At 65.3% G+C, this 112,499-nt stretch carries 110 protein-coding genes, 2 tRNA genes and 2 pseudogenes (2 of these 114 cut by a window edge); 59 read left to right on the top strand and 55 right to left on the bottom strand.

Annotated elements, in window-relative coordinates; genetic code table 11:
• The 3 genes from DM868_RS05585 to DM868_RS05595 form a co-directional block, all read right to left on the bottom strand.
• Positions 1-156, bottom strand: the 5' portion of a protein-coding gene (locus DM868_RS05585) for a ubiquitin-like small modifier protein 1 (protein WP_137275869.1). The gene continues 129 nt to the left of window position 1, outside the view; only the first 156 of its 285 coding nucleotides appear in the window; it begins with the start codon at positions 154-156; the stop codon falls past the left edge of the window.
• 48 nt (positions 157-204) lie between these two features.
• Positions 205-1,167 carry a formyltetrahydrofolate deformylase gene (locus DM868_RS05590; protein WP_137275870.1) on the bottom strand — a complete coding sequence of 321 codons (963 nt, stop codon included), beginning with the start codon at positions 1,165-1,167 and terminating at the stop codon, positions 205-207.
• Positions 1,168-1,300: 133 nt separating this feature from the next.
• A complete protein-coding gene (locus DM868_RS05595; RefSeq protein ID WP_137275871.1) occupies positions 1,301-1,630 on the bottom strand; it encodes a 4Fe-4S dicluster domain-containing protein in 330 nt (109 codons plus the stop codon).
• A 126-nt stretch (positions 1,631-1,756) separates the two neighbouring features.
• Between DM868_RS05595 and DM868_RS05600 the strand changes: the two genes are divergently transcribed.
• Positions 1,757-2,461 (top strand): CPBP family intramembrane glutamic endopeptidase, encoded by a 705-nt coding sequence (locus tag DM868_RS05600; RefSeq protein ID WP_137275872.1) that lies wholly within the window; start codon positions 1,757-1,759, stop codon positions 2,459-2,461.
• Positions 2,462-2,474: 13 nt separating this feature from the next.
• Here the strand turns inward: DM868_RS05600 and DM868_RS05605 are convergent, their stop codons facing one another.
• Positions 2,475-3,293 carry an alpha/beta fold hydrolase gene (locus DM868_RS05605; protein WP_137275873.1) on the bottom strand — a complete coding sequence of 273 codons (819 nt, stop codon included), beginning with the start codon at positions 3,291-3,293 and terminating at the stop codon, positions 2,475-2,477.
• On the opposite strand from DM868_RS05605, the pseudogene DM868_RS15755 reads away from it, so the two are divergent.
• Positions 3,282-3,566: pseudogene (locus tag DM868_RS15755) on the top strand (ABC transporter transmembrane domain-containing protein); the annotation flags it as partial. The gene DM868_RS05605 and the pseudogene DM868_RS15755 sit on opposite strands and share 12 nt — an antisense overlap.
• Before the next feature lie 89 nt (positions 3,567-3,655).
• Here DM868_RS15755 and DM868_RS05615 read toward each other — a convergent pair.
• Together DM868_RS05615 and DM868_RS05620 are read right to left on the bottom strand one after the other, a co-directional pair.
• On the bottom strand, positions 3,656-4,555 hold the full coding sequence (locus DM868_RS05615; protein WP_137276398.1) for an acyltransferase: 900 nt from the start codon (positions 4,553-4,555) through the stop codon (positions 3,656-3,658).
• A 163-nt stretch (positions 4,556-4,718) separates the two neighbouring features.
• The gene (locus tag DM868_RS05620) at positions 4,719-5,972 is read right to left on the bottom strand and encodes a DHH family phosphoesterase (protein ID WP_137275874.1); all 1,254 of its coding nucleotides are present in this window, start codon (positions 5,970-5,972) and stop codon (positions 4,719-4,721) included.
• Positions 5,973-6,357: 385 nt separating this feature from the next.
• Here DM868_RS05620 and DM868_RS05625 point away from each other — a divergent pair, with 385 nt between their 5' ends.
• Positions 6,358-6,609, top strand: coding sequence for a hypothetical protein (locus DM868_RS05625; protein WP_137275875.1), 252 nt, complete (start codon positions 6,358-6,360; stop codon positions 6,607-6,609).
• A 101-nt stretch (positions 6,610-6,710) separates the two neighbouring features.
• Here the strand turns inward: DM868_RS05625 and DM868_RS05630 are convergent, their stop codons facing one another.
• Both DM868_RS05630 and DM868_RS05635 read right to left on the bottom strand, forming a co-directional pair.
• Positions 6,711-7,484, bottom strand: a complete 774-nt coding sequence (locus DM868_RS05630; RefSeq protein WP_222845505.1) for a bacteriorhodopsin — start codon at positions 7,482-7,484, stop codon at positions 6,711-6,713.
• A 192-nt stretch (positions 7,485-7,676) separates the two neighbouring features.
• Complete coding sequence (locus tag DM868_RS05635) at positions 7,677-7,964, bottom strand: hypothetical protein (RefSeq protein ID WP_137275877.1); 288 nt, start codon at positions 7,962-7,964, stop codon at positions 7,677-7,679.
• A gap of 127 nt (positions 7,965-8,091) precedes the next feature.
• Here DM868_RS05635 and DM868_RS05640 point away from each other — a divergent pair, with 127 nt between their 5' ends.
• A complete protein-coding gene (locus tag DM868_RS05640) occupies positions 8,092-9,024 on the top strand; it encodes a DUF5995 family protein (RefSeq protein ID WP_137275878.1) in 933 nt (310 codons plus the stop codon).
• A gap of 145 nt (positions 9,025-9,169) precedes the next feature.
• Positions 9,170-10,594, top strand: a complete 1,425-nt coding sequence (locus tag DM868_RS05645) for an FAD-dependent oxidoreductase (protein WP_137275879.1) — start codon at positions 9,170-9,172, stop codon at positions 10,592-10,594.
• A 27-nt stretch (positions 10,595-10,621) separates the two neighbouring features.
• Here the strand turns inward: DM868_RS05645 and DM868_RS05650 are convergent, their stop codons facing one another.
• The gene (locus DM868_RS05650) at positions 10,622-11,074 is read right to left on the bottom strand and encodes a TIGR03618 family F420-dependent PPOX class oxidoreductase (RefSeq protein WP_137275880.1); all 453 of its coding nucleotides are present in this window, start codon (positions 11,072-11,074) and stop codon (positions 10,622-10,624) included.
• 84 nt (positions 11,075-11,158) lie between these two features.
• On the opposite strand from DM868_RS05650, the gene DM868_RS05655 reads away from it, so the two are divergent.
• The 6 genes from DM868_RS05655 to DM868_RS05680 all read left to right on the top strand — a co-directional run bounded on the left by DM868_RS05655 (position 11,159) and on the right by DM868_RS05680 (position 17,313).
• Positions 11,159-12,727, top strand: a complete 1,569-nt coding sequence (locus DM868_RS05655) for a spermidine synthase (RefSeq protein ID WP_137275881.1) — start codon at positions 11,159-11,161, stop codon at positions 12,725-12,727.
• A gap of 110 nt (positions 12,728-12,837) precedes the next feature.
• Entirely contained in the window at positions 12,838-14,214 is a 1,377-nt protein-coding gene (locus DM868_RS05660; protein WP_137275882.1) for a hemolysin family protein, read from the top strand.
• Positions 14,215-14,348: 134 nt separating this feature from the next.
• A complete protein-coding gene (locus tag DM868_RS05665) occupies positions 14,349-14,654 on the top strand; it encodes a putative quinol monooxygenase (RefSeq protein ID WP_137275883.1) in 306 nt (101 codons plus the stop codon).
• A gap of 82 nt (positions 14,655-14,736) precedes the next feature.
• Positions 14,737-16,188 carry an APC family permease gene (locus DM868_RS05670; protein WP_137275884.1) on the top strand — a complete coding sequence of 484 codons (1,452 nt, stop codon included), beginning with the start codon at positions 14,737-14,739 and terminating at the stop codon, positions 16,186-16,188.
• Between the two features lie 2 nt (positions 16,189-16,190).
• Complete coding sequence (locus tag DM868_RS05675; RefSeq protein WP_137275885.1) at positions 16,191-16,925, top strand: universal stress protein; 735 nt, start codon at positions 16,191-16,193, stop codon at positions 16,923-16,925.
• A 193-nt stretch (positions 16,926-17,118) separates the two neighbouring features.
• Positions 17,119-17,313 (top strand): cold-shock protein, encoded by a 195-nt coding sequence (locus DM868_RS05680; protein ID WP_137275886.1) that lies wholly within the window; start codon positions 17,119-17,121, stop codon positions 17,311-17,313.
• 208 nt (positions 17,314-17,521) lie between these two features.
• Here the strand turns inward: DM868_RS05680 and map are convergent, their stop codons facing one another.
• Positions 17,522-18,415, bottom strand: coding sequence for a type II methionyl aminopeptidase (gene map / locus DM868_RS05685; protein WP_137275887.1), 894 nt, complete (start codon positions 18,413-18,415; stop codon positions 17,522-17,524).
• 103 nt (positions 18,416-18,518) lie between these two features.
• Here map and DM868_RS05690 point away from each other — a divergent pair, with 103 nt between their 5' ends.
• Genes DM868_RS05690 through DM868_RS05700 form a run of 3 tightly spaced genes read left to right on the top strand, consistent with a single transcriptional unit; the run spans position 18,519 to position 20,995 of the window.
• On the top strand, positions 18,519-19,340 hold the full coding sequence (locus DM868_RS05690) for a DUF63 family protein (protein WP_246049025.1): 822 nt from the start codon (positions 18,519-18,521) through the stop codon (positions 19,338-19,340).
• A gap of 48 nt (positions 19,341-19,388) precedes the next feature.
• On the top strand, positions 19,389-20,231 hold the full coding sequence (locus DM868_RS05695; RefSeq protein ID WP_137275889.1) for a carbohydrate kinase family protein: 843 nt from the start codon (positions 19,389-19,391) through the stop codon (positions 20,229-20,231).
• A 38-nt stretch (positions 20,232-20,269) separates the two neighbouring features.
• A complete protein-coding gene (locus DM868_RS05700) occupies positions 20,270-20,995 on the top strand; it encodes a nucleoside phosphorylase (protein ID WP_137275890.1) in 726 nt (241 codons plus the stop codon).
• Between the two features lie 6 nt (positions 20,996-21,001).
• Here DM868_RS05700 and DM868_RS05705 read toward each other — a convergent pair whose 3' ends face one another.
• The gene (locus tag DM868_RS05705; RefSeq protein ID WP_137275892.1) at positions 21,002-22,183 is read right to left on the bottom strand and encodes an NAD-binding protein; all 1,182 of its coding nucleotides are present in this window, start codon (positions 22,181-22,183) and stop codon (positions 21,002-21,004) included.
• A 115-nt stretch (positions 22,184-22,298) separates the two neighbouring features.
• On the opposite strand from DM868_RS05705, the gene DM868_RS05710 reads away from it, so the two are divergent.
• The 4 genes from DM868_RS05710 to DM868_RS05725 all read left to right on the top strand — a co-directional run bounded on the left by DM868_RS05710 (position 22,299) and on the right by DM868_RS05725 (position 25,301).
• Positions 22,299-23,510: a potassium channel family protein gene (locus DM868_RS05710; RefSeq protein WP_137275893.1), complete on the top strand. Its 1,212-nt coding sequence runs from the start codon at positions 22,299-22,301 to the stop codon at positions 23,508-23,510.
• Positions 23,507-24,766 (top strand): TrkA C-terminal domain-containing protein, encoded by a 1,260-nt coding sequence (locus tag DM868_RS05715; RefSeq protein ID WP_137275895.1) that lies wholly within the window; start codon positions 23,507-23,509, stop codon positions 24,764-24,766. The genes DM868_RS05710 and DM868_RS05715 overlap by 4 nt, the downstream gene beginning before the upstream one ends.
• A gap of 64 nt (positions 24,767-24,830) precedes the next feature.
• Complete coding sequence (locus tag DM868_RS05720; RefSeq protein WP_137275897.1) at positions 24,831-25,166, top strand: ferredoxin; 336 nt, start codon at positions 24,831-24,833, stop codon at positions 25,164-25,166.
• A 50-nt stretch (positions 25,167-25,216) separates the two neighbouring features.
• A tRNA-Leu gene (locus DM868_RS05725) sits at positions 25,217-25,301 on the top strand.
• A 275-nt stretch (positions 25,302-25,576) separates the two neighbouring features.
• Here the strand turns inward: DM868_RS05725 and DM868_RS15760 are convergent.
• Both DM868_RS15760 and DM868_RS05735 read right to left on the bottom strand, forming a co-directional pair.
• Positions 25,577-25,789, bottom strand: a pseudogene (locus DM868_RS15760) (ATP-binding protein); the annotation flags it as partial.
• Entirely contained in the window at positions 25,790-26,080 is a 291-nt protein-coding gene (locus DM868_RS05735; protein WP_137275898.1) for a hypothetical protein, read from the bottom strand.
• A gap of 114 nt (positions 26,081-26,194) precedes the next feature.
• Between DM868_RS05735 and DM868_RS05740 the strand changes: the two genes are divergently transcribed.
• Entirely contained in the window at positions 26,195-26,713 is a 519-nt protein-coding gene (locus DM868_RS05740; RefSeq protein WP_137275899.1) for a DUF5813 family protein, read from the top strand.
• Positions 26,714-26,760: 47 nt separating this feature from the next.
• Here DM868_RS05740 and DM868_RS05745 read toward each other — a convergent pair whose 3' ends face one another.
• Entirely contained in the window at positions 26,761-27,342 is a 582-nt protein-coding gene (locus DM868_RS05745) for a GNAT family N-acetyltransferase (RefSeq protein WP_137275900.1), read from the bottom strand.
• Between the two features lie 155 nt (positions 27,343-27,497).
• Here DM868_RS05745 and DM868_RS05750 point away from each other — a divergent pair, with 155 nt between their 5' ends.
• Entirely contained in the window at positions 27,498-28,553 is a 1,056-nt protein-coding gene (locus tag DM868_RS05750) for a glycosyltransferase (RefSeq protein WP_137275901.1), read from the top strand.
• Positions 28,554-28,562: 9 nt separating this feature from the next.
• On the opposite strand, the gene folP is transcribed toward DM868_RS05750, so the two are convergent.
• Positions 28,563-31,007 carry a dihydropteroate synthase gene (gene folP, locus DM868_RS05755; protein WP_137275903.1) on the bottom strand — a complete coding sequence of 815 codons (2,445 nt, stop codon included), beginning with the start codon at positions 31,005-31,007 and terminating at the stop codon, positions 28,563-28,565.
• A gap of 807 nt (positions 31,008-31,814) precedes the next feature.
• Here folP and DM868_RS05760 point away from each other — a divergent pair.
• Complete coding sequence (locus DM868_RS05760) at positions 31,815-32,567, top strand: IclR family transcriptional regulator (protein ID WP_137275904.1); 753 nt, start codon at positions 31,815-31,817, stop codon at positions 32,565-32,567.
• A 110-nt stretch (positions 32,568-32,677) separates the two neighbouring features.
• Complete coding sequence (locus tag DM868_RS05765; RefSeq protein ID WP_137275905.1) at positions 32,678-33,802, top strand: acyl-CoA dehydrogenase family protein; 1,125 nt, start codon at positions 32,678-32,680, stop codon at positions 33,800-33,802.
• A gap of 15 nt (positions 33,803-33,817) precedes the next feature.
• On the opposite strand, the gene DM868_RS05770 is transcribed toward DM868_RS05765, so the two are convergent.
• Positions 33,818-34,681 carry a 3-hydroxyacyl-CoA dehydrogenase family protein gene (locus DM868_RS05770; protein WP_137275907.1) on the bottom strand — a complete coding sequence of 288 codons (864 nt, stop codon included), beginning with the start codon at positions 34,679-34,681 and terminating at the stop codon, positions 33,818-33,820.
• A 118-nt stretch (positions 34,682-34,799) separates the two neighbouring features.
• Between DM868_RS05770 and DM868_RS05775 the strand changes: the two genes are divergently transcribed.
• Positions 34,800-36,497, top strand: coding sequence for an acyl-CoA mutase large subunit family protein (locus DM868_RS05775; protein ID WP_137275909.1), 1,698 nt, complete (start codon positions 34,800-34,802; stop codon positions 36,495-36,497).
• A 61-nt stretch (positions 36,498-36,558) separates the two neighbouring features.
• On the opposite strand, the gene DM868_RS05780 is transcribed toward DM868_RS05775, so the two are convergent.
• Positions 36,559-37,344, bottom strand: a complete 786-nt coding sequence (locus tag DM868_RS05780) for a VOC family protein (protein WP_137275911.1) — start codon at positions 37,342-37,344, stop codon at positions 36,559-36,561.
• A 273-nt stretch (positions 37,345-37,617) separates the two neighbouring features.
• Here DM868_RS05780 and DM868_RS05785 point away from each other — a divergent pair, with 273 nt between their 5' ends.
• Positions 37,618-38,385: an IclR family transcriptional regulator gene (locus DM868_RS05785; protein ID WP_137275913.1), complete on the top strand. Its 768-nt coding sequence runs from the start codon at positions 37,618-37,620 to the stop codon at positions 38,383-38,385.
• A 1-nt stretch (position 38,386) separates the two neighbouring features.
• Positions 38,387-39,994, top strand: a complete 1,608-nt coding sequence (locus tag DM868_RS05790; RefSeq protein WP_137275914.1) for a class I adenylate-forming enzyme family protein — start codon at positions 38,387-38,389, stop codon at positions 39,992-39,994.
• 15 nt (positions 39,995-40,009) lie between these two features.
• Here the strand turns inward: DM868_RS05790 and DM868_RS05795 are convergent, their stop codons facing one another.
• From DM868_RS05795 to DM868_RS05810, 4 genes are read right to left on the bottom strand one after another with little or no spacing between them, the layout of a single operon-like run.
• A complete protein-coding gene (locus DM868_RS05795; protein ID WP_137275916.1) occupies positions 40,010-40,474 on the bottom strand; it encodes a MaoC family dehydratase in 465 nt (154 codons plus the stop codon).
• 43 nt (positions 40,475-40,517) lie between these two features.
• Positions 40,518-42,254 (bottom strand): acyl-CoA carboxylase subunit beta, encoded by a 1,737-nt coding sequence (locus tag DM868_RS05800; RefSeq protein WP_137275918.1) that lies wholly within the window; start codon positions 42,252-42,254, stop codon positions 40,518-40,520.
• Between the two features lie 7 nt (positions 42,255-42,261).
• Positions 42,262-43,998 (bottom strand): acetyl-CoA carboxylase biotin carboxylase subunit, encoded by a 1,737-nt coding sequence (locus tag DM868_RS05805; RefSeq protein ID WP_137275920.1) that lies wholly within the window; start codon positions 43,996-43,998, stop codon positions 42,262-42,264.
• A 3-nt stretch (positions 43,999-44,001) separates the two neighbouring features.
• The gene (locus DM868_RS05810; protein ID WP_137275922.1) at positions 44,002-45,168 is read right to left on the bottom strand and encodes an acyl-CoA dehydrogenase family protein; all 1,167 of its coding nucleotides are present in this window, start codon (positions 45,166-45,168) and stop codon (positions 44,002-44,004) included.
• A gap of 150 nt (positions 45,169-45,318) precedes the next feature.
• Here DM868_RS05810 and DM868_RS05815 point away from each other — a divergent pair, with 150 nt between their 5' ends.
• The 8 genes from DM868_RS05815 to DM868_RS05850 all read left to right on the top strand — a co-directional run bounded on the left by DM868_RS05815 (position 45,319) and on the right by DM868_RS05850 (position 53,802).
• Complete coding sequence (locus tag DM868_RS05815; protein ID WP_137275924.1) at positions 45,319-46,650, top strand: ABC transporter substrate-binding protein; 1,332 nt, start codon at positions 45,319-45,321, stop codon at positions 46,648-46,650.
• A 1-nt stretch (position 46,651) separates the two neighbouring features.
• Positions 46,652-47,491, top strand: a complete 840-nt coding sequence (locus DM868_RS05820) for an ABC transporter ATP-binding protein (protein WP_137275926.1) — start codon at positions 46,652-46,654, stop codon at positions 47,489-47,491.
• Positions 47,492-47,495: 4 nt separating this feature from the next.
• Positions 47,496-48,332, top strand: coding sequence for an ABC transporter ATP-binding protein (locus DM868_RS05825; protein WP_137275927.1), 837 nt, complete (start codon positions 47,496-47,498; stop codon positions 48,330-48,332).
• Position 48,333: 1 nt separating this feature from the next.
• The gene (locus DM868_RS05830) at positions 48,334-50,385 is read left to right on the top strand and encodes an AMP-binding protein (protein WP_137275929.1); all 2,052 of its coding nucleotides are present in this window, start codon (positions 48,334-48,336) and stop codon (positions 50,383-50,385) included.
• Entirely contained in the window at positions 50,378-51,292 is a 915-nt protein-coding gene (locus tag DM868_RS05835; RefSeq protein ID WP_137275931.1) for a branched-chain amino acid ABC transporter permease, read from the top strand. Before DM868_RS05830 ends, DM868_RS05835 begins: the two co-directional genes overlap by 8 nt.
• A 73-nt stretch (positions 51,293-51,365) precedes the next feature.
• Positions 51,366-52,400: a branched-chain amino acid ABC transporter permease gene (locus DM868_RS05840; RefSeq protein WP_137275932.1), complete on the top strand. Its 1,035-nt coding sequence runs from the start codon at positions 51,366-51,368 to the stop codon at positions 52,398-52,400.
• A 157-nt stretch (positions 52,401-52,557) separates the two neighbouring features.
• Positions 52,558-52,941 carry a universal stress protein gene (locus DM868_RS05845; protein WP_137275933.1) on the top strand — a complete coding sequence of 128 codons (384 nt, stop codon included), beginning with the start codon at positions 52,558-52,560 and terminating at the stop codon, positions 52,939-52,941.
• Between the two features lie 3 nt (positions 52,942-52,944).
• Positions 52,945-53,802 (top strand): amidohydrolase family protein, encoded by an 858-nt coding sequence (locus DM868_RS05850; protein ID WP_137275934.1) that lies wholly within the window; start codon positions 52,945-52,947, stop codon positions 53,800-53,802.
• Here DM868_RS05850 and DM868_RS05855 read toward each other — a convergent pair.
• The 3 genes from DM868_RS05855 to DM868_RS05865 all read right to left on the bottom strand — a co-directional run bounded on the left by DM868_RS05855 (position 53,799) and on the right by DM868_RS05865 (position 58,453).
• Complete coding sequence (locus DM868_RS05855) at positions 53,799-54,962, bottom strand: phenylacetate--CoA ligase family protein (protein WP_137275935.1); 1,164 nt, start codon at positions 54,960-54,962, stop codon at positions 53,799-53,801. The genes DM868_RS05850 and DM868_RS05855 overlap by 4 nt on opposite strands.
• A gap of 101 nt (positions 54,963-55,063) precedes the next feature.
• Positions 55,064-57,061 carry an AMP-binding protein gene (locus DM868_RS05860; RefSeq protein ID WP_137275936.1) on the bottom strand — a complete coding sequence of 666 codons (1,998 nt, stop codon included), beginning with the start codon at positions 57,059-57,061 and terminating at the stop codon, positions 55,064-55,066.
• Positions 57,062-57,613: 552 nt separating this feature from the next.
• Entirely contained in the window at positions 57,614-58,453 is an 840-nt protein-coding gene (locus DM868_RS05865) for a M48 family metalloprotease (RefSeq protein WP_137275937.1), read from the bottom strand.
• 270 nt (positions 58,454-58,723) lie between these two features.
• On the opposite strand from DM868_RS05865, the gene dapA reads away from it, so the two are divergent.
• Entirely contained in the window at positions 58,724-59,608 is an 885-nt protein-coding gene (dapA, locus tag DM868_RS05870; RefSeq protein ID WP_137275938.1) for a 4-hydroxy-tetrahydrodipicolinate synthase, read from the top strand.
• Positions 59,605-60,345: a 4-hydroxy-tetrahydrodipicolinate reductase gene (gene dapB, locus DM868_RS05875; protein WP_137275939.1), complete on the top strand. Its 741-nt coding sequence runs from the start codon at positions 59,605-59,607 to the stop codon at positions 60,343-60,345. Before dapA ends, dapB begins: the two co-directional genes overlap by 4 nt.
• A gap of 15 nt (positions 60,346-60,360) precedes the next feature.
• On the opposite strand, the gene DM868_RS05880 is transcribed toward dapB, so the two are convergent.
• Positions 60,361-62,118, bottom strand: a complete 1,758-nt coding sequence (locus DM868_RS05880; protein WP_137275940.1) for a hybrid sensor histidine kinase/response regulator — start codon at positions 62,116-62,118, stop codon at positions 60,361-60,363.
• Positions 62,119-62,198: 80 nt separating this feature from the next.
• Positions 62,199-62,972, bottom strand: coding sequence for a DUF7839 domain-containing protein (locus tag DM868_RS05885; protein ID WP_137275941.1), 774 nt, complete (start codon positions 62,970-62,972; stop codon positions 62,199-62,201).
• Between the two features lie 109 nt (positions 62,973-63,081).
• Here DM868_RS05885 and DM868_RS05890 point away from each other — a divergent pair, with 109 nt between their 5' ends.
• Both DM868_RS05890 and DM868_RS05895 read left to right on the top strand, forming a co-directional pair.
• Positions 63,082-63,792, top strand: coding sequence for a metallophosphoesterase (locus tag DM868_RS05890; RefSeq protein WP_137275942.1), 711 nt, complete (start codon positions 63,082-63,084; stop codon positions 63,790-63,792).
• 79 nt (positions 63,793-63,871) lie between these two features.
• On the top strand, positions 63,872-64,855 hold the full coding sequence (locus DM868_RS05895) for a ring-cleaving dioxygenase (protein WP_137275943.1): 984 nt from the start codon (positions 63,872-63,874) through the stop codon (positions 64,853-64,855).
• Between the two features lie 13 nt (positions 64,856-64,868).
• Here the strand turns inward: DM868_RS05895 and DM868_RS05900 are convergent, their stop codons facing one another.
• Complete coding sequence (locus DM868_RS05900; RefSeq protein WP_137275944.1) at positions 64,869-65,780, bottom strand: NAD(P)-dependent oxidoreductase; 912 nt, start codon at positions 65,778-65,780, stop codon at positions 64,869-64,871.
• Positions 65,781-65,839: 59 nt separating this feature from the next.
• Positions 65,840-67,090 carry an NAD(P)/FAD-dependent oxidoreductase gene (locus DM868_RS05905; RefSeq protein WP_137275945.1) on the bottom strand — a complete coding sequence of 417 codons (1,251 nt, stop codon included), beginning with the start codon at positions 67,088-67,090 and terminating at the stop codon, positions 65,840-65,842.
• 101 nt (positions 67,091-67,191) lie between these two features.
• On the opposite strand from DM868_RS05905, the gene DM868_RS05910 reads away from it, so the two are divergent.
• The 5 genes from DM868_RS05910 (at position 67,192) to DM868_RS05930 (ending at position 71,644) form a co-directional block, all read left to right on the top strand.
• Complete coding sequence (locus DM868_RS05910; protein WP_137275946.1) at positions 67,192-68,370, top strand: threonine synthase; 1,179 nt, start codon at positions 67,192-67,194, stop codon at positions 68,368-68,370.
• Between the two features lie 73 nt (positions 68,371-68,443).
• Positions 68,444-69,418, top strand: coding sequence for a DUF7260 family protein (locus DM868_RS05915; protein WP_137275947.1), 975 nt, complete (start codon positions 68,444-68,446; stop codon positions 69,416-69,418).
• 96 nt (positions 69,419-69,514) lie between these two features.
• Complete coding sequence (locus DM868_RS05920) at positions 69,515-69,745, top strand: AbrB/MazE/SpoVT family DNA-binding domain-containing protein (protein WP_137275948.1); 231 nt, start codon at positions 69,515-69,517, stop codon at positions 69,743-69,745.
• Positions 69,746-70,120 carry a hypothetical protein gene (locus DM868_RS05925; protein ID WP_137275949.1) on the top strand — a complete coding sequence of 125 codons (375 nt, stop codon included), beginning with the start codon at positions 69,746-69,748 and terminating at the stop codon, positions 70,118-70,120.
• Between the two features lie 42 nt (positions 70,121-70,162).
• Positions 70,163-71,644 (top strand): replication factor C large subunit, encoded by a 1,482-nt coding sequence (locus DM868_RS05930; protein WP_137275950.1) that lies wholly within the window; start codon positions 70,163-70,165, stop codon positions 71,642-71,644.
• A 187-nt stretch (positions 71,645-71,831) separates the two neighbouring features.
• Here the strand turns inward: DM868_RS05930 and DM868_RS05935 are convergent, their stop codons facing one another.
• The gene (locus DM868_RS05935; protein WP_137275951.1) at positions 71,832-74,087 is read right to left on the bottom strand and encodes an NADP-dependent malic enzyme; all 2,256 of its coding nucleotides are present in this window, start codon (positions 74,085-74,087) and stop codon (positions 71,832-71,834) included.
• Positions 74,088-74,232: 145 nt separating this feature from the next.
• Between DM868_RS05935 and DM868_RS05940 the strand changes: the two genes are divergently transcribed.
• Together DM868_RS05940 and DM868_RS05945 are read left to right on the top strand one after the other, a co-directional pair.
• Positions 74,233-75,069, top strand: coding sequence for a COX15/CtaA family protein (locus tag DM868_RS05940; RefSeq protein WP_137275952.1), 837 nt, complete (start codon positions 74,233-74,235; stop codon positions 75,067-75,069).
• A gap of 83 nt (positions 75,070-75,152) precedes the next feature.
• Positions 75,153-75,431, top strand: coding sequence for a 4a-hydroxytetrahydrobiopterin dehydratase (locus DM868_RS05945; protein ID WP_137275953.1), 279 nt, complete (start codon positions 75,153-75,155; stop codon positions 75,429-75,431).
• A gap of 1 nt (position 75,432) precedes the next feature.
• On the opposite strand, the gene DM868_RS05950 is transcribed toward DM868_RS05945, so the two are convergent.
• Both DM868_RS05950 and DM868_RS05955 read right to left on the bottom strand, forming a co-directional pair.
• Positions 75,433-77,619 (bottom strand): LUD domain-containing protein, encoded by a 2,187-nt coding sequence (locus DM868_RS05950; protein WP_137275954.1) that lies wholly within the window; start codon positions 77,617-77,619, stop codon positions 75,433-75,435.
• Positions 77,616-78,140, bottom strand: coding sequence for an LUD domain-containing protein (locus tag DM868_RS05955; protein WP_137275955.1), 525 nt, complete (start codon positions 78,138-78,140; stop codon positions 77,616-77,618). The genes DM868_RS05950 and DM868_RS05955 overlap by 4 nt, the downstream gene beginning before the upstream one ends.
• A gap of 128 nt (positions 78,141-78,268) precedes the next feature.
• Between DM868_RS05955 and DM868_RS05960 the strand changes: the two genes are divergently transcribed.
• Positions 78,269-78,709 (top strand): DUF2240 family protein, encoded by a 441-nt coding sequence (locus DM868_RS05960; RefSeq protein ID WP_137275956.1) that lies wholly within the window; start codon positions 78,269-78,271, stop codon positions 78,707-78,709.
• A 1-nt stretch (position 78,710) separates the two neighbouring features.
• Positions 78,711-79,130 (top strand): hypothetical protein, encoded by a 420-nt coding sequence (locus DM868_RS05965; protein ID WP_137275957.1) that lies wholly within the window; start codon positions 78,711-78,713, stop codon positions 79,128-79,130.
• Here the strand turns inward: DM868_RS05965 and DM868_RS05970 are convergent.
• Positions 79,080-79,766, bottom strand: a complete 687-nt coding sequence (locus tag DM868_RS05970) for an HAD family hydrolase (protein WP_222845487.1) — start codon at positions 79,764-79,766, stop codon at positions 79,080-79,082. The genes DM868_RS05965 and DM868_RS05970 overlap by 51 nt on opposite strands.
• 85 nt (positions 79,767-79,851) lie before the next feature.
• Between DM868_RS05970 and pyrF the strand changes: the two genes are divergently transcribed.
• Positions 79,852-80,661 (top strand): orotidine-5'-phosphate decarboxylase, encoded by an 810-nt coding sequence (gene pyrF, locus DM868_RS05975; protein WP_137275958.1) that lies wholly within the window; start codon positions 79,852-79,854, stop codon positions 80,659-80,661.
• Between the two features lie 15 nt (positions 80,662-80,676).
• On the opposite strand, the gene DM868_RS05980 is transcribed toward pyrF, so the two are convergent.
• Positions 80,677-81,210: a redoxin domain-containing protein gene (locus DM868_RS05980; protein ID WP_137275959.1), complete on the bottom strand. Its 534-nt coding sequence runs from the start codon at positions 81,208-81,210 to the stop codon at positions 80,677-80,679.
• A gap of 187 nt (positions 81,211-81,397) precedes the next feature.
• Here DM868_RS05980 and DM868_RS05985 point away from each other — a divergent pair, with 187 nt between their 5' ends.
• Positions 81,398-82,054, top strand: a complete 657-nt coding sequence (locus DM868_RS05985) for a trimeric intracellular cation channel family protein (protein ID WP_137275960.1) — start codon at positions 81,398-81,400, stop codon at positions 82,052-82,054.
• Between the two features lie 63 nt (positions 82,055-82,117).
• On the opposite strand, the gene DM868_RS05990 is transcribed toward DM868_RS05985, so the two are convergent.
• The 3 genes from DM868_RS05990 to DM868_RS06000 form a co-directional block, all read right to left on the bottom strand.
• Positions 82,118-82,972, bottom strand: a complete 855-nt coding sequence (locus DM868_RS05990) for a class 1 fructose-bisphosphatase (RefSeq protein ID WP_137275961.1) — start codon at positions 82,970-82,972, stop codon at positions 82,118-82,120.
• A 6-nt stretch (positions 82,973-82,978) separates the two neighbouring features.
• Complete coding sequence (locus DM868_RS05995) at positions 82,979-83,773, bottom strand: class I fructose-bisphosphate aldolase (protein ID WP_137275962.1); 795 nt, start codon at positions 83,771-83,773, stop codon at positions 82,979-82,981.
• Between the two features lie 115 nt (positions 83,774-83,888).
• Positions 83,889-84,092, bottom strand: coding sequence for a DUF7835 family putative zinc beta-ribbon protein (locus DM868_RS06000; RefSeq protein ID WP_137275963.1), 204 nt, complete (start codon positions 84,090-84,092; stop codon positions 83,889-83,891).
• Between the two features lie 224 nt (positions 84,093-84,316).
• On the opposite strand from DM868_RS06000, the gene DM868_RS06005 reads away from it, so the two are divergent.
• Both DM868_RS06005 and DM868_RS06010 read left to right on the top strand, forming a co-directional pair.
• Positions 84,317-84,853 carry an HIT family protein gene (locus tag DM868_RS06005; RefSeq protein WP_137275964.1) on the top strand — a complete coding sequence of 179 codons (537 nt, stop codon included), beginning with the start codon at positions 84,317-84,319 and terminating at the stop codon, positions 84,851-84,853.
• Between the two features lie 81 nt (positions 84,854-84,934).
• Entirely contained in the window at positions 84,935-85,864 is a 930-nt protein-coding gene (locus DM868_RS06010; protein WP_246049026.1) for a cation diffusion facilitator family transporter, read from the top strand.
• Between the two features lie 30 nt (positions 85,865-85,894).
• Here DM868_RS06010 and DM868_RS06015 read toward each other — a convergent pair whose 3' ends face one another.
• Positions 85,895-87,139, bottom strand: a complete 1,245-nt coding sequence (locus DM868_RS06015) for a tRNA (N(6)-L-threonylcarbamoyladenosine(37)-C(2))-methylthiotransferase (RefSeq protein ID WP_137275966.1) — start codon at positions 87,137-87,139, stop codon at positions 85,895-85,897.
• 49 nt (positions 87,140-87,188) lie between these two features.
• The gene (gene deoC / locus DM868_RS06020; protein WP_137276400.1) at positions 87,189-87,872 is read right to left on the bottom strand and encodes a deoxyribose-phosphate aldolase; all 684 of its coding nucleotides are present in this window, start codon (positions 87,870-87,872) and stop codon (positions 87,189-87,191) included.
• A 148-nt stretch (positions 87,873-88,020) separates the two neighbouring features.
• On the opposite strand from deoC, the gene DM868_RS06025 reads away from it, so the two are divergent.
• From DM868_RS06025 to DM868_RS06035, 3 genes are read left to right on the top strand one after another with little or no spacing between them, the layout of a single operon-like run.
• Positions 88,021-88,986 carry a transcription initiation factor IIB gene (locus DM868_RS06025; RefSeq protein ID WP_137275967.1) on the top strand — a complete coding sequence of 322 codons (966 nt, stop codon included), beginning with the start codon at positions 88,021-88,023 and terminating at the stop codon, positions 88,984-88,986.
• Between the two features lie 58 nt (positions 88,987-89,044).
• Positions 89,045-90,013, top strand: a complete 969-nt coding sequence (locus tag DM868_RS06030; RefSeq protein ID WP_137275968.1) for a DUF5787 family protein — start codon at positions 89,045-89,047, stop codon at positions 90,011-90,013.
• A gap of 59 nt (positions 90,014-90,072) precedes the next feature.
• Complete coding sequence (locus DM868_RS06035; protein WP_137275969.1) at positions 90,073-90,927, top strand: HpcH/HpaI aldolase/citrate lyase family protein; 855 nt, start codon at positions 90,073-90,075, stop codon at positions 90,925-90,927.
• A gap of 17 nt (positions 90,928-90,944) precedes the next feature.
• On the opposite strand, the gene DM868_RS15635 is transcribed toward DM868_RS06035, so the two are convergent.
• Positions 90,945-91,079 (bottom strand): hypothetical protein, encoded by a 135-nt coding sequence (locus DM868_RS15635; RefSeq protein WP_281280680.1) that lies wholly within the window; start codon positions 91,077-91,079, stop codon positions 90,945-90,947.
• A gap of 138 nt (positions 91,080-91,217) precedes the next feature.
• Here DM868_RS15635 and DM868_RS06040 point away from each other — a divergent pair, with 138 nt between their 5' ends.
• The 3 genes from DM868_RS06040 to DM868_RS06050 all read left to right on the top strand — a co-directional run bounded on the left by DM868_RS06040 (position 91,218) and on the right by DM868_RS06050 (position 94,358).
• Positions 91,218-92,477 carry a Glu/Leu/Phe/Val family dehydrogenase gene (locus DM868_RS06040; protein ID WP_137275970.1) on the top strand — a complete coding sequence of 420 codons (1,260 nt, stop codon included), beginning with the start codon at positions 91,218-91,220 and terminating at the stop codon, positions 92,475-92,477.
• Between the two features lie 100 nt (positions 92,478-92,577).
• On the top strand, positions 92,578-93,549 hold the full coding sequence (mvaD, locus tag DM868_RS06045; protein WP_137275971.1) for a phosphomevalonate decarboxylase MvaD: 972 nt from the start codon (positions 92,578-92,580) through the stop codon (positions 93,547-93,549).
• A gap of 74 nt (positions 93,550-93,623) precedes the next feature.
• On the top strand, positions 93,624-94,358 hold the full coding sequence (locus DM868_RS06050) for a DUF429 domain-containing protein (RefSeq protein ID WP_137275972.1): 735 nt from the start codon (positions 93,624-93,626) through the stop codon (positions 94,356-94,358).
• Between the two features lie 47 nt (positions 94,359-94,405).
• On the opposite strand, the gene DM868_RS06055 is transcribed toward DM868_RS06050, so the two are convergent.
• A complete protein-coding gene (locus DM868_RS06055) occupies positions 94,406-94,645 on the bottom strand; it encodes a DUF7120 family protein (RefSeq protein ID WP_137275973.1) in 240 nt (79 codons plus the stop codon).
• A 568-nt stretch (positions 94,646-95,213) separates the two neighbouring features.
• Between DM868_RS06055 and DM868_RS06060 the strand changes: the two genes are divergently transcribed.
• Entirely contained in the window at positions 95,214-97,217 is a 2,004-nt protein-coding gene (locus DM868_RS06060) for a bacterio-opsin activator domain-containing protein (RefSeq protein ID WP_137275974.1), read from the top strand.
• A gap of 11 nt (positions 97,218-97,228) precedes the next feature.
• On the opposite strand, the gene DM868_RS06065 is transcribed toward DM868_RS06060, so the two are convergent.
• The 10 genes from DM868_RS06065 to DM868_RS06110 form a co-directional block, all read right to left on the bottom strand.
• Complete coding sequence (locus tag DM868_RS06065) at positions 97,229-98,260, bottom strand: Brp/Blh family beta-carotene 15,15'-dioxygenase (protein ID WP_137275975.1); 1,032 nt, start codon at positions 98,258-98,260, stop codon at positions 97,229-97,231.
• The gene (locus tag DM868_RS06070; protein ID WP_137275976.1) at positions 98,251-99,048 is read right to left on the bottom strand and encodes a lycopene cyclase domain-containing protein; all 798 of its coding nucleotides are present in this window, start codon (positions 99,046-99,048) and stop codon (positions 98,251-98,253) included. Before DM868_RS06070 ends, DM868_RS06065 begins: the two co-directional genes overlap by 10 nt.
• A gap of 119 nt (positions 99,049-99,167) precedes the next feature.
• Positions 99,168-99,932, bottom strand: coding sequence for a bacteriorhodopsin (locus tag DM868_RS06075; RefSeq protein WP_137275977.1), 765 nt, complete (start codon positions 99,930-99,932; stop codon positions 99,168-99,170).
• A gap of 420 nt (positions 99,933-100,352) precedes the next feature.
• Positions 100,353-100,423, bottom strand: a tRNA-Pro gene (locus tag DM868_RS06080).
• A gap of 55 nt (positions 100,424-100,478) precedes the next feature.
• The gene (locus tag DM868_RS06085; RefSeq protein ID WP_137275978.1) at positions 100,479-101,357 is read right to left on the bottom strand and encodes an RNA-guided pseudouridylation complex pseudouridine synthase subunit Cbf5; all 879 of its coding nucleotides are present in this window, start codon (positions 101,355-101,357) and stop codon (positions 100,479-100,481) included.
• A 2-nt stretch (positions 101,358-101,359) separates the two neighbouring features.
• The gene (gene cmk / locus DM868_RS06090) at positions 101,360-101,938 is read right to left on the bottom strand and encodes a (d)CMP kinase (protein WP_137275979.1); all 579 of its coding nucleotides are present in this window, start codon (positions 101,936-101,938) and stop codon (positions 101,360-101,362) included.
• A 92-nt stretch (positions 101,939-102,030) separates the two neighbouring features.
• On the bottom strand, positions 102,031-102,927 hold the full coding sequence (locus DM868_RS06095) for a DUF106 domain-containing protein (RefSeq protein WP_137275980.1): 897 nt from the start codon (positions 102,925-102,927) through the stop codon (positions 102,031-102,033).
• 34 nt (positions 102,928-102,961) lie between these two features.
• The gene (locus DM868_RS06100) at positions 102,962-103,249 is read right to left on the bottom strand and encodes a DUF3006 family protein (protein ID WP_137275981.1); all 288 of its coding nucleotides are present in this window, start codon (positions 103,247-103,249) and stop codon (positions 102,962-102,964) included.
• The gene (locus DM868_RS06105; protein WP_137275982.1) at positions 103,246-104,322 is read right to left on the bottom strand and encodes a ComEC/Rec2 family competence protein; all 1,077 of its coding nucleotides are present in this window, start codon (positions 104,320-104,322) and stop codon (positions 103,246-103,248) included. The genes DM868_RS06100 and DM868_RS06105 overlap by 4 nt, the downstream gene beginning before the upstream one ends.
• A gap of 96 nt (positions 104,323-104,418) precedes the next feature.
• Positions 104,419-105,057: an adenylate kinase gene (locus DM868_RS06110; RefSeq protein WP_137275983.1), complete on the bottom strand. Its 639-nt coding sequence runs from the start codon at positions 105,055-105,057 to the stop codon at positions 104,419-104,421.
• 86 nt (positions 105,058-105,143) lie between these two features.
• On the opposite strand from DM868_RS06110, the gene DM868_RS06115 reads away from it, so the two are divergent.
• Positions 105,144-105,497 (top strand): hypothetical protein, encoded by a 354-nt coding sequence (locus DM868_RS06115; RefSeq protein WP_137275984.1) that lies wholly within the window; start codon positions 105,144-105,146, stop codon positions 105,495-105,497.
• 6 nt (positions 105,498-105,503) lie between these two features.
• Here DM868_RS06115 and DM868_RS06120 read toward each other — a convergent pair whose 3' ends face one another.
• The 4 genes from DM868_RS06120 to trkA all read right to left on the bottom strand — a co-directional run bounded on the left by DM868_RS06120 (position 105,504) and on the right by trkA (position 111,663).
• A complete protein-coding gene (locus DM868_RS06120; protein ID WP_137275985.1) occupies positions 105,504-107,159 on the bottom strand; it encodes a potassium channel family protein in 1,656 nt (551 codons plus the stop codon).
• A 46-nt stretch (positions 107,160-107,205) separates the two neighbouring features.
• The gene (locus DM868_RS06125) at positions 107,206-108,741 is read right to left on the bottom strand and encodes a TrkH family potassium uptake protein (protein ID WP_137275986.1); all 1,536 of its coding nucleotides are present in this window, start codon (positions 108,739-108,741) and stop codon (positions 107,206-107,208) included.
• Positions 108,742-108,822: 81 nt separating this feature from the next.
• Positions 108,823-110,325 carry a TrkH family potassium uptake protein gene (locus tag DM868_RS06130; RefSeq protein ID WP_137275987.1) on the bottom strand — a complete coding sequence of 501 codons (1,503 nt, stop codon included), beginning with the start codon at positions 110,323-110,325 and terminating at the stop codon, positions 108,823-108,825.
• Positions 110,326-111,663 carry a Trk system potassium transporter TrkA gene (gene trkA / locus DM868_RS06135; protein WP_137275988.1) on the bottom strand — a complete coding sequence of 446 codons (1,338 nt, stop codon included), beginning with the start codon at positions 111,661-111,663 and terminating at the stop codon, positions 110,326-110,328. It lies immediately after the preceding gene.
• A gap of 101 nt (positions 111,664-111,764) precedes the next feature.
• Between trkA and DM868_RS06140 the strand changes: the two genes are divergently transcribed.
• A complete protein-coding gene (locus DM868_RS06140) occupies positions 111,765-112,070 on the top strand; it encodes a hypothetical protein (RefSeq protein WP_137275989.1) in 306 nt (101 codons plus the stop codon).
• A 61-nt stretch (positions 112,071-112,131) separates the two neighbouring features.
• Here DM868_RS06140 and secY read toward each other — a convergent pair whose 3' ends face one another.
• Positions 112,132-112,499 carry the end of a preprotein translocase subunit SecY gene (secY, locus tag DM868_RS06145; protein ID WP_137275990.1) on the bottom strand. The gene runs 1,111 nt beyond the window's last position, so the window shows 368 of its 1,479 coding nt (coding positions 1,112-1,479); its start codon lies off the right edge, out of view; it ends in the stop codon at positions 112,132-112,134.

Consider the following 112,499-nt stretch of genomic DNA (forward strand, 5'->3'; position numbering starts at 1 on the left):
GAGCACGTCGCGCCGTGCTCGCGGATACGCCTCGAGGAACCGTTCGAGGGCGTCTGCGACGGTTTCGACGGTCCCCTCGTTCGATGCCGCCGGCTCCAACTCAATGGTCTTCTCGCCCGTCGCCGATCGAAGTTGGCCGTAGACGGTGAACTCCATGCTCGTCGATACACGGTCGGCTCGCAAGAAACGGGCGGTGTGTGGCCGTTACTCGACGCTTTCGCTCGAAACCGCCTCGCCGAGACCGTCGACGGGGCGATCGGCGAGCATCTCGTCGACCGACCCCGGCAGGCCGAACTGGTAGCCGCTCGCGTCGGCGTCGTCGCGAAGCTCCGTCCGGCCGTGGTAGACGGAGACCGCCTTGTCGAGGTGGAGTCGGACGGCCTCCAACAGCGCCTCCGCTTCGAGCGGTTGGCCGCGGCGCTCCAGCTCCTCGACGTTCGCGCCGGGCGGCGCATCGAACGCTCGCTGGGTGATGATCGGTCCCTGATCGAGGTCCGTCGTCACGTAGTGAGCCGTGACGCCTGCGATGCGAACGCCCTCCTCTCTGGCCTGTCGGTACGGCTCCGCGCCGGGGAACGAGGGCAGAAGCGATGGGTGAATGTTGATGATCCGGTCCTCGTAGCGGAAGACGACGTTCGGGCTGAGGATGCGCATGTAGCGCGCCAACACGATGAGATCGGTATCGTACTCGTCGAGGAGGTCGAGGAGGTGCTCCTCGTCGGGGCTGCCCTTCTCGTCGCCGATGTCGTGGAAGTCGACGCCGTAGTGGTCGGCGAGCGGTTCGAGGTCGTCGTGGTTGCCGATGATGACGCTGATGTCCGCCCCCAGTTTCCCGTCCGCCCACGCCTCGAACAGCGCCTCCAGACAGTGCGATTCCTTGGTGACGAGGACGGCGATGGTCTGGGTCTCGCGGTCGGCCGGGAACCGGACCTGAATGTCGACGCCCAACTCGTCGCCGAGCTCCGCGAGCGCTTCGCGGAGTTCCGCTTGAGTACAGCTCATCTCGGCGGTGTCGACGGTCATCGTCATCCGGAAGACCCGGTCGCGGACCGCCTGGTCGAGGTCCTCGATGTTGATGTCGCGCTCGAAGAGCAGCGTCGTCACGCGGGCGATGAGCCCGGTCGAGTCCTCGCCGACGACCGTGATTTCGGTGTACTCCCGGCTCACGACCGCCACCTCCGCGGGGGTTCGACGGGTGGAGTCATACTACCGTTTGGGAGCCGGGGTTTCAAAAGGGCGACGTTCCGCGTCGGTCTGCAAACGGCGTGTTCGCGGTCGGCGCGTCGATTCGACCCGACGCTCAGAGCCGGTTTTCGCGGCCGGGATCGACGTCGATGGCGTCGACCGGGCAGACGTCGACGCAGAGCATGCAGTCGATACACTGGACCTCGTTCGTGGGATTGGCCTTGATCTCGCTCTCGGGATGCCCCGGCGAATCCACCCATTCGAAGACGTCGACCGGGCAGTCCTCCAGACACGCGCCGTCGGCGAGACAGATGTCGAAATCGACGGCGACGTGCGTGCCCCGGATGCCGAGTGTCTCCGGCGGATCGGTCGGTCCCCAGACGTCGACGCCGTGCTCTCGGCCCTCGCGTTCGCGGTTCTCCTCGAAGTTCGGATCGATACCCATTCTACGTTCTCTCTGTGTCCCGCTCGACGTAAATACTTGCCCGAACGGGACGGTGCGGCCCCCCGTCGATTCCGACCTGACGAGAATCACCGGACGGTTGTTGTCGCTGCCCGCCGAACATCGGCCATGTCCGCCGGTGGTGGCCGAACCGTACTGGAGGCGATCGCGCTCACGGTCCTCGCGTTCCTCGTCGCCGTCGTCGCCGGGATCGTCTTCCTCGTCCCGACGATCGCGCTCGGGTACGACGTCGACTCGACGCCGGTACTGATCGGCGCGACCGCGGCCGGACAGCTCGGCTTTTTCGCGGTCGGATACGGGTACGTCCGGCTCCGCAACGTCGCCGTCCCGCTCGCGGTGCCGACCCGCCCCGACCTGCGGTACGTCAGTGGCGGGACGGCCCTCGCGCTCGGCGTCGCGATCGGGCTCTCGTACGTCCTGTCGCTGTTGGGGCTCGTTCCCGGATCGGTCATCGAGGACGTCGGCGTTCGGGACCCGACGTTCTTCCTCGCGCTCGCCGTCCTCTCGGTGATACTGGTCGCCCCGGTCGAGGAACTCCTCTTTCGCGGCGTGATTCAGGGGCGACTGCGAGGCCGGTTCGGTCCGCGCTCGGCGATCGCGGGATCGAGCCTCCTGTTCGGCGCGATGCACCTGAGCAACTACACGGGCTCGGTTCCCCCGATCGTCGCCGGTGCGTCGCTCATCGCGGTGATCGGCGCGGTCTTCGGCGCGCTGTACGAGCGGACCGGAAACCTCGCGGTTCCCATCCTCGTTCACGCGATATACAACGTCGTTCTGCTCGCGATCAGCTACCTCGCCGTCGTCTACGGGTGAGCGTCGCCGGGCCCTACACCCCCGAGGCGAACCGGCGGAGCTCGCGGTTGAACCGCTCGGGGCGCTCCCAGAACGGCGAGTGACCGGTTTCGGGGTACAAGGAGGTCGTCGCGTCGTCGATCAGTTCGGCGTGTTCGTGCCCCGCCTCGGGGAGGACGATCGTGTCCTCCTCGCCGTGGGTGATGAGCACCGGCACGTCGATCGCCCGGAGGTCGTCGTCGTGGGTGACCGTTCGCCTGTGGAGCTCCGTGCGGACGTGCGGCGGGACGATCACGTTGAATCCGAGCATGAAGTACAGATCGCGCGGCGACAGCTCGCCGTACACACAGCGGCCGACGAACGTCTCGAGCGTCTTTGCACTCGTCGTGGCGTCGTCGGATTCGAAGCCCGGAACGCAGTCCATGAAGTCCTCGCCGATGACCGCCGTCGCGTCCTCGGTGCCGATCTTCGAGATCGCGCCGACGTAGTTGATGCCGGCGACGTGCTCGTCGCCGTAGAATTCGAGGTAATCGGAGATGATCAACCCGCCGTAGGACCACCCGACCAACACCGGCTCGTCGAGGTCGAGTCCCTCGATGACGCCCTGCACGTCGTCGGCCCACAGCGCCGAGTCGTCGTAGGCGTCCTCGGGCTTCTCGGAGTCGCCGTGGCCGCGATCGTCCATCGCGACGAGCCGGAAGTCCTCTGCGAGGTCCGATTCGAGCTGTTTGAGCCACGACAGCCGCGACTGCGTGTATCCGTGGATGAAGAGAATCGGCTGCCCGTCGGGATCGCCCGTCTCCACGACGTTGAGTTCGATCTTGCCCCCGCCGACGACCGTGTGCTGCTCCATGACACGAGCTGTACGCGGAGTTCCAAAATAAGTACTGTCCTCCTCGTCGCGACCGGCGGCGGCGCTCTCGCCTCCTGGTTCGAGGACTGGGGGTGGAGCGTCTTCGCTCAGCGCGTCCAGCGCTCCCTGCGCGTTGACGTGTACGACCGACTGCAGGCCCAAGAGCGCGCGTACTTCACGCGTCGGCGGACGGGCGATCCGATAAGCGTCCTCAACAACGACGTCAACGCCTTGGAGACGTTCTTCGAGGACGACCTCAGCGCCACCGCGTGGATCCTCGCGACGGTCGTCGGCATCGGCGCAATTTTGGTGAGCCTCGACCAGACACTGACCGCGACGAGGAGCGCTGATCGGGCGTCGGATCAGCTCTCGCCGGGCGGCGAGAGCGTTCGTCCGAACTCGTCGAACTCCTCGAAGGGCTCCGGGAACTCCGTCGGCAGGCGTCGGCCCTCGCGGTTGTCCGTGAGCGGTCCGAGATCGTCGGCGACGGGTTCCCAGCCGGGTTTGATCTTGACGCTTTTCGCGGGCGAGCCGGCCGCGATGTGGTGGGCCGGCACGTCGCCGAGCGTCGTGGCTCCCGAGCCGACCATCGCGTTCTCGCCGATCCGGCAGCCCGCGCTGACCATCGCGCCGTAGCCAAGGCGGACGTCGTCTTCGAGGATCGTCTCGTAGTTCGTCACGTCGGTCTGGTCGACGGTGTCGTGCGCGTGGGTGTGGATGTGGGCCCGATCGGCGATCGAGACGCGGTCGCCGATCGACAGCGTTCCGCGATCGTCGAGCAGCACGTCGTTGTGGACGACGACGCTGTCGCCCATCTCGATGTTGTTCCCGCACTGGATCTTGATGCCGCCGAACAGCCGGAGGTTGTCGCCTGCCTCCGCGAACAGGTGGTTCGCGAGGACCTGTCGAAACGGGAGCGCGAACGCGAGGTTGTTTGCGAGCGGCGACAGGTCGAACCCGTTCCACAGATAGCGGATGCATTTCGCCTCGCGCAGTTCCGACAGCTCCTGTTCGGCCCAGTGTTCCGTCTCGATGAGTGCGTTCCGCGGATCGTAGCTTCGGACCCGCACGCGAGCCATCGGGGCCAGCGTCTCCCCGTTTCGGTACCGACGGTACGCCGCGCTGTCGTCGAACAGGTCCGCGAGGATCTCTCCGACAGCGGCGGCGGTGTCGTCGTCGGAGAGGCGGTCGTCGACGTACTCGATCGTTTCCTCGATCGACGCCTGTACGCTCGGTGGTACCTCGACGTGCCGCTTCGTCACGGCGTCATCACGAGCGGCGTCGAGATCCACCCTTCTGTGCTTTTATTTTCGACCAATGTCTTCATATTTCCCAATTAGGTTGATGTACAATAGGTTTTTGGGATCAAAAATACACGATAAATGTATCTATGCTTATTTTAAATCTCAAATTAAACTATGACGGTCAGTAGTCGCCGTTCATCGCCCCCAACAGCCGCTCGTCGAAGCGCTCGAAATCGGGTCCTCCCCGCTCTTCGCCCGCCATCTGGCTGACCGGGATCTGCCCGCCGGCCATGCGGGCGTGGCCCCCAGCACTCGCCGTCTCGATGTGGCTCACCGCGCGCTGGAGCGCCTCGCCCATGTGGACGCGGTCGTCCTTCGAGCGCGCGGAAACGTGGACCGTGCCGTCGTTGACGCCATAGAGGACGACCGCCGTCGTCCCCTCCAGTCGCATGAGCTCTTCGACCGCCTGCGAGAGCGCGTCGACCGTCCCGACCTCGCCGACGTTACAGATGCCGAACGACCCCTCGACATGCACGTTATTGATCGCGGTCGCTTTCACCCGCAACACGTCGTGTGATATCTCGGGCGTGGCGATCCTGTGGAGCAGGTCCTCGTCGATCGCCGGGAGCAGCGTCGCACAGACCCCGAAATCCTGTGACGTGCAGCCGCGCGTTAGGTTCTTCGTGTCCGACTGGATCCCGTAGGTGAGCCCGGTGGCGAGTTTGCGATCGACGACCAGCGGCTCGTCCTCCTCGCTGCCGTCGACGTCCGCGTCAGTCGGCTCGAAGACGGCGTCGAGATCGGTGAGATACTCGGTGAGTATCGACGCGGTCGCCCCGCACGCCTCGCGCACGTCGGTGAACTCGTTGCCCGTCCCGTTCCCCGGGTGATGGTCGACGACGGCGATCGGCTCGACTCGCTCGGAGTCGACGAACCCGCGCGGCGTGTTGTGATCGACGAGCACGATCCCCTCCGGGTGTTCGATGTCCGAGGCCGCCTCGATCCGATCGCAGTCGAAGCCGAGCACCGTCCGGAACGCCCGGTTCTCCGGCCGCCGTATCTGTCCCGGATACTGGATCGTCGCGTCCGTCCCGACGCGCTCGGCGATCGCCTTCACCGCCATCGCCGACGCCATCGCGTCCGGATCGGGGTTCGGATGCATCAGGATCGTGATCGCCTCGTGTCCACCGATGAGCTGTCGAAACACCACGCCGGCCGGCCGCCGGAGCCACCGGACGAGCCGGTACAGGCCGTATAGGAGAATGAACCCGACGGCGGCGAGCACCGGGTACGTCAGCGGCTCGCCGGCGAACGCGTCGATTGCCGGCTGGATCTGTGCGCCCCGCGACGCCGCGTCCGGACCATACCGGCTCACGCTCTCGAGTGCGGCGCTTCCGACGATCGCCGACGCCGCCGTTCCGTGCTCGATGCTCATTGACGGTAAGGTATTCACAAGTTCCGATAAAAACCTTCGTGACCGTTCGCACGCCGTGGCGGACGGGCGATCCCCCCGTCGATCCGTCCCCGGAAACCGATCCTCTCCTACAAAATATATGTGTACACTAACCGGTGACCTTCTCCTCGCGGTAGCCGGCGAGGCTTCTCACCGACAACGTCGAGGACTTCGCAGCACTCGGAGTCGAGGTCGAGACGTACTGAGACGTGGATAGGTTGTGAGTCGTGAGTGCCGAGGCCCCGTATTTCACGGGCAGACGGCGCCTCTCTGCGCATATATCCGTGGCCACAGTAGACAGAGGCCCCGGTCAGCTCATCGTCGGGGCAGACGCGGATTTAACAACGTTGCCAAGCAATCACACAGTATGGCCGCCGAAATTTCCGACCGAGTTCGAGAAATCGCGGAGGCTCGCGGCCTTCCGGAGTTCCAGGTATTCGAACGGGCACCCGACCGCGGGCTCAAAGACCTGTGGGAGGACCTCGTGCTCGCACAGTACCTCGATGGCGAGCTCGACCGCGAGGAAGCCATCGAACACGTCGGCCGGACGAAAGTCGAGCGGGCAGAGCGAGAGCGTGGGGTCATCGAGGGATACATCGACCGGGGCCTGAACGCGTGACGCTCACAGCAGTCTCGGACGCGAGACCAACGCCGGTGGCGAACGGGACGGCTGACGGAGGATCTGCCGGCTCTCGGTCGGTAGCACGGTAGCCGAACGTTTCAATCGTTGGCTGGAGCAGCGCCGGGACCCAGCGGGTTCCCGGCGGCGCCGACCGTCGACTCGTTGGCGGCGACCCAGCGGAGTAACAGGAACGCGAAGACGTACTTCGCCCCGATGTCCAGCGCGGAGTAGGCCCACGATGTCGCGCCGACCGAACTGACGATCGCCAGCCCCTCGACGCCCAGCGCCCAAACGATGGGGTATCCGAGCCAGAGGACGACAGTCAGCGCCCGCAGCGTCCCGAATATCTCGCTCGTTCCGGCCGCCTCGGCGTCGGCCGGCCACTGGACCACCAACGCGTACAGAACGACGATGAAGAAGGTGCAACTGACGACGTAGAACGCCCAGCGGAGCGCGTACGAGGACGTGATGAGCGCCGCTGCGAGGCCGGTAAGACACATCCCGATATCGGCCGCGACGACGACGAAGAGATCGCTGAGGTCGACGTCGGCCAGCAGACCCAGCGCGAGCAGGATCATCGGTGTCGACAGCGTCCACGTCAGATACCGTCCCCACTGACTCAACACCTCCTGACCGCCGAGTGCGTGTCCCGGCGGCATCTCGACGAGACCGACCGTCAGGCCCGACAGGAGGCCGAGGTAACTGGAGATGGACACCAGCGGAATCATGATCGTCGCCCCGAAGATCAGGCGGGCGCGGTCGGACCGGAGATTCCGACCCATGTAGACGAACAGCAGCGCCGACAGTCCCGCGAGCGCCACGTTCGCCCACAGCGACGAACTCAACAGGACGTCGCCCCGGATCTGTTGCATCACGTCACCTTGTGTCGCTTGCAGCGGTACGCCCCCAGCGAACGGGACCGCGAGTTCGACTCCATGTTGGATCATGCTCGTTAGCACTTCGTAGGGAGGGGTTAAAATACACCGTCCTAACCTGTAGGGTCTCGCCGATCTGTCGATGGCGTTGAGGGGAGACGGTAGACAACGACCGGCGGGCGGGATCGCTCATCCCGCCGCGTCGAATCGCTGCACGTCGACGAACTCGACTCGGACGTTCACGTCGCGGTCGGTCGGCTCCCGGATCGACGCCGCGAGATCGGACGCGAGCGTGGGATAGGACGCGCCGACCGGCCGGTAGAAGACGACAGTCACGTCCGGCGGCGCGGACCCGGACACGACGACGAACTCCACACTGGTCGTGACCAGTTCGAGGTCATCGTACGCCCCGTCGTCGAGGATCGAGAGTGCCGACTCGCGGTGGGCTTCCGAGAGCAGCAACTGCACCAGCCGCATGCCTATCGCGGGCGGGGGTGGTACATATTTATACGGGGATAACGGGGTCTGGGAAGCGGTAACCGCGGCTTGCTCGAAACGACGGGTGCGGGGAATATTCAAGACGGCGTCACGCGAACAGAGGCTGATGTTCGAGGCGTCACCCACTGGGCTGGTCCGAAACCCGAACGTGTGGCGCTTGCTGTGGCGCGGGCTTCGACTGCGCCCGGCCGACTTCGCGCTCGGCGGCGACCGGGATCCGGAACTGCTCGGCGATCTCGCGCACCCGTTCGCGTCCGTCGAAGACGTCTCGAACCGGCTCGAAACGCTCGAGGCGGCGCTCGTCGAACGCAGTGATCGGCGCGCGGTCTTTCTGACAGTGTACACGGAGATGACGGCGCAGACGGCTCGCGAGATCGACGCCGGGAGCTTCGACGATCCCGAGTGGATGTGCCGATACCTCGTCCGATTCGCGGAGCACTACCGGCGCGCGTTCGTCGGGTTCGAACGCGGCGAGTACGCCGACGTCCCGGACCCGTGGCTCGTCGCGTTCGGGAGCGCGGTCGGTGGGGACGCGCTCGTGATCCAGGACGCCTTTCTCGGCATCAACGCCCACATCGTCTACGACCTCGCGCTGGCGCTCTCCGCGATCGGACTCGACCCGGGACGGGAGACGAAGTACGCGGACCACCGCCGCATCGACGCCATACTCGCGCGTCTCGTGGCCGTCCAGCGGGAGTTGCTCGCCGAGCGGTACGCCCCCGGACTGGAGGCGGTCGGGGAGGGCATGGGGGGCCTCGACGAACGGTGGTCCACATCGACGCTCCGGCGCGCGAGAGAGTTCGCCTGGCGGACCGCGGTCGTCCGGACCGACGCCCGCTGGAGCACGGTGCGGTCCTCCACTGGCTGGCTGCTCTCTCGGACCGCGACCGGCGGCGCGTCGGTGCTGTTGTCCCCCACCGCGAGCCCCTCGACGATGCGAGCCCTCCGAGCCATCGAGGCCACGGAGTTCGAGCTCGAATCGTACGCCCGAGCGTTTCACGGACGAGCGGTGGACGGGGGCGCGTCCATCGAGCGGTGAGCGTCTGTCCGTCATCGACGCACAGATCGACCAGAACCGGCGTCGAAGATGGCGAATTGTCGAGCACCGGTTCGTCGATCATCGACACGGAAAGAAGATACATTATGAGCCAGGAGCCCGCGTGTCGAAACAACGATCCGAAACCATGTCTGGCAAGTACGACCTCATCATCGTCGGTGGCGGAATCAGCGGCGCGTCGCTTTTGTACACGACCGCGAAGTTCACCGACATCGACTCCATCGCACTGATCGAGAAGGAGCCGGAGCTCGCGGCGATCAACACCCACCGGACGAACAACTCCCAGACGCTGCACTTCGGCGACATCGAGACCAACTACACCCTCGAGAAGGCCGAGGAGGTCAAGGAGGGCGCGGAGCTTCTCGCCGGCTATCTCGAACACTACGACGGCGACCGCGAGATGCACTCGAAGCGCGGCAAGATGGTGCTCGGCGTCGGCGACGAGGAGGTCGAGACGCTCGAGCGCCGCTACGACGAGGAGGGGTTCGGCGACCTCTTTCCGAAGCTCCGGGCGATCGGTCGCGAAGAGATCGCCGAGCTGGAGCCGAAGGTCGTCGAGGGGCGCGACCCAGACCGGGAGATGCTCGCCCTCCAGACGCCGGACGGCTACGTCGTCGACTACGGCGCCGTGACGGAATCGCTCGTCGAGCGCGCCGACGAAGAGGTCGGCGTCGACGTCTACACCGGCACGAAGGTGACGGACATCACGCCGACGCTGGACGGCTACACGCTCGAAACTGACGCCGGACGATTCGACTGTGACGTCGCTACCGTCGCCGCCGGCTCCCACAGCCTCCAGATCGCGAAGGAACTCGGCTACGGCGAGGACAAGGTGTTGCTCCCCGTCGCCGGGAGCTTCTTCCTCGCGGACGATCTGCTGAACGGAAAGGTGTACACCCTCCAGATGAAGAAGCTCCCGTTCGCTGCCGTCCACGGCGACGCGGACGTGCACGATCAGTCGATCACGCGGTTCGGCCCGACCGCGAAGCTCGTTCCGGCGCTCGAACGCGGCCGCATTTCGACGGTGAGTGACTTCGTCGACGTGTTCGGACTCAACGCGGCGTCGTTCCTCAGCTACGCCAACATCCTCTCGGACCGGATCTTGCTCCCCTACGTCCTGCGAAACCTCCTGTACGACCTGCCGAAGGTCGGCCCCAAGGCGTTCCTCCCGCACGTCCAGAAGGTCGTCCCGAGCGTCGAACTCGACGACATCGAGCGCGCCAAGGGGTACGGTGGCGTCCGCCCGCAGATCGTCGACACCAAGAACAAGTCGCTCGACATGGGCGAAGCGAAGATCGTCGGCGAGGACATCATCTTCAACATCACGCCCTCGCCGGGCGCGTCGACCTGTCTGAAGAATGCGATGAAGGACACGCGGACGCTGATGGATTTTTTCGACGGCGAGTACGAGTTTGACGAATCGGCGTTCCGCGCGGACACGATCGACAACTTCCCGCGCGCGGACGACTCGACCGAGTTCGCCAGTTCGAACGCCGCCAACGGCGCAGGGAGCGTCGACGCCGTCGACGACGTGCCCGCGAGCGACGACTGACGACGCGCGTTCGAATCGCGTCGAGTCTTACGCTTCGTAGCTGAAACTCACCGACCGCAACTCGCTGTCCGAGCGGTCGCCGACGTACTCCTGTGCGACGCCCTGATCCGGCCTGATTTCGATGATGACGCGAGCCGTATCGACCGGGTGAGGGTAGTCGTGGCCCGAGTAGCGCCGCGAGAGCTCGTCGATATGCCCGCGAGCGCCCTCTTCGACGACGCCGTCGACGGTCCCCACGACCGTCATCCGCCGATACGGGGCGTCGGGATCGATCATGCTCACGCTCACGCGCGGGTCGTGCTCGACGTTCCGGACCTTCCGCCGCCCGCGTTCGGAGTTGATCAACAGCCGGTCGATTTCGGCGTCGTAGTCGACCCACACCGCCGAGTTGTGCGGCCGCCCGTCCGGGAGGAGCGTCGCGACGTGTGCGAACGTTCGCTTCTCGAAGAGGTCGTGGAAGTCCTCGGGGATCGTTGGCATCGACGGCGAGAGACGGGGCGACGACTTGAGGGTGTCGGCGGGGCTTCGCCAAGGTTTATCTCCGAAACGCCGTACGGCTAGTACATGAATCCCTCCCTGGGCCGGTCCCTCGACCGGGTGTCGGCCCCCGAACTCGCCGTGTTCGTCTCCGGGGTGGCGAGCATGGGCCTCGAGATCCTCGCGGGGCGGATGGTCGCCCCCGAATTCGGCAGCAGCATCTACACGTGGGGGAGCATCATCGGCGTGTTCCTCGCGGCGTTGAGCCTCGGCTACCACTACGGCGGCAAGCGGGCCGCGAGACGGGCGAGCGTCGATCGGCTGTCGTGGCTGCTCCTCGGGACTGCCGCCTACGTCGCGCTGTTGATCTTCGCCAGCGATCCGCTGTTGGCGGTGGGGTCGTCGTTCCCGCTCCCGAGTCGGTTCGCCTCGCTCCCGGCGATCACGCTGCTTTTTGGCCCGCCGACGTACTTGCTCGGCTTTATCAGTCCCTACGCGGCGGAGCTCTCCGACACCGAGGCCATCGGCGAGGCGTCGGGACGGGTGTACGCCGTCGGAACGATCGGCAGCATCCTCGGCGCGTTCGGCACGACGTTTCTCCTCATTCCCTCGCTCGGCATCGAGATGATCGCCTTCCTCTTCGGAGCGTTGCTCGTCGGCACGGCGTTTTTCATCCTCCTGCCGTCGATGGACCGCGAGCCGCTGTTCGCCACCGCCGGCGTCGCAATCTTGTTGGTCGCGGCCATGGGAAGCGGCGCGGTCGGCGTCTCGACCGGCGGCCAGATCGTCTATCAGACGCAGACGCCGTATCAGGAGCTCGAGGTCACGGACCTCGGCGACACGCGAACGCTGTATCTCGACGGCCAGCGACACAGCGCGATGGATCTGAACGATCCGAACCGACACGTCTTCGAGTATACGCGCTACTTCCACATGCCGTATCTGTTCGCCGAGGATCCCGACCAGATCGATCGGGTGCTGTTCGTCGGTGGTGGCGGGTTCACCGGACCGAAGCGGTTCGCGGCCGAGTACGACGCGACCGTCGACGTGGTCGAGATCGACCCCGAGGTCATCGACGTCGCGAAGGAGTACTTCAGGGCCGAGGAGTCCGAACGGCTCAACATATACAACGACGGCGGCCGGCAGTACCTCCAAGAGACGAACAAGACCTACGACCTGATCGTGTTGGACGCGTACAAGAAAGACAAGGTGCCGTTCGAGTTGACGACTGTCGAGTTCATGCAGTTGGCCAACGATCGGCTCTCCGAAGACGGATACCTCTTTGCGAACATCATCTCGGCACCGACTGGCCCGGCCTCGGAGTTCTACCGGGCCGAGTATCGGACGATGGAGCAGGTGTTCCCGCAGGTGTACAGCTTCCCAACCGCTGGACCGGGCGTCATCCAAAACATCGAGGTCGTCGCGTCGAAGAACCCGGAGGTCGTGACCGAATCAGAGCTACAAGCGCGGAACGCCGAGCGCGACATCGGGATCGAGCTCGGCGACGAGATCGAGTCGTACCGCCGCGATGAGCCGACTGACGACGTCCCGATACTCACCGACGATCACGCGCCGGTCGATAGCCTCCTCGATCCGATGGTCGGGCAGCGATACGTCATCGAGCAGTCCCCGGCTGAGAACGCGACGGCCGACTGATCGCCTCTCGCGTCGAGCGGCCCCTCCTCTAGCCAACGTTTTCAATGATTGGTGAGAACGGGGGGTATGGCCGACCTCCGATCACCGAACTGGAGCGCTGGGAGCCAACGATGGTAGACGTCGCGCTCTCGGTCGGACAGATCCTGCTCGCGCTGTTCCTCGTGGTACTGAACGGCTTCTTCGTCGCCTCCGAGTTCGCGTTCGTCAGGATCCGATCGACCGTCGTCGAACGGCTCGCCGAGGACGGCGTCGCGGGCTCGAAGACGCTGACTGAAGTGACTGACAGCCTCGACGACTACCTCGCAGTCACCCAACTGGGGATCACGATCGCATCGCTCGGGCTGGGGTGGGTCGGCGAACCCGCGGTCGCGGCGCTCATCGAGCCGACGCTGGCGGCGTACCTCCCGGCGAATCTCATCCACCTCGTCGCCTTCGCGATCGGGTTCAGCATCATCACGTTCCTCCACGTCGTCTTCGGCGAACTCGCGCCGAAGACGATCGCGATCGCGCAAGCGGAACGGATCTCGCTGCTCGTCGCGCCGCCGATGAAGTTCTTTTATTACATCTTCTACCCAGGGCTCGTCGTGTTCAACGGGACGGCAAACGCGTTCACGCGCATGATCGGCGTTCCACCGGCCTCGGAGACGGACGAGACGTTCAAAGAGCGGGAGATCCGCCGGGTGCTGGCTCGGTCCGGCGAAGCGGGGCACATCGATGTGGCGGAAGTGGACATGATAGAGCGCGTGTTCGCGCTCGACGACACCACCGTCAGCGAGGTCATGGTTCCACATCCGGACGTGGTGAGCGTACCGGCGGACGCCTCGCTCGACGAACTCCGCGAGATCGTCTTCGAGGCCGGCCACACCCGGTACCCGGTCGTGAGGGCCGACGACGGCGACGAGATCGTCGGCTTCGTCGACGTCAAGGACGCCCTGCGGGCGAGCGAAATGGGAGAGGCCGACGTCACGGCTGGCGAGCTCGCCAGGGGAATCCTCATCGTCCCGGAGACGGTCGCGATCGACGAACTCCTGTTGCAGTTCCGCGACGAACGCCAGCAGATGGCGGCGGTGATCGACGAGTGGGGCACACTCGAGGGGATCGCCACGGTGGAGGACGTCGTCGAAGCCATCGTCGGCGACCTCCGCGACGAGTTCGACCTCGACGAACGCGAACACACGATTCGCGAGAGAGACGGCGGTGGACACGACGTCGACGGGAGCGTCCCGCTGTCGATGCTCAACGAGTCGCTCGGCACGAGCTTCGAGAGCGACGGGTTCGAGACGATCGGCGGGTTCGTCCTGGAGCATCTCGGGCACGTCCCCGACGCCGGCGAGCACATCGAAACGGGCGGGTACGTCATCGAGGTCGCGAGGATGGACGGAACGCGGATCTCGGCGCTGGTGGTCCGCGAGCGTGATGAAAGCGAGAGCGACGAGAGCGGCGGAAGCGAGCGCGAGCCGTCCGACGACGGGACCGAGACGAACTGACCCGACGATGGGGTCGGCCGGTCTCGGATGTGCAAGGCGGATCGAAAGGCGCGAGTGGATCGCCGCTGCTTCGGGGCACGAGTTTCTGGAACCGAAAACGTGATGATACTCGGTTCGGAGGGTACCGTCGAACCATGCTTGTCGTTCGCGCGATGTTCCCGATCGATCCGGACCGGATGGACGAAGCGCTCGAGTTGGTCAATGATCTCGTCGACCACTCGAATCAAGAACCCGGGATAATCGACTACCGCGCCGCGGTCGACGTTCAGGACGAAACCCGCCTCCGGTTCATCGAACAGTACGAGGACGGTGACGCGTTCGAGGCCCACATCGGGACGGAGCACTTCCAGGCGTTCGAGTCGAAATTACCCGAGTTGCTTGCCGGCGAGCTCGAAGTGACGCGCTTTACCGTCAGCGACGCGACCGAACTCGAACTGTAGCGTGCGTCCGGCGGCGACACCGCAGTCCCGAGAGCGGGAACTCGCCAGCAGATTTATCTGACCGTTCCGAGCCGTGTCTCACATGGTGGACGGGGACGTCGATCCGTTTGGGGAGGGGGTGCCGCCCGAGTCGAGCGGCCGAAACGTCGGCGGCGAGTCGCCCGAAATCGATCCGGAGTCGATCAGCGACGAGGCGACGATTCACGACGACGAGACCGAGCTCGAGCGGACGATCGGGCTCACGGGCGGGCTCGCCATCGGTATCGGGACGATGATTGGGGCCGGGATATTCGTCTTCCCGGGGCTGGCAGCTGGAAACGCCGGTCCCGCTGCGGCACTCTCGTTTGCTATCGGAGGTGTAATCGCACTGCTCGTCGCCCTGCCGGCCTCGGAACTCGCGACCGCGATGCCACGGAGCGGCGGCGGATACTTTTTCGTCTCCCGGAGCATGGGGACGGCGTACGGATCGGTCGTCGGTCTCGGACTGTGGCTGGGGCTCATCTTCGCGTCGGCGTTCTATCTCGTCGGCTTGGGCCACTACGCGGCAGCCGTCTTCGCCGAAGTCGGACTCATTTTCTCGGTCAGCCCGGTCGTCCCGCTCGGTTTGGTGTTCGGTGTTGCACTGACGGGATTGAGCATCGGCGGCACCGAAAATACGGCCAAGATACAGAATCTGGTCGTGGGGATCTTGCTCGTCATTCTGACGCTGTTTCTCACGTACGGCTCCCTCAACGCGCTCGGCGTGTTCGGTCGCGAAACCGCCCCCGAAGCGTTCTTCCCCAAGGGGGTATTTTCGGTGTTTAGCACCGCGGCACTCGTCTTTACGTCGTATCTCGGATTCGCACAGGTCGCGACCGTCGCGGGCGATATACAAAAGCCGAGCCGGAACCTGCCGCTCGCGATGGTCGGATCGGTGCTCGTCGTCGCGGTGTTCTACATCGTGACGATATTCGTCGCGACGAGCGCGTTCGGTGCGGATCGGCTCTCAGAGTTCGGCGAAACCGCGATGGTCGAAGTCGCTAGGGAGTTCGTCGGTCGCCCCGGCGCGGTCGCGATTCTCCTCGCCGGTCTGCTGGCGACGTTTTCGAGCGCGAACGCGTCGATTCTCAGCGCCTCCCGAACCGTGTACGCGCTGAGCCGCGATGCGCTCTTGCCGAAGAAAGCGAGCGAGATCAATCTCAGATACGGGACGCCACACGTCGCGTTGCTCGCGGCCGGGGGGCCGATCTTGCTGTTGGTCGCTACGGGTCAAGTGGAAGTCCTCGCGGAGGTCGCCTCCTTTCTCCATCTGATCATGTACGGATTGATCTGCGTCGCCGTAATCGCCCTCCGACGGCGGGATCCGCCGTGGTACGAGCCGAGCTATCGGATTCCCGTGGTCCCGGCGCTACCAGCGGTCGGGGCGGCCGCGAGTTTCGGGTTGGTCGCGTTCATGCGACCCGCCTCGATCGGCATCGGGATCGGCGTCATGCTTATTTCGTACCTGTGGTATCGGTACTACGCCGGGACGGTCACACTCAAGGGGGCATTCTGATCATGCACGAGAAGCCGACGATACTCCTGCCGGTCCGCATTCTCGAGGGGGAATCGCTACCGGAAGGCACGGGAAAGCTGCTCTCGAATGTCCGCGTACTGTTGCTCGGGTACCACGTCGTGCCCGAACAGACGGCGCCGGGGCAGATGCAGATGCAGTTCGAAGACCGGGCTCAGGACCGCCTGGCCGAACTCGAATCGGCGCTCGAATCCGCCGGCGCGACGGTCGAAACGCGGCTCGTCTTCACCCACGAGGGGCAGAAGACGATCGATCGGATGATCTACGAGCACGGCTGTCTGGCGGTGTTGGTCCCCGACATGGTTCGCGATCTCGATGACGTGTTGGTTCCGATTCGCGGGACGGTCGGCGTCGACCGGCTCGTGCGCGTGGTCACGGGGTTATTCGCCGACACGGACGCCTCGATAACGCTGTTTCACGTCGCAGAACCGGACGAAACCGACGAGGACGCGCGAACGTTGCTCGACGGCGTCGCCGATCGGCTCACCGACGTCGGCATCGACGAGGAGCGGATCCGGCTCACGATCAGGCGCGGGGACGGAGCGTTGGACTCGATCACCGAGGCCGCCGAATCGGCCGACGCGATCGTCATGGGCGAAACCGATCCCTCGATCGCCACGTTCGTCTTCGGAATGCCGGCCGAGAAGGTGGCGGACAGATTCGTCGGGCCGGTGTTCATCGTCCAGCGAGAGCGGCCGGACGGGATCGAGCGCGATTGACCGCCGATCGTCGAAGATCGGTGATCGATCGGTGTTCCGGGGGCTTTTAACGAACCAGTCGGTTTCGGAGACTCGAACCGACGGTCGGTCGTCTGTTCGCTGGATAGCTTTTTCATTGAAGATTTTCTACACAAGGGCGTTTGAATAGACATTCGAAGGCCTTATACGCGTACTCGGCATTCGTTTATTTGCAATGGCAGACGGAAAAGTTGATTTCTTCAACGACACTGGCGGCTACGGTTTCATTACGACTGAGGACTCCGACGAGGACGTGTTCTTCCACATGGAAGACGTTGGCGGCGAAGACCTTACCGAAGGCACCGAGATCGAATTCGAAATCGAGGACGCCCCCAAGGGCCCCCGCGCGACGAACGTCGTCCGCGTATAATCGATTCGAACAGCCGCCCCTGGCGGCACAACAAACTTCTACGTTTTATTCCGCGCCGAGCGGAACGATCGCATCCGGCGGGACGGTGTCACACCGCGTGTTCGAGAAAGAGCGACCGCTAACGAACCCATCGCCGTAGAACTAGACGCCCGTCTCGAGGACGAACGAGGGGTCCGCGCCCAGAACTAGCGCGGACGTTCGACAGCGACTACTGCGAGCGCGTCGTCACTTCGCAGCCGTCCTCGGTGACGATGACAGTGTGCTCCTTTTGACTGACGAGGAATCCATCGTCCTCTTTGAGAACCGGATAGCCGTGGACGACGTTCTGCTGTTTGAGCCGGCGGAGCGCCATCTCCGCCCGACGGGTGTCGAGCCACCGGCGAGCGAACGGGAGCGTCTTGAACTGCTCGACGATCTGTTCGAGCGCTTGCCTGGCGTCCCGGTTTCGGACGCTCGCCTCGCGCTCGAGGGCGAAGATCTCCTCGTCGGCCCCCTCGTTGACCTTCCCGCCGCCGTCGGTCGCGAACGGCTCGATGGCGACGACGTCGCCGACCTCGAGTTCGACGCCCCGCTCGACCGCGCGGTTCGGGATGTTCGGCTCGGTGTGTTGGTCCCAGTGGCCCAGCCCGTGCCCCGAGAGGTTGACGACTGGATTGTAGCCGTAGCCGTCGATGACGGACTCGATCTCAGCGCCGATCTCGCCGGTCTGGATTCCCGGTTCGACCACCTCGATCGCGGCCTCGAGCGCCTCCGCGGGCGCTTCGGCGAGCTCGGGATGCCCGGAGAGGTCGACGGTGACGGCGGTGTCGGCGAGCCAGCCGTCCACGTGGACCCCGATATCGAGGTTGATCATCTCCTCGCCGAACGTCGAGTCGTCGTCGGGTTCCGGCGTGGCGTGGGCGGCCTCCTCGTCGACGCTGATGTTGACCGGGAACGCGGGTTCGCCGCCGAGTTCGCGGATTCGATCCTCGGCGTACTCGGCGATAGCGAGGTGGCTCGCGCCGACCTCGACCCGCTCGGCGGTTTCGTCTCGGACCCGTGCGAGAATCTCGCCGGCTTCGCGGTGTTTCTCGTACTGCTCGTCGGTGAGATCGACGCTCATGCCCTGTCGTTCGCTGGGTCGAATGAAAGGGATTGCGTTCGAATCCGCGCGTGACCCGACGCAATCGCAACGCTTTCGACCGCCGGGACATCCGTTTGAAACAGTGGTACTTCCGACCGGCTTCGCGTTGCCCGCCCTCCCGTATCTCGCGGCGCTCGTCGTCGGGATGGCCGTCGCCCTCGCGGCGGTGAAGCGTCGCAGACCGCCGGTCACCGCCGCGACGGTGACCGCGCTCGCCCCATGGATGGCCGGCGGCGGCGCGCTGTATGCGCTGTATCAGGCCGGTGTCCCGCCGAAATCGATCGCTCCGCTGTTCGGCTCGCCGGCGGTCTACGTGACGACGGGCGTACTCGCCGCACTCGTTTGGGCCGCCGTCGCCGATCGACCGGCCGACACGTGGGAGTCGACAGGAGCGCCGTTCGTGCTGGCCGGCAGCGGCGGCCTCGTGCTGCTCGCCGCCGTCGCCATCGCTGCCACCCGGCCGACCCCGAACGCGGTGGGCGCGAGCCCCTTCGTCTCGGTCGCGATTTTGCTCGTCTCGATCGGCGTCGCTGCCGCCGTCTGGACCGGCGTCCGACGCCGCTACGACGTGCATGCGACGGGAACCGTCGGGGCGTTGGCCGTCTTCGCGCACACGCTCGACGGCGTCTCGACGGCCGTCGGCTACGATCTGCTCGGCTTCGGCGAACAGACCCCGCTGTCGCGGATCATCATCGAAGCCAGCGCGGCGTTACCGACGGCCGAGCTGATCGGCGCGGGCTGGCTGTTCGCGCTCGTGAAGATGGGGCTCGGCGCGCTCATCGTCGTCCTCTTTGAGGAGTACGTTCGCGCCGAGCCGGCGGAGGGGTATCTCCTCCTCGGGCTCGTCACCGCAGTCGGACTCGGCCCCGGCGCACACAACCTGCTCCTGTTCGCGATCGCCTAGGCGAAAGACAGAAGCGATCGGGGGGAGTCGGTACACGGTACGCAAGCGATGCACATCGTCTGTGCGGGACACATCAACTGGGACGTTCGGCTCCACGTCGATCGGCTGCCGACGCCGGACGGCGAGGGGCTGATCAAGCGACGACACGAATCGGGCGGCGGCAGCGCCGCGAACGTCGCGGTCGGCCTCGCCGAGTTGGGCGGGGCGTCGCACGTTCTCGGCTCGGTCGGCGACGACGAGCGGGGAGCGAAGGCGACGCGACGACTTGAAGATGCGGGCGTCGAACCCCACGTTCGAACCGTCGGGAAGGCGACGACCGTCAAATACATCCTCGTCGACGAAGCCGGCGACGTCGCCCTGCTCGGAACCGACGGCGCAAACGAATCGTTCGGTGCGGACGACCTCCCGGTCGCGACCCTCGAGGGAGCGGGTGCGCTCCACTTGACCGGCCAAGACCCAGAGACGGCGGCCGAACTCGCACGGCGAGCGTCGCCCGAAACCGTCGTCAGCTTCGATCCGGGACGGCGGGCGGCCGACCGGGACTACGATGCCGTCTTCGGACACGTCGATCTACTGTTCGTCAACGCCCGGGAAGCGCAGGCGATCGACGTCGACGTGCCGATAATCGTGACGAAGCTCGGTGCGAAGGGCGCGACGTGGGCTGGACCCGACGGCGTCGTCGAGTCGCCTGGAATCGATGTCGAGGCGGTCGTCGATACAACCGGCGCGGGGGACGCGTTCGCTGCGGGGTTTTTCACCGCCTGGCTCGACGATCGCGATCCGGCCCGCGCACTCCGGGTCGCGAACGCCTGCGGCGCGCTCGCCGTCGGCGAGGAGGGGCCGGACGCGAACCTCTCGTGGGAGCGGATCGAGACGATGCTCGACCGGTGACCCGACCGACTTTTGAGCCTCCCCGTCGAGCCACCGACATGGCAAAGCAACCACACCTGTTGGTCGAATCCGGCGAGCTGGCGGACGTTGCCCTCGTGCCCGGAGATCCGGGGCGCGTCGACCGGATCGCCGACCACTGCGACGACGCCCGAACCGTCGCCGAGAACCGCGAGTACAAGCTCGTCAACGCGACCTACGAGGGCCGCGAGCTGTCGATCTGCTCTACGGGTATCGGCTCGCCGTCGGCCGCCATCGCCGTCGAGGAACTGGCCGCGGTCGGCGTCGAGACGTTCATCCGCGTCGGAACGACCGGCGCGCTCCAGTCGGAGATCGAGATCGGCGACATGGTCGTCGCGACGGGCGCGGCCAAAGACGAGGGGACGACGAAGCGCTACGAAGACGAGACGGTTCCTGCCGTCCCCGATTACGGCGTGCTCTCGGCGCTGGTCGACGCCGCGGAGACGCGGAACGCGCCCGTTCACGTCGGTCCCATCGCGACGGACGACGCCTTCTACGCCGAGAGCGACGAGTACGTCGATGGCTGGTCGGAGGCGGGACTACTCTGCGTCGAGATGGAGGCGGCCGCGCTGTTCACGCTCGCCCGCCGGAAGGGGCTCGCCGCGGGCGCGATCTGTACGGTAGACGGTAATTTGGTCGAGGGGACCCAGAAGGGCGAGACGGACGCCGAGGAGCTCCCCGAGAAGGCGAGAGACAACGTCGGGCGCGCGATCCGGATCGCGCTCGACGCCGTGACCGAACTGTAGCGGGACTCAGCCTCCGTTTTCCCAGTCGCCCAACAGTTCGTCGACGGCCCGTTCGGTCTCGTCGGTTCCGAAGGCCGACTCGGCGAGTAGCCGTCCACCCAAGACAGCGGGGCTCAAGACGGCGTCGGCCCCGGCGCGTTTGAGTTTTCGCACGTTCTCGCGGTCGGTCGCGGCCGCGACGATCCGAAGCGAAGGGTTGAGTTCCCGGGCAGTCAGGATGGCCATCGCGTCCTCGGCGTCGTTGTTCGTAGCGACGATGAGCCCGCGGGCGCGCTCGATGTGCAGGCGTCGGAGCGGTTCCTCGTCGCTCGGATCGTCGGTGACGACCTCGTACCCGCGGTCCCGAAGCCGCGTTGCGTCCTCGGCGTCGCGCACGATGACGACGGCGTCGACGCCGTCGAGCGCCTCGAGGATCGGTTCTGTCAGATCGCCGTAGCCGGTGACGATGTAGTGGTTCTCCAGTAGGTCGAGTTGTTTGTCGCTCATGTTTCCAAGTGCGGTTGCGAGACGGGCTTCGATCAGCGGGCCGAGCAGCGTACCGAGGGCGACACCGAAGCTCGCGACCCCGGTCAGCAGGACGGACATCGAAAAGAGCCGCCCGAACTGCGAGGTGGCGGTGAGATCACCGTATCCGACGGTCGAGGCGGTGACGAGCGTGAAGTAGAACGCGTCCAGAACCGTGTCGACGCCGGTGAACTCCTCACGGAGCGCGTACGTTCCAACGGTGCCGTACACTTGGACGGCGAGGATCGCCGCGAGGGAGGCGAGTTGGGTCAACGAGAGGTCGACCGTGCGGACGAAATAATCTCGATTGACGAGGACGGTCGGGAGCGCGACGATCGACGTCACGACGAGCGGGAACGACAGGATGCTCGACTGCGCGAGCCCCTGCAGCCCCGTGATCGGAAGCAGGAAGATGGCCGAGTACCACGCGATCCGATAGCCCCGCTGGAGGCCGTAGACGCTCAACAGCATCAAAAAGCCGGTCATCGTCCCAGTGAATCCGGCCGTTCGAGCGACGATTTCTGGGATGTACGGGGCCAGCGGTCCCGAGATCGCGGTCGCACCGATGTTGACGATGCCGGTGATGACCGAGAGGACGGCGACGAGACCGGTGAGCAAGACCGCAACGCGCGTCCGCAAGAGCGTCGAGGGGTCGCCGACACCGGTCGTCTGGGTGGCCGCCATTACAGCATCCGCTTGCCAACGTGTCGATAATAAGCCATCGTTCGCGCCCCGGTGCCGCGTCAATGGGGCCGCAGGTGCCGACAGTAGTTTATAAGTAGCACCTGAGATATGAGCCATGGCGCAGCCGCTTCCCGTCGAGATCCTCCTCGGGATCTATCTCGGCGTGTTAACAGGGATGTTCCCCGCCCTCGTCTCGTGGGGACTCGGGTTCATATTCAAGTACGTGACCGGCGTTTCGATTCCCGCACTCGGCGTCGTCGTGCTCGCTCTGGCGCTGGCGGGGATCAACGGTGGGTTGCTGGCGCTGAACGATCCCGCCGTCATCCAGTCCGGATCCCGGGTTATCGTCGCGTTGATCGTCGTGATGATGCTGGCGATGTACGCCCACTCGAAAGGGGACGCGATGGGGGCGTCGGTGCCGAAGCGGCTCTCGCTGAAGAAACTCCGCGAGCGGACGCTATCGAGCGACGTCGTCGAACTAGTCGGTTCGCGAGGCGAGGTTCGGATCGAAGTCATCGGCGACGTGACCGATATGGAGGGCTACCCGCCGCTGTCCGGGGAAACGCGCGCGGAGATCCGAAACGGTGACTGGCGGCTGCCTGCGGATCTACCGATATCCGAGCTCGAAACGCGGTTCGCCGACCGGCTTCGGACCGAGCTCGACCTTGCGGATATCTCCGTGAATATCGACGATCACGGCCGGGCGTCCGTGATCGCGGCCCCGCCGTTATCGGGGATTTCGAAGCGCGTGCCGGCCGGAAAGCGCGCCGTCTCGGTCGACGCGCTGGTCCCGACCGGGCTGGCCCGAGGCGACGAAGTGACGGTTCTGGCGGGCGAGACCGAGCTCACGGGGACGGTAATCGCCGCGAAGTCCTGGATAAAAACGGATGAGACGGTGAAAACGGACGGAGGAACGGACGCGTCGACGCCCCCACCGACGACCGCCGCACCCACGACGATCGGCGGCGACGGGCGCATCACGGTCGCCGTGGATCGGTCCAAGGCGAGCACGCTGTTGGGATCCACCCGAGCGAAGGTCGTGGTCACGGCGCGGGGAACCCACCGGGAGTTCGAGTTGATCTCGCTGCTTCGTCGCGCTGGCAAGCACTTGCGAACGGTGTCGGTAAAGCCGACGGGGGAGCTAGCCGGCCAGGCGCTCGGGAGCGCGAACGTGCGGGAATCGTACGACGTCGCCGTCCTCGCGGTCAAACGACCCGACGGCTGGCTCGTCGCGCCCCGCGGTGAGGCCGACCTCCGGGCGGGTGACGAGCTGTTCGTGGTCGGAACGCGCGACGCGTTGGACGCGTTCGAGGGGGTGGTTGCGTGAGCCTCGCTGGCGGGCAGTTGGCGCTCGTCGACCAACTCCTAATCGACGTCGCCAGAGTGACCGTCCTCGTCGTCACCGCCGTGGCGACCGGGATCGTCGCCGGCTTCGTCCATCGCTGGTACGCCGGGACACGCGTTCCCGATGGCCTGTCGGTGCTCGTCGGCCTGAGCGTCGTCGCGCTGTATCTCAACACCGCCGGCGCGCTCGGTGAGGTGATCGGCGGACAGGTCGAACTGCTCGCGGTGGAGACGGCGATATTCAACACGGTCACATTCTTGCTCGCGGGCGTGGCGGCGGTCGGTGGGGGCCGACTTGGCGACCGGCTCGGCGTGGGCGTCTTCGCTGTCTCGGGCGCGAAGAGCCTCGACAGCGACGTCAGTCGGATCGTTCGAACCGTGGGGCGAGTCACGACAGTCCAGCTGCCGGCGGAGATCGCTGACATCGACGGCTACGATCCGGTGGATGCGGCGACGAAGGAGAAACTCGCCGATCAGACGCTCGTCTTCCCGCGACGCCTGACGCTCGAAGAGCTTCGGACGCGGTTCGTCGACCGGCTCCAGACGGACTACGGCGTCGGTCACGTCGACGTCGACTTCGCCGAGGACGCCACGATCGAGTACCTCGCATTGGGCGGGCGCGAGTCGGGGATCGGCCCGACGCTCCCGCCAGGAAGCGCCGCGCTGGCGGTCCGGGCCGACCCGCCGAACAACGCCAGTCCGGGCGATTTGGTGCAAGTGTGGACGAGCAGTGACGCCGGATCGAGTCCGAGTTCTGCCCCGGACGCGGATGCGGGGACGGACACAACGGCGGATGCGAACTCGAAACCTCAACGCGTGACGAACGCCGAGATCCGCGGGACCGCGGGCGACATCGTGACCCTCGCGGTGGACGAATTGGACGCGAATCGCCTCGATACGGATCGCCGCTATCGCCTCGTCACACTCCCGGTCGAGGCCCGCGCGGACCGGGAGTTCGCCTCCCAACTCCGAACTGCCGAGGAGACGATGAGGGCCGTGACCATCGGCGAGGGGAGCGCCCTGGTCGGGGATCCGATCGGCGCGCTCGACGTCGCGATCGTCGCGGTCGGCACCGCGGACGGCGAGATTGCCGCGATCCCGACCCGCCACCGAGAGATCGGCGTCGGCGACACGCTGTACGCGATCGGTCGACCGGACCGACTGCGGAAAGTGGAAACCGCAGCGAACGCCACGGCGGGGCCCGACGTCCACGCCAGGTCGGGCGACGGACCGCTGTAACCGAGCATCGTTCGACGGGCGACGAATCCGTCAGAGCCAAATCCGACGACCCCTGAACCGCCACATGGCCGACGAACCCATCGATCCGAGCGAAATTGGCGAGGGTGACGCCCCGCCGATTGAGGAGGCTCCCTACAAGATCATCTTCGAGGCGAACAAGTGTATCGCGGCCGGCAAGTGCGCGGAGGTCTCGGCGAACTGGACGATGGACATTATGACTGGGATCGCAAAGCCCGCGGTCTACTTCTTCGACGAATCGGATCTCGAACACAACATCCACGCCGCGGAGGCGTGTCCGGCGAAGAAGGACCGAGGCGTCATCCACGTCGTCGACCGCCGGACGAACGAGGAGATCGCTCCCGACCCGAACGGCGACGGAACGCTCTCGGTCGACTGGTGACGTCGGGCGACCGAAACACACATTGATCGCCACGTTGGACGTTCGGGTGCGCGAGGGTGGCCGAGTTTGGACAAAGGCGGCGGACTTAAGATCCGCTCCCGTAGGGGTCCGTGGGTTCGAATCCCTCCCCTCGCATTCGTCAGCTCGAACGAACGTGAGAGCTGTGCGAGTGCGCGGGGGATTCGAACCCTACCAGTCGCGCGCAGCGAGCGAGCACGTCTGGTTTTGGTTCGAATCCCTCCCCTCGCATAGCGAGGTGCGACCGAAGGGAGCACCTCGAAACGAGCGGTGAGCGGTAGCGAACCGCGAGCCTTCCTCAGCTCGAACGAACGTAAGCCGTGAGCGGCGATACTTCGAGCGAACGCGAGAAGTCTCGGAGGCGAACGGCGAACGAACGTAACGATCCAATAAACGACCCACAGCCCGAACCCCTGGCCGTGGACGGGCGGGGTCTCCTCGCCGGACGTGAGCACCGAGCGTTCGATGGTCGGCAGTCCCAGGCCGTTATCGGCGACCCGGATGACGACCTCGTCTTCGGTCGTCGACACGTCGACGTCGACGCTCGGCGACGTGCCGGTGTGCTTGGCGGCGTTGTCGAGAAGTTCCCACAGTGCAGTCTCCAATCAGGGAGCAGTCTCTGCGGTGGCGCACTCGGGAGCCGACACCGCGATCGACGCCGTGGGATACCGGTCGGCGAGTTGGGAGACCGCCCGGTCGACGGTGGAAACGACATCGAGTTGCTGGAGCTCGGCCGGAGCGTCGAGGTTCGTCTCGATATCGATTTCCGTGATGAACCCGAGATCGACGTCGAGGGCCGCTCGCAATCGATCGTCGAACGGTCGATCGGCGTGCATCCGTTCGTAGAGTTTCGAGTGCGCCTCCTCCCGGTCGAAGGAGCCTCGGCGTTCGGTCATTCGGATGCGCGTCTACGAAGTCGTCCTATTTACACACAGTTACACGCACCGACGCTTGGTTTGACAGCCGTTTTCACGACGCGCTTTTCAGGGAACGCCCCCTATCGGATCGCAATGAGCGAGGAACTCCCCGACCGAGCCGTCCGGGCGTTCGACGGGCACGACGCCTTCGATCGCGACGGCCGGTGGTTCGAGGTGACGACGACGCGGTTCGAGGGGCGCGTGACCGCCGACGAGACCGATGACTGGGCGCTGGGCTACACGCTGGAGGTTCGCGCCCCGATGCTCTCGACGGCGACGGCGGACGAGGTGGGCCCCGCCGTCGAGGACGGCTGGTTCGAAACCTACGAGCTGCGGCTCGAAGACGCCGGAATGGCGGTTCGACAGGACGTCGAGTTCGAGGATCGACGCGTGTTCGAGGAAGCGGGCGACGCCGTTGCTGTCTTCGCGTTCGAGTGGGAAAACGCCGGCCAGGTGCCGGGCATCGCGAAGGCGATCACCGAGTACGTCGAGGGGACGTACATGGAGGGTGTCGTTCCCGGCTACGAGTACCGTCCACCGGTCTCTGAACTGCTCTCGCGGGCCCGATCCGGGAGCGACGCCGACGGCGGCAGCGGACCGATGCCGCTGTGAGGCGCCCGAGATCGACGAACCCGCCCGACGGATAGCCTCGACCGCTGTCAGCGCCCGGTGTCGTACTTGTACGTCGCCTTATCAGGGTCGATGCCGAAATCTTCGGCCGTCTCCTCGGGGTTCGAATCTGGCTCCGACTCGGCTGCGGCCTTGAACCGTTCGCGGAGCCGTTCGGGCATCCGGAACCCGTCGGTCGCAATCGCCATCGGGACCGCGTCGGGATCGAGGTCGAGCCGTTTCGCGTCGAGGCGGTCGGCGAGCACCTCGGGAAGGTCTGCCTCGCCGACGCCCTCGAAGCCGAACTGGGCAAGGTACTCGTGGGCGCTCGTGAGCGAGTAGACGCGGTCGAACCCCTCGGCTGCAGCGCCGTCGATGAGCCGTTCGATGACGTGTGCGCCGACGCCTTGGCCCTCCCAGCCATCCAGCACGCCGATGCTGGTCAGCTCGCAGATCTCCTCGTCGCCGACCTTGTGGACCCTGATGCGTCCGAACCCGGCGCGCGTGTTCGACGCCTCGTCAACGGCGATGACGTAATCGCGGGATCGAAACGCCGTCTCGTCCAGGCCCATCGCCTCGATGTGCTCCAACAGCCAGGCCTCATCGCGGTTTCTCGCGTCCCGGACGTACATGCGACGGCGTACGAGACGGGGATGCAAAACCGTTCCCCCTCGGAGCGGACGAGGGCGGAGTCGACGACGGGGGCGCGGCGCTCCGTGGGGGAGAGTGTGCGACCACCGCATCGCGTTCCGGGCCCTTTTTGCCACAGGCCGTCGTCGCCGCTCGTATGCGAATCGCGGTCGTCTTCAGGGATCCGCCCCCGCAATCGACGCGCCCGGGAGCAGACCGGCTCCGGCGGGTCGCCCAAGCGCTCGACGATCGCGGTCACGAGGTCACCGTCTACTGTCTCCCGTGGTGGGAGCAGGCGGGCCGCCGAATCGAGATCAACGGTCTCGACCACGAGGGCGTCACCTTCGAACATCCAGCGCTGTACTACACGCGAGTGCCCGGTCTGCTGGCTCGGCACGATCCGGACGTGGTCTTCGCGTCCGCATCGCCGCCGGGTGCCGTGATGGCCGCGTGGCTCGGCGCTCGGCTCGCCCGCGTGCCGCTGATCTGCGATTGGTACGGCGACGAACCCGACGGTTCGGACTCGCGGTGGCTCGGTCGGGCCGCGAGTCGGCCGACGCGGATCGTCGCTCCCTCGGAGTTCCAGCGGACGCGCGTCCGCGAGCACGGCGCGACCGCGGAGACCACGGCGGTCATCCCCGACGGGATCGACTTCTCGAGGATCGTCACGACCGATCCCGGCGAACGCCGCGAGATCGCCTACGCCTCCCGGCTGAACGATGATTCGAACCTCGAGGATCTGCTCTTGGCGCTCGCGGAGCTCAGAAACCGAGACGGCTGGACGGCGACTGTGATCGGGGACGGACCGGAACGGGCGGCCTACGAGACGCAGGCGCGAGACCTCCGGATCGGCGACCGCGTCGAGTTCGCCGGCGACCTCCCGCGGGAGGAGCGCATCGCCGTCTACCGCGGCGCGCACACCTTCGTCCAGACCGCCCGACGACAGACGTTCGCCCGGGAACTGCTGTGGGCGTTGGCCTGCGGCTGCGTCGGCGTCGTCGAGATTCAGGGCGATTCGAGCGCTCACGAACTCGTCGAGCGCCGCGAGCGCGGCATACGGGTAACCGACACGGACGCGCTCGACGAGGCGATCGAGGCGTCGTGGGCGCTGAAGTTCCGCGACGTCGACGAAACGTTTCAGTCGTTCGACGACGCGGCGATCACGGGAGAGTACGTCGATCTGTTCCGCAGAGTGGGCGTCGAGGCGCGCTGACGGCTCCGATCACCGATCGTCGAACCGGTCGGGATCGGCCGCCGCGGCCGCGGTCTTGACCGCCGCGACGTTCTCGGCGACGTCGTGAACGCGGATGATGTCCGCGCCGCGCTCGGCCGCGAGGGCGCTCGCGGCCACGGTCGCGGCGAGGCGCTCTTCCGCGGTCCCCCGATCGACCGCACGGAACATCGATTTTCGCGAATGCCCGACCAACACCGGACAGCCGAGCGACCGGAACTCGTCGAGTCGTCCGAGCAACTCGAAGTTCTCGGTGGTCGATTTGCCGAAGCCGAGTCCTGGATCGACGATGATCTGCGAGCGATCCAGCCCCGCCTTCTCGGCGAGCAGTACCCGCTCGGCGAGCGCGTCGATCGTGTCCGTGACCACGTCGTCGTACGCGACATTGGCTTCGGGGTCGACGGGGGTTTGGATGGAGTGCATGACGACGACCGGCACGTTGTACTCGGCGGCGACGAGACGCATTTCCGGGTCTTCGAGGCCGGAGACGTCGTTGAGGATGTCCGCGCCCGCGTCGAGCGCGGCGCGGGCGACGGCCGCTTTTCGCGTGTCGACGGAGACGGCGACGTCGGCCTCGGCGAGCGCTTCGACGACGGGGACCACCCGCTCGATCTCCTCGTCGATCGGGACCGTCTCCGCTCCGGGACGCGTCGATTCGCCGCCGACGTCGACGATCTCGGCGCCGGCGTCGATCAGTCGCTCCGCGCGGTCGATCGCGTCGTCGACCGTCTCGTAGCGCCCGCCGTCGTAAAAGGAGTCCGGCGTCACGTTGAGAATACCCATGACTGCGGTGTCGTCGCCCCACGGCGTCTCGGACGCTCCGTCGTCGCGGTCGAGTTCGCGCTCGAGAGCGGCGGCGACGGCCGCGAGATCCGATCCGCCGTCGTGGAGGCGTTCGAGCGCCCGATCGAACTGCGATCGCGTCCCTAGCAACACCGCGTCGACGAGGTCGTGCGACGGTGCGTCGACGGCCGAGACCGCACATTCGCCGCCGACCGAGAGGAGTTCGCGCTCGATGCGGTCGGCCTGGGCGGGTCGAACGCGCGCGGTGACGACGCGGTGGACGCCGTCGGCGCTGTGGCGATCGACCGCCTCGGCAGAGACGTCGGCTCGGCCGAGGAGCTCGGCGGCCGTCTCCCCGTCTGAGATCCGGCCGGTAACGAACGGATGTGACCACCGACGACGGGCCTCGGCGACGACGAACAGCGACCCACAGACGAGGATCGCATCGTCGGGCTCTGCCGCGTCGAGGGCGTCGTCGAGCGCCGCGGAGACGGTGTCGAATCGATCGATCGCCCCCGCGCGACCGTCACCTTCGACGATCGCGGCGACGGACTCGGGGGCTTCTGCACGATCGAAGTCAGGACGACAGGCGTACACCGCGTCCGCGGCCGGCAGCGCCGCGACCATCTCCGGAACGTCTTTGTCGCCCATCGCGCCGAACACGAGGTGCAACTCGTCGTACTCGAACGTCGAGAGCGTCTCCGCGATGCCGGCGCAGCTGCCGGGGTTGTGCGCGCCGTCGAGGACGACGAGCGGGTTGCGATCCATCACCTCGAAGCGGCCGGGCCAGTGGGCGTTTCGGAGTCCGCGTCCGATGTCGTCGGGCGTGACGCCGCCGATCAGGCGGCAGAGGGCGGCGGCGATCCCGGCGTTCTCGCACTGGTGGCTCCCCAAGAGCGGCAGCGCGGTCTCGACGCGCCAGCCGTTGCCGTCGATCTCGACGCCCTGTTCGACGCCGGTCCGGCCCCGGTCGACGACGGTCACGTCGGCGTCGTCGTCCGGCCCGCCGACGCGGAGCGTCTCCCCGGCGGTGGTACGGACGACGTCGAGGGCGGCCCCGGTCGCAGCCGTCACGAGCGGGGCGTCGTCGGGCGCGATCGCGGCCTTGTCGCGAGCGATCTCTTCGATCGTGTCGCCGAGGAGGTCCGCGTGTTCGAGCGTGACGTTCGTCACCGCGGCGACTTCGGGCGAAAGCGCGCTCGTCGCGTCGTGTTCGCCGCCGATGCCGACCTCGACGACGGCCACGTCGACGTTCTCCCGGTCGAAAGTTCGGACGGCGAGCGCCGTCACCGCCTCGAAGAACGTCGGCGGCGCGCCGTCGATCGTCTCCGCGCGCACGTACGGCTCCAGTTCCGCGACGAACTCGCTGACGGCCGCCTTCGTCACCGGACGGCCGTTGATACGGACCCGCTCTCTGAGATCGTCGAGATGTGGGGACGTGTAGAGCCCGACATCGTAGCCGGCCTCGCGGAGGACCGACTCGACCATCCGGGCGGTGCTCCCCTTGCCGTTCGAACCGCCGACCTGGACGATCCGGATGTCGTCTCCGGGGGAGCCGAGGTGTTCGAGCAGCCGCCGGGTCGGGGTGACGCCCGTCCGGGACGGATACCGACGGAGGCCGAACAGGAAGTTCGCCGCCTCGTAGTACTCCATACGGATGGGTGTGTGGCGAACGGTTTATCGCTTTTCGCTTTCCGTTGCCGTTCTGTCGCGGGTATATAAATAAAAATGTATTTGGTAATAAATGATAGGTAAATTTAATATAACAGCGGTCGGTGAATCGATCTGAAAACGAGCATGAGCGTCCCGAACAGTCGTCACACAATGCACACTTAATATAAACACTTTTAAACCAAAGTAAGTTACTGACCGACAAAGAGCCTCGAGCAGAACTGTCATATATACCGTTTTCATATTGGATATAAGTAAACGGCCAGGCTACGCAAGATCGGGAGCGAGCACCAACACTATCAGTGTGGTGTCATCGAACCCGTGGCCAAATATTTATAAAATACGGCATATATAATTAACTGATAATAAAGCCGAGCATGGGTCCCAGTCCGACGCGATTCGACCGACCGCACGCGTTACCAAAAGGACACCGAGAGCAGCCGAGATGGGCGAGTGTCTAACGCCGTTATCCTTGTTACGCGCTGGGACTACGCACCGTCGGAGCGGCACGATGCGGACGCGCATCCGACCCAGTCGAAACATTATTCGTGTCGATCCACCGATTCGGCAGGGGTCGACGCACACGATCGGGCGGCCGGTGGATCGCTCCGTGACCACGCAACCGTATCTCATACCGGCTGTTCGCCGAGGTATCGGGCCACTCGAATCGCTTTGTCCGGCCGACAGGGCTACCTGGTATCGTATTTGAGGCGACGAAGTCCGTTCAGGACCCGAATGATCTTTCGATCCAGCCGAAACACTAATTGTTGAGGGGACGGCGCTAGAGGTATGCCCGATACGCAAAACCGGTCCGTCACGCGCTCGTTCCGGATCGTGGACGCCCTCTCGAAGCGAAACGGGACAGGCGTCTCCGAACTCTCGTCGGCCGTCGATCTGCCGGTCAGCACGGTCCACGACCACCTGCAGGCGCTCCGCTCGACGGGACACGTCGTCAAGGAGGGCACCGAGTACCGGATCTCGACGCGGTTTCTGGAGCTCGGCCACCGGGATCGCCGCCAGCGCGAGATCTACACCGCGGTCGCCGACGAGCTGTCGACCGCCGCCGAGGAGACGGGCGAACAGGCGACGCTGATCGTCGAGGAGGGGGGCGACGGCGTGCTGTTGGCGGTCGCCGAGGGCGAGCAGGCGGTCGATCTGCCGGCGTATCCCGGCGCTCGGGTGCCGCTGTACGCGAACGCGGGCGGGAAGGCGATCCTCGCGCACGTCTCGCCCGAGCGTCTCGACGAACTCCTCGACCGGCAGGCGTTCGAGCCGATCACGAAGCGAACCACCACCGACCGCGACGTCCTACTCGAGCAGCTCGACACCGCCCGCGAACGGGGGTACGCGATCGATAGGGGGGAGCGAATCGTGGGGTTCGTCTGCGTCGCCGTTCCGGTGCTCGATCGGGGGGACACCGTCCGCGGATCGATCTGCGTCTGCGGCCCCGAGAGCCGGATGGGGGCGGCGCGGCGCGAGGAGATCCTCTCGACCATCCGCCGGGTGGCGAACATCACGCAGGTGAACATGGACTACGTGTGATCGGTCCGTCGTGGCCGAAGAGGCGTGGCCGCCCCGACGCGGTGAGCGCACGTGACCGACGCAGCGTGTGAACCCACACCAATTATGACCGTCGGTGCCGATGTGGGCGTATGACGATAGCGAGCGAACGACAGCTCATCGCCGAAACCGTCGCGGAGTTCGTCGAGCGCGAGGTGCGCCCGGCGGCCGCCGAGGCCGACGAGACGCAGACGTTCCCGGAGGACGTCTGGGACGGGCTGGCCGAACTGGATCTGACCGGGCTCACCGTCCCCGAGGAGTACGGCGGGTTCGACGCCGACCAACTGACCTACAGCATCGTCAACGAGGAGCTGGCTCGGGGGGACCTCTCGGTCGCAACGGCGCTGTCGGTCCACTGTCTGGCGACCTCGTGTATCCGGCAGTTCGGCACCGACGCGCACAGGGAGGCGTGGCTCCCCGACATGGCGGCGGGACGGCCGGTCGGGGCGTTCGCGCTCTCGGAACCGGACGCGGGCTCGAACCCCGCCGGGATGACGACGCAAGCCCGCAAGGAGGGCGACGAGTACGTCATCGACGGCACGAAACAGTGGATCACGAACGGCCAGCGCTCGGACGTCGTCATCCTCTTTGCGAAGACGGATCGAGACGATCCCGACACGGTGACCCAGTTCCTCGTCCCGAAGGACACCGACGGCCTGGCGGTCGGCAAGAAGGAGGACAAACTGGGACTCAGAGCCAGCGACACGACGACGCTGCTGTTCGACGGCGCGCGGATCCCTGTCGAGAACCGCCTGACAGAGGTCGGTGACGGGCTGAAGGCGGCGTTTTCGATCCTCACGGGCGGGCGAATCGCCATCGCAAGCCAGGCGGTCGGCGTCGCCCAGGCCGCCCTCGACGCCGCCGTCGAGTACGCCGACGAGCGCGAGCAGTTCGGCAAACCCATCGCCGGCCACCAAGCGATCGCGCACAAACTCGCCGACATGGCGACCGACGTGCGGGCGTCCCGGCTGTTGACGCGGGACGCGGCCGAAAAGAACGAGGACGGCGTCGATCCGATGGCCGCGAGCATGGCGAAGTACTTCGCTAGCGAAACGGCCGTCGACGTCGCGACCGAGGCCGTGCAGGTCCACGGCGGCTACGGCTACACCAAGGACTTCGACGTGGAACGGTTTTACCGGGACGCGAAGATCACGACGATCTACGAGGGGACCTCCGAGATCCAAAAGGACATCATCTCGCGACACCTCGGCGAGTGAGGTGTCGGCGGGGGCTCACTCGTAGCTGTAGAACCCTTGGCCGGTCTTCTTGCCGAGATCGCCCGCCTCGACCTTTCGCTTGAGCAGGTACGCGGGCGTGTACCTGTCGCCCAACTCCTCGTGAAGCGTCTCCGTCGCGTGCAAGCAGATGTCGAGACCGATGTGGTCGGCGAGTTCGAGGGGTCCCATCGGGACGTTCGTGCCGAGTTTCATCCCGCTGTCGATGTCCGCTTTCGACGCGACGCCTTCGTCGTACGCGCGGACCCCTTCGTTGATCCACGGCATCAGGATGCGGTTGGCGACGAACCCCGGCTTGTCGTCCGATTCCCACGTCTCCTTGTCGAGGTCCTCGGCGAACGCGTGCGCCATCTCGACGATACCGTCGTCGGTTTTCTCGCCGCGGACGACCTCGACGCCCTTCATCACCGGAACCGGGTTCATGAAGTGGAGGCCGACGACCGATTCGGGGCGCTCTGTCGCGGCGGCGATGGTCGTGATCGATAACGTCGAGGTGTTCGTCGCGAGGACAGCGTCGTCCGCGGCGATGTCGTCGAGATCCGAGAAGATATCGCGCTTGACGTCGATCTCTTCGAGTGCGGCCTCGACGATGAGATCACAGTCAGAGAGGTCGTCGAGTTCGGTGGTACCGACGATCCGGTCCTCGATCGCGGCCGCCTCCGAGTCGGTGAGCGTGTCGCTTCTGACCAGCCGTTCGAGACTCTCCGCGATCGTCTCGAATCCGTTCTCGACGTACGTCTCCTCGATGTCGCGCATGACGACGTCGTAGCCGGAGGTGGCGGCGACCTGTGCGATTCCGCTTCCCATCGTGCCGGCGCCGACGACGCCCACGCGGTCGATCGAATTTAGTCCGGGTGTCATCGTCGACACTTTGGGGAGTTTTCGATTAAGCGTTCCGGAACGTCCAAGATCGTCGAACATATCCGAAATAAGACACGAAGAGCAACGCTTTTGCGGATCGCTGGAGTGTGTTCGCCCAATGTTTGGTGACGACGACCTCGAAACGATCCGCGACCGAAAAGCGGAGTGGGAGGAAGAAACGCTAGATCCGTTCTTGGAGCACGGGGAGCGAAGAGAGCGGTTCGCGACCGTCTCGAACCACGAAGTCGACCGGCTCTACACCCCGGAAGACATCGCCGATATCGACTTCGAGGAGGACATCGGCTTCCCCGGCGACTCCCCGTACACCCGCGGCCCGTATCCGACGATGTATCGCGGCCGGACGTGGACGATGCGACAGTTCGCCGGGTTCGGCACGGCCGAGGAGACCAACGAGCGCTTTCACTACCTGATCGACGAGGGGCAGACGGGGCTCTCGACCGCCTTCGACATGCCGAGCCTCATGGGGATCGACTCCGATCACCCGATGAGCGAGGGCGAGGTCGGCAAGGAGGGCGTCGCCGTCGACACGCTTCGGGACATGGAGATCCTCTTCGACGGGATCGACATCGGCGAGGTCTCGACCTCATTCACGATCAACCCCTCCGCGGCGGTCGTCTACGCGATGTACATCGCGCTGGCGGACGAGCAGGGCGTCCCCCGCGACCAGATCCGCGGCACCTTCCAAAACGACATGCTCAAGGAGTTTATCGCGCAGAAGGAGTGGGTGATCCCGCCCGAACCCTCGCTCGACGTCGTGACCGACACCATCGAATTCGCCGTCGAGGAGACGCCGAAGATCCACCCGGTCTCCATCTCTGGGTACCACATCCGCGAGGCCGGCTCGACGGCTGCCCAAGAGGCCGCCTTCACGCTCGCGGACGGCTTCGCGTACGTCGAAGACTGTCTCGACCGGGGGCTCGACGTGGACGACTTCGCGCCGCTGCTCTCGTTTTTCTTCAACTCCCACAACTCCATCTTCGAGGAGATCGCGAAGTTCCGCGCCTGCCGCCGGATCTACGCGAACGTGATGGAGGAGTGGTACGGGGCGGAAAAGGAGGCCTCGAAGCGGATGAAGTTCCACACGCAGACGGCGGGGCAGAGCCTGACGGCCCAACAGCCGCTCAACAACATCGTCCGCGTGACGATCCAGGCGCTCGCCGCGGTGATGGGCGGGACGCAGTCGCTGCACACGAACAGCTACGACGAGGCGCTGGCGCTGCCGAGCGAGGAGGCGGTTCGGGTGGCGCTGCGGACCCAACAGATCATCGCCGACGAGTCGGGCGCGGCTGACATCGTCGATCCGATGGGCGGCTCCTTCGCCATCGAGAAGCTGACCAACGAGATGGAGGCCGAGATCATGGCCTACATCGAGGAGATCAAGGAGATGGGCGACGGATCGGTCCGCGACGGCGTCTTGAAAGGGATCCCGGACGGCTACTTCCACCGCGAGATCCAGGAGGCCGCCTACGAGTATCAACAGCGCGTCGATGCCGGTGAGGAGACCGTCGTCGGGGTGAACAAATACGAGATCGAGGAGGACACCGAACCCGAACTCCTCCACGTCGACGCGGAGACGCGCGACCGCCAGCTCGAACGGCTCGAAGCCGTCAAAGAGGAGCGCGACGACGACGCGGTCGAGGCGTGTCTGGACGCGGTGCGCGAGGCCATCGAGAACGACGAGAACGTCATGCCACCGATCATCGACGCCGTGAAGGCGTACGCGACGATGGGCGAAATCATGGCGGTGTTCGAGGACCACCACGGCGCGTATCAGGAGACGCTCGTTACGGTCTAAGCGCGGAGGTCCCGAGAGCCGTCAGCTAGTTTCGACACAGTCGAAAATTATCCGGTCAGTATTAGAACGGGAACAGCGACTCGGCGTCGGGATCGCGAACGATTAGTTCGATCTCGTGGCCGTCCTGATCTTTCGTGAACGCGTACATGTCGTCGCAGGATTCGGGGTCTCGGTAGTCCTCCGCTTCGCGGATCATCAGTTGCTCCCAGTCGTCGTGGAGGTCGTCGAGTCGAATGCAGAGATGTCCCCAGCCGTCGGCTTCGGTGTAGGTGCGGCCGTCGTAGTTGTACGTCAACTCGACGCTCATCGCCTCGTCGGGGGCGTCCTCGGGGTCGACAAAGTAGTTCGCGAACGTGTCGGCCTCCCAGCGGCGCGTCTCGACGTAGTCGAACTTCCGGACCCAGTATCCGAGGGCCTCGTCGGCGTCCTCGACGCGGATCATCGTGTGATCGAGGCTCCAGGGCGAGCCGTGGTCGCGCTCGACGAGTTCGATCTCGTGGCCGTCGGGATCCTTCACGAAGGCGTACCGGCCGCCGCAGGACTCGGGATCGCGGTAGTCGTCGACACCGCCCGCCATCAGCTCGTCGTAGGCGGCCTCGAGGTCGCGAACCCTGACGGCGATATGTCCCCAGGCGTCGCCGATCTCGATCTCCTCTTGGCCCTTGTTGCTCGTCAGCTCCACCATCGCCTCGGCGTCGCCCATGTCCTCCGGGCCCATGTAGACGATGATGAAGCCGTCGCCGTCGTGGCGATCTTTCAGCTCGTAGTCGAGGTGGGTTTCGTACCAGTCGATCGACGCGTCGATGTCCGCGACGCGAATCATCGTGTGATCGAGTTCGCCTGTCATGTACGGAACGTCCGTCGGCCGGGCACAAAAACGTAGTGCGTTCACGGCAGGGGGACCACGGAAAGGTGAGTTCATAACAGAGTTATTGCTGTTATGCACGGGCCGGTCGGGACGTAGCGTGAGTGAGCTGACACATATACTGTGAGCTATCGTCGGATGGACGGTGAAAAGATTCAGTATATGTGGATGGTCGGACGTTTTATCCGTTGGAATTTCATCTGAATAAATACGGATCGGAGATATTTATAAAGCACCGGGCCGAAACAGACGAGTATGATTCGGAAATCGTCGTCCCGGCAGGTCAAGTCGGTCCGAACTGGATTCAGGATTATCGAGATCCTTCAGAACCACGACGGGGCTGGACTCGACGACGTTGCGCGACAGCTCGGGTTGGCGAAGAGCACCATCCACAACTACCTCTCGACGCTGGAGTCGATGGGCTACGTCGTCGAACGCGGCGGTGACTACCACCTCGGTCTGCGCTTTCTGACCCACGGGATGGCGGCGAAGAGCCGACTCCGGATCCGGAGTGCGGTCGGGGAGGCGCTCTCGGACCTGGCGGCGTCGGTCGAACAGCCCGCCTGGTGGGTGGTCGAAGAAAACGGTCGCGGTCTGTTCGTCGAATCGGCGGTGCAGGAGGGTGGAACGCCGGTGTACGGCCGCGTCGGGAAGCGATCGTACCTCCACACGCACGCGCCGGGCAAGGCAATTTTGGCGGCGCTCCCCGACGCGTACGTCGAGGAGATCATCGAGTACCACGGCCTACCGGTGCACACCAAGGAGACGATCGACGATGGACCCCGACTCACAGCGGAACTCGACCGGATCCGTGAGCGCGGATACGCCGTCAGCAACGACGAGGCGGCGCTGGGGATCCAGTCAGTCGGGGTGGCCTTCGACGGCCCCGTGGCCGGCGGCCAGGGAATCGGGATCTTCGGCTACTCACACGACTTCAGCACCCCGCCGGACCGCGAGGTGACCGCAGCGCTCGACCGGGCGGTCGCGTCGATCGAGAGCGCGATCGACGCGGAGGAGGACTGAGATGCGTACCGATCCATCCCCGGACGGCGTCGACACGCTCGGCGGCGCGCTCGAGTGGAAGGCCCGGGAGACCGCCGACGACCCGTTCGTCCGGTACCACGACGAGCGGGTGACGTACGGCGACCTCGATCGGCGAGTCAACGCCGTCGCGAACGGTCTCTCGGCGCGGGGAATCGAGGCGGGCGAGACGGTCTGTCTGTTCATGTACAACTCGATGGAGTACGTGTATCTCTACTTCGCGCTGGCGAAGCTCGGTGCCGTCGTCGCCCCGATCGACACGCGCTTCACCGGCGAGACGCTCGCGGCGGCGCTCGCGAAATCCGAGGCCGAGGCGATCTTCGTCGACGAGCGGACCCGGGCCGCCTACGACTCGGTCCGAACCGACGTGCCCAACGTCACAACCGAGTACTTCGTCGGGAACCACTCGGGGGAGCGATCCTACCGCGCATTTGACACACTCCTCGACGGCGACGAGAGCGCGCCGACCGGCGATCCCGGACAGGCCGACACGGTCTCGGTCACGTTCGTCCAGCGGCGCGCGACCGAGCAGCCGAAGGGGGTGCGTCTCCCGCAGTACTCGTACGTCAACACGGGCTGGGAGGTCGCGACCGAACTCTTCGAGTTCGAACCATCGGACCGTATCTTCACGACGCTACCGCTGTACAGCATCTTCACGTTCCAACTCGGGATCGTCGGCGCGCTGTTTGCGGACGCGGAATTCGTTTTCTCGGACCCGTTCGACCCCGACACCTACTGGCGACAGGTCAACGACTGCGAGGCGACGGTGATTCTCTACTTGGGGCGGCTCCTCTCGGTGTTGAACAGCCAACACGTCGGCTCCGAGCCGATGGAGAACCCGGTGGAGATGGCGATCGGGCACGGGTTCGGGTTCGGCACCGACGAGACGCTCATCCGGGAGTTCGAGGCGCGCTTCGATATCACCGTACTGGAGGGGTACGGGATCACCCAGACGTCGACGATCGCCACGTACAATACGCCCGAGGACCGCCGGATCGGCAGCTCCGGGAAGGCGGTCTCGTACGCCGACGTCGAGATCGTGGATGAGGACGACTGGCCGGTCGACACCGGCGAATCGGGCGAGATCGTCATCCGACCGAAGCGGCCGAACACGATGTTGCAGGGGTATCTCAACGAACCGGAGCAGACCGTCAACGTCTGTCGCAACCAATGGATCCACAGCGGCGACATCGGGTACAAGGACGAGGATGGCTTCGTCCACTTCATCGCCAACGAGGACAACTCGATATACCGTGGCCGGATCGCCGGTCGCGTCTCCTCGCTCGAGATCGAAGGCGTCATCGACACGCACCCGAGCGTCCGCGAATCGGTTGTCGTCGGAGTCGAGAACCAGCGCGGAACCGAGGAGATCAAGGCCGTCGTCGTGCCCGAGGATGACGAGGCGCTGAGCCCGATCGACGTGTACCGACACTGCAAACAGTCGTTGCCGTATCTCAAGGTGCCCCGCTACGTCGAGATCCACGCCGAGCTTCCGCGGAGTCCCACCGGAAAAATCAGACGGAGGAACCTCCGTGAGACGGGAATTGACGCCGCGTGGGACCGAGAGGCAGGATACGAGTTCAGCCGGTAGAAGGTTGGATTTCGGTTACTGACTGTCCGGACGCTTCAACGACAGCGCCGTTCGCTCGAACGAGCAGACGAGCGGCTCCTCGGGGTCGTTCACCTTGAACACCTCGACGCGCATAGTCACGATTCCGCGCTCGCCGTCGCTGGTCTCGTGTTTGTCCATCACCGTCGACTGGACGCGGATCGTGTCGCCGTGGAACACCGGTTCGGGGTGCTCGATGTCGTCGTACGAGAGGTTGGCGACGATGGTACCATCGGTGGTGTCGGGGATCGTGATCCCGACCGCCAGGCTCATCGTGTAGAGCCCGTTGACGAGGCGCTCGCCGAAATCGGTGTCGGCGGCGAACTCGGCATCCAGATGGAGCGGCTGCTGGTTCATCGTCATGTCGCAGAACGTCTGGTTGTCGGCCTCCGAGACGGTGCGTCGCTTGTCGTGTTCGATGGTCTCGCCGACCTCGAACTCCTCGTAGTAGCGTCCGGTCATCGCGTCTCCCCCCGTCTCCGCGTCGTGGTCGTGCCGTAGTTCATCATAGTACCGTTCCGTGCTTCTTGTCCGGGCGATCCTTCTCGACGCTCTCGTAGAACGCGAAGCGGTTCTCCAACTCCCGGCGCAGCGTGCTCGGCGGGACGACCTCGTCGATGACGACCTCGCTCGCCATCCGCCGGGCGTCGATGTCCTCGCGGTACTCCTCGCGAAGCTCCTGCTCGCGCCGCTTTCGCTCCTCCTCGTCGTCGATTTCGGCGAGTTTTCTGGCGTAGACGGCGTTGATCGCCGCCTCGGGCCCCATGATCGCGATCTCGCCGGATGGGAGCGCGAGCGTCGACTCGGGATCGTACGCCGGGCCGCTCATGGCGTAAATGCCCGCGCCGTAGGCCTTCCGAACCACGACGCACTGTTTCGGCACCGTGGCCGACGACGTGGCGTAGATCATCTTCTTACCCTGTTCGAGGATCCCCTCCTTTTCGACCTGCGAACCGGCCATGAAGCCCGGCGTGTCCGCGAGGTACAGAAGCGGGATGTTGTAGGCGTCGCAGGTCCAGATGAACCCCGCGGCCTTCTCCGCCGAGTCGGGGAAGATCGCCCCCGCACGGTGGGCCGGCTGGTTGGCGACGATGCCGACGGGGCGACCGTCGATACGCGCGAAGCCGGTCAGGATCTCCTTGCCGTACTCCGGTCGGAGTTCGAACCAGGAATCGGCGTCGACGACCCGGTCGATCAGATCGAGCATATCGTAGCCGCGGTTCGGCTCTTGGGGGATGACACCATCGATCCCCTTCGGCGGTTTCGCGGGATCGACCGGATCGGCCCGCGGCGGTTTCTCGTCGCTGTTGTCGGGGAGGTAGCCGACGAGCGTGGCGACAAGCTCACGGGCGTGCTCCTCGTCGTCGGCGACGAGATCCGCGCTCCCGGAGTACGTCGCGTGTACGTCCGGACCGCCCAAATCCTCGAGGCTGATCTTCTCGCCGGTCACCATCTCGACCATCCGCGGGCTGGCGATCGCCATCGAACTCATCCCGCGGACCATGATCGTGAAGTCGGCGAATACGGGCGTGTAGGCGGCCCCGGCGATGCAGGGGCCGTACAGCACGCAGATCTGTGGGACCCGCCCCGACAGCATCGAATGGTTGTAGTAGTACTTGCCGACACCCTCGCGGTTGGCGAAGAAGCCGGTCTGTTGGTCGATCCGACCGCCGGAGGAGTCCATGAGATACAACACCGGCTGACCGGTCTTGAGCGCGCGCTGTTGCATCCGGAGGAACTTCTCGACGCCCTTCGCGGCCATGCTCCCGCGTTTGACCGTGTAGTCGTTGGCCATGAAGTGGAGGTCGCGGCCCTCGAAATCCGCGGCCCCGGTGATCATGCCGTCGGCGGGGAGCACGTCGTCCGCGTCGAACTCCGCGAACTTCCCGTCCTCGAAGAGGAGCCCGTCGTCGAACCACAGATCGATCCGGTCGCGGACGAACTTCTTGCCCTGTTCGGGCAGCTGTTTTTTGTACTTTTCCTTGCCACCGGATTCGATCTCCTCGATCTCCTCCCAGAGGCGCTCCTCGCGTTCGGTGGGGCCGAGGTCGAGATCCGGTTCCGGCTCGGGCGCGTCCTCGCTGCCGAACTCGCCGTCACCGTCGCCATCGTAGCTCGCGTGGCCGAGTTCCTCGCCACCGGTGGTGAGGACGGTCACGTCGTCTTCGAACCGTTCGGCGAGCGCCGCCGCGACCGCCCGTGCCTGTTCTACCGCCATCTCGTCCGATACTCTGACTTTCATTCGTGACTCACTCCAAGACCACCAGCGTATCGCCCATGTTCACCGAGTCGCCCTCCGAAACTGGGACCTCGGCGATTGTACCGCCGGTTTCGGCGAACACGTCGTTTTCCATCTTCATCGCTTCGAGCACACAGACGACGTCGCCCGCCGAAACGGTGTCGCCTTCGGATCGTTCGAGCGAGAGGATCGTCCCCTGCATCTCCGCGGTGATCGCACCCGCCTCGACGACACCGCTCTCGTCGCCCCCGGAACCGTCGCCCGAAGCCGCCACGACGCCGTCCTCGACGAGCACGTCGAACCGCCGTCCGTCGACCTCGACCGCCAGCGTCCGCGCGGAGGGAGGCTGGGCGTTCGCGCTCGTCTCGGCGGCACCCCACCGCTCGACGGCCGCCGCCAGCCGCTCCGCGTCGAGTTCCTCGTCGAGGTACTTCGTCGTGTGTTCGCCCCGTCTAAAGGCGTCGTCGTCGAGCATCAGCCGGTGGAACGGGATCGTCGTGTGCACGCCCTCGACCTCGAAGTGCTTCAGCGCGCGCTCGGAGCGGCGGAAACAGCGATCCCGATCGGGAGCGTGGACGATCAGCTTCGCGATCATCGAATCGTAGTCGCCGCCGATGTCGTCCGCCTGCGAGACCGCGTGGTCGAGCCGGACCCCGACGCTCGACGGCGGGTCGTACGTTTCGAGGCGTCCGGGCGTCGGGGCGAACTCCTTCGCGGGGTTTTCGGCGTTGATCCGGAACTCGATCGCGTGGCCGTCGAACTCGACGTCGTCCTGACCGAAGTCGAGTTCCTCGCCCGCGGCGATCCGGATCTGCCAAGCCACGATGTCGATTCCGGTGATCTCCTCCGAAACCGTGTGTTCGACCTGAATCCGGGTGTTGACCTCCATGAAGTAGAACTCGCCGTCTTCGACGAGGAACTCGACCGTCCCGGCATTGGTGTAGCCGGCCTCGCCGACGCCCCGGCGGGCGGCCTCGCCGATATCCTCGCGCAGCGCCGCCGTGAGCGATGGGCTCGGCGCTTCCTCGATGACCTTCTGGTGGCGGCGCTGGAGCGAACAATCCCGCTCGCCGAGGTGGCGGACGTTGCCGTGTTCGTCCGCGAGCACCTGCACCTCGATGTGCTTCGGCGAATCGAGATACTTCTCGACGTAGACGGAGTCGTTTCCGAAGTACGCCTCGCCCTCTCTCCGTGCGGTTTCGAGGGCGTCCTCGACCTCGTCGGGGCCGCGAACGATCTTCATGCCGCGGCCGCCGCCGCCGCCTTCGGCCTTGATTGCGATCGGATAGCCGTACTCCTCGCCGAGTTCGGCGACTTCCTCGGGCGTCTCGACGGGGTCGTTCGTCCCCGGAACGACCGGAACCCCGGCCGCGTCCATCACCGTTCGAGCCTTCGTCTTCTCCCCCAACCGCTCCATCGTGTCGCTCTCGGGGCCGACCCAGGTGAGCCCCTCGGCGGCCTCGACGCGTCTGGCGAACTCGGCGTTCTCGGCGAGGAAGCCGTAACCGGGGTGGATCGCATCGGCACCGGCCCGTTTCGCCGTTTCGACGATCGTCTCGCCGTCGAGATACGAGTCGGCGGCGGGCGCGGGTCCAACGTTGTACGCCTCGTCGGCGTACTCGACGTGGCCGGCGTTTCGGTCGGCGTCGCTGTATATCGCGACTGTCTCGACGCCAAGCTCTTCGCAGGCGGCCATCACGCGGATCGCGATCTCCCCGCGGTTCGCGACGAGTAGTTTCTCGAACATGGTTCAGTACGATCTGGGGAAGCCGATCTCCTGGCTGATGTGGTTGTACGCCATCTGCTGGGTGACGGGCGCGAGCCGCGTCAGGTTGATCTCGCGCCACCAGCGCTCGACGTCGTACTCGGTGGCGTACCCCCAGCCGCCGAAGGCCTGCATCGACTGTTTGACCGTCTCGATACCGGCCTCGACGGCGGTCGCCTTCGCGACGTTCGTCTCGTACCCGCAGGGCTCGTCCTGATCGTAGAGCCACTCCGCCTTCCGTCGCATCTGGGCGGCCGCCTCCATGCGCGCGTATGGCTTCGCGATCGGGAACGACACGGCCTGATGGGTGCCGATCGGCGTGCCGAACACCTCGCGGTCGTTGGCGTAATCGATCGCGGTGTGGGCCGCGAGCTTTCCGATCCCGGTCGCCGCCGCGGCGAACCCGATCCGTTCGGGGTTGAGCGTGCTGACGAGCGCGTCCCACCCGTCGCCACGGTCGCCCAGCAGGTTCTCTTCGGGAACGCGGACGTCCTCGAAGAACACCTCACAGGACTTCGAGTAGTTGATCGCGTGTTTCTCGATCGGGGAGACGTCGATCCCCGGCGAGTCCATGTCGACGACGAACAGACTGATGCCATCGGTACCGCGATCGACCTCCTCGCGTGGGGTCGTGCGCGTGACGAGGATCATATTGTCGGCGCGGTCCGAGAACGTGATCCACGCCTTCTGGCCGTTGAGGACGTACTCGTCACCGTCCTTCTCCGCGCGCGTCGAGACGTTGAGCGTGTTCGTCCCCGCCTCGGGCTCGGTGATACCGATCGAGAAGTTTCGATCGCCGGTCGCGATGTCGGTCAGATACGTTTCCTTCTGCTCGTCGGTGCCGTGTTTATTCAACCCGACCGTGGCCATGCCGGCGGTCAACACCAGATACCACGTGCCGGCCATCCCACAGCCCTCCGCACACAGCGTCTCCATCGCCAGGCCGAGTTCGGCCATCCCCATGTCGGCGCCGCCGTACTCCTCGGGGACGAGGAGGCCGTGAAAGCCCGCTTCGCCGAGTTCGTCCCAAAAATCGGTGGCGAACTCGCCGTTCTCTTCTCTCTCCCGCCAGTATGCTGGGCCGAACTCCGTCGCGATCTCCGTTGCCGTCGAGGCGATCATCGAGTGTTCGGCACTCGTCTCGAATGTCATGGTCGTTCCTCGTCTGTATTCGGTCGTTCATACCATTTAGTAGTTTGTGTCCGGACGGTCCGACGGTGGATTGCGTCCGGGGACGCGGCCGAAACACGGATCGAGCGAATGATTTAAATAACTATGTTCGTATGTACTGACCGTAATAGCATGAACATAGATGACAATACTCCAGACACTGACGCTCACAGTCGACGGGGATTCCTCGGTAAAGCTGGTGGAGCAGCCGCAGCGGCCACGGCAGTCGGACTGGCGGGCTGTTCCGGCAACGGCAACGGCAGCAACGGAAACGGCGGCAACGGAAACGGCGGCAACGGCAACGGCGGCAACGGCGGCAACGGCAACGGCGGCATCGGTGAGGTTGACATTCCCGCGCTCTACGACCTGAGTGGCGCGACGTCGGACGTCGGTCGGCCGACCGGGATCGGCTCGCGGGACGCGATCGCCTGGCTCAACGAGAGCGATGAGATCGACTTCCAGATCGCCCACGACTGGGTCGACTACGCCTACGAGGTGCCCCAGGCACAGCAGAACTACTCCAGTTACACGTCGGGCGACGAGCCGCCGATCATCATCGGCTGGGGGACCGCCGACACGGAGGCGCTGGCCAGCGACGTGGCCGCCGACGAGATCGTCTACATCTCCGCGTCGTACTCCGACGACCTGCTCGGCGAGGAGACGCCGTACAACTTCTTCGCGAATCTCGATTACACCAGCCAGGGGCGTGCGCACGTGAAGTGGATCGCCGACAACGACCCGGACGCGACGGTCGCGTACATCCACAACACGACCCCGTTCGGTGAGGCCCCCGTCGAAGGCGGAGAGGCCTACGCCGAGGAGCTCGGGCTCGATGTCGTCGACAGCATCGCCCTCGAACTCTCCGCTAACAGTGCCGACACGCAGGTCCAGCGGGCCGAGAACAACGGCGTCGACTACCTCATCCACCAGAACACGGCGGCACCGATGCAGGTGCTCTTGAGCTCGATCGAGGAGCGAGGCGCCGACATCGAGGTGATGGGGCTCACCTGGACTGTGGACGAGTTCCGCGCCCAGGAGGCACCCGACCTGTTCGAGGGCGTCAGATACGTCAACTCGAACATCTCGTTCGCGCAGGCGATGAATTCGGACGCCGACGGCTGGCAGATCATCGAGGAGTCGTTCGAGCGGGAGGGCCACAGCATGGACAACCCCGAGATCGCGAACATCAACTACGTGCGCGGCGTCGTCCACGCGCTGTTGGCCGTCGAGGGTGTTCGACACGCCCAGGAGATGGGCCTCGATCCGAGCAGCGGCGCGGACATCCGCGAGGCGCTCATCGATATCGACGACTTCGACGCCTGGGGGCTGTTGCCCGAGACCTACGACTACCAGGACGGCGACCGCCGACCGACGATGAACGGCCAGACCTACGTGGTCGAGGACGGCGAGATGGTCCCCGACGAGATGGTCGAACTCGAGCGCCGCGAGGACTGGCTCCCGTAAGATGAGTGAAACCGAATCGAGCGGCGAAGCGACGGGCGAGGAGGAGGCGCCGGTCGTCGAACTCGACAACGCCGAGATCGTATACGATCGGAACTTCCTGGCCGTCCAGGGCGTTTCGATGAAAGCCGACCGCGGCGACATCGTCGCGCTGCTCGGCCCGAACGGGGCCGGGAAGTCCACGATCCTGAAGATGATCTCCGGCATCGGGCGCTCCGAGCGCGGCGAGGTGACCCGCGGCGACGTCTACTACGAGGGCGAGAAGGTCACGAACTTCCAGACGAAGGAGATGGTCGATCGCGGGGTCACCCACATCCTCGAGGGACGGCGGGTCTTTCCGGACCTGACCGTCGAGGAGAACCTTCGGTGTGGACTGTACCGCGAGGGGCGGCGAATCAGATACGATAAATCGGACTACGAGCTCGCCTTCGAGTACTTCCCGCAGCTCGAGGACCTCCTCGACGTGCAGGCGGGGTACACGAGCGGCGGCGAGCAGCAGATGCTCGTCATCGCGCGGGCGCTGATCCACCGTCCGAACCTCCTTTTGCTGGACGAGCCGTCGCTCGGCCTCGCCCCGAAACTCGTCCAGGACATCTACGAGACCCTCAGGGAGATCAACCGTGAGGAGGAGATCACGATGATCATCGCCGACCAGAACGCACAGCGGACCCTCGAGATCGCCGACTACGGCTACGTCCTCGAGAACGGCCAGATCGAACTTAACGACCCGGCGGACGTGCTGGTGAACCGCGAGGAGATCAAGGAGTTCTACCTCGGCACCAGCAGCGAGGAGAGCCGATACTCTGACATCCGCCACTACAAGATACGGAAGCGCTACACGTGAACACATGAGCACTCAGGACACACCAAAGACAGGCGGCGGTGCGGGGATCAGGGGCGGCCCGTACGTCTCGCCCGACGATGCCGTGCTCGGCTGTCGCAACGTAACGAAGACCTTCGGCGCGATCACCGCCTGCGACGACATTTCGATCGGGATCGACGAGGGGGAGTGGGTGTCGATCGTCGGCCCGAACGGGGCCGGCAAGACGACGCTTTTGAACGTCCTCAACGGGTTTTACGACCCCGATCCGGGCGGCGAGATCTTCTTCGAAGCCGAGGACGTGACTGCCGATCGAGCGTTCAAGCGAGCGCGGAAGGGACTCGGGCGGACGTTCCAGGGGCTCGAACTGTTCGAGGAGGAGGACGTCCTTGAGAACGTCATGACAGTACAGGCCGTCAAGGAACGGCCGAACCTCCTCTCGGCGCTCGCGTTCTACGGAACCGGACGAAAGGTCGAAGCACAAAACATGCGGCGCGTCGAGGAGATCATCGACTATCTCGAACTCTGGGAGTACCGTCACAGCACCGTGTCGAGCCTCCCACTCGGCATCCAGCGCCGGGTCGATCTCGCACGGACGCTCGCGCTCGATCCCGACGTGCTGTTGCTCGACGAGGCGATGAGCGGGCTCACCTTCGACGAGAAGTACGACATGGTCCGGTTTCTGGCCGACCTCAACGAGGAGGAGGGGCTGACGCTCGTTATGATCGAACACGACCTCGAGGTCGTCACCGACGTCTCCGAGCGGATGATCGTCCTTCACAAGGGTGGCGTCATCGCCCGCGGTCCGCCGGACGATGTGACGAGCGATCCCGAAGTCAGAAATATCTACACGGGGGTGGACTGAGATGACGAACGCCGAAGAGGGGCTCGCCGAACCCGAGGTCGACGTCGGCGACGGGCCGACGATCGACCGGATCGTCGAACCGCCAGAGGGCGACATCGAGATCGTCGAGGACACCGCGCTCCCCGAAGTGCTCTTGGACCACGTCCAGGAGAACGGCGACGACACCGCGCTCCGGTGGAAACAGTTCGGCGTCTGGCAGGAGTTCACCTGGCGGGAGTACTACGACCGCGTCAAGTACTTCGCCATGGGGCTCGAAACCCTGGGATTCGATGAGGGCGACATCCTCTTTACGATCGGCTACAACCGCCCCCACCAGCTGTGGGCGTGGATGGGCGCACAGACGCTCGGCGGGATGGCCGCGCCGAACTACGAGGACATGTTGCCCGAAGCGATCGGCAATCAGCTCGAACTCCTCTCGCCGAAGGTCGCCTACGCCGAGGATCAAGAGATGGTCGACAAACTCCTGCAGGTCGCCGACCGAGCGCCGTCCCTAGAGGCGATCGTCTACCGCGACGAGAAGGGGATGTTCCGGTACGAGGACACGGCCGTGCCGGTCATGAGTTACGAGGAGATCGAAGCTCGCGGCAAGGAGCGTTTCGACAGCGGCGAGGTGACCAACTCCGACCTCGAAACGCGCATTCGCGATGTCGATCCCCACGAACCGGCGATGCTGCCGCCGACGTCCGGGACGACTGGCATGCCGAAGCGCGTCCAGCTGTCGCACTTCAACTTCGTCAACCTCGCGAACGCCGCGATCGAGATCGATCCGCTCCCGGAGGGGTCGGACTACTTCTCGTATCTGCCGATGGCGTGGATCGGCGAGCAGATGATCCTCATGGCGGCGGCATTCTTGGGCGGTTGGACAGCCAACTTCCCCGAGGAGGCCGAAACCGAAAGCGAGGACCTCCGCGAGATCGGCCCAGAGATCATCTTCTCCTCACCGGGGGCCTACGAGAGCTGGGTCGCCGATATCAAAGCGAAGGTCGAGAACACGACCCGACTGAAGCGGTGGGTCTACGAGAAGGCGATGGACATCGGCGAGCGCTACGCCCAGTACGTCAGCGGCGACAAGCGAGACGAGGAGCCGCCGGCGACGCTCCGGTTCGCACACTGGGCGGCCTACTGGACGGCCTACCGCCCGATCCTCGACAAGATCGGCCTCAAGCGGGCCAAGAACGTCTACACTGGCGGCGGCCCGCTCGGCGAGGACCACTTCCAGTACTACCACGCGCTCGGCGTGCCCTTGAAACAGATCTGGGGACAGTCCGAGGTCTGCGGGTTCGTGACGATGCACAGAGACGACGACATCCAGGTCGAGACCGTCGGCGAGGTGTTCCCGAACGTCCGCGTTGGGATCACGCCGGAGGGTGAACTCGTCGTCCGCGGTCCCGTCGTCACCTCGGGCTACTACAACCAGCCCGAAAAGACCGCGGAGGCCCTCGACGGTGAGTGGCTCCACACGGACGACTTCGGGGCGATCACCGACGACGGCCACATCAAGGTGTTCGACCGCATGGACGACGTGATGGAGCTGACCGACGGCACTGCGGTCGCGCCGATCAGCGTCGAGACGAAGCTCAAATTCAACCCCTATATCAAGGAGGCGCTCATTGTCGGCGACGGCCGCGACTCGCTCGCCGCCGTGTTGAACATCCGCTTCGACAACGTGGCCGAATGGGCGGACCAGCGGGACATCCAGTACGCGGGGTACAAGGATCTCACACAGAAGGAGCCGGTGCTCGAACTCCTCCGCGGCGTCGTCGCGGATACGAACGAGCGGCTCGAGGGACCGAGCATCGATCGGTTCGTCATCCTGTTCAAGGAGTTCGACGCCGACGACGGAGAAATGACACGAACCGGTAAGATCAGGCGCGAAATCGTGACGAACAGATACGACGAGTTGATCGAAGGGATCTACAGCGGCGAGGAGACGGTCGAGATGGACGTAACGATAACGTATCAGGACGGCAGAGAATCGCGCGAGCGCGGCGAGATGACCGTCGTCGATCTGACCGAACCCGACGCGCTCGTCGAGGGTGAGATCGATGGTTAACGTCGCGACCCTCTTCGAGGTCGTCGTCACCGGGATCGGTCTCGGCGCGGTGTACGCCCTCGTCGCGATCGGGTTCTCGCTCATCTACAAGGTGACGGGTGTACTCAACTTCGCGCAGGGACAGCTCGCGCTGCTCGGCGCATACCTCGTGGTCGTCCTCACCACCCCGCTTTTGATCGCGGTCGAACTGCCGGCCGCGGCGGCGATCGTGGTGACGCTGATCTTCGGGTTGCTGCTCGGTGTCGTCCTCGAGCGGGTGATATTTCGACACTTCATCGGGGAGCCGGTGCTCTCCGTGATCATCGTCACGCTCGCGCTCGGCGGGATCATCACCGGCGGCGTCAGGTTTCTGATCGGCCCCCAATACCGGGCGTACCCCGACGCCCTGCGGCCGGACTGGAGCCTGCCGCTCCCGTTCGGCGTGGATCTGAGCGCGTCGTTCACTCTCGGCGTCGTCCTGTCGCTCGTGGTCGTGATCGCGCTCATGCTGTTCTTCAGATACACGGTAATCGGCTCGATCCTCCGTGCCGGCGCGAGCGACCAGCAGGCCGCGATGGTGCTCGGCATCTCGATCGAGCGGACGATCCTGTTGTCGTGGGCGCTCTCGATCGCCATCACGTCGATCGGCGGCCTGCTCTTTGCGATGTCGGCTGGCGGTGCGGGATTCACGATCGAAGCGGTCGGGATCCTGATCTTCGCCGCTGTCGTCTTCGGCGGGCTCGACAGCATTCCGGGCGCGTTCTTGGGATCGCTCGTCGTCGGACTAATACAGCAACTCGGCGCGTACTACGCCGAGCCGGTGATCGGCGCTGGCGTCGGGCAGGTGCTGCCGATGGTGTTCCTGCTCGTCGTTATCCTGGTCAAGCCGTACGGACTCTTCGGAACCGAACGAATAGAGAGGCTCTAATCATGTCACAGAACGCACGGTACACACGGATCGAATCGACGTCGACTGCCACGGCGGCCGGGAGGTGCGTCTGATGCCCTGCGGTGAGTACTTCACCTCCTATGCGGACCGGATGGGACTGGTCCGCTGGCGCATCGAGCGCGTCGCCTTCGTCCTCGGGTTGCCGATCCCGTTTCTCATCCCCTTCGTGCTCGGTGGCGGGATGGTCTCGATGATCACCCGCATCTACATCTTCATCATCGCCATACTGGGGTTACACGTCATCCTCGGCTACGCCGGGGAGATCGTCCTCGCGCAGGGGGCGTTCATGGCGATCGGCGCGTACACGTCGACGCGACTCGTCGCCGAGGCGGGCGTCGGGATCATCCCCGGGATGCTCGTCGGCGGGCTGTTGACCGCCTTCGTCGCCGTCCTGTTCGGCCTGCCGTCGTGGCGCGTCAAGGGCTTTTACATCGCCATTTCGACGCTCGCGCTGCAGTTCATCGCGCTGTGGTTCCTTCAGAACAATCAGTTGGCGTTCATCCACGGCGGGTCCCAGCAGAATCTCCCCCGCGACGTCGGGCTGATCGGGGAGTACGTCACCATCAGCTCGCCGACCGAGCAGTACTTCTTCATCCTCGCGGCCTTGGCGGTGTTCGCGCTGGTAACCTTCAACCTCAGCCGGACGGGGATCGGGCGGATGTTCCGCGGGATCCACGAGAACGACCTCTCGTCGGCCGTGTTGGGGATCAACGTCTTCCGGAACAAGCTGCTCGCGTACGCGATCGGCGGCTTCATGATCGGCGCGGCCGGTGCGCTGTATTCGCTGTACATCGGCTTCATCAGCCCCGGGTACTTCACGATCGAGCTCACTCTAGAGCACTACGTGATGTTGTTGCTCGGTGGGATGGGCCGCGTCTGGGGCGTCGTCCTCGGCGTCTCGATCGTGACGATCGTCGAAGAGGAGATCCGGAATTTCCTAGTGGCCTACGCGTCGGACGCGACGGCCCTCGAACCGGTGTTCTTCGGTATCCTCATCATCGTCGTCCTCGCCGTCGAGCCGAAGGGGCTGTTGGCGGGGCTCGGACAGATCAAAGACTACCTGCGGAAGTGGCCCTACGCCTACTGACGGGCACTTCCTCCCGGCGGGGGTCGCGCTCCGTCGGGAGACCGAATGTCGCGTCGAACCGGACCCGCAGCCACATCGAGGGCAGAAGCGAACCGCCGCCGTCACCGTGACCGGCGTGCCCGACACATATATTTGTGATGCGCGATCACACGTGTGTATGTACACCATCGTCGCCGGTGTCGACACCGACACGGATCGGGCGCGCCGAGTCGCAGAGGAGATCACAGGGCTGCCGATCGACGACGTTCACGTGATTCTCACCCACTCGTTCGAGAAGAATCCCGAAGGTGCCTCGATCGATCAGGTCGGTGCCGCGCGGAAGGCCCGTAACCTGCTGGAATCACACGGTATCGAAGTCTCGTTCGAGGAGCGAAGCGGCAACCCGGCGACGATCGTCAATGCCGTCGCCGACGACGCCGACGCCGACCTGATCTGCGTCGCGGGGCGCGAGCGGAGCCCGGCAGGCAAGGCCGTCTTCGGCAGCGTAACGCAGGACGTCATCCTGAACACCGACCGTCCGGTGCTCGTCTGCGGGAACTGAGCGATGTCGGAGAGGCCCGACGATGGATTCGCGCCGGCGATCGATGCCCACGTCCACCTGTTCCCGGAACGGCTCGCGAGTGCGATCCAGCGGACGCTCACCGACGCGGCCGGCTGGGAGTTCGAGTACGCCATCGACCGACCATCGATGGAATCGACGCTGGTCGACGCCGGCGTCGAGCGATACGTCGCGTTGCCGTACGCGCACAAGGCCGGTGTGGCGGTCGGGCTCAACGAGTGGCTCGCCGCGGAGGCGGCCGACTCCGACCGACTCATCCCGTTCGCGACGGTTCATCCCGACGACGACGGGGTCGGCGAGATCGTCCGGGAGGCGTTCGAGGCCGGCGCTCGGGGCCTGAAGTTTCACTGCCCGGTACAGGAGTGTGCGCCGGCGGATCCGCGGATCGAATCCGCGCTCGAGGTTGCCGTCGAGTACGACCGGCCGATCACCTACCACGGGGGCACCGCGCCGATGTATGAGGACGACCCGAACGTCGGGGCCGATCGCTTCGCCGAAGTGGTCGAGTCGTTCCCCGACCTCCGGGTCAACTGCGCGCACATGGGCACCTATGAGGTCGACGCGTTCGTCGAGATGGCCCGCGAACACGAGAACGTCTACCTCGACACGACGTTCGCGATGTCGACGGAGGCCGAGGAGATAATGGGGTTCGACCCTTCGAGCATCGACGACGAGGTGTTCGAGACGCTCTCGGGATCGATCATGTACGGGAGCGACTTCCCGAACATCCCCTACCCCTACCGGGCGGAGCGGGCCGAACTGCTCGGACGGGACCTGTCGGCGGAGACGTATCGGGACATCTTCTACCGGACGGCGATCGACTTCCTCGGGCTCGACGATTAGTACCGCTCGTCGAAGACGCCCGGCTCCTCCAGGTCGTCGACGAGCGTGAGTTCGTCCGGCGAGATGACGAGCCGGCTGGCGAGCGCCTCGGCGAGTTCGGCCTCGTCGGCGGTGCCCTCACAGACGATCTCGAGGTGGTCCGTCGACTCGGGGCGCGTCACCCGGACCGCGAACTCCCCGGTCAGCCCGTCGAAGGCGGCGAGGACGGCGGGGATGCTCTCCGGATACACCTTCACACCCTTGACCTTCAGCCGGTCGTCGGTTCGGCCGATGACGCCGTCGGGGAGGACGAGGTCGTCTCCTCGCCGCTCCAACTCGGCGAGATCGCCCGTCCGGAACCGGACCAGCGGGAACCCCTCCTTGCGACGATGGGTGACCACGACCTCCCCGCGCTCGCCGAGCGGGAGGGGCTCGCCGCTGTCGGGGTCGACGATCTCGACGATCGCGTAATCGGTGGCGACGCGGAGGCCGTTTTCCGCGTCGGTCTCGGCGGCGATCGGGAGGACGTGACGGGTGCCGAAGTAGTCGATCGCCGTCTCGCAGTCGAGTGCGTCTTTGACCTCCTCGCGGTAGCCGGGGATCGAGGTGAACGGTTCGCCGCCGCCGACCAAGACGTCGACGGACGCGCCCGCCTCGGCGATCTTCAGCGCGAAGCTCGGGTTGCCGACCAGCACGTCGACGTCGTACTCGGAGATGAAGCCGGCCGCCTGCTCGGAGTCGCCCGGACCGACCGGGAACACTTCAGCGCCGAGTTCCTCGAGGCCGCGCTGGAGCAGAATCCCGGTCCCGAAGAGGTGGTACCCGAACGTGTTGAGGACGCGATCGCCCGGTTTGATCCCCGCCGCCTCGAAGAGGTCGGCGTTGACCTCCGCCTCGTAGTCGAGGTCCGCGCGGGTGTCGAACATCGGCGCGAGATCGTCGCCGAGCGGCGAAAACGAGATCATCGCGCCCTCGGTGTACAGCGATCCCTCGGGACCGTGCGCGTCGAAGTCGGCCTTCAGGTCGCCCGATTCGGTGAAGGGAATCGACTGAAAGTCAGCCCACGAACCGAGATCGGTCGGATCGACGTCGGCCTCGGCGAACGCCTCGGCGTAGAGGTCGTGTTCGGCCGCCCGCTCCAGTTGCTCCTCGAGGTCGGCAAGCACCGTGCTGTCGTACATACGATGGGATGTACTCACCGCACACATAAAGAAATTTCCCAGCGGCCGGGCGTGCGGCCGACGTTTTTCTGGGGCTCGGCACAAAGACGTCCCGAAGTGACCTACCGCGCGTTCTCGATGTTGTCGAGCGCGTCGGGGTTCTCGATCGAGGAGAGGTCACCCAGACCCTCGCCGGTGTAGGTCGCCTCGACCGCCCGGCGGATGATCTTCCCGGACTGCGTTTTCGGGAACTCGTCGACGAATAGGATCTCGCGCGGGCGGAACGGCTTGCCCTGTTCCTCGCCGACGAGTTCGCGGATCTCCTCGCGCAACCCGTCGGTCTCCTCGACGCCCTCCTCGACGATCACGTACAGCACGACCGCCGTCCCCGTCGTGTCGTCCGGGACCCCGACCGCTGCCGCCTGATTCACGTCCACGTGCTCCATCGCCGCGCCCTCGATCTCGGCGGGGCCGACCTTCCGCCCCGCCACGTTCAACACGTCGTCCGCACGGCCGTGCAGGAACCAGAAGCCGTCTTCGTCCTTTTGCGCCCAGTCACCGTGGTTCCACATCGGCGGCTTCTGGAACGCCGACCAGTACTCGTGAAGATAGCGGTCGTCGCCGCCCCACAGCGACTTCGTCATCGCGGGGTTCGAGTCGCGGGCGACGAGATACCCGCGCTCGTGAGCGTCTCTGACCGATTCGCCCGTCTCGTCGACGATGTCGACCGCCATCCCCAGTCCGGGGCCGCCCAGCGTGCAGGGCTTCAGCGGCTGGGTCGGCAGCGGCGACAGGAAACAGCCGAAGATCTCCGTCCCCCCGGAGATGTTGATGATCGGCGTGTCGCCGCCGCCGACGCGCTCGTAGTACCACAGCCACGACTCGGGGTCCCACGGCTCGCCCGTCGAGCCGAGGATCCGAAGCGAGGACAGATCGTGGCCCTCGACCCACTCGTCACCCTGCTTGCGCAGCGCGCGGATCGCCGTCGGGGAGATGCCGAACTGCGTGATCCCGTGGCGGTCGATGAGCTCCCAGAAGCGGTCCGGCTGGGGGTGATCCGGCGCGCCCTCGTACATCACCATCGTGCCGCCGAAGGTGTGCGTCCCGATGAGCGTCCACGGACCCATCATCCAGCCGATGTCCGACACCCAGCAGAACCGATCGGCGGGTTTGAGATCGAAGCTAAAGTGCAGCTCCTTGGCGGGCTGGAGCTGTGCGCCCGCGTGGGTGTGGACGATCCCCTTCGGCTTGCCGGTCGTCCCCGAGGAGTACAACAGCATGCACTCCTGATCGCTCGGCAGCGATTTCGTCTCGTACTCGTCCGATCGAGTCGCGATGGCGTCGGCCCACCACGCGTCGCGCGCGTCGTCGAAGGGAATCTCGAGATCGCTGTCGTCGTCGCTCGCGCCGAGCCGATCGAAGACGACCGTGTGTTCGACGTGGCCGACCTCGTCGATCGCCTCGTCGGCGGCGTCTTTGAGCGTGATCTCGCCGCCGCGTCGGTAGAAGCCGTCGCCCGTGAACAGCACCGAGCATTCGGAGTCCTCGATCCGGGTCGCGGTCGCGTCGACGCCGAAGCCCGAGAAGATCGGGACGGCGATCGCGCCGGCTTTGAAACAGCCGTAGAGGATCGAGATGACCTCGGGGACCATCGGCATATACAGCCCGACGGTGTCGCCGGTGTTGATGCCCACCGATTCGAGATAGTTGGCGACCTGGTTCGACTGACGCTTGAGCTCGTGGTAGGTGAGCTCTCGCACCGTGCCGTCCTCGCCCTCCCAGATGCAGGCCACTTTGTTGCGCCGCTCGGCGTCGAGCGCGGCGTGTCGGTCGACGGTGTTGTGTGCGACGTTCAGTTCGCCGCCGGGGTACCACTTCGTGAACTGGGGGCCGTCGGTGTCGTCGCGGACCGCGTCGTAGTCCTCGTAGAAGTCGATCCCGAGGTAGTCGGGGAGTTCGTCCCAGAACCACTCGATTTCGGTCGTCGTCCGCTCGATGAGTTCGTCGTAGTCGGCGATGCCGTACTCGTCCATGAACGCCGCCACGTTCGTCGATTCGGCGAACCCCGAGTCCGGCTCGTGGACGATCTCGTCGCGGAGCGCCTCGATATTTTCTGTCATGATCGATTGTCCGGCGGTTTTCGTCGAACGGTCATTACTCTAACGGTGAGCGGGGGTTCGGCGTCCGCTGTCGCCGGTTCCGCGGATACCAGACGAACGAGTTTGACGGAGGGACCTGAATCGGTATTTTGTGACAGAAATAATTAAATAAGATATAAACATACGAAATAAGTCATATAAATTGAGGATTATTAAGAGCCATCCAGTTCCGTTGAAATCCACAACAGTTCGTAATTAAACGACTTAGGTATTACAAATTATATACAGTTACGACCGAGACGAGTTCATAAATAATTGAAACAGGTGAGTAATAAAACACGACGACGAGCGTCTGGCAAAGCCTTTTAAATGTATAAATAGGCAATACGTAGAAATCGGATCGATGGCGACGGATCGCTCACACGCGGCAGTTGCGAAGTTGAACGCCACATACCAATTTAAATGTATAAAAATATATCTTATATAAATCACGTCAGCGTGCGGCCATCGTCATTCACGCGGGTAGACGAGAGCGCAACGCACGCGGGAAGGACGAGACGACCGGCGAACCGATCAGTAGTGGCTTCGCTCGACGTCCCGGACAGCCTCGATCCGCTTTTCGATCGGCGGGTGGGTCGCGAAGAGCCGTTCGAGCGCGGACCGCTCGCCGCCGAAGATGCACAGCGCGGCGACGTTGTCGCTCATGTCGGCGTCGCCCCGCTTGCCGGCGCTGGAGATCTTCTGCAGCGCCCGCGCCATCGCGTCGCCGCCGACGTGCTGGGCGGCGTCGGCGTCGGCGACGTACTCGCGGTACCGCGAGATCGCGAGCACGAACACCATCGCGACGGTCTGGACGAGGATGCTGGCGAGGTAGCCGAGGACGATGTTCCCGATGCCGCCGTCTCGCGAGAAGGCGATGGCGAAGTACGCCGCCATCCCGAGCATCGAGGCGATCGATTGCCCCATCACCATCGTGATCACGTCGCGGTTGTCGATGTGCGCGAGTTCGTGGGCGAGCACACCTTCGAGTTCGTCGTCGTTCAACAGCCGGATCAGCTCCGAGGAGACGACGACGACGCCCGCGCCGCGGCGGCCGACCGCGAACGCGTTCGGGACGCCCATGTCGGCGACCATCAGCCGGGGCTTGTCGAGGTTCATGTCGTCGGCGATCCCCTCGACGGCGCGGTGGATGCCCGGATAGCGGTCCTCGGGCATGTCCTCGGCACCGACGCTCCACAGCGCGACCTTCTTGCCGACGAGGTACTGAAAGCCGGCGAAACCGATCGTGCCCAGGAGGACGATCGGCACTCCGACGCCGAAGGCCTCGACGGCGACGATGGCCACGAGCGCGTAGAAGGCGAAGAGCACGCTCCCGACGACCGCCATTCTGGCTTTGAGTCCGACGTGTTGCATGTGGCCGTTGTCAACGGGCCAGGACCTCAAATGGCTTCTGGCTCGGGGGAACTCAAAACGCCTAAGTCGCTTGCCGACGCCCGTTCGTGTGTGCGACACCGCGTGCCCGCCAGCCAGCCCGACGCTGCCGGTGGCGAGCGCGCCGTCCCGACCGCCTTTTCGAAACCCAAACGTTCGTAGAACGGTCTGCGGCGGGCATGGCATCCTCGTCGCAGGTCGGCTCCGGACGCATCGCTTTCGACAGTTCAGCGAACCCCAACTGACACCACAATGACCCACGACACATTCACCGGCGTGTTCCCCGCGATGACCACGCCGTTCGACGACGACGAGCGCATCGACCACGACACCCTCCGCGACCACGCCCAACGGCTCGAAACCGCGGGCGTCGACGGGCTCGTTCCCGTCGGCACGACCGGCGAATCGGCCACGATGACCCACGACGAGCACATCGAGGTCGTCGAGACGGTCGTCGACGCGGTCGAGGACGTCCCGGTCATCGCCGGCTCCGGATCGAACAACACCCGCGAAGCGATCGACCTCTCCGAGCGCTCCGCCGACGCCGGCGCGGACGGCTTGCTTCTCATCTCGCCGTACTACAACAACCCCGAACCGGCCGGCATGGAACACCACTTCCGGACGATCGCCGACGCGGTCGATCTCCCACAGGTCATCTACAACGTCCCGAGCCGAACCGGACGAGACATCGCGATCGAGACGGCTGTCTCGCTGGCCTCCCACGAGAACATCGTGGGATACAAGGCTGCAAGCGGGGATCTCAACCGGATCAACGAGGTAATCGAGCGAACCAGAAGCGAAAACTTCGGCGTGCTATCGGGCGACGACGCGCTCACCCTACCGATCATCGCACAGGGTGGCACCGGCTGCATCAGCGTCTCGGCGAACGTCGAACCCGAGCGCACGGTCGCGCTGGTCGGCGCGGCCTTAGAGAACGACTTCGACCGCGCCCGAGAGCTCCAATACGAACTCGGCGACCTCTTCCGGACGCTGTTCGTCGAGACGAACCCGATCCCGATCAACGAGGCGATGGAGATCCGGGGGATCCACTCGGCGACGATGCGGTCGCCGCTCAGCCCACTCCAGCCCGAGCACCGCGAGCGACTCGAGGCGGTCCTCGACGAGCTCGAACGATGAACCTCGTCGTCATCGGCGCGACCGGCCGAACCGGCAGCGAGATCGTCGCAGAGGCCAGTGGCCGCGGTCACGACGTGGTCGGCGTCGCCACGTCCGCAGACACCGTCGAGGACGTGCGCGTCTACCCGGACGACGAGCTCCCGCGACTCCTCGAGGACGCCGACGCGGCGATCGACTTCACCGTTCCCGCGGCGACGCGAGAACACGTCGAACGCGTCGTCGAGGCGGGCGTACCCTACGTCGTTGGGACGACGGGTTTCGGCGAGGCGGGACTCGATGCGCTTCGGGGGGCCAGCAAATCGATCCCCGTGCTCAAGGCGTCGAACTTCGCCCGCGGCGTCCAGGCGCTCCTTCGGCTGGTCGAAGCCGGCGTCGAGGCACTACCGGAGTACGACATCGAACTCACGGAAACCCACCACAGTGGGAAGCGAGACGCTCCGAGCGGTACCGCGAACACGATCCTCGACGTCGTCGATTCGGCGGCTCGCTCGAAACTGGATCGGACCCACGGCCGGGAGGGTGAGCACAAACGCGAGAAATCGGAGGTCGGTGTCCACGTCCGACGCGCCGGCACCGTCCGAGGCGAGCACGAACTCCTCCTGGCGGGAAACGACGAGGTCCTGACGCTGACCCACCGCGCCGAATCCAGACGCGTGTTCGCCGCGGGTGCCGTCGACGCGGCCGAGTGGCTCGCCGACGCGGACGCCGGTTGGTACGCGTTCGGCGACGTGCTGTGAACCCGGCGGCGGCGATCACTCGGTCGGATTGACGAACTCGACGCCGGTGATCGAAAACCGGGCGCCGCCGTCGACACCGTGCGTCACCGCGATGTCCCACCCGTGGGCGTCGGCGATCTGCTGTACGATCCGGAGTCCGAACCCCGTCCCCTCCTCGAACGTCGAGTAGCCCGCTTCAAACACTCGCTCGCGCTCATCTACCGGGATTCCTGGCCCGTCGTCCTCGACGTAGAATCCATCGTCGAGGTCGCCAACGATGACCGACACGGCTGGTCCACCGTGGTCGACGGCGTTTCGGAGAAGGTTTTCGAGCAGTTGCTGGAGGCGGCCGCGGTCGGCCCGAACCATCCCGTCGAACGCCGCCTCGACGGTCGCCTCTGCCGTCTCGACGTTCTGCCAACATCTGTCCGCGAGCGTCGCGATGTCGACCGGTTCCGTCTCGTCGATTCGGTCGCCTTGCCGAGCCAGCGTGAGCAAGTCCGCGATCAACTCGCCCATCCGATCGAGCGCGTGGTCGACGTCGTCGAGGTGGCTGCTGTCACACTCCTCGCGAGCGAGTTCCAGCCGCCCCGCTGCCACGCTCAGCGGGCTCCGGAGATCGTGGGAGACGACGCTCGCGAACTCGTCGAGCCGATCGCGCTCGTGTTGGAGTTCGCGCTCGCGCTCCGTTCGCTCGGTGATGTCCCGAAGGACGCCGGCGGTTCCCCGAAACTCGCCGTCGTCGTCGGGTAACAGCGCCATGTGATTCTCCGTCGGGACGCGCCGTCCGTTCGCGGTGATTCGGGTGAGTTCCCACGTCGTCGCCCGTCGATCGTCGTCCCACAGCAGTCCTCGGATGACCGACTGACCGCGTTCGAGATCCTCGTCCGACACCACCCTCGAGACGTGTTCACCGACGATCTCCGAGCGCTGATAGCCGGTTTCGGCGACGAACGCGTCGTTGACGAACGTGTAGCACCCTTCGGCGTCCAGCGCGTAGATCGGATCGCCGAGCGCCTCGATGATCGTCTCGTAGCGTTCGCGCTCGCGCTCGCGCGCTCTCCGCTCGGTGAGATCACGCCCGGTGCAGACGTACTCGCCGTGGACGGTCGTCGCGATGGTGTGGGACTTCGTGAACGTAGCGCCGTCGGCGCGGAGCCCGGTCGTCGTCCCACTCCAGCGCCCGCGTCGTTCGACCTCCGGGAAGATCACGTCGTTGAGTTCGGGGATCTGCTCCTCGTGATACACTTCCTCCCAGTGCTTGCCGACCATCTCCTCGGGATCGTAGTCGTGGATATCGGCGTAGGCCCGATTCACGTAGATGAAATGGCCGGACTCGTCGAGGATGCTGATTCCCTCCTGGACGGTTTCGATGGCATCGAGGTGGCGTTGGCGCTCGCGCTGGGCGCGCGCCTTCTCGACGGCGATCCGGATCCGATTCGCCAGGACGGTGTACTGTTCGGCGCCGCCCTCCTTCTGGAGGTACCCGGTGACGCCCGCCGAGATGGCGTCGCTCGCTATCTCCTCGGAGCCCTTGCCGGTAAAGAGGATAAACGGGAGGTCGGGATAGTCCTCGCGAACGGTTTCGAGAAACTCGATGCCGTCGTGTTCGCCCATGTCGTGGTCGGACACCACGCAGTCGACGCGGCTCTCGGCGAGATACGCGAGCCCTTCGTCGGCGCTCCTGGCCGTCTCGACGCTGAACTGATCGTTTTTTCGTTCGAGAAACGTCGCCGTCATCTCGGCGAAATCGAGCATGTCGTCGACGTGGAGTATCCGAACGGGCTCCGTCATTGTCAGATAACGTCTCTTCGGAAGTATAACCGTTCTGGCGTGGATTGAAACCGGAGTAGATCCGAAGGCGTGCGCTCGGCTCAGAGGTCGTCGACTTCGTAGGCGAGCCCCGCGTCCCGAAGCGCGTCGGTGACGCGACCCGCGAGATCCGTCGTGGCGACGACGACCACGTCCAGTCCGCGACCCGCCGCGTCGGCGGCGACCTCGCCTGCGGCGAACGTGACGTCGGGGGTGGCGTCGGACGCTCTGAGTACCGCGACCGCTTCGACGCCAGCGGCGGCGACCACGTCGGCCGCACGGGCGGCCTCGGCCAGCGTCTTCGAGCCGTGGGGGGAACCCGAGCGGATCGGTGCGACCTGAAAGACGGTCACCTCGCCGGGATCGAGATCGATGATGCCGGCGAACCCGGTGACGCCGACGACGGCCCCCGCCTCCGCGTCGGTGGTCGCCACGCCGGTCGCCGGTCCGCCGCCGCCGGGCGTGGCGTGGAGCAAGCCGTCCTCGATCGACAGCGAGACCGTGTCGCCGGCCTCGATACCGGCAGTCGCGAAGGCGGCGTCCTCCTGCATACTGCCGAGGACGTCCTCGGTGACGTGATCGGCGAACCGGCGCACGTCGGAGGCCTGCTGGAACAGCCAATCGACTCCCTGCTTTGTCACCCGGTACCGCGAGCGCGCCTCCTTGTCGACGAAGTCCTCGTCGACGAGTTCGCGGATGTACTCCGAGACCGCCTGGCTCGTCACGCCGACCGCCTCGGCGATCTCCCCTTGGTTCACCGCCGGCTGCCGTTCGGCGATCTCGACGAGCACGCGGAACTTCGTCGCGGACCGCTTGTTGTCGAGGACGTCGACCATACCACCACGTCGGGTCGGTCGTTTATAAACACCCGCGACTCGACCGCCGGTGGGCGGGTCGGGAGAGCGATCCCATCAGCGCTTTGTCCGCGGCGACCGATCGGCCGGTATGGAGTTCGATCCCCGCGATCGAGCGGTCTACCTCCCAGAGACGGGGACGCTCGTCTGTGCGGACCTCCACGTCGGGCGGGACGCGACCTCGGACGTCGAGTTCCGCGTCGGCGAACACGAGGACCTCACGGAGCGATTCGAGGCTCTCCTCGACCGATACGACCCGGCGGAGGTGGTCGTCGCCGGGGACCTCTTGCACTCGTTCGATCGGATTCCGACGGGGGCGACGGCGACGGTCCGCGCGCTCGCCGGGATCGCGGCGGATTCGGGCTGTCGGATGGTCGTGACGCCCGGCAATCACGACACGATGCTCGAAGAGCTGTGGGACGGTCAGATCGAAACCGAGTGCGCCGTCGGCGAGGAGGCGGACGCGGACGACAGTTCGGTCGTCGTCACGCACGGGCACGTCGAACCCGAGAGCGATGCCGCGTGGTACGTCGTCGGACACGACCACCCGACGATCGAGATCGAGGGCGTCCGTCGGCCCTGTTACCTGTACGGTCCCGACCAGTACGACGGGTCGGGTGTGTTGATGCTCCCGTCGTTTAGTCGTCTTCCCGCTGGAATCCGCGTGAACGGGCTGTCAGCGTCGGAGTTCCAGTCGCCGCTCGTCACCGACGTCGGCTCGCTCCGCCCGATCGTCCACGACGCCGACGGCGACGGGGTTCACGAGTTTCCGCCGCTGCGACAGCTTCGGCGGTTCTTGTGAACGGGGCGCACCGTCTCGTCCACCCGGTAACACCGATGTCAGGGCGAACTCAAGTGCCCCAAGCTCCTACTAGCTGGTAATGGCACCCTCACCACCACCGACCCCCGGCATTCACCACGTGACGTGCATCGCGAGCGATCCCCAACGAAATCTCGACTTCTGGGTGGAGACGCTCGGGCTCCGGCTCGCGAAGCGATCGATCAACCAGGACGACCCAAGCACCTACCACTTCTTCTTCACGGACGCGGAGGGTAACCCGGGAACGAGCATGACGTTCTTCCCGTGGGGAGACATCTCTCAGGGGAAAGTCGGCTCCGGACAGGTCGCCCGGACGGCGTTCCGCGTCCCCGAGGGGAGCCTCGACTTCTGGGAAGCGCGCTTCGACGAGTACGGCGTCGCGTACGGCGACCGCGTCGAGCGGTTCGGGGAAACGGTCCTTCTCTTCGAGGACCCCGACGGCCTCCCCGTCGAGCTGGTCGAAGTCGAGATTCCTGACGACGACCCGACCATCCCGTGGACGGAGTTTATCGCCGAGGACGCGGCGATCCGGGGGTTCCACTCGGTGACGCTGTGGCTCGCCGACCCCGAACCGACGGAGGGGCTGCTGGAGACGATGGGCTTCGAAGCGCAGGGCACCGAGGAGTCGCCCGGCGACACCCCCGGCGACGAGCGGACGCGGTTCGCGGCCGAGGGGCCCGTCGGGAAGTACGTCGACGTACTCCCGACCATCGAGGGCGGCCGACAGGGCGCGGGGATGGTCCACCACGTCGCCTTCCAGACGCCGACCGACGAGGAGCAGCTGGCGATGCGCAAGGCCGCCCAGTCGGCCGGACTGCGCCCGACCGATCAGATCGATCGACACTGGTTCCGGTCCGTCTACTTCCGCGAGTTCGGCGGCGTGCTGTTCGAGCTCGCCACGAACGTCCCCGGATACGACAGCGACGAGCCGCTCGACGAACTCGGCGAGCAGCTCGTCCTCCCGGGGAAGTTCGAGGGCCGCCGCGAGGAGATCGAACGGGGGCTGGCGGATGTGACCGTGCCGCGCGCCGACGCGGACGACTGAACGGGGACGGCGGCTACTCGCTGATCCTCGCTTCCGAGCCCGACAGCATCTCGTATACCTGCATGACGCCGGAGTTGTCGTCTCTGCCCATCCCGTTCTGTACCATCGTCTTGTAGAGTTCGTGAATCAGCGCCGTCTGCGGCATCGGCGAGCCGAACGCCTCGCCCGCGTCGGTGGCGATCCGGAGGTCCTTGTACTGGTACTCGGCGAAGAATCCGGGATCGAAGTCGCCGCGGATCATGCTTGGCGCGCGGTTGTCGAGCGCCCAACAGCCCGCCGCACCGCCACTGATCGCGTCGACGACGGCGTCGAGATCGGCCCCCGCGTTGTCGGCGAAGACGAGCGCCTCGCTGACCGCGGCCATCTGCGCGGAGACGACGATCTGGTTGCACGCCTTCGTCGTCTGGCCGGCACCGCTTGGGCCGCAGTGCGTCACCGTCTCGCCCATCACCTCGAGCACGTCCCGTTGTGCGTCGAGGGCGTCCTCCGGGCCGCCGACCATGATCGAGAGCGTCCCCTCGATCGCGCCGACCTCCCCGCCCGAGATCGGCGCGTCGAGCATCGCAACGCCCTCCTCTGCGAGGCAATCGGCGACCGATTCGGCGGTCGTCGGCGAGATCGTCGAGTGGTCGATAACCGTCATACCGTCGGCTACGCCATCGATCACGGGGCTCTGCTCGGATCCCTCGCCGAGGACGACGTTTTCCACATCTGGCGAATCGGGGAGACACAGGAGAACGACGTCGCTTTTCTCGGCAAGTTGGGCGGGCGAGCCGCCGTCCTCGCCGCCGTACTCGACGAGCTCCGCGGTGGGGTCATCCGAGCGGTTGTGACCGACGACGCGGTATCCCGCGTCGAGCAGGTTCTTCGCCATCGGGAGGCCCATGATTCCGAGTCCGACGAACCCGACTGTTTTGTCCGGCATGACTGATACCTGCCGCCGAGTCGGGAATAAATCTATGCCCGCGGGCGGGCCGTTCGGCGCTACCGATCCAATACGGCGTCGGCCGCCAGCTTCCCGCTCTCCAACGCGCCCTGAATCGACGACCACCGGGTGTAATCGCCGGCCAAGAAGACCTCGCCGTCGGGCGCGTCGACGCTCGGCAGCTCCTCGCGGAAGCCGGGGGGCTGAGGAAACTGCGCGAAGTCGACGCGATCGACGGCAACGACCTCGAACTCGCCGAAGTGGTTCGCCGGAAACCACGCCGCGAGCGCGTCCCTGACGACTCGGCCGAGTTCGGCGTCGGACTCCTCGCGCGATCCGAGAAAGGTCGCGCTCAGGAGCTGTCTGCCCTCCGGAGCGTACTCGGACGCGGCGGCGCTCATCGGGGCGACGGTGTTCGGCTCGTCGTCGACCGCGTTGAGGACGATCCGCGATCCCGTGTCGAGCGACTGGTGTTCCGGGAGCGTGCAGTGGACGGTCACGCAGGCTTTCGATCCGGTGGGCGTGCCGACGCCGGTCAGTTCGCCGGCGGTTTTCGGGTCCGTTGCGACGACGACGGCGTCGGGTGATCGGGGGCCGGCGCTGGTGTCGACGCGAGGGCCGTCGGCGTCGATGGCGGTGACGGCGGCATCCGTTTCGATCGTCGCGCCGGCCGACTCTGCGCGCGCGCGGAGCTGGTCGGCGATCGCGCCCATGCCGTCGGCGGGGACCACTGTTTTGCCGTCCGAGAGCGCCTTGAACGTGTACTCGAAGACCGATGCCGACGTGCCCAGCGACCGATCGAGCGTGATTCCGCCGTAGAAGGGTGCCGCGAAGCGCTCGACGAACGCCGTGGAGAACCCCCGATCGGCGAGGTACTCCAGAATCGTCAGTCCACCGTCGTCATCGAGGAGCTCCGTCCAGCCGACGCGGTCGAGCTCCCGCTGCAGCTGAAAGAGCCGGAGTTTGTCCGCGGTCCGGACGTCGCGGTTCAACAGCGTGGGAAGCGCTGACCGGGGAGCGGCGAGCGGATCCGCGAGCGTCGAGCGGCGGTTCGGTCGGGCGATCGTCGCCCCAAGGGCGAACGGCCGAAGATCGAGCGCGTCGTAGTCGAGCTCCCGGCGCGCCGCGGGATAGGCGGTGGAGAGCACCTGGAACCCCCGGTCGAGCGTATACCCGTCGACGACGCGCGAGCGGACTCGGCCGCCGACGCGCGGTTCGGCCTCGAACAGTTCGACTTCGGCCCCCGATTCAGCGAGGTGGCGCGCGGCGACGAGTCCGGCAAGCCCACCACCTGCGACGGCGACGTGCATGGGGCGGCTTCGTGCGGGACCGACAAACAGGTTTCCGTGTCGGCGATCCGCCGCGGATCGCGAAGGACAGGGCTTTGCCGGCGGCGGACGAACAGACGGGTATGAGTGCGTTCGAGGGATTTCATTGCACCGACTGTGGGGCGACGACCGACGGCGATGACGCGACGCGCTGTCCCGACTGTGGCGGCTCCTTGGATGCCCGCTACGATCTGGACGAACTCGACCTGTCGCGCGAGATGCTCGCCGAGCGCTCGGGCGGTTGGAAGCACCGCGAGCTGTTGCCGGTCGTCCCGTCGGGAATGGGCGAGGGCGACACCCCGCTCGTCGAGGCCCCCCGGCTGGCCGACGAACTGGGCATCGAGCGCGTTCTGATCAAAAACGAGGCGCACAACCCCACCGGATCGGTCACCGATCGGGGGCTGGCGCTCGTCGCCGAGACCGCCGCCCGCGCCGACGCGGACACCCTCGCGCTGGCGACGAGCGGCGACGGTGGGCAATCGGCGTCGGCGTACGCCGCTCGCGCCGGGCTGACCTCGCGATCGTTCGTTCCGAGTCGAACACCGTTCATGGCCAAGGCGATGATCAACGTCCACGGGGGCGACATGCGTGTCGTTGAGGGGCGATTCGACGATGCGCGGGAGGCCTACGAGGACGCGAGAGAGTCGATGCCAGCGGCCGAAAAGGAGACGTGGTTCCCGGCCGGCCCGTTCGACTCGCCGTTTAGACACGAGGGAGCGAAACCGATCTACTACGAGGTCGCCGAGCAATTGGAGTGGACGGCGCCCGACGCCATCGTGACACCGGTCGGTCACGGTGCCACGCTCGCCGGCATCTGGAAGGGCGCGCGGGAGTTCGAATCGGTCGGCGTCATCGAGGGTACGCCCACGTTGTACGCCGCCCAGCCGGACGGCTGTGCGCCCGTCGTCGAGGCGCTCGAAACCGACGCCGATCCCGTGCCGTGGGAGGTTCCGGACACGGTCGTCGGCAGTCTCGAGATACCCGATCCGGCGGGCGGCCTGGCCGCGGTCGAGGCGGTTCGCGCCAGCGGCGGGTCCGGGGTCGCCGTCGACGATCAGGACCTCCTCGACAGCGCCGCGACGGTCGCCCAACACGGGGGGCTCGAGATCTCTATCGCCTGCGGAGCGGCCACGGCCGGCGCGTGGGAACTCGCCGAGAACGGCGCGTTCGACGCCGACGACACCGTCGTGCTTCTCAATACCGCGGCCGGAAACAAGGACGCCGATATCATCCGTAGTCGGCTCATGAGCCGCGGGATCTGAGGCGGTGGTCCGACCGGGATCGGCGATCGATCCGACCGTGAAGGTAATGATAACTGGGAACATACCTCGCGCAATGTCAGTCGAGCGCATCCAGAGAGTGATCCGGTCGTTCGGATCCACGCGGCTCCTTCCAGTCGCGGGGATGTGTCTCAGCGTTCTTTTGTTCCCGAAAGTCGCGCCGATGTGGGTGCTGCACGTCCTCGGCGGAATCACTGGATTCCTCAACGCGATCGCCAGCAACCTCCTGTGGGAGCTGGCCAACAGGGAGTGGCTCGCCGGCGCGGCGGTCGTCGGGGGGTACATACGGGAGGCGCTCGGGGAGATCGAGGCCGAACGGGAGTTCACCGAGGCCGAACGGGACGCCCTCGAGGTGTTCGCAGCGGACGTCCGCGCGATGACCGTTCACCGCGGGGCGAACGTCAACACGAACGCGCCAGTCCTCTCGGTGAGGGCCAACGACACCGAACAACTCGCGCAGATACGAACGCGGTACCGAGAGACAGTCATGTCCGTCCCGAACTACGACGAGATGTACGACAGCGGGTTCGATCGGAGTTTCGCCGCCGAGTTCGGCGACGACCTCGCGGCCGTCGTCGAGGGCGGAACGCAGTTCTCCCGCCCGGTTCGTCAGTTACTCGTCACCCAGACGTCGACGTCCATCGAAGAACGAGAGCGACATCTCGACGCGCTCACGGTCGAACGGAGCTCCGTGGAGAGCGCCAGGAGGCACCTCGAAGAAACCGACCGGCTCCTCGAACGAACGGAGCCGCGACGCCTCATCCACAGTTCGTTCGAGGAGCTACTCGAATACGATCGAGACATCCGCGCGGCGACGGAGTCGTACCAGCAGTTGCTCGAAGCGCGCCAACGCGAGCTCCACGCGAACAGCCGGTCACTCCGGCGCCGGTCGAAGCGGACGTTCTTTCAGGAGTACCTCTACCAGGCGCTCGACACGCCGTTTCCAGTCCTCGCCGCGACGCTGGATCGGCTCCGAACGTTGGGCGACCGGCAGCGGGCGGTCGTCGATTCGATCGCGCGCCGATACTGATCGGTGGACGATAGAAGGGTACGAGTCGAGACGGTGTGATGGGTAAGCCAATAATTTCGGGGAATATTTTTGTCTGTACCCACAGTAGATCACAGTATGTCCGATGCGACACTCGACGACCGAGGGCGTCTGACGCTACCAAAGGAGATGCGCGAGCGGTACGGGGACCGCTACCACATCGTCGAGGTTCACGACGCGATCAAGTTGATCCCGGTCGCCGACGACCCGCTCGACACACTCCGAGACGAGTTTTCTGGCGTTGAGAAGACGGCAGAGGAACTTCTCGATGAGGCTCGCGAAGCGGCGCTGGACGAGGCGGGACGCTGAATGTACGCGGAAACCGATTTCCTCCTCGCGCTCATCAAAGACGAAGGCTGGCTCGGCGAAGGTGCCGAAACGGTGTACCGAAATCATCGTGACGAACTGTGGACGTCGCAGTTTACGCTCATTGAACTACTCTTGGTCGCCTACCGGGAAGACAGGGATACGGAACGAGTCGTCGCCAACGCCGCCAATCTCGTGGATGTTCGCGGCGACGTTGAGACGGTCGTCACGGCGGCAGCGTACGTCGAGGATGACGAGTTCACGCCCTTCGACGCGCTTCACATCGTCGAGTCGGACGGTGACACCATCGTCTCCAGCGACGGCGCGTATGAGGGGTTCGCCCCTCGCCTCGACCTGAAGAGCGTGACCGAGGAATAACGCTCCGCAACCACTAAACGCGTCTCCCACCTTCCCTCGACAATGAGCGATTGGACGGAGAAATACCGCCCGACGACGCTGTCGGAGGTCCGCGGCAACGACAAGGCCCGCGACGCCCTGAACGCGTGGGCCGACACCTGGGACGAACACGGCGAGGCGGTCGTCATCCACGGCTCGCCGGGGGTCGGCAAGACGTCCGCAGCCCACGCGCTCGCCAGCGACATGGGGTGGCCCGTCCTCGAAATGAACGCCTCCGACGCGCGGACGAAAGACGAGATCGAACGCTTCGCGGGACGGGCGGCGGCCAACACGACGCTCGGAAGCGAGCGACAGCTCATCATTCTCGACGAGGCGGACAACCTCCACCAGCACAAGGATCGAGGGGGAGCCGCCGCGATGACCCGGCTCGTCAAGGGCGCGACCCAGCCAGTCGTCCTTATCGCCAACGAGTACTACGACATGTCCTCGGGGCTCAGGAGCGCCTGCCGAGAGATCGAGTTCCGCGACATCTCCGCGCGCTCGATCGTTCCCGTTCTCCGCGATATCTGCCGACAGGAGGGCGTCGAGTTCGACGAGGCGGTGCTCAAGCGGATCGCCGAGGCGAACCGCGGCGACCTTCGAGGCGCGATCAAGGACATGCAGGCTCGCGAGAAGGACGGCGAGATACGCGCGGAGGGCAGCGAGGGCGAGCGCGACCGAACGGAGAATATCTTCTCGTTTCTCGACGCCGTGTTGAAAGAGCAATCTGCCGAGGAGGCACTCCAGACGGCCTACGCCGTCGACGAGACGCCCGACGATCTGCTCCAGTGGATCGAGGACAAGGTGCCGAAGGTCTACGAGGGCGACGAACTGGCCGACGCCTACGAACACCTCGCGAACGCCGACGTGTGGCTCGGGCGCGTCCGCGCGACGCAGAACTACACGTACTGGCGCTACGCGACGGACAACGTCGCGGCGGGCGTCGCCGCGGTCAGGCAGTCAGATCGCGGCGGCTGGACGCGCTACGGCGGCGCGCCCTATCGCTCCTCGCGGGACGCGACGCGCGATCACATCGCCGAACGGATCGCCACGACCGCGGGTGTCTCGACGGCGACCGCGCGACGGGAGATCATGCCGTATCTCGCCGCCATGACCCACCACTGTCGCAACCGAGATCTCACAGTTCGGATGACCGCCCGCTACGACCTCGACGCCGAACACGTCTCCTTTCTCACCGGCTCGGGGAAGACGACGAACAAGGTGCAGGGGATCGTCGAAGAGGCCAGAGAGCGGACCGAAGCCGAGACCGTCGAACACTCGGAGGGCGCGTTCGCGGGTGGTGAGTTCTCCGAGACCGACGACGAAGGCGGCGACGAGACTGGAGACGAGAGCGCGGGGACGCTCGCGGCGTTCGGCACGAACGACTCGGACGACGGAACGGGTGCCGATATCGACGAGGCGACAGAAGACGAATCGTCGGCCACCGAACGCGCCGAGGCGGCCGAGGAGGACGATGGGCAGTCCGGACTCTCGGATTTCATGTAACGCACCGCGGCGACGGACTCGGCTCAGTTCCGCTCCGAGGAGGTATCCAATTCGGGCGTCGACCTCGGTCGTTGCGTCGAACACGAGCCGTGAGGTATTTCGCCACGACTGCGGAGTGTGGATCGTCGTTCACAGCGAACCCGACAGCTGTCGAGCCGAGGATCGATCGAACAGCTGTCTGACTAATTCAATCGTCGTCCTGTGCATCGACGACGGCGACGCCGGCGAGGTTGACGATATCTTTGACCTCGTCGCCGCGCTGGAGGACGTGGACGGGTTTGTCCATGCCGACGAGCATCGGGCCGATGGCTTCGGCTCCGCCGAGTCGCTGCAAGAGCTTGTACGCGATGTTGCCCGCCTCCAGGTTCGGAAACACCAACACGTTCGCCGGCTCGTCGAGGTCGGAGAACCCGTACGTGCCCTCGAGCATCTCCTCGACGACAGCAGTGTCGGCCTGCATTTCGCCGTCCACTGGGAAGTCGACTGCCGGATCCTCGCGCAGCCGACGTGCGGCCTCGCGGGGCTTTCGCGTTCCCTCGTTGTCGACGCTGCCGAAATCCGAGTACGACAACAGCGCGGCCCGCGGTTCGACGTTGAACCGTCGGGCGAGGTTTGCCGTCTGCTTCGTCACCTCGGTGAGGATATCCTCGTCGGGGGTCTGATTGACGGTGGCGTCGGCGACGAAGACGACGCGGTTTTTGAACGTCAGCATGTACACGCCCGCGGCGTACTCCGAGTCGGCGTCCGTGCCGACGATCTGCAATGGCGGCCGAAGCGCCGAGGGGTAGTGGTGCATCAGCCCGGTCAGCATCGCGTCGGCGTCGCCCATCTCCACCATCACGCTCCCGAGATAGTTGCCGTCTTCGATGAGTTCGTCCGCCTCGCGTCGGGTGACGCCCTTCCGCTGGCGAAGCTCGTACAGTCGCTCCGCGTACGGCGAGAGGTTCCCCTCCTCGGGGTCGACGATCTCGGGCTCGAAATCGAGGCCGAGTCGCTCGGCGTGCGCCCAGACCTCGTCCCGGTCGCCGATGAGCACGGGTTCGGCGATGCCTTGGTCGACCAGCTGATAGGCCGCCCGGACCATCTTCTCGTCGTCGCCCTCGGCGAGGACGAGGCGTTTGGGATCGCTTTTGGCCTTGTTGAGCACGACCCGCATCATCTCTCTGGACTTCCCCAACCGCGCCTCGAGCCGTTCGGCGTACCGTTCGAGGTCGAGTTCCGTCCGAGCGCAGTCGCTGTCGATCGCCGCCTTTGCGACGGCGGGGGCGACTTCGAATAGCACGCGCGGGTCGAGCGGTTTGGGGATGATGTACTCGGGGCCGAACTGGAGCGGTTGGTCGCCGTAGGCTTTGACGACGGCGTCGGGGACGTCCTGTTTGGCGAGGTCGGCCAGCGCCTCGGCGGCCGCCACTTTCATCGCCTCGTTGATCTCCGTCGCCCGCACGTCGAGCGCGCCGCGGAAGATGAACGGGAAGCCGAGTACGTTGTTCACCTGATTCGGATAATCCGAGCGTCCCGTTGCCATGATCACCGTGTCGTCGCGGGCCTGCTTTGCGTCCTCGTAGCTGATTTCCGGATCGGGGTTCGCCATGGCGAAGATGACGGGATCGTCGGCCATCGAGCGGACCATCTCCTCGGAGACGATCCCCCCGACCGACAGCCCGGCGAACACGTCCGCACCCGCCATCGCGTCCGCGAGGTCTCCCCCGGGGACCGGACTCGCGAACTCCCGTTTGAACTCGTTGACGTCGCCTGATTCGGCGCGCTCCTCGGTGATGATCCCCGAGGAGTCACACATCGTGATGTTGTTCGCGTCCACGCCGAGCGTGACGTAAAACCGCGCCGTCGCGATGGCGGACGCCCCCGCGCCGGAGAAGACGATCTGGAGTTCGTCGAGCGATTTGCCGGTGATCTCGGCGGCGTTCAACAGCGCCGCCCCGGAGATGATCGCCGTGCCGTGTTGGTCGTCGTGAAACACCGGGATGTCCATCTCCTCACGCAGCCGTGACTCGATCTCAAAACACTCCGGTGCTTTGATGTCTTCGAGGTTGATCCCCCCGAACGTCGGCTCCATCGCGCTGACCGACGTGATGATGTCCTCGGGATCGTGCTGGTCGAGTTCGATGTCGAAGACGTCGATGTCAGCGAAGCGCTTGAACAATACGCCCTTGCCCTCCATCACGGGTTTGGATGCTTGCGCGCCGATATCGCCGAGACCCAATACAGCGGTCCCGTTCGAGACGACGCCGACCATGTTCCCTTTGCTCGTGTAGGTGTACGCCTCCTCGGGGGTTTTCGCGATCTCGTTGCACGGGGCCGCAACGCCCGGTGAGTACGCCAGCGACAGATCCCGTTGGGTGTTCGTCGGCTTTGTGGTCGAAATTTCGATCTTCCCCGGCGGGTCGATCCGGTGATACTCCAGTGAATCCTCGTCCAATCCCATGGAGGTACCCCGCACAGAGACCTCAAAAAGCTACTCACCGAGACCCGTCATGACTGTCTGGTTCCGTCCGGAGATATTCGAGGAAAACGGACAACTGACGCCCGGTTTCGGGAGATATATCACGATCCGGTACCGAGATTGAACCATGGACACTCGACGGTTACTGCTCGTGACCGCGGTCACGACGGCCATCACGGCACTGGTCGGCGTCATCACGGCGACATCCGGCGCGGGACTGACCTGCGAAGCCCGGTGGCCGCTGTGTGACGGTGCGGTCTTCGGGCTCTTCCCGGCGAACTTTATGTCGTTCATCGAATGGTTCCACCGCCTCGTCGCGATGATCACCGGCTTTTTCATCATCGGCTCGGCGGTTGCCACGTGGCGTGGCGGCGAGAGCCGCCGCGTCCGATTCGCGACGCTCGCGGCGTTGCTCTTGACGCCGCTACAGGTCGTCTTCGGGGCGTTCACCGTCCTCGTCTATGAGTTCGTCTTCGGCTACTCGGTGCTCGTGTTGACGATCCACTTCGGGCTTGCGTCACTCATTCTCGGACTGCTCGTCGCCGCGACCGTGTGGGCGTACGCTGACGTGTCGTCGGTATCGCCGACCGGAATCCAGCGAGCCGGCACGATCGCACTCCTCGGGTTCCCGATCATGGTCGTGCTCACGCCCCGGCTGTTCTTCGCGTTCGGTGAGATCATACAGTTCACCTACTACGCGATCGGCTTCGCGATGTTCTCGTCGCTCGCGATCGTCGCGCTGTTGGGCCGCGAGCTCGGCCTCCGGGACGTCTCCATCGCCGGGGCCGCCGCGGCGATACTCGTCATCGCCGAACTCATCGTTGCTCGGCAGGCCTTCGGCGACGCTGGCCAGCTCCTGATCGTCGGCCTCTCGATTGCCACGTTCGTGCTGACACTCGGTGCGGTGTGGCGCCTTCGGTCGCTCGGTGGCATGCCGAGGACCTCCCCGCTTTCGAGCGATTGAGGGACGAATCGTCTACTGACGGGGCCGCCGAAACGCTCGCCGCCCCACCAACGCTTAACCGGAAGCGGATCGTTACAGGGCGTATGAGCGATAGACTCTCCGACGACGAGATCGACGCTGAGCTCCCCGACGGCTGGACGCGCGACGGCGACGAGATCGTTCGCACGTTCGAGTTCGACTCCTATCTCGAAGGCGTCGGGTTCGCCTCGGGTGCGGGCGGCCTCGCCGAGGAGGCGTTTCACCACCCCGAGATGAGGATCGGGTGGCGCGAGGTCGAGGTTCGGCTGACGACGCACGACGCGGGGGGAATCACTAAGAAGGACCTCGACCTCGCGGCCCGGTTCAACGAGTTGGCGGGCTGATTCAACGCGACTGTCGCGGATCCAACAGCCGAATCGGATGCGGCGCACCGTCGGCCGTCAGCGCCGCGATCTGCTCGCCACAGGAGGTGCCGCTCGCGACCACGGGACCACTGTCGGGGAGCTGTTCGTCGAGTCGCGACCCGACATCCATGCTGAGCTCGTAGTACTCCGACTTGTAGCCGAAGCTTCCGGCCATCCCGCAACACTCGATGTCGGTCGTCGAGACGTCGTAGCCGGCCCGATCGAGGACCTCCGTCGTGTACGCGTCCAACCCGAGCGTTCGCTGTTGGCAGTGGCTGTGATAGGTGATCTCCTCGTCGACAGCCGTCGGGAGCGTGTCGATCTTGGCACCGTTTTCCAGCAGTCCGTAGACGTACTCGAAGAGCTCGTAACTCCCGTCAGAGAGGCGCGAGTACGAGCGTTCCGGGAGGAGCCGTTCGTACTCGGTTCGGAACATCGCCAGATCCGACGGCTCGACGACGACGATATCGCGGTCGGCGTCGAGGTGTTCGGCCAGTGCCGCGTACACCGCGCTCGCCTTCTCGTCGGCGGTGTCGATCATCCCCTGCGATAGCGGCGCTCTGCCGCTTTCGGGGACCGCTGGCACGCGAACCGCGACGCCGAGCGCTTCGAGCACTCGGACGGCGGCCTTTCCGCGCTCGGGGCTGAAATAGTTCGTGTAGAGGTCCGGATACAGCACGGCCTCCCGATCCGAATCGGGGTTCGCCCGACGGCGGCCGGCGGCCCACTCGACGAGCGTCTCGTCGGCGAGCGTCGGCAGCGAGCGGCGACTGTCGATCCCGACGAACCGATCGAGGAGTCGCTGCACCGCGCTCGATTCGATCGCGGCGTTCGAGAGTCCGGGGGCAATCGAACCGAGTTTGGCGAACGTCTCGATGTTGCCGAAGAGCCGCTTTTGAACGTCGAGCCCCTCGGGTTCGGCGTCGGGCGTGAGGCCGTCGACGAGGAAGTCGAACGATTCGGACTCGTTCGACCGGTTGAGCCGGTCGCGCACGACGGTGTTGATCCAGGGGATGTCGATCTTGACCGGGCACTTGTTGACACACTGCGAACAGCCGGTACAGAGGTCGTTCATGTCAGCCGCCGAATCGAGCCCGTGAACGCCGGCCTCCCAGCCGGTCCCGATGCCACCGGAGTACGTCTCGCCGCCGAAGGCGTGGCCGCCGACGGACTGGAAGTTCGCACAGGCGTTTGAACAGGCCCCACACCGGATGCAGTACAGCGTCTCGCGTAGCTGATCGTCCTCGCGCATCGCCATCCGGCCGTTGTCGATCAACACGAGGTGGAACTCCCGGTCGTCGGGCTGGCCGTACTCGCCGGTGTCGAAGTCGAGCGACGGCGTCTCGACCGGCGGTGTGAGAAGCGTGAGATACGCGCCGATCTCCTGACCGGTACCGGTTCGAGCGATCAACTCGAGGAACGGCCGGAGATCGGAGACGGTCGGAATCAGCTTCTCGATTCCCGTGACTGCGACGTGCGTCGGGGGCGTGACCGCCGTCTTTCGGGCGTTGCCCTCGTTCGTGACGATCGAGATCGTGCCCGTCTCGGTGACGACGAAGTTCGCGCCGGTCAGTCCGACGTCGGCCTCACGGATCCGCTCGCCGACCCGCTCGCGGGCGAACTCGGTGAGTTCGTGAGGATCCTCAGAGAGCGGTTCGTCGAGATCGAAGTACTCGTTGAACAGCTCGGCGATGTCCGGCGGCGAGCGGTGCATCGCCGGCGCGATGAGATGGGAGGGGGTCTCGTCGGCCACCTGAATCACGAACTCGCCGAGATCGGTTTCGGTGACCTCGTAGCCCGCGCCCTCGAGGTGGTGGTTCAGCTCCAGCTCCTCGGTCGTCATCGACTTGCTCTTGACGAGGTGTTCGGCGTCCTGTTCGTCCATGACGCCCTCGATATAGCGGTTCGCGTCCTCGGCGTCCTGTGCCACGTAAACGTGCCCGCCGTTTTCCTCGACCGCTTCCGTCACCTCCTCGATGCGCTCGGGGAGCGAGGCGATCGCCTCCTCTTTGATCCGTCGAGTCTCCGCTCGAAGCTCCTCGTAGGAGTCGAACGCCGCGATCGCGTCGCTAGCGTTGTCGCTGAGGTTCCGGGCGTTCTTCCCGATGTTCTCGCCGTCGACGCCCATGATGCGCCGGATCTCGGCGGCTTTCTCGCTTCGGCTCATTGTTCGACCACCAGCACGTGGACCTCCTTCGGTCCGTGGACGCCCTCGACGAGTTCGCCCATATCGGCGGTGGCACTCGGTCCCGTCGCGAGGACGCGGCTGGCACCCGGCCCGCCGCTCTCTCTCGCGTCCCGGATCGCGGACTCGAAGCGGTCGAACGCCGCCGCGAGATCGGGGACGATGTCCGCGGCGTCGAGCACCACGACGTGACGCGGCGGATAGAGGCTCACCAGTTCGTCGCCGCCGGCTCGGGACTCGATGGAGATCGTCCCGTAGTTCGCGAGCCCGACTTCGGCCCGCGCGACGCCGGTTTGGGCCGTCCGGAAATCCTCGACCGACGGGTCGGTGTCGACGGCCGTGTCTTCGAGCGTGACCGATTCCAACGTGAGCGGCGCGCCGATCGCGGGCTCGACGAGGCGTTCCGAGAGGGCCTCCTCGAACCCGGCAACGTCCGTTCGGGTGCAGCTATCGACCGTCTCCAGTGCGGAGTCGGCGAACTGCGCCACGAGGTCCATACTCATACACACGACAATGAACCGGACTGTCTTGGTGTTTATCCCGCCACGGCGATGCGGTCGGTAGGATCTTGGGACCGTCGGCGGCGAATCGGACCGACGGCTATTTGCGCCGGGGCGTACAGGGCCGACGTATGAGTCTCCGGACGGCCGTCGCGGCCCCGTTCCGCGAGGAGGGGGGAACGGAGTTGGGCGAGAGCGCGTTCGTCGTCGCGCTCTCGTTGGATCGCGATTGGTTCTCGCCGGACCAGGCGAAGCGACTCGTCGACGTGGCCGCCAGCGAGGGGTTGCTCGAGCGGGCGGACGGCACGCTCACGGCGCGGTTCGATCCCCAAACGGTCGAGATTCCCGAGGGGTTCGAACCCGACGAGTCGATCCTCATGGAGCGGTCCACGTTCGAGCGGGTGCTCGGCGCGGTCGTCGAATCGGGCGAAGAAAAGCAGACGGCAGTCGCCGGAATCAACGGCCTCCAATCGGAGCTCGCCGTCACCGTCGAGGCGGCGGCCGTCCTCTACGCACACCGTCGGGGGGTCGACGTGCAGGAACTCGCGAACGCGGCGCGACGGGAGCTATAACATGGTCGTCGATGAACTCACCGACGGGAAGCGTCTGGGACAGTTGCTCGCCTCGGAGATCCACGGCCACGAGCGCGGTGTGTTCGAACGCCTCGGGGTCGTCGATGCCGACACCGATGTCGAACCGAGCGACGAAGGAGCGTTCGCGTACGCGATCGCGGTAGGGAGCGGCGACCGGGGCGACGGCGGAAACGACGACTGGATCGCGGACGCGTACATTCACCCCGACCGACTGCGCGTGGAGTTCAGCGCGTCCCCCGACGTTGCCGCCGCCGCCGGGCGGGAAGCGGGGCTTCGGACGCGGCCGAAAGCCGTCGATCCGCCGCGAACGCTCGTGTTCGTCGAGAGCGGGGCCGAGGTGAAAGCCGCGCTACGCGTCGTCCGCGCGGTCGCGGCGGAGCGTTTCGAGACGAAGCGGTAGCGAATCGAACTCCTCGCGACGGATCGTCGCATCGGCGTCCGGATGCGGACCGGGGCCGTCGTCGTACTGTACCTGCACGGTGAGCAGGCCGGCCGCGGACGCGCCAACGATATCCCGTTCGGGGTGGTCGCCAACGTAGACCGTCTCCTCGGGGCGAACGGCCAGTTCGTCGGTGATCGCCTCGAAACCGCGACGGTCGGGTTTCGGAGCCCCGATCGGTCCGGTCACGACGACGGCGTCGAAGGCGTCGCTCCAGCCCAATCGCCGGAGTTTGTCGTGTTGGGTTTCGCCGGGGCCGTCGGTCAACAAACCGACCCGGTAGCGCGCTTGGAGCGTCGAGAGGACCGCCTCGACGCCCTCGATCGGGGCGAGCGCGTCACCGATGGTCTCGCGGTACGCGCGTGTCAGTTCTGGCGCATCCGAGCCGACGAGCGACTCGAACACTGGGAGCCGACTCTCAGTGCCGCTGTGTTCGCTGTGCGCCTCCAGATACGCCTCCCGACCGAACGTCAGCGGAACCGATGCGCGATCGGCCGCGGTTTCCAAGAGGCTCGTTCGGTCGGCCTCGGTGACGGCGAGCGTGTCGTCGAGATCGAACACGACGGCGGTGAACACGGGCGTCAGTTGGTCGGCCATCGATATATATTGTCCGACGCGCGGCTGACGCGTTCCGGGAGACGCGAACGGGAGCGTTTTTACTCGATCCCCGAGTGGCGAACGTATGGGCTTTTTCGACGATCTCGAAGCGCGCATCGAGGCGACCGACAGCGTCGTCTCGGTCGGGCTCGATCCGGACCCCGACCGGCTGCCGGCGTTTCTCGATTCTGAACTTCCACGATGGGCGTTCAACCGCCGTGTCATCGACGCAACCCACGAGCACGCCGCCTGTTACAAGCCGAACGCCGCGTTCTACGAAGACGGCGACGGCTGGCGCGCGCTCGAGGAGACGATCGCGTACGCCCACGGCAAGGGCGTTCCCGTCCTGCTCGACGCCAAGCGCGGCGACATCGGGAACACGGCGCGTCAGTACGCGAAACTGCTCGATGAGAGCGGACTCGACGCCGACGCCATCACGCTCAACCCCTACATGGGGCGAGACACGCTGGAGCCGTACCTCTCCCGTTCGGAGAAGGGCGTCTTCGTCCTCTGCCGGACTTCGAACCGCGGCGGCTCTGACTTTCAGGACCTCGATATCGGCAACGACAAGCCGTTGTATCAGTACGTCGCCCAGCGTTGTGCGGCGTGGAACGATCACGACAACGTCGGCCTCGTCGTCGGCGCGACCGCCCCCGAGGAACTGGAGACGCTCCGCGATCTCGTCGACCTCCCGTTTCTCGTCCCTGGCGTCGGCGCGCAGGGCGGCGACGCGGAGGCGGCCGTCGAGTTCGGCCTCGCCGACGGCGTCGGACTGGTCAACTCCTCGCGGGGAATCATCTTCGCGGGCGAGGGGGCCGACGACGAGGACGCGTACTTCCGAGCAGTCGGCGACGCCGCGAAGCGCCTCAAGCGGCGGCTCGACGAGTTCCGGTAGGCCGCCGCGTTGGGGCTACGGTGGGGTGAACGCGTCGTAGTCGATGGACACCTCCATGTCGGCCGCCGCGAAGCGCGCTTGGACGTGCGGGGCGACCAGTTCGACCGGCGACGGGTCCGACGCCTCGAACGCGTCCGCACAGCTCCACACGAACGCGACGTCCCAGTCGGTTCCGACGAGGAAGACGGCCCGTTTCGGGGGGCCGTAGTGGCCCTCCCACTCGTCGTACTGAACGCCGTAGTAGCTCGCCGCGCTCGACGCGTCGCCGAGAAGCGCCATCGGGAGGTCGTACCGATCGGCGTAGGCGGCGGCCGCGTAGATGCTGTCCATCGAGAGCGCCCACACTTCGAGACCGGGCAGATCGTGCCAGCCGGCGTCCCGGATCGCACACAGTTCGGCGGTCGCCGTCGGCAGAAACGTCGCCGGGGCGAACCACAGCAGCACGGCGTTTCCGGCTCCGATGGGGCGAAACAGTTCGTAGAGCGCCGGCTCCCCGCCCTCGACGCCCGGGAGCGCGAAGTCGGGGGCGGTCTGCCCCTCCTGTATCATACGCTCCCTGCGGCGGCCGGCCCCTTCGCTTTGCCGGCCGGCGCGGTCGATCGGGGCCGTGTCGTCACGGTCGTCGGAGCGAGGGGTGAGTGTACTGCTTCGATCCGCTCGGCGAAGTAGGGCGGATACGTAGCACTAAATAGACGTACCCCGGTAGGTGCAGGCAGTGAATCGGTGAACCATCGCCATGGTAGGAGAGCTCTTTGTGACGCTGCTGGGCGACCCGTTCGCCGTGATGAACACGATCGGGTTGGTCGCGTTCGCCCTCGTCGGATCGTCCAAGGCGATCCGTGAGGAGTTCGATCTGTTCGGGATCGCGATCGTGGGGCTGGCGATGGCGTTCGCCGGCGGCGTGACGCGGGATCTCCTCGTGATGCGCGTGCCGTTGGCGCTTCAGTCCCCGGTCGAGCTCACGCTGGGGTTCGTCGGCGTGCTCTTGGCCATCGCGTTGCTGGTCGTGTTACGCTCCCCGGACGAGCATCCGATCACGCTCGTCGCGGACGCGGTCGGACTTGGGGCCTTTGCGACGACGGGAGCGATCGTCGCGACCGAGGCGAGCGTCTCCGCGATCGGCGTCGTGGCGATCGCGACGATCAATGCGGTCGGCGGGGGTGCGTTTGCCGATATCCTGCTCGACCGGTCCCCGTTCATCCTCTTCGATGATTTCTACGCCAGTTGCGCCGTCTTTGGCGGGGCGGCGTATCTCGTATCGGACGCCCTCGGAGCGGCCGGGAGTACCGCTGCCGGCGTCTGCGCCGTCGTTACCGTCGCGACGCGGCTAATCGCGGTGACGCGGAACTGGGAGCTTCCGACGGTTCAGGAATTAGGGCTGATCGAGCGATGAGATACCCCCGTCCGCAGCGCGCCGCGTTCATCCGTCGGTGAAGCTCCCGGAAATGCCGATACGCTACCGCGAGAGGGCCGCTTCGAGGCGATCGACGTACGTCTCGTGTCCGACAAACAGCGGCGTCCGTTCGTGAAGTTCCTCGGGCGTACACGCCAACAGCGATCGCTCGCCGTTCGAGGACGCACCGCCAGCGGACTCGACGATGTGAGCGATCGGGTGGCCCTCGAACAGCAGCCGGAGTTTCCCCTCGGGGCGCTCGCGGAGGCCGGGGTAGCCGAAGATCCCGCCGTAGGTGAGTACCTGGTTCACGTCGGCGATCATCGCGCCGCCGTAACGGAGTTTCAGCTCCGATTCGACTTCGGAGACGTAGTCGGCGAAGGCGTCGGTCCACTGCGGGACGCGGCCGCCGAACCCGTAGACGGTCGGCTCGTCGGGGAGCGTGAGGTTCTCGGTGACGACGCGCCGGGAGCCGTCGCCGTCTATCACCGACTCCGTGACGACGCCGTCGCGGGCGACGACCATCGTCGTGATCGGCCCGTAGAGGACGAACCCGCTCGCGAGGAGGTCGTCGCCGCTGGCGGGGAGCGTTCCGTCGTAGACGCCGAACAACGTTCCCATCGCGTTGTTCGATCTGAGGTTCGAGGAACCGTCGAGGGGGTCTGTGGCGACGAAGTACTGGCCTTCACCGTCGGCACGGACGACCGGTTCGCGCTCCTCGCTGGCGTAGCCGGTGACCGCGTCGATGTCGAGAAGTCGCGCTTCGAGCAGCTCGTCGGCGTAGACGTCGGCTTCCAGCTGGCGCTCGCCGGAGGGGTTCGCGCCGGCCTCGTAGGTGCGTCTACCGACGAGTCCCTCGCGAACGTCGGGAGCGGTCGAGGCGACGGCGTCGACGACGGCGGCGATCGGGTCGGACATCGGGCGTTAGTCGGCCGCCTCAAGCGCCTCGTCGACGGTCGCCTCCTCGAAAATGACCGCTTCGAGGGCGTCAAGGATGCGTTCGGGGTTCTCGCGCTGCCAGACGTTTCGACCGACGGCGAGCCCCTTGCCGCCGGCGTCGATCGTCTGTTTGACGCTCTCGAGGAACGCTCGGTCGCTCGTCTTCGAGCCGCCGGACATGACGACCTTCGTCCGCCCAGCCATCCGGACGGCGTCCTCCATCGCCTCGCGGCTGCCGGGGTGTTTCACCTTGGCCACGTCGGCGCCGAGTTCCAGAGCGAGTCGGGCGGCGTAGGAGATCGTCGACGGCTTGGTGTCGTTCTTCAATCCCTGTCCGCGCGGGTACGACCACATCACGACGGCCATTCCGTGCTCGCGGGCGGCCTCCTGGGCCTCGCGGAACTCCTCGACCATCTCGATCTCGTGGTTCGAACCGCCGTAGACAGTGAAGCCGACCGAGGACGCGCCCAACTCGGCGGCGTACTCGACGGAGCAGTTGACCGCAGAATCTGGCTCGCCCATCCAGAGGTTCGAGGTGCCATTGAGCTTCGCGAGGAGGTCGACGTCGTCCTCGTAGCTCGGATAGTACGCCTCCGCGATCCCCTTCTGGACGGCGACGGAGGTGACCGCGGGGTGGGTCGCCGCCTCGAACGTTCGCTCGGGGTCGGCGCTCTCGGGAACGCCCTCGAAGTCGACCGGACCGTGCTCGAGACCGTGGTCGTACGCGAGAATGAGCACCTTTCCGTCCCGACACAGCGGGGTGTCGTCGATGGGAATCATGTACGTGAACGTCCGGTGAGGCGGACAAAGAAGATTCTGGTCCGTCGAGGCCAGCGATGGGAACTCACACTGGAAAGCGTACCGAGAACGTCCACTGGAAAACGTACTGAGGTATCTACGCGTTGTTCATCCGGATCGACTGCTCCGCCCCACAGAGACGACAGGCGGCGACTCGGTAGGGTTCTCGGGAGTACTCGGCGTTTTCGGTCCGTTGGCTCTCCGTTCGGAGTTCGATCGACACGTCGTGTGGCGTGTTGCGGTCGCACGACTCACACGATTCGGTCATCGTTCCGTCGGTGTCATCTGGTTTCGTCGACATGCGTACACTCCCGTAGCGATGAGAGACTCCTAAAATGGCGAGTCGGTTGCGGACCGTTTAGCCCAAGAAGAAGCAGATATTGCCAGACGAGTCGTGACCGAGCTAAAACGTTTAAAATGTCGTCTCGGACCGCGAATATACGCCCGAAACAGTTGAACAGCCACAAGAGTTAAATACTGGTTCGACCCCCGACACGTTATCTCACGGACGCCCCGAGGGGGGATATGGACCAGCTATTCGCGCCCTGGCGAATCGAGTGGGTCGAGCGGGACGGCTCGGACGGAATCGAGGGCTGTCCGTTCTGCGTCCTTCCGGATCGCGATGACGCCCAGGAGGCGCTCGTCGTCGCCGAGTCCGAGCACGCCTTCGTGCTGTCGAACAACTACCCGTACAACCCCGGTCACGTCATGGTCATCCCGCGCCGACACACCGGCGAGTACACCGAACTCGACGACGGCGCGCTGTTAGATCACGCCAGGCTCAAACAGCGAACCATGCGGGCGCTCGATGCGGCGTTCGAGCCCGACGGCCTCAACGCCGGACTCAACCTCGGCGACGCCTCCGGCGGTTCCGTCGACGACCACCTGCACACGCACGTCGTTCCCCGCTGGGGTGGTGACACCAACTTCATGCCGGTCTGTTCGGACACGAAGGTGATCGTGCAGGCGCTCGAGGAGAGCTACGAGCAACTTCACGAGGCGTTCGCGGCGCAGTCGGGAACGCGGATACTGGACAGCGGATCCGTTTTCGTCGACGGTTGATCCGAGGTTCGGCGCTCCGAAACGCCCGCTTCGAGACGCCTAATCCGACCACTTATGCGGGCCGTTCCGGTAGAGGGTGCCGTGAGCGAGGGCGCGATCGCCGAAGCGGGGCTCGAAGCCGACGAGGCCAAACGCGGGTTCACCCGTGCGAGCGTCGTCAACGTCCTCGGGAACGCGATCAAGATCGTCGTCGAGGCGGCCGTCGGATTGGCGTTCGGCTCCGTCGCCCTGCTGGCCGACGCCGCCCACTCGGTCGCGGATCTGGTCGCGAGCGTCGTGGTGTTTGTGTGGGGGCGGAGCGTCTACGATGACCCGGACGAGGCCCACCCGCACGGCCACCAGCGAGTCGAACCGCTCGCGGCGCTGTTCGTCGGCAGCGTCATCGTCCTGCTGGGATTAAACCTCCTCTACGAATCCGCCCGCGGAGTGCTCGAAGGCCCGGGCGTCACGTTCAGCCCGCTTCTTATCGGGGCGTTGCTGTTCGCGATCGCGGACATGTATCTCCTGTACTGGTACACCGTTCGAGTGAACGAGACGATCGGATCGTCGGCGCTTGACGCGCTCGCCGTCGACTGCCGGAACGACATCTACACCTCGATCGCTGCGCTCGTCGGCGTCATCGGCGTTTTCTTCGGCTACGCGACGCTCGACGCTGCCGCCGGCGGACTCGTCAGCGTGCTCGTCGTGTATCAGGGCTTCGAGATTGGCCGCGAAAACGTGTCGTACCTGATCGGCGCCGCCCCGAGCGACGAACAGCGACGACAGGTCGCGGACGTGCTCCGGTCGCACCCGGCGGTCTCGGGCGTGCACGACCTCGCCGTCTTCTACGACGGCACCGACCTCGAGGTCGAGGCCCACGTCGAGGTCGACGGCGAACTGACGCTTATCGAGGCCCACGACATCGAGACGGAACTCGTGATGTCGCTGCGGAGCCTCGACGACGTGGGCGACGTCCACCTCCACCTCGATCCCGCCGGTATCGGCGAGTGGAAGGACGCGATCGACGACTAGAGCGCCGTCGGAACGAAAACCGAGGGGCGGTTAAATCGGCGTCCCGAAGCAATACATCGCCTCGTGCGCTGTGATCTCGACGTCGACGAAGTCGCCGACCTTGACGCCGCGCTCGGACGCGTTCGTGACGATCACCTGTCGGTAGGCCTCGTCCCGACACTTCACCGAATCGCCCGTCCCCGGCTCGGCGGCAAGGACGGTATGCGTCTCGCCGACCATCGATGCGTGGATCTCGGTAGAAATCTCGCGTTTCAGCTCCGACATCGCCTTCGATCGCTCCTTTTTGATCGTCCCGCCGAGCCCCTTCATTTCGGCGGCGTCCGTCCCCGGTCGCTTCGAGAAGCGCGTGACGTTGATCTTCTCGGGACGCACCCGATCGAGCAGTTCCATCGAGCGCTCGTGGTCGGCGTCGGTCTCGGTCGGAAAGCCGACGATGAAGTCCGTCGAGAGCGTCCAGTGGTCGAGTCGATCGTCGAAGGTCTCGACGATCGCCTCGAACTTGTCGACGCGGTGTTGACGGCGCATCGCTTCGAGCACCTCGTCGGAGCCCGATTGGACGGGCGCGTGGATGAAGTCGTAGAGCTTCTCGTTCTCGGCGAAGACATCGACAAGTTCCTCGTGGATCCCGTGGATGCCGCCGGGGTTCGCCATCCCGAGTCGGACGCGAAAGTCGCCGTCGATGTCACAGATCCGATCGAGCAGTTCGGGGAGCTTTCGATCACCGGTGTCCCACCCGTAGACGCCGGTGTCCTGGCCCGTGACGCGGATCTCCTTCGCGCCGGCGTGGACGAGCGCCCGCGCTTTCTCGACGTTTTCGGCGACCGACGGGGAGTCGACGCGGCCGGTCGCGAACTTCGTGATGCAGTACGAGCAGTTGCTCATGCAACCGCGGGCGATCGGGAGGATGCCGACGACGCCATCGAGGATCGGCTCGGCGTCCGGCGTCGTCGTCGGACACTCGCCGTTCGTGACAGCGGTCGGCACGTCGTCCCAGTGGAGCACCTGCACGTCGAGGTCGGCGAACTCCTCGCCCTGTGCGAGCGCCATACAGCCGGTGACGATCAGATCGGACGTCTCGTCGGCCAACTCCTCGGCGCGTCGGAGCATGTTCCGCTCGGTCTTCTCGACGACCGTGCAGGTGTTGAGAATGGCCACGTCCGCCTCGTCGGCCCCGTCGACGCGGTAGTGGCCCGCGTCGCGGAGCGACCGCTCGATCCGGCGGCTCTCGCCCCGGTTCGACGTACAGCCGTACGTCTCGATGTGGTAGGTGGCCATCGATTACCCGTTCCTTGCGGGCCGCCGGTCAAAAGGGCGACGTTTCGGCTCACTCGGCCGACCGAGCATCCGCTTCGAACGACGAGCGCTCGATCGTGTCGGCGTCGAAGCCCTCGACGATCGCCGCGCCCGCCGATGCGCCGATCCGGTCGGCACCTGCTTCGAGCATGGCGAGCGCCGTCTCGAAGTCTCCGATCCCGCCGCTGGCTTTCACCGGCAGGTACTCCGACATGATCTCGACGTCCTCGACGGTCGCCCCGCCGACCGAGAAGCCGGTCGAGGTCTTCACATACGCCGCGCCGGCATCGGCCGCGAGTTTGCAGACGGTTCGAAACTCTCCGACGGAGAGCAACGGAGCCTCGACGATGACCTTCACCGGGATCGGGACGGCGGCGACGACGCGGCCGAGTTCGTCCGCGATTGCCCCGTCGTCGCCGCCGCGAAGCCGGCCGACGTTGACGACCACGTCGATCTCGTCGACCCCGTCCTTCCAGGCGCGTTCGGCCTCGAACTCTTTCGCCTCAGGAGCGGCCTGCCCGTGGGGAAACCCACAGACGGTGACGAGCGTGACCGTCGGCGCGTACTCGCTCGCCTCGGAGACGTAACACGGCGGGACACACGCGTTCATCCCGTACTCGATCGTGGTGTCGAGAACCGAACGAACGTCGTCGAACGTCGTTTCCGGCCCGAGGACGGTGTGGTCGATGCGGGCGGCGAAGGCGGCGCGGTCCATATCGGTTTCACACGGGACGGGCATAAATCGACACCGACTCGCCGAAAACATCAAAGTGTTTAAATACCTTTCCCACGTTCTCTATGTACTAACATCAGACCGGGTCTTTTCGAGAAGATTCCCCACCTGGTAGCCCCCGCCACGTAGCATGAGCGAACATACACGAACACGAACGACCGAGACGGAGACCGAGTCCGAAACCGAGAGAGAAGAGACGAACAGCTGTCCGGAGTGCAGCGGTACGCTCGTCGCCGATTCCGAGCACGGGGAGACGGTATGCACGGAGTGCGGCCTGGTGGTCGAAGAGGACTCGATCGACCGTGGCCCGGAGTGGCGCGCCTTCGATAGCGCCGAGAAGGATCAAAAATCCCGCGTGGGTGCCCCGACGACCAACATGATGCACGACAAGGGGCTCTCCACCAACATCGACTGGCGCGATCAGGACGCCTACGGGAACTCGCTGGGGTCGCGTCAGCGCCAGAAGATGCAGCGACTCCGCAAGTGGAACGAGCGTTTTCGCACGCGCGACTCCAAAGAGCGCAATCTCAAACAGGCACTCGGCGAGATCGACCGGATGGCGAGCGCGCTCGGCCTCCCCGAGAACGTCCGCGAAACAGCCAGCGTCATCTACCGCCGCGCGCTCGACGAAAACCTGCTGCCCGGCCGCTCCATCGAGGGCGTCTCCACCGCCTCCGTGTACGCCGCCGCCCGGCAGGCCGGCGTCCCGCGCAGCCTCGACGAGGTCGCCGGCGTTTCGCGGGTCGAAAAGAGCGAGATCGCCCGCACCTACCGCTACGTCGTCCGCGAACTCGGCCTGGAAGTCGCGCCCGCCGATCCCGAGAGCTACGTCCCGCGCTTTGCGAGCGAACTCAGCCTCTCAGAGGAGGCCGAAAACCGCGCGCGAAAGCTGCTTAGTAACGCCAAAGAGCAAGGCGTTCACTCGGGGAAGTCGCCGGTCGGGCTGGCGGCGGCGGCCGTCTACGCCGCCTCGCTGCTCACCAACGAGAAGACGACGCAGGCGGCGGTCTCGGAGGTCGCCGACATCTCCGAAGTCACCATCCGAAACCGCTACCACGAACTCCTCGAAGCCGAGCAGGACCTCGCGTTCGCCTGAACGCGAAACGACTACCCCGAGCGCGTCGTTTTTCACCGTGCCGCTCGTTCGGAGAGCCGTGCGGGAGTTCCCCTTCGAACTCGCGGTGTGTGCCGCCCTCGAAGCCGAGAGCGATGGCATCGTCGCGCGTCAGCTCGGTACGCACTCACGAATCGTCGACGTCGTCGAGGTGCAGCCGGGACCGGAGTTCGATCGACGGACGGCGATCACCGCGGAGACGATCCCCGGCCTCGCAATCGAGAGCGACGTCGGCGTCGGACGCGCTCGTCGACCGAAGAACGCCATAGACGCCCATCCGGACCGCGCCTCGACGATCGCCGACCGGGCCGTCGAGATCGGCTTTTTCCAGGAGGAGCGTCGAAAGAGGCGACGATACGTCCGACAAACGACGGCGTATCCGGAGTGGATCGGTGGCCTTCGCGCGTTCGAGAACAAACCGGACCTCGGTCGTCCCGGCGATCTGGAACTCCAGCTCCGCAAGGACGTCTCGCTGTCGCTGTTCGACGAAGTCGTGCTCGTCACGGCGTCGTACGTGACCGGGGCACATCTGAATCGAATTCCCGAACCGGTCGGCGTGTGGCGCTTCGATCCCGACGACGGCACCTTCGAGGTCGTCCGGGAGCCGTGTCGATTGGCCGCGAGCGAGCCCGGAATCGCCGTTATTGACGAATCGCCGACGCGAGTCGACGTCGAGCCGGTCGACGCCGAGCGGAAGGCTCGACTCCGAATCCGGGTAGCAGAGCGCGCCTATGGGAAGGGCTGGCGGCCCCGGAAGCTCCCCGAGTGTGCGAACGCGAACGCCCGCGGCCCCGCGTTCGGTGACGACGACGCGTTGCCGTACTGCGCCTGGAAGGACCGGTTTGTCGACCCGGCGCGCGAGTGCGGGGCCGAGTGCGACGGCCACGAGGGGGCCGAACCGCCGAACGTCGACATTGCGGCCGAGCGGGAACGACACGGCCCCTGGGTCGCCGATCCAGCAGGCGTCGCCCGACGGCAGGTCGGACTCGATCAGTTCCGGGACGGGTGACGGAGGCGCGTCGGCGACCCCCAGTCTTGATTTACCCGGCAGACGGACGTACGTCAACGATGGCCAGACGAAGTGTCCTGTTTTCGCCCGGCGACAAGCCCGATCTGATGCGTAAAGCCCCCGAAACTGGTGCCGATACGGTCGTGTTCGATCTCGAGGATGCCGTTGCGCCCGGGCAGAAGGCGACGGCGCGAACCGCCGTTTCGGACGTCCTCACGGATCGGTCCTTCGATCCCGACTGCGAGGTGTGTGTCCGGGTCAATCCCGATCTCGGGGCTGCTGTTCGCGACATTGAAGCGATCACCGACGGCGATCCGCGGCTCGATTCGGTGATGGCACCGAAGGTGGAGTCGGCGGACGACGTGGCGCGGATCGGCGAACTCCTTCGGGAGTGCGGCAACGAGCTCCCGATCATCGCGATCTGTGAATCCGCTTCTGGAGTGCTCGCTGCCGAAGCGATCGCGGCAGCAGATCGCGTAGACGCCGTACTGTTCGGCGCGGAGGACCTATCCGCGGATGTCGGCGCGACCCGAACTGAGACGGGCGAGGAGATTGCCTACGCGCGCGAACACGTCGTATTGGCCGCCGCCGCGGCCGACGTTGACGCGATCGACACGCTCGTCACCGACATCGGCGCGACCGACCGACTGGCCGAGGAGACCGCGGTCGCCCGACAACTCGGCTACGACGGCAAGATCGCGATCCATCCGTCGCAAGTCGAGGTGATAAACGAGACGTTCACGCCGGATCCCGAGGACGTCGAGTGGGCAAATCGGGTGCTCGACGCCGCCGAGGCGGCCGAAGCCGAGGGCCGGGGGGTGTTCCGCGTCGACGACGAGATGATCGATGCACCGCTGATCGAACGCGCTGAAGCGATCCTCGATCGACACCGAGCAGCCCGGAAGACGCAGTGAGGAAAGCCAGGTCGTGTCTAGATCGAAACGAGCAAGTCGCTCAGAACGATCAAGAGCAGCCCCGCGAGGACGACGGCACCCAAAAAGAACGCCGCGATTCGGAGCAATCGATTCCACATCTCTGCGTCGTTGACGTCGGTTTGTGGATCCATGTGTGACGTGTACGAACACACAGCATCGATTAAGCTTTCGGGTTGTGTTCCGGCGTGTGGGCCGCCGAAATCGTCACTGACCGGACTCGTTCGGAGAGGGTCGTCACGCTTAAGCGACGGCTAGACGACGATTTCGATATGCCCGAGGATGCCAACCCGTTCGAGAGTTTACAGGAACAGATCGACGACGCAGCTGCTCACATGGGCGTCGACGACGACGTCCTCGAACGACTGAAAAATCCCGAGCGAATACTGGAGACGAATCTCTCGGTCGAACTCGATGACGGATCCGTCGGAGTATTTCGCGCCTACCGGTCGCAGTTCAACGGCGATCGCGGTCCGTATAAGGGCGGCATTCGCTACCATCCGAACGTCTCGCGCGACGAGGTGAAAGCGCTCTCGGGATGGATGGTGTACAAGTGTGCCACGGTTGACATTCCCTACGGCGGTGGAAAGGGCGGCATCGTTATCGACCCACGCGAGTACTCCGAAGCGGAGTTGGAGCGGATCACTCGCGCGTTCGCGACCGAGCTTCGACCCATGATCGGCGAGGATCGCGACATTCCCGCGCCGGACGTGAACACCGGTCAACGGGAAATGAACTGGATTAAGGACACGTACGAGACGCTCGAAAACACGACGGCACCGGGCGTCATCACCGGGAAGGCGATCGACTCGGGCGGGTCGCTCGGTCGAGTCGAAGCGACCGGCCGCTCGACGATGCTCACCGCTCGCGAGGCGTTCGAGTACCTCGGCAAAGACCTCTCGAGCGCGACGGTCGCTGTTCAGGGCTACGGTAACGCCGGCAGCATCGCGGCGAAGCTGCTGCAGGACGACCACGACGCGACCATCGTCGCTGTTTCTGACTCCTCCGGCGGGATCTACAACCCCGATGGGGTCGACGCCCACGACGTGAAGGCGTTCAAAAACGAGACCGGCTCGGTGACGGGCTACGGGGGCGCGACGGAGGAGTTGACCAACGAGGAACTGCTGACTCTCGACGTCGACCTGCTCGTCCCGGCGGCGCTGGAAAACGCCATCGATAGGGACCTGGCAGCCGAGGTCAAAGCCGACGTGATCGCCGAGGCGGCGAACGGCCCGCTAACGCCCGATGCCGACGACGTGCTCACCGGAGCGGACGTGATCGTCATTCCGGACATTCTGGCGAACGCTGGCGGTGTGACGGTTTCGTACTTCGAGTGGGTGCAGAACCGACAGCGATTCTACTGGGCCGAATCGCGCGTCAACGAGGAGCTCGAACGACATATTGTCGGCGCGTTCGACGATCTCGTCGAGTGCTACGAGGAGCTCGGTCTCCCGAACTTCCGGACAGCCGCGTACGTAGTCGCGCTCCGCCGGGTGCTCTCGGCCTCCGAAGAAGCGGGGCGGTGGCCGTAGAACGGGACGCCATGTTCACTCGCGTCGGGAATCGCCGTCATTGCTCACTCACCGATCGCGGAGACGAAACTGCAAAGACCGAGCCGTCGGAGAGTTCGGTATGAAAGCGACCGCGAAGGCCCATCCGATCCAGGGGCTCGTCAAGTATCACGGGATGCGAAACGAGGAGCTTCGACTCCCGTATCACGATTCGATCTCCGTCTGTACCGCGCCGAGTCACACGAAGACGACCGCCGAATTCGACCCGGATCTGTCGGTAGACCGGTATGTCGTCGACGGCGAGGAAGTCGAGGGGCGGGGCGCGGAGCGGATCGAAAACGTCGTCGACCACGTTCGGGACCTCGCGGGGATTGATCACCGGGTCCGGTTCAGATCGGAGAACGACTTCCCGACGAACATCGGGTTCGGCTCCTCTTCGTCTGGGTTCGCCGCCGCGGCCGTCGCCGTCGTCGGCGCGGCGGGGCTCGACCTGACGCTCCCGGAGATCTCGGCGATCGCTCGCCGCGGATCGTCGTCGGCCGCCCGGGCGGTCACGGGCGCGTTCTCACACCTCCGGACGGGACTCGACGACGTGGACTGTCGTTCCGAACGCATCGAGACGGGGCTCGAAGCCGACCTCCGAATCGTCGCCGCGGAGATCCCGGCGTTCAAACACACCGAGGAAGCGCACAAAGAGGCCGCCGAGAGCCACATGTTCGAGGCGCGGATGGCGCACATCCACGAGCAGATCGCCACGATGCGTAACGCTCTCCGCGAGGAGGATTTCGACCGGGCGTTCGAACTCGCCGAGCACGATTCGCTGTCGCTGGCGGCGACGACGATGACGGGACCCGCCGGGTGGGTCTACTGGAAGCCGGAGACACTCTCGGTGTTCGAGACCGTTCGAACGCTCCGCGATGAGGGCGTTCCGGTGTACTTTTCCACGGACACGGGCGCGTCGGTGTACGTCAACACGACCGCGGCACACGTCGATCGCGTCGAAGCCGAGATTGCAGACCTCGGTATCGGAACGCGCGTCTGGGAGGTCGGCGGCCCCGCGGAGATTCTCGACGAGGACGACGCGCTGTTTTGAGCCGGTGGACGGTTCAGCAGCCAAACGTCTGACGCGGCGATACGCCTACATACCCGGGACTGGTGGTTTCATTCGTGAGCGAGTACTACGTCGGCGGTGTCGCCCGCGAGAGCGGCTGGCTCGCGGTCGCCTACACAGCGGACGGCTTTGATCACGCGGCCGTCTTCGATAGCGTCGGCGAGCTGTGGAGCCGATACGAGGAGTCGGCCGAGCGCATCGCGATCGACGTGTCGATCGGTCTGGAATCGTCCGACGCCGTTCGGCCGAACGAACGGCTTGCCCGCCGGTTGTTGGGCGATCGAGTCGACGATATCATCTCGACGCCGGTTCGCGAAGCCGCCCGCAAACACCGCTATCGGACGGCGTCACGGGTTCACGAGCGAAAGACCGGCCAAGAGCTCTCGCGACGCGCCTTCGAGACGACCCCGTTCGTCGCGGCCGTCGACGAGTTCCTCGCGGCGATCGACGACGCGCGACCGATCTTCGTCGAAGCGCACCCGGAGCTGTGTTATCTCGCCTTCGAGGGGGCCCCGATGGCGGAGCCAGCAGCCTACGCGGCCGGCTACGCCGAGCGCATGCGGACGCTCGCCGCGTTCGACCGAGACGCGCCGCCGACGGTACAAGCGGTCGCAGAATCGACCGAGGGCCGCCGGATACCGATCCCGGCCATCGTCGACGCCGTCGCGTTGGGACTGACCGTCCGTCCCGGTCCGGGAGCGTTGCGGTCGCTTCCGGAGGAACCGCCGACCGACGAGCGCGGATTGCCGATGGCGTACCACTATCGAGCCGAGACGGGACTACCAGAGTGACCAACATAACGGTGTACAACCGCCATTGAGAAACACGGTCGTCAGTCTCAGAACGTGTAGTCGTCCCCGTCGTCGGTTCGAGCGGCCGGGTCCTGCTGGTCGTCGGTCATCTGCGTGAACAGATCCTGCTCCGGTTCGGTCGTCGTCTCGGCTGGCGCGTACGCCGAGACACCCATCGAGAGGAGTTCCTCGACGGCCTGTTCACGGTTCAGAAACTCGCCCTGGTTGACGAGACGGGATATCTCGCTGTCGATTCGGTCCGGTAACGACACTTCGACTTCTGGCATGCCCGACGCTTCGCGGGTCAGCAATGTAAGCCCTCGGTTCACCGCAACGACGGGTGCGAGTGGACGGTTGACATCCTCCTCGCAGTAAACATCGAGGTTTCCCACGGTACTGCACCGCTGAGTTGGGATATTTGCTGGCTAATGACCCGTCGGTATGACGGGGCGATGGCGGGACCACACCGCCGTTACTCCTCTCCCGGCAGGGGACTCGGAGGTATCTTGACCGAGACACCACAGCGGTTCGAGAGGGTGTCTCGAACGTGCTGGTTCTCGGAGTCCCGATATTGCGCATTTAGGCTGGCGACGAATCGCGTCGGTGTGCTTCACACTACGGAGTGACGTTACGGGGCGCTCGTGGTGTACCTGCTGTATCGGATCCTGCGTGCCGTCGAGTTGATCGCCGCGAAGTTGTGAGTGATCGACGTGCGAATCGCGTCAATCGACCGGTCGAGATTCTCCTCACCGTCCGACTGTGATAAACGCGATCACCAACCGAGGTGGTACTCGACGGCGAGGGTGACTCACGTTTATATGTTCGGGGGGCGCTACCCAAACTAGTGAGGTATTCATGACCGAAGCGGAGCCCGCGCGAGTACTCTTCGTCGCCGAGGGCGACGACACCGACGGCCGTTCGGCCGCCCTGGCCGAGGAACCGTGGCTGTCCGTGTCGGCGACGGCGGACACCGAGGCGGCGCTATCGCAGGTTTCGGCGGTCGATTGTGTCGTCGCCGTCGAGGGACCATCGCTCGACGCCGTCGGCCTCCTCGAAGAGGTACGGACGCAGCGGCCCGACCTCCCCGTCATCGTCGTCGCTGACGACGGGACGGTGGCGAGCGAAGCCGTTGCAGCCGGCGTCTCGGAGTTCGTCCCGAAGACTGCACCCGACGCCAGGGAACGCCTTCTTGAGCGAGTTCGATCGGGGGTCGAGTCGTCGCCGCTCCGGGGTGAGGGCGCGACCCGGATGCCGATCGAAGACCTCGAGTTGCGCGAAGAAATCCGGTTGAAAGAGCGGGCCATCGACGAGGCGCCAGTCGGGATCACCATCGCCGACGCCGACGCCCCCGACGAGCCGATGGTGTACATCAACGACGCCTTCGAGCGGTTGACCGGCTACTCGAAAGGGCGTGTCGTCGGCCGGAACTGTCGGTTCCTACAGGGCGAGGAGTCCGATCTCGAGGCCATCGCCGAGATGCGGAGAGCCGTCGATACGGGTGAACCGGTCTCCGTCGAGTTGCTGAACTACCGGAAGGACGGCGACCCCTTCTGGAACCGCGTCGACATTGCGCCGGTCCACGACGACGGGGAGGTGTCGTACTTTGTGGGGTTCCAGACGGACGTGACCGAGCGCAAAGAGGCTGAGATGAAGGTGAAACGCGAGCGACGGAACCTCCAACACCTGTTGGTCCGCATCGATGGTCTCCTGAATGACGTGACTCGTGAGCTCGTCGCCGGTGAACGTCGCGTCGACATCGAACAGGCTGTCTGTGAGTGTGTCGCCGACATCGACACCTACGAGTTCGCGTGGGTCGGCGTCCCCAACCACCCGACGGACGCGCTCGTAGCGTCGGCGTCGGCTGGCGCGTGGGCGGTGACGGACGCGACCATCGGCGTTCCGCTCGATAATGCTGACCCGCTTCCGGCTGCCGCCGCCTACGAAACGGGCGAGTCACAGGTCGTCACCGACGAGGCGGAACTGGCGGCCGTCGCCGATCGGTCGCCGTGGATGGGCCACGATAACCTCGGTGGCATCGCCGTCGTCCCGTTGGTCTACGGCGAGACGACGTATGGCGTGCTCTCACTGTATACGACCGAGGCGGCGGCGTTGAACGATCACGAGCGCGTTGTTCTCGAAGCCATCGGACGAGCGACGGCGACGGCGCTGAACGCCGCCGAACGGGGTCGCATGCTTGCGACGGACAGCGTGACGCAGCTGGGGATTGAAACGCGCGACAACGGGTTGTTCTTCGTCGATCTCTCCGAGCGGGCGGGCGGATCCTTCGCCTACAAGGGGTCCGTTTACCGCGATGACGGCACCGTCCTGATGTTCTTCCAGTCGAACGCCGACTCGAATGCTGTCATCGACACCGCCGATCGATACCTGGATATCGCTTCGGCAGAGGTGATACACGAACACGGCGGCGAGACGCTGTTCGAGTTCACCGTCATCGACGACTCCCTGCCCACGACGCTGGCCGAACGCGGCGTGAGCATCCGTTCGATCGACGTCTCCGACGGGGTCGCAAACCTCGAGCTCGAACTCCCCACGGAGGCTGACGTTCGAGCGGTCGTCGACCACCTTCTCGAACGCTACCCCGAGACGGATATCGTCGCCCAGCGCGAACGCGAGCGACCGCCCTCGACACGACAGGACTTCGTCGCCGACATCGAAGGCCGCCTCACAGAACGGCAGTTGACCGCGCTGCAAAAGGCCCACGTCAGTGGTTTCTACGAGTGGGATCGCCCCGTAACCGGCGACGTCCTCGCCAAATCTATGGGAATCGGGCGTTCGACTTTTCACCAGCACCTCCGCGCCGCCGAACAAAAACTTATCGAGGCGTTCTTCGAACGGTAGTTCCCGGTAAATCAGCTGTTCCAGACACCCTCCCGGTGATCCATCCACGTCACGACGGCCACGTGGGGTAGGGTAAGCACGGCGACGAAAACGAGATACAGCCCCGTGAACTCGGAGGCGTTCGACGGCGATGCGGGGGCCAGCAGGCCGAACAGGACGAGGAAAACCAACGCGAGGACGGTCAACGGTGCCGCCTTGCGGGCGAAAGCGGAGAAAAGACGACCGGCGGTCGTCCTCACCTCCTGCTCATCGATCGCGGAGAAGCGGAGCACGTGCCGCAGCGAGTGCCACACGCAAAAGTAGACGCCGACGGCCAGGATCGGCGGCACCGTAAAAAAGAGCGCCCACAGCAACGCCGTCTCGCCGGCGTCGATGCGCCAACCGCGAGTTTCCCCGGCACGACGGTGCCCGACGAGTAGCACACCCACGGTGACTGCGAGGAAGACGGCCCCACCGAAGAGTCGGAGATGCGGCACGAACGCCCACGTCGCAGAGAGATCGCCGCCGAACAGTTCAACCCACGTCTCGAGGACCGCCCGATACCGTTCCGGGAAAGCGAGAAACGGGACGAACATGGGGAGGCCACCGCGGACGAAACACGTCGCGACGCGTAGCCCCGTCGAGTCGATGTGGTCGGCGCCGACGAAGGACACGAGGGCGTGTACGTCGCCCTGTCCCCAGTGGAACCAAGTCAGTGCAATGAAGATCGTCGCGGCCGCGAGCGGCTCGGTGAGCCACAGTGCCGTGTAAGCGCCGCCGAGTACGGCGTAGAGACTGCCAACGAGAGTCATCGAGGCAGCCAGCGATCGGCCGTCGAGTTGGGCCGGGATGAGATAATCGACCGCGCCGTGAGGGAGCCCGAAAACGACGACACTGGCCGCCAGGGGGAGGTATCTGACTGTCGGCGGAAGCGAGACGTCGAATAGTCGTCCGAGGATCGACCCGACGACGAGGAGGGCACAGACCGTCCACGCGGGGCGGGCAGCAACTCGGTCGTAGACTGCGCGGAACGTGGGCGTTGGTCGGCCGACGGTCACGCCCATCGGTCAACCACCCACCGAAACAAGACCAGCCCCTGCACGACGAATAGATTCGTCACGAGGAAGAACAGCGCTTCCTCGATAGGCAGGCCGAAGAGTTCGATGCCGGTCGTGTACGTCGGTGAGATGTACCAGATGCCGGTCGCCAGCGCGACTCGGTCGATTATCCAGAGGTACAGCGTCGGGACGGCGACTCCGAGGGCGACCGTCCGACGCTGGTACAGCAACTGCGGGAGGCCGACGACCCACTGGACGAACAGGACCGGGGCGGCCCACACGAGGATAGCTCCGAGGTAGAACGTATCGGGCGTCGCAAGCGCGAGACCACCGAAGACGCCGATCGAAACGGCGGCGACGACGCCGATCAACCGGAGACCGAGCCCGAGGCGACCGACCTCGAGAACTCGACCCCAGTCGGCGATCTTTCCGAGTCCGGATAGCTCCGGCCATCCAGGACGGAGGGTCAACTGCCCCAGCCACAGCGCCGTGAGTATCGGCTGAATGACAAAAAAAGCGTACTCGCCGACGGGGGCGAATCCGAGGTGAGCGATCGTCCGCCCGTCGCCGTACCCCCAGACGCCGCGAGCGATGAGGTAGTTATCCCACGGCGTCGTATAGATGACGGCGACGAGTGTGACGATGGCGACGCCGGTCCAATAGATCGGTCGACCGACCGGCCACACTGTCGAGCGGATAGTCCGGGTCCGGGTCACCGTCGCCGCCGCGAGCAACATCGCTACCACGGGCAGGAGGAACGCGAGGTGAAACTGCATGTACGTCGGGCCGCTCATGCGGCGTCCCCTCCGGCCGTCGGCCTTGCGAGGGGAGTAGGCGTCTTGGGATGCATAACAGGGGGCCATGGGGGCGGTGTCGAGACGGGACGTCTCGTGGTCAAGGGTGCGACCGGCACTCAGTCACCGTCGGCGGGTTGGGTCGCACCCATCGCCGCATCGGCGACCTCGCCCGCGGCATCGAGGACTTCGCGGCTCGACAACAAGATGATGCCGAAGCCGACCTTGGCGACGAGGTCCAACACCATGAAGCCGGCAGTCTCGGTGTAGAGGGTGACCAGCCCGAGACCCTCAGTGCCGAGTATCCACCACACCGGATACACCAGCCAGACGACCACGATGAGGTTCCGGAGGATACGGAACGTCGATTGGGCGTCCGCCGAGAGTCGGTTCGCCTCTTCGGTCAGCGTTCCAAAGAGGAAATACAGCAACACCAACAGGAAGCCGGTCGAGACGCCCCACCAGATGAGGCGGTCACCGACGGGGCCGAGCAAGACGCCCGTCGTAGACAGCGTCGCCACGGCACCGGTGCCGATCATCAGCGCGTCCAGACCGACCAGTGTGGTGATCTGATTGCGGTTCGCTCCGGCGAGTAACGCGAGGTCGATGAGCAGCAATGGCGTTGTGAACAGCCAGTCGGTGTACCGCGCCCAGTAGATGGGCAACTCTTCACCGGCGACCGTGACCGTCGTCAAACCGAACCCGAGCGCCATCATCAGGTAGTTGACGAAGGCGATTGCGGTAATGAATATCGTCACGATATAGAACTCTTGTCTGCGTCTGTTCTCCTCGCCCCATCCGCGGGCGATGAAGTACAGCATACCGAGGAACATTCCAGCGGTGCCGATCCACAACCACAGTACTTCGCTTTCTGGAGTTGCCATGATACACCATACCCTATGGGTCCGTGTGTTTTGAAATATATACCCAACTAGTATGGTTAGCGCGGCAATAATTTCTCTCGAGAGAACGACATGAGAAGAGTCGAAGGGATCTCGAAGTTTTCACGTCCGACTCGAATAAAACGCGACACAATTTTTCGATGATTCTGTGCCAAAATATGTAGCGCACGTATGAGTACCACCCAACAGTTCAAGTCGCTGGTCCCGAGCGGCGAAAGCGCGTATAGAGGCGGACGTACGAAGGTCAGGACTGTGGGAACGTTTTAACACTTCGAAGTCATCCGAGGGGGACCAATGCATGGAGTGTTGAACGATGTCGTCGAACCGAAAGGGAGCGAGACCGTGATCGGCGAGATCTGACCGCCAGCGGTTGCTGCTCACGGAGAGTTCACAGCGAAATGATGGGACCGCCGTGATTCGAACACGGGTCCAACGGACCCCATCCGCAGAGGATACCACTACCCCACGGTCCCATGCATTTCGATGGATGACTGAGGAACGTTTAACCCCTTCGTTTCGCCGTGCCGTTCACACCAGAACGCGCTCTAACTCGGCGACGACACCCGAGTCGGCGTCGGGGTCGCCAACGAGGTAGCCGAGACAGACCGCGGCGTCGTCGGGGGTGTAGCAGGCGACGAGCGCATGCTCATCGACGCCGTCCAGTTCGTTGTCGATGACGCCGGGGGCGTAGACGGGAGCTCCGTGGGCGATCTCCTCTGCGGCGGAGGGCGCGACGGTGAGTCGCGGGAGGTGGGCGAGAGCGCGTTCAGCGGGCGAAACGACCTCTCGAAGCAGCGCGGCGTCACCCTCCTCGCGCCAGAAGGCGAGGCCGTCGGCGAGGTCCTCCATCGTCGAGAGCGTCCGATCGTCGAACGTTCCGGTCTGGGTTCGCCGGAGGTCGCCCATGTGCGCGCCCGCTCCGAGCGCGAGCCCGAGATCGTGGCACAGCTTTCGGACGTAGGTGCCGCTGTCGCACTCGATATCGAGCAACGCCCGTCGATCCTCGGTTTCGAGCGCGTCGAGGCGGTGGATCTCGCGCGTACGGAGGCGGCGTGAGACGGCGGATTTCCGCGGTGGCTTCTGATACAGCGGGGCCTCGAACTCGGCGAGCGTCGACTCGAAATCACCGGGGATCGGCGCGTGGGCCTCGAGAACGGTCACGTAGCCCTTTCGGCTGTCGTCGAACACCTGTGCGGCCCGCGTGGCGGTCCCCGTCAGGATCGGCAGACAGCCGGTGACCTTCGGGTCGAGCGTGCCGGCGTGGGCCGCTCTATCGACGCCGGCCATGTCCCGGACCCAGGCGGCGACCTGGTGGGCTGAGGGACCGGGCGGTTTGTCGAGGTTGACGACGCCGAATTCGAGGAGCGTCTCGGGATCGCGGTCGTCGGGCGGGCCACGGACCTGCATGGTCAAAACTCGTAGGTGACGCCGGTGATCGGCGTCTTCCCCTCGTCGTCGTCTGGATCGTACGACTCGACGGCCGTCGCGACGACGTCGAGGACGGCGGCGGGCGAGAATCGGGCGGTGTTAAGCGCAAGATCGTAGATGTGTAGCGCGTCGATATCGATGTCGTAGTACTCCCGGTAGCGGAGCGCCTCGCTGTCGGCGCGCTCGACGGTCTCGTGGCGGGCGGTATCGGTCGGTTTGTTCTCCCGGTCGGCAATGCGGGCGACGCGAACGTCCAGCGGCGCGTCAAGCCAGATCCGGAAGTCGGCGTGGTCGCCGGCCATCCAGCCGGCGAGCCGCGATTCGAGCACGAGATCGTCGCTGGTCGCGGCGAGGTCGCGCTGTCGGCGGTCGAGATCTCGGTCGATGGTGTCGTCTTCCTCAGCGAGTTTGTTCAACTCCAGCGGCGTGAGTTCGCGCTCGGCGGCCAGCTCCCGGAAGATGTCACCACCGCTCACGTGGTCGTATCCCAGCCGTTCCGCCAGTCCGGCGGCGATCGTGCTCTTGCCGCTGCCGGCGGGGCCGGAGATGGTTATCAACATATCAGTACTGCGCCGCTGTGAGTGAAAGACGTTACTCTTCGCGTTTGCCGGCGGACGCGGAGCGGCTCAAAAATGGATTCGATCGGGACCGATCACGTCGGCGTCGTCTGGATGTTCAGCGCCTTGCGGATGACCTGCGTAAAGCACATCGAGCAGACGAAGTACCAGACGATCCACGCCTGGATCGGGCCGAGGAGGGACTCGTTCCACCCGATCTCGCCGACGATCGGCATCATCATCGGCGCGAGGTTCACGTCCGGGTAGAGCGGCGCGCCGCGGAAGCCGACGACGGCGTACATCCACAGGAAGACGGGGATCGTCAACACCATGATCCACACCATGGGTCGGAACTGCTCTTTGAACATTCCGAGGTTGTCGGCCATCGCCTCCATCTGTTCGTCCTGAATGCGCTGGAGGGCCTCGTCGTCGCCGCGTTCTTTGGCGTCCTTGCGGCGCTCTTGGATCTCCTTCATCCGGTTTTGATACGCACCCATGACCTCCATGTTCATCAGGTTCGATTGCAGAAGCGTCGAGTACAGCCCGGTGAACAGCGCGAGGACCATCACGACGGCGAAGAACGGCAGCGTGTTCAACAGCGGCCCGAGGACGATGTTCAACGTGTCGGCGAGCGGCTCGCGGACCGATCGAAACGTGTAGCCGGCGAACATCGCGATCGCGCCGACGGCGGCCATCTTGTCCCACTTCGACCACGAGGAGTCCGCGTCCGGCGCGTCCGGGAGTTCGAGATCGTCGTCCTCGAGCGCCTCGCGGACGCCGTCGGGATCGGCGACATCGAACCCCTCGCCGTTGGAATCGACGAGCAGGCCGATCTCGATGAGACGACCCCACTGCCCGCTCGTCAGTTCGTCGGAGACGTCGCCCCACGAGACCGTTCCCTGATCGGCGCGGTCGAGGACGTACTCGAGGGCGGCCTCCATCTCTACATCCTCCTTGACGAGTTCCTGTACTTTCGAGGCTGTGCGTGCCATTACGCACCCTTACGGAGCGCGGGTAATCAACCTTTTACCTTCGATCGGCGTCCTCGTCGTCGAGCCGACGGGAGAGCCGCTCGAAGCGCTCCCGGAATCGCTTCCGACGGTCGGCTGCCTCTTCGGGGCGAGACTCAATCCCGACGAGCGCCCCGTCGTCGAACTCGAGGCGGAATCTGTCCCCTTCCGAGACGTCGATCGAGAGCTCCCCTACCGGGACGTGGCGTTCATCGAGGGGCTGCTCATCGCCCTCTATCAAGAAGATCGCGATCCCCTCGACGACGCGATCGACCGTCGCCGCGTACTCGCCGTCGAGTCTCATGGCGTCACTCCCGTACGAGGTTGCACCCGCTGGTGGGCGTGGGCGGTCGAGACGGAGCGGATGACCGTTCGCTCCGCTGCTGGGTCGGTCGGATCGGCGGTCGCCTCGGGCGCTCCATCGAGTTCCAGCGGCGACATCGTGACGTCGTGTTGGGTCCGAACGGAGATGTTCGTTCCGTTGCTCTCGAAGACGATCGAGCCGTGCGTCGCCGTCCAGACCGCCCGAGTATTGCGCTCGGCGAACCGTTCGAGCGGCTCGTCGTGGGGGTGGCCGTATGGGGAGTCGTGGGCCGCCGAGACGATCGCGACTTCGGGGTCGACGGCGTCGAGGAACGCGGCGGACGAGGAGGTGTCCGATCCGTGGTGGCCGGCGTGATACACGTCGGCGGCGAGTGCGTCCCCGTGCGCATCGAGCATCCGCGATTCCATCTCGCGTTCCGCATCGCCCGTGAACAGGAACGTCGTGTTGCCGAAAGCGATCGTGACAGCGACGCTGTTGTCGTTTAGGCTATCACCCGGCGGTTCCGGGGGGTTGCGGACGACCGTTCGAGTCCCTTCGAACGGGATTTCGTCGCCGTCACGGACTTCGAAGAGCGTCACGTTATGCCGTTCGACGGCGTCCAGATACTCTTCGTACGTTCGGGAGGTGGCGGGAACGCCGGGGTCGTAAATCGCGCCGATCCCCTCGCGTTCGGTCTCGTAGTGGTCGATAATCGCCTCGTGGCCGCCGATGTGGTCGGCGTGGGCGTGCGTCGAGATCAGGTGGTCGATCCGATCGACGTCGTGGGCCTCGAGGTACTCGACCACGGTCTCGCCGTCGTCGCGCCAGTCGCCAGAGTCGATGAGCATCGTCTCCTCGCGCGTTCGAAGCAGCGTCGCGTCGGCCTGGCCGACGTTGATCGCGTGGACCTCGAACGTGCCAGCCGTCGCCGGAGACCGCGGTTCGTCGGTCGACACGTCGGTCGGCTCTCCCGTCGGCGGTTCGGTCGGATCTACCGGTGGGACACCGACACCGGTACAGCCGGCGAGGACGAGCACCACACACAGGCCGACCGCCGCCACGAGCCGTTTCATTCGCGGAGCTACGGCCGTGGGTATCTACACTCTTTCGAGGACGATGCCCCGATCGTTCGCACGCCTGAACGGCAGAAAACACCAAAAGCCCGTTTCTCAGACCGCGTCGTCGATGGCGGCTTCGAGGTCGGCCCACACCTCGTCGAGCGAGCCCTCGCCGTCGATCCGGACGAGCGCACCCGTCTCCTCGTAGTGGTCGATGACCGGCTGGGTGTTCTCCTCGAAGACCTTCAGACGCTCTTTGACCGTCTCCTCGGTGTCATCGTCGCGCTGGACGAGGTCGCCACCGCACTCGTCGCAGACGCCCTCTTCGTCGGGTTGGTTGAACTCGACGTGGAAGTTCGCGCCACACTCCGAGCAGACGCGCCGCCCGGTCAGCCGATCGACGAGTTCGTCGGTGCTCACGTCGAGCAGGGCGACGAGATCGAGGTCCGTGATCTCCCCGAGATACTCCGCTTGCGAGAGGTTCCGCGGGTAACCGTCGAGGACGAAGCCGTCGGCGTCCTTGAGGGCGGCCTTGACGATCTCGTTGACGACCGGATCCGGCACGAGCTCGCCGGCTTCCATGTACTCGCGCGGTGTTCCGTGTTCCGTCTCCAGGTCCTTGTTGGCGCGCAGCGCGTCGCCGGTCGTGACGTGATCGACACCGTAGTGTTCGACGATGTTCTTCGACTGCGTCCCCTTGCCGGCACCCGGCGCCCCGAGCAGCAGAATCTTGGGCTGGCTCTGGCTCATATGCGGCCGTTCAAAGCGCCGCCTAAAAGAGTTGTCTGAACGCGGCGAGCGTCGGGTTGATGTGGTTGGCTCACCCACGAACGGTAATGGCGGCCGATACAGTCGAGGGTCGACGAACGTTGCTCGTCACGGGGATTCTCGATGCGAGACGCGAGGGGCAGCCGGTGACGTTCGAAGCCGAGGGCGTCGAACTCGAGTACGACGACCGGACGATCCGCCTCGAACTCGACGCCGAGCAACGCGATCGGCTCGACGCGCTCCTCTCGACGTATCACGTCTTCAAAATCAAACAGCCCGAGACGAGAAGGGCCGCGGACGGCGTCGTCTATCTCTCCGCCGTGACCGACGCGAAACACGCCGCCGATTTCGTCGACGCCGCGTTCCGCGAGGTGTACGAACTCGGCGGAGAGTACGCGCTGAACGCGGTCGATGAGGCGTGAGTTCGATCAGCAGTATCGCTCGACGAATCGGTTCGTCGCCGCATCGGTGCCGGCGATCACCAGTTCGTCACCGGGGTCGAGCCGAAACGCGCCGTCGAGATCGGTGTGGACGGTCCCGTTTCGTTCGATAGCTACGACGGTGCAGCCGGTTCGTTCGCGAATCCCGGCGTTCTCGATGATCTCTCCGTCGAGTGCCGGGGCGGTCGTCCGAACCAGTTGGACGTTCGTGTCCATCGACATGATTTCCTCGTCGTCGATGATACGTGAAGCGATCGACCGCCCGCTGACGGTGGCGAGAGAGAGCACGTAATCCGCGCCGGCACGGTAGGTCTTTCTGACGGCGTCAGTCCGATCCGCGCGCGCGATGACTTCGACGTCGGGAGCTCTGTCCCGGACCACGAGAGTCGCGAACTCGGTGAGCGTGTCGTCCGAGAGCGCGAGGACGATCGAAGCGGCGCGTTCGATGCCGGCCGATTCGAGGACGTCGGGATCGGTCACGTCACCGACGACATCGACACCGTCGAAATCGCGTATATCGACCGTCGTATGCGGAACGCCGGCGCGCGAAAGCGCCGCAGCGACCGTCTGGCCGACCTCGCCGTATCCCGCGACGATCGTCTCCCCCCGGTTCGGCCGTCGAACGGTCGATCGTTCCGCCGTCCGGAGTCGCTCGATACCCTCCGAGCCGCCGGCGAGGAGGAGAACCGTGCTACTGTCGAGCGGCTGATCGAGGGGCGGCGGCGTCTCGAACTCACCGTACGACCACGCGCCGATGACGTTGACGCCGTACGTCTCCCGCAGGCCGCTGTCCGCGATCGTTCGGCCGACGAGCGATCCGTTCCGATGGATCGGTAACTCGACGATCTCGAAGTCGTCACCCACGCGGACGGCCTCGCCCAGGTCCGCGCGAACCCCGGTGGTGAGTTTTCCGGCGAGGCCGTCCCCGAGGACGCGTCTCGGCGTGAGGACGTGATCCGCGCCCGCCAGTCGGTGGTAGGTGGCCGTTTCGGCGTCCTCGACCACGCTTATCACCGTCGAGTCCCCAGTCGCTTCCTCCGCGGCGAGAACGATACTCGCATCGACCCGGTCGGAGACATCGGCGACGAGCGCTCGGGCGTCGCCGATGTGGGCTCGTTCGAGCGCCTCTGTCGATTCCGGGTCGCCGTGGATGACTCGGTACCCGTCCGCAGCGAGGTCCATCGCTCGGTCGCGATCGGGGTCGATAAACACGTGATCGAGGCCGTTCGCGTCGAGTTCGTCGATCAGCGCCTCGGCCCGGGAAGTGTCCGAACAGACGATGACGTGATCGTCGACGGTAGCGTCGATCTCCGTCGGAACGGAGGGCGAGAGCGCGTCTTTGAAAAGCGGGAGCAACACGGCCGGCAGCGCCAAAAAGAACAGCCCGACCCCGGTGACGTCCAACAGCATCACGAGTAGATTCATCTGCACGCTCTGCCACGGGGAATCGGATCCGTAGCCGGTCGCGGTGAACGTCTCGACGACGACCTGCATCGAGTGTAGAAGCGAGATTTCGGTTCCCGGTGGCGGGTACGGACCGGGTTCGAACGTCCGCATCCCGAAATCATACGCGGCGGCTGCAACGAGGATCAAGACGGCGATGAACGCCACGTAATACACAGCGCGACGCTTGACTCGGCTCATATTCATCCGATCGGGCGCTCGACCCGAAAAGCTTCCCGACAGCGGCTCACCGCTTCCAGAACGCACCGGTGAACACCGCGAGGACGGGAACGATCTCCAATCGCCCGATCCACATCAAAAAGACCATCATGAGTTTGGTCTCGAACGGGAACTCGGTGTAGCTGCCGAAGGGACCGAGCGATCCGAAGCCGGGACCGATGTTCCCGAGCGTTGCGATCGACGCGCCCATTGCTTCCAGCGTACTCAGTTCGTAGCCGACACGCAGCGAATCGAGCACAAAAAAGACCGTCGCGACGCCGAAGAGCACCATATACAAAAGCGTGAATGCTGTGATTCCGCGAACCACGTCCTCGTCGATGACGTAGCCACCCAATCGGATCGGTTTGATCGCGCTCGGGCGTGCGGTCCGGAACAGTTCCCGGCGCAGCGCTTTGATGACGACGATCCACCGGATCACCTTGATCCCGCCGCCGGTCGATCCAGCGGAGCCGCCGATGAACATGGTGAACAACAGTAGCGTCTGCGCGGCGGGGTCCCACTGTGCGAAGTCGCTCGTCGCGAATCCGGTGGAGTTCAACAGCGAGCCGATCTGGAAGGCGGCCTGCCGCAAGGCGTTTTCGGTGTTGCCGGCCGTCGTTCCGCCCAACTCCTGTGGGGGCGCGCCGCCGCCGTACAGTAGGGTCGCGAGGATCGCCGTCAGGATCGCGATCGCCCCGGCGTACACCCGAAACTCCGGGTCGTTGAGGAGCGTTCGAACGTCGCCGTCGAGCAGGTGCCAAAAGAGCGCGAAGTTCGTGCCGGCGACGACCATGAACGGAATGATGACCCACTGCACCGCCGCCGAGAAGGCAGCAATGCTGTCCGCTTCGGGGGAGAATCCGCCGGTCGGAAGCGTGCTGAACGCGTGGGCGACGGCGTTGTAGGCTGTCATGTTCGGCGCGAATCCGCCGAGATGCAGCGCGTACAGCAACACCGCGAGCAGCGCGGTGAAGCCGAAGTAAACGATCCAGAGCACCCGCGCAGTCTGGGTGATCCGCGGGGTGAGCTTCTGGAGGTCCGGGCCAGGAGCCTCCGTCTTCATCAGCTGTGCGCCGTTGACCGCCAGCTCCGGGAGGATAGCGACCATCAAAACGATGATCCCCATCCCGCCGAGCCACTGGGTGAGCTGTCGCCACAGCATCAGCGCGTGGGAGTGTCGGTCCGTCGAGATCTCGCCCATCACGGTCGCCCCCGTCGTGGTGAAGCCCGACATCGACTCGAACAGCGCGTTCACCGGATGCGCGAGCGCCGATGGGGTGCCGTAGCCGGCGAGCAGGTACGGGATCGTGCCGACGAGCGCGACGGCGAGCCACGAGACGACGACGAGCAACAGCGCCTCCGCAGGCCCCATATCGGGATCGGGGTCGAGTCGTTCGAGGGCAAACGCGAGGAGTCCGGTCGCCGCGGCGGAGACGGCGAACACCCAGACGTCCTCCATATAAATGAACGAAACCGCGAGGGGGACGACCATCGCCGCCGCGATGTACTTGAGCACGGTCCCGACGAGGCTCGCGGTCGTCAGCCACTTCACGCGGAGCCGCATCGTCTCACAGACACCCCGTCATTTCCGGCGTCGCTCCATACGTTCCGGGTTGGTCGGTGATGGTATATAAAATCCGCAGGATTACGTTCTCCAGAACGCCCGGGTGAACAACACGAGGACGGGGATGATCTCGATGCGTCCGATCCACATCAACAGGATCATCGCCGTTTTCGTCGCCATCGAAAAGCCGTTGTACGTGCCGTAGGGACCCGCCTCGCCGAACGCCGGGCCGATGTTGAGAAACGTGGACGCGGCCGCGCCCATCGCGTCGAACTCGGAGACGTTCGCGCCGATCCGAGCCGCGTCGACGACGATGAGGATCGTGAACAGAAAGAAGATCACGAGGCTCAACAGCAGGTACGCGTAGATGTCGCGGATCGTCTCCTCGTCGACGGTACGACCGGAGAGTCGAACCGGCCGGACGGCCTCCGGGTGAACGCTGGTAAAGAGGTTCCGGCGGAACGCCTTCAGCGCGACGAGCCAACGCAGCGACTTGATCGAGCAGGTCGTCGACCCGACCATCCCACCGAGGAACATGCACAAAAAGAGCATGTGTTTCCCCGCCGCCGACCACAGGTCGAAGTCGACGCTCGCGTAGCCGGTCGTCGTGACCATCGAGGCGACGTTGAACGCCGCGTGTCGGAGCGTCGCCTCGGCGCTGAACCCGGCGTTCGGGTCGAACACGAGCGCCGCGGCGACGAGCGTCGTGAAGAACGCCAACGCCCCGATGTAGAAGTGGAACTCCTCGTTTTTCAACAGCCGCATCGGCTCGCCGTTGATCGCGAAGTACATGAGCACGAAACTCGTCGAGCCCGCGATCATGAACGGGATGACGGCCCACTGGACGATCGGCGCGAACGCCCCAATGCTCAGCGGCTCGGGCGAAAAGCCAGCCGTCGACACGGACGTGAGCGCGTGGGCGACGGCGTTGTACAGCCCCATCTTCGGCGCGAGGTCGACGAGATGGAGCCCGTAGTAGACGACGACCGCGAGCGCCGTCAGTCCGACGTACAACCCCCAGATGAGCCGCGCCGTCTCGGAGATCCGAGGCGTCAGCTTGTTCACGTTTCTCGTCTGCGTTTCGGTCTCCATGAGCTGTGCGCCACCGACGCCGAGTTCCGAGAGGATCGCCGTCGCGAGGATGAGGATACCGAGCCCGCCGAGCCACTGGAGGATCTGTCGCCACATCAGTATCGACCGATCGTGGATCGAGAAGTCCACCAGCGTCGTCGCTCCCGTCGTCGTCAGCCCGCTCATCGCCTCGAACATGGCGTTGATAGGGTGGGCAATCGTTCCCATGCCCGCGGTGACGAACGGGATCGCACCCACAGTGGCCACGAGAAACCAGATTACGGCGACCGCCAGAAAGGCCTCTCGCGGCCCGAGATCGCCGGGGTCGCCGGGCAGCGACCGAAGCCCGCCGCCCAGCGCGATCGTGACGACGATCGCGACGACGAACGGGAGCACGGACTCGCCGTACCACACTGCGATCGCGAGCGGGAAGACGAGCGGAATCGCGAGATACAGTAGTATTCGCCCGGTAAGATCGAGGCTCGTCCGCCAGTCGACGCGTACGCGGACCATCTACGCCATCGTGGTGAGCTCGTCGACGAACGAAGACTCGACGAAGACGATGATGTGGTCGCCGATCTGAAGCTCCGTGTCGCCGCGGGGGGTGATCATCTCTCTGTTCCGCGTGATCGCACCGAAGACGAGATCCGCGTCGATATCGGCGGCGATGTCCCGAATTGGACGATGGATCAACTCGCTCGAGTCGGTCAGTTCGAGCTCCAACACCTCCGCTTGATCGCCTTCGAGGACGGCGATGTTTTCTGCGACGCCGCCGTGCGTAAAGCGGGTGATCTCCTCGGCGGTCACCTGACGGGGATTGATCGCCACGTCGATGCCGATCTCCTCGAACAGCGTCACGTACTCGCCGTTGTCGACGACCGCGACGACGCGGTCGGTGCCGAGGCGTTTCGCCAGCATCGATACCAGGAGGTTCCGCTCGTCGCTGTCCAGCGCCGCGATGACGATGTCGGCCTCGTCGACGTGTTCGCGCCCGAGGAACTCAGTGTCGGTCGCGTCGTGCTCCATCACGAGCGTATTGGGGAGTTTCTCCGCGAGTTTCCGCGCTCGGGCGTGATCCCGTTCGATGATCCGCGGCGAAAGATCGCGTTCTTCTAGCAGTCGAGCCGTCTGGTAGCCGATCTCCGAGCCGCCGATGACGACGATTTCGTCGGCTTGGCCGGGCGTCGCTTCCGGGGCGATATCGCTCGAAAAGCCCTGTACGCTCTCGGGACTGCCAATGACGACCGCCCGGTCACCGGCCTTGATGACCGTGTCCCCTCGAGGAAGAACGAGCTCATCGTCCCGAAAGAGGCCGGCGAAGGTCAGCGACTCGAACCTGTCGGCCTCGGCGACCGTGTGGCCCGCGACCGGGCTCTCAGGACCGATCTCGAACTCGGCCATCTGAACGAGACCGCCCGCGAAGGGGTCGACGTCGACCGCCGAGGGGAGCCCGATCACTCGCACGATGTTCTCTGCGCTCAAGAGGTCCGAACAGACCATGAAGTCGACGCCGAAGGCCTTCTCCGTCAGTTCCCACGTCTCGAGATACTCGACGCTTTTGGTCCGCGCGATGGTGAACGGATCACCGACGGTTTTCGCCGTCTCACAGGCGACGAGATTGGTCCGGTCGTCGTCGGTGCTCGCGATGAACAGATCCGCGGCCTCGATGTTGGCCGTCCGTAGCGTCGACAGCGAGGTCCCGTCTCCGGTTAGCGTCATCACGTCGAGGTCGTATTTCAACTGTTCGGCCCGGTCGGGATCGATATCGATGACGACGACATCGTGATCCGCGGCGAGGCTCCTCGCGATCGAGGTCCCGACCTCGCCGGCCCCGACGATAACGGTGCGCATACCCCCACGTCTCGGTGAAGCATGAAGTGAATTACTATCCCGTGAGCCGGACGCGTCGGGCGCTCGTATTTTAACAGTGTGGCGGTCGTACCCGTGTGAGAATGCTCTACGGACGCGTCGCCGATCTCGGTCTCCGAATCGACGATTACGATATCGACCTGCGGAGCCGGGAGACGTCCAGCGGCTTCGAGCGCGTCACGGTCGTCGTCTCGCTCGAGGGGGACGGCGAAACCGGCCGCGGCGAGGACGTGACGTACGATGGCGACGCCAACGTCGCCTTCGCAAACGCGGACGCGTCCCTGTTCTATCCCGACTCTCCAAACGATGTCGCGCCATCCGGCTACAACGACCCGAATCCGAGCCGCGGATTGCCGTCGAGCCAACTCGAAGCCCCCGCGGAACCGTAGGGGCTGTCGTGGGAACAGCGATAGGGACGCGACCGTTCGACCAATAAAAAGAATCCGCCGGCTAGTCGCCGAACATCTGGCGCATCATCGGATGCATCTCCATCAGCTGCTCCTCGGCGATCTCCTCGTAGAGCTTGTAGGTTATGGAGACGGTGAGGAGCAGCCCCGTTCCGGTGACCTGCCCGATCGTGCCGAGCATGTTGGCCATGACGGCGAGAATCCCGACCAGCGCACCGCCGAGGACGGTGACCTGTGGGATGTAGCGTTCGAGCACCTTCTCCGTGACGCCCGGCGACTGCCGGAAGCCGGGGATCTGCATCCCGGAGCGCTGGATCTGTTTGGCGGTCGCGTTCGGACCCATCCCGGTCGTTTCGACCCAGAAGATGGCGAAGATAGCGCCGCCGACGATCATGAACGTCAGGTCGACAC

This window comes from Natronomonas salsuginis (genome assembly GCF_005239135.1).
GTDB lineage: Archaea > Halobacteriota > Halobacteria > Halobacteriales > Haloarculaceae > Natronomonas > Natronomonas salsuginis.

Bases quoted from the DNA above. Each gene is read 5' to 3' on its own strand.
- DM868_RS05645 (WP_137275879.1), top strand. From the start codon at position 9,170: ATGTCTGGCAAGTACGACCTCATCATCGTCGGTGGCGGAATCAGCGGC.
- folP (WP_137275903.1), bottom strand. From the start codon at position 31,007: ATGGAGTACTACGAGGCGGCGAACTTCCTGTTCGGCCTCCGTCGGTAT.
- DM868_RS06105 (WP_137275982.1), bottom strand. From the start codon at position 104,322: ATGAAACGGCTCGTGGCGGCGGTCGGCCTGTGTGTGGTGCTCGTCCTC.
- DM868_RS05840 (WP_137275932.1), top strand. From the start codon at position 51,366: ATGCCCTGCGGTGAGTACTTCACCTCCTATGCGGACCGGATGGGACTG.
- DM868_RS06035 (WP_137275969.1), top strand. From the start codon at position 90,073: ATGGCCAGACGAAGTGTCCTGTTTTCGCCCGGCGACAAGCCCGATCTG.
- DM868_RS05760 (WP_137275904.1), top strand. From the start codon at position 31,815: ATGCCCGATACGCAAAACCGGTCCGTCACGCGCTCGTTCCGGATCGTG.
- DM868_RS06095 (WP_137275980.1), bottom strand. From the start codon at position 102,927: ATGGCACGCACAGCCTCGAAAGTACAGGAACTCGTCAAGGAGGATGTA.
- DM868_RS05930 (WP_137275950.1), top strand. From the start codon at position 70,163: ATGAGCGATTGGACGGAGAAATACCGCCCGACGACGCTGTCGGAGGTC.
- DM868_RS05825 (WP_137275927.1), top strand. From the start codon at position 47,496: ATGAGCACTCAGGACACACCAAAGACAGGCGGCGGTGCGGGGATCAGG.
- DM868_RS05650 (WP_137275880.1), bottom strand. From the start codon at position 11,074: ATGCCAACGATCCCCGAGGACTTCCACGACCTCTTCGAGAAGCGAACG.
- DM868_RS05860 (WP_137275936.1), bottom strand. From the start codon at position 57,061: ATGACAGAAAATATCGAGGCGCTCCGCGACGAGATCGTCCACGAGCCG.
- DM868_RS05665 (WP_137275883.1), top strand. From the start codon at position 14,349: ATGCTTGTCGTTCGCGCGATGTTCCCGATCGATCCGGACCGGATGGAC.
- DM868_RS06015 (WP_137275966.1), bottom strand. From the start codon at position 87,139: ATGGCCACCTACCACATCGAGACGTACGGCTGTACGTCGAACCGGGGC.
- DM868_RS05950 (WP_137275954.1), bottom strand. From the start codon at position 77,619: ATGAGCCGAAGCGAGAAAGCCGCCGAGATCCGGCGCATCATGGGCGTC.
- DM868_RS05990 (WP_137275961.1), bottom strand. From the start codon at position 82,972: ATGTCCGACCCGATCGCCGCCGTCGTCGACGCCGTCGCCTCGACCGCT.
- DM868_RS05890 (WP_137275942.1), top strand. From the start codon at position 63,082: ATGGAGTTCGATCCCCGCGATCGAGCGGTCTACCTCCCAGAGACGGGG.
- DM868_RS06075 (WP_137275977.1), bottom strand. From the start codon at position 99,932: ATGGCAACTCCAGAAAGCGAAGTACTGTGGTTGTGGATCGGCACCGCT.
- DM868_RS05775 (WP_137275909.1), top strand. From the start codon at position 34,800: ATGTTTGGTGACGACGACCTCGAAACGATCCGCGACCGAAAAGCGGAG.
- DM868_RS05740 (WP_137275899.1), top strand. From the start codon at position 26,195: ATGAGCGAGGAACTCCCCGACCGAGCCGTCCGGGCGTTCGACGGGCAC.
- pyrF (WP_137275958.1), top strand. From the start codon at position 79,852: ATGGGCTTTTTCGACGATCTCGAAGCGCGCATCGAGGCGACCGACAGC.
- DM868_RS06065 (WP_137275975.1), bottom strand. From the start codon at position 98,260: ATGGGCGTGACCGTCGGCCGACCAACGCCCACGTTCCGCGCAGTCTAC.
- DM868_RS05935 (WP_137275951.1), bottom strand. From the start codon at position 74,087: ATGGGATTGGACGAGGATTCACTGGAGTATCACCGGATCGACCCGCCG.
- DM868_RS05970 (WP_222845487.1), bottom strand. From the start codon at position 79,766: ATGGCCGACCAACTGACGCCCGTGTTCACCGCCGTCGTGTTCGATCTC.
- DM868_RS05805 (WP_137275920.1), bottom strand. From the start codon at position 43,998: ATGTTCGAGAAACTACTCGTCGCGAACCGCGGGGAGATCGCGATCCGC.
- DM868_RS06040 (WP_137275970.1), top strand. From the start codon at position 91,218: ATGCCCGAGGATGCCAACCCGTTCGAGAGTTTACAGGAACAGATCGAC.
- DM868_RS05910 (WP_137275946.1), top strand. From the start codon at position 67,192: ATGAGTGCGTTCGAGGGATTTCATTGCACCGACTGTGGGGCGACGACC.
- DM868_RS05885 (WP_137275941.1), bottom strand. From the start codon at position 62,972: ATGGTCGACGTCCTCGACAACAAGCGGTCCGCGACGAAGTTCCGCGTG.
- DM868_RS05670 (WP_137275884.1), top strand. From the start codon at position 14,737: ATGGTGGACGGGGACGTCGATCCGTTTGGGGAGGGGGTGCCGCCCGAG.
- DM868_RS06100 (WP_137275981.1), bottom strand. From the start codon at position 103,249: ATGAGACTCGACGGCGAGTACGCGGCGACGGTCGATCGCGTCGTCGAG.
- DM868_RS05895 (WP_137275943.1), top strand. From the start codon at position 63,872: ATGGCACCCTCACCACCACCGACCCCCGGCATTCACCACGTGACGTGC.
- DM868_RS05995 (WP_137275962.1), bottom strand. From the start codon at position 83,773: ATGATTCCCATCGACGACACCCCGCTGTGTCGGGACGGAAAGGTGCTC.
- cmk (WP_137275979.1), bottom strand. From the start codon at position 101,938: ATGTTGATAACCATCTCCGGCCCCGCCGGCAGCGGCAAGAGCACGATC.
- DM868_RS05620 (WP_137275874.1), bottom strand. From the start codon at position 5,972: ATGAGCATCGAGCACGGAACGGCGGCGTCGGCGATCGTCGGAAGCGCC.
- DM868_RS05595 (WP_137275871.1), bottom strand. From the start codon at position 1,630: ATGGGTATCGATCCGAACTTCGAGGAGAACCGCGAACGCGAGGGCCGA.
- DM868_RS05955 (WP_137275955.1), bottom strand. From the start codon at position 78,140: ATGAGTATGGACCTCGTGGCGCAGTTCGCCGACTCCGCACTGGAGACG.
- DM868_RS05640 (WP_137275878.1), top strand. From the start codon at position 8,092: ATGTTCGAGGCGTCACCCACTGGGCTGGTCCGAAACCCGAACGTGTGG.
- DM868_RS05800 (WP_137275918.1), bottom strand. From the start codon at position 42,254: ATGAAAGTCAGAGTATCGGACGAGATGGCGGTAGAACAGGCACGGGCG.
- DM868_RS06125 (WP_137275986.1), bottom strand. From the start codon at position 108,741: ATGCGGCTCCGCGTGAAGTGGCTGACGACCGCGAGCCTCGTCGGGACC.
- DM868_RS05905 (WP_137275945.1), bottom strand. From the start codon at position 67,090: ATGCACGTCGCCGTCGCAGGTGGTGGGCTTGCCGGACTCGTCGCCGCG.
- DM868_RS05630 (WP_222845505.1), bottom strand. From the start codon at position 7,484: ATGCAACAGATCCGGGGCGACGTCCTGTTGAGTTCGTCGCTGTGGGCG.
- DM868_RS05765 (WP_137275905.1), top strand. From the start codon at position 32,678: ATGACGATAGCGAGCGAACGACAGCTCATCGCCGAAACCGTCGCGGAG.
- DM868_RS05710 (WP_137275893.1), top strand. From the start codon at position 22,299: ATGGCGCAGCCGCTTCCCGTCGAGATCCTCCTCGGGATCTATCTCGGC.
- DM868_RS15635 (WP_281280680.1), bottom strand. From the start codon at position 91,079: ATGGATCCACAAACCGACGTCAACGACGCAGAGATGTGGAATCGATTG.
- DM868_RS05835 (WP_137275931.1), top strand. From the start codon at position 50,378: ATGGTTAACGTCGCGACCCTCTTCGAGGTCGTCGTCACCGGGATCGGT.
- dapB (WP_137275939.1), top strand. From the start codon at position 59,605: ATGAACCTCGTCGTCATCGGCGCGACCGGCCGAACCGGCAGCGAGATC.
- DM868_RS06120 (WP_137275985.1), bottom strand. From the start codon at position 107,159: ATGAGCCGAGTCAAGCGTCGCGCTGTGTATTACGTGGCGTTCATCGCC.
- DM868_RS05940 (WP_137275952.1), top strand. From the start codon at position 74,233: ATGGACACTCGACGGTTACTGCTCGTGACCGCGGTCACGACGGCCATC.
- DM868_RS06110 (WP_137275983.1), bottom strand. From the start codon at position 105,057: ATGAGCCAGAGCCAGCCCAAGATTCTGCTGCTCGGGGCGCCGGGTGCC.
- DM868_RS06085 (WP_137275978.1), bottom strand. From the start codon at position 101,357: ATGCAGGTCCGTGGCCCGCCCGACGACCGCGATCCCGAGACGCTCCTC.
- DM868_RS05655 (WP_137275881.1), top strand. From the start codon at position 11,159: ATGAATCCCTCCCTGGGCCGGTCCCTCGACCGGGTGTCGGCCCCCGAA.
- DM868_RS05705 (WP_137275892.1), bottom strand. From the start codon at position 22,183: ATGGCGGCCACCCAGACGACCGGTGTCGGCGACCCCTCGACGCTCTTG.
- DM868_RS05635 (WP_137275877.1), bottom strand. From the start codon at position 7,964: ATGCGGCTGGTGCAGTTGCTGCTCTCGGAAGCCCACCGCGAGTCGGCA.
- DM868_RS05785 (WP_137275913.1), top strand. From the start codon at position 37,618: ATGATTCGGAAATCGTCGTCCCGGCAGGTCAAGTCGGTCCGAACTGGA.
- DM868_RS05795 (WP_137275916.1), bottom strand. From the start codon at position 40,474: ATGACCGGACGCTACTACGAGGAGTTCGAGGTCGGCGAGACCATCGAA.
- DM868_RS05680 (WP_137275886.1), top strand. From the start codon at position 17,119: ATGGCAGACGGAAAAGTTGATTTCTTCAACGACACTGGCGGCTACGGT.
- DM868_RS05945 (WP_137275953.1), top strand. From the start codon at position 75,153: ATGAGCGATAGACTCTCCGACGACGAGATCGACGCTGAGCTCCCCGAC.
- DM868_RS05985 (WP_137275960.1), top strand. From the start codon at position 81,398: ATGGTAGGAGAGCTCTTTGTGACGCTGCTGGGCGACCCGTTCGCCGTG.
- DM868_RS06060 (WP_137275974.1), top strand. From the start codon at position 95,214: ATGACCGAAGCGGAGCCCGCGCGAGTACTCTTCGTCGCCGAGGGCGAC.
- DM868_RS05880 (WP_137275940.1), bottom strand. From the start codon at position 62,118: ATGACGGAGCCCGTTCGGATACTCCACGTCGACGACATGCTCGATTTC.
- DM868_RS05735 (WP_137275898.1), bottom strand. From the start codon at position 26,080: ATGACCGAACGCCGAGGCTCCTTCGACCGGGAGGAGGCGCACTCGAAA.
- DM868_RS05845 (WP_137275933.1), top strand. From the start codon at position 52,558: ATGTACACCATCGTCGCCGGTGTCGACACCGACACGGATCGGGCGCGC.
- DM868_RS05820 (WP_137275926.1), top strand. From the start codon at position 46,652: ATGAGTGAAACCGAATCGAGCGGCGAAGCGACGGGCGAGGAGGAGGCG.
- DM868_RS05920 (WP_137275948.1), top strand. From the start codon at position 69,515: ATGTCCGATGCGACACTCGACGACCGAGGGCGTCTGACGCTACCAAAG.
- DM868_RS05855 (WP_137275935.1), bottom strand. From the start codon at position 54,962: ATGTACGACAGCACGGTGCTTGCCGACCTCGAGGAGCAACTGGAGCGG.
- DM868_RS05865 (WP_137275937.1), bottom strand. From the start codon at position 58,453: ATGCAACACGTCGGACTCAAAGCCAGAATGGCGGTCGTCGGGAGCGTG.
- DM868_RS05960 (WP_137275956.1), top strand. From the start codon at position 78,269: ATGAGTCTCCGGACGGCCGTCGCGGCCCCGTTCCGCGAGGAGGGGGGA.
- DM868_RS05900 (WP_137275944.1), bottom strand. From the start codon at position 65,780: ATGCCGGACAAAACAGTCGGGTTCGTCGGACTCGGAATCATGGGCCTC.
- DM868_RS05675 (WP_137275885.1), top strand. From the start codon at position 16,191: ATGCACGAGAAGCCGACGATACTCCTGCCGGTCCGCATTCTCGAGGGG.
- deoC (WP_137276400.1), bottom strand. From the start codon at position 87,872: ATGGACCGCGCCGCCTTCGCCGCCCGCATCGACCACACCGTCCTCGGG.
- trkA (WP_137275988.1), bottom strand. From the start codon at position 111,663: ATGCGCACCGTTATCGTCGGGGCCGGCGAGGTCGGGACCTCGATCGCG.
- DM868_RS06130 (WP_137275987.1), bottom strand. From the start codon at position 110,325: ATGGTCCGCGTACGCGTCGACTGGCGGACGAGCCTCGATCTTACCGGG.
- mvaD (WP_137275971.1), top strand. From the start codon at position 92,578: ATGAAAGCGACCGCGAAGGCCCATCCGATCCAGGGGCTCGTCAAGTAT.
- dapA (WP_137275938.1), top strand. From the start codon at position 58,724: ATGACCCACGACACATTCACCGGCGTGTTCCCCGCGATGACCACGCCG.
- DM868_RS05695 (WP_137275889.1), top strand. From the start codon at position 19,389: ATGCACATCGTCTGTGCGGGACACATCAACTGGGACGTTCGGCTCCAC.
- DM868_RS05925 (WP_137275949.1), top strand. From the start codon at position 69,746: ATGTACGCGGAAACCGATTTCCTCCTCGCGCTCATCAAAGACGAAGGC.
- map (WP_137275887.1), bottom strand. From the start codon at position 18,415: ATGAGCGTCGATCTCACCGACGAGCAGTACGAGAAACACCGCGAAGCC.
- DM868_RS05810 (WP_137275922.1), bottom strand. From the start codon at position 45,168: ATGACATTCGAGACGAGTGCCGAACACTCGATGATCGCCTCGACGGCA.
- DM868_RS05980 (WP_137275959.1), bottom strand. From the start codon at position 81,210: ATGATACAGGAGGGGCAGACCGCCCCCGACTTCGCGCTCCCGGGCGTC.
- DM868_RS05815 (WP_137275924.1), top strand. From the start codon at position 45,319: ATGAACATAGATGACAATACTCCAGACACTGACGCTCACAGTCGACGG.
- DM868_RS06005 (WP_137275964.1), top strand. From the start codon at position 84,317: ATGGACCAGCTATTCGCGCCCTGGCGAATCGAGTGGGTCGAGCGGGAC.
- DM868_RS05750 (WP_137275901.1), top strand. From the start codon at position 27,498: ATGCGAATCGCGGTCGTCTTCAGGGATCCGCCCCCGCAATCGACGCGC.
- DM868_RS05965 (WP_137275957.1), top strand. From the start codon at position 78,711: ATGGTCGTCGATGAACTCACCGACGGGAAGCGTCTGGGACAGTTGCTC.
- DM868_RS06025 (WP_137275967.1), top strand. From the start codon at position 88,021: ATGAGCGAACATACACGAACACGAACGACCGAGACGGAGACCGAGTCC.
- DM868_RS05915 (WP_137275947.1), top strand. From the start codon at position 68,444: ATGTCAGTCGAGCGCATCCAGAGAGTGATCCGGTCGTTCGGATCCACG.
- DM868_RS05745 (WP_137275900.1), bottom strand. From the start codon at position 27,342: ATGTACGTCCGGGACGCGAGAAACCGCGATGAGGCCTGGCTGTTGGAG.
- DM868_RS06140 (WP_137275989.1), top strand. From the start codon at position 111,765: ATGCTCTACGGACGCGTCGCCGATCTCGGTCTCCGAATCGACGATTAC.
- DM868_RS05850 (WP_137275934.1), top strand. From the start codon at position 52,945: ATGTCGGAGAGGCCCGACGATGGATTCGCGCCGGCGATCGATGCCCAC.
- DM868_RS05625 (WP_137275875.1), top strand. From the start codon at position 6,358: ATGGCCGCCGAAATTTCCGACCGAGTTCGAGAAATCGCGGAGGCTCGC.
- DM868_RS06055 (WP_137275973.1), bottom strand. From the start codon at position 94,645: ATGCCAGAAGTCGAAGTGTCGTTACCGGACCGAATCGACAGCGAGATA.
- DM868_RS06070 (WP_137275976.1), bottom strand. From the start codon at position 99,048: ATGAGCGGCCCGACGTACATGCAGTTTCACCTCGCGTTCCTCCTGCCC.
- DM868_RS05700 (WP_137275890.1), top strand. From the start codon at position 20,270: ATGGCAAAGCAACCACACCTGTTGGTCGAATCCGGCGAGCTGGCGGAC.
- DM868_RS05770 (WP_137275907.1), bottom strand. From the start codon at position 34,681: ATGACACCCGGACTAAATTCGATCGACCGCGTGGGCGTCGTCGGCGCC.
- DM868_RS06000 (WP_137275963.1), bottom strand. From the start codon at position 84,092: ATGTCGACGAAACCAGATGACACCGACGGAACGATGACCGAATCGTGT.
- DM868_RS05605 (WP_137275873.1), bottom strand. From the start codon at position 3,293: ATGGAGCAGCACACGGTCGTCGGCGGGGGCAAGATCGAACTCAACGTC.
- DM868_RS05660 (WP_137275882.1), top strand. From the start codon at position 12,838: ATGGTAGACGTCGCGCTCTCGGTCGGACAGATCCTGCTCGCGCTGTTC.
- DM868_RS05720 (WP_137275897.1), top strand. From the start codon at position 24,831: ATGGCCGACGAACCCATCGATCCGAGCGAAATTGGCGAGGGTGACGCC.
- DM868_RS05830 (WP_137275929.1), top strand. From the start codon at position 48,334: ATGACGAACGCCGAAGAGGGGCTCGCCGAACCCGAGGTCGACGTCGGC.
- DM868_RS06115 (WP_137275984.1), top strand. From the start codon at position 105,144: ATGGCGGCCGATACAGTCGAGGGTCGACGAACGTTGCTCGTCACGGGG.
- DM868_RS05780 (WP_137275911.1), bottom strand. From the start codon at position 37,344: ATGACAGGCGAACTCGATCACACGATGATTCGCGTCGCGGACATCGAC.
- DM868_RS05600 (WP_137275872.1), top strand. From the start codon at position 1,757: ATGTCCGCCGGTGGTGGCCGAACCGTACTGGAGGCGATCGCGCTCACG.
- DM868_RS05790 (WP_137275914.1), top strand. From the start codon at position 38,387: ATGCGTACCGATCCATCCCCGGACGGCGTCGACACGCTCGGCGGCGCG.